Annotated in this window: 105 protein-coding genes and 5 pseudogenes (1 of these 110 running past the window's edge); 46 read left to right on the forward strand and 64 right to left on the reverse strand. The window is 61.7% G+C overall.

What is annotated here, in order from left to right:
- Window positions 1-253: iron-sulfur cluster assembly protein (locus H8A92_RS00005; RefSeq protein WP_229193767.1), on the reverse strand; the 253-nt coding region annotated here is incomplete at its 3' end.
- Window positions 254-364: 111 nt separating this feature from the next.
- Window positions 365-802, reverse strand: a complete 438-nt coding sequence (locus H8A92_RS00010) for a VOC family protein (RefSeq protein ID WP_050400268.1) — start codon at window positions 800-802, stop codon at window positions 365-367.
- A gap of 203 nt (window positions 803-1,005) precedes the next feature.
- On the opposite strand from H8A92_RS00010, the gene H8A92_RS00015 reads away from it, so the two are divergent.
- The 5 genes from H8A92_RS00015 to H8A92_RS00035 all read left to right on the forward strand — a co-directional run bounded on the left by H8A92_RS00015 (window position 1,006) and on the right by H8A92_RS00035 (window position 6,608).
- A complete protein-coding gene (locus H8A92_RS00015; RefSeq protein ID WP_229193769.1) occupies window positions 1,006-1,878 on the forward strand; it encodes an NAD(P)-dependent oxidoreductase in 873 nt (290 codons plus the stop codon).
- Window positions 1,879-2,212: 334 nt separating this feature from the next.
- A complete protein-coding gene (locus tag H8A92_RS00020) occupies window positions 2,213-3,802 on the forward strand; it encodes a WG repeat-containing protein (protein WP_229193771.1) in 1,590 nt (529 codons plus the stop codon).
- A 125-nt stretch (window positions 3,803-3,927) separates the two neighbouring features.
- Window positions 3,928-5,532 (forward strand): sensor histidine kinase, encoded by a 1,605-nt coding sequence (locus tag H8A92_RS00025; RefSeq protein ID WP_229193773.1) that lies wholly within the window; start codon window positions 3,928-3,930, stop codon window positions 5,530-5,532.
- Between the two features lie 256 nt (window positions 5,533-5,788).
- The gene (locus tag H8A92_RS00030; RefSeq protein WP_163151374.1) at window positions 5,789-5,992 is read left to right on the forward strand and encodes a DUF1289 domain-containing protein; all 204 of its coding nucleotides are present in this window, start codon (window positions 5,789-5,791) and stop codon (window positions 5,990-5,992) included.
- Between the two features lie 25 nt (window positions 5,993-6,017).
- Window positions 6,018-6,608 (forward strand): TIGR02281 family clan AA aspartic protease, encoded by a 591-nt coding sequence (locus H8A92_RS00035; RefSeq protein ID WP_229193776.1) that lies wholly within the window; start codon window positions 6,018-6,020, stop codon window positions 6,606-6,608.
- Window positions 6,609-6,711: 103 nt separating this feature from the next.
- Here H8A92_RS00035 and catC read toward each other — a convergent pair whose 3' ends face one another.
- Both catC and H8A92_RS00045 read right to left on the reverse strand, forming a co-directional pair.
- Window positions 6,712-7,002: a muconolactone Delta-isomerase gene (gene catC / locus H8A92_RS00040; RefSeq protein ID WP_163151442.1), complete on the reverse strand. Its 291-nt coding sequence runs from the start codon at window positions 7,000-7,002 to the stop codon at window positions 6,712-6,714.
- A gap of 134 nt (window positions 7,003-7,136) precedes the next feature.
- The gene (locus tag H8A92_RS00045; protein WP_229193779.1) at window positions 7,137-8,714 is read right to left on the reverse strand and encodes a 4-hydroxyphenylacetate 3-hydroxylase family protein; all 1,578 of its coding nucleotides are present in this window, start codon (window positions 8,712-8,714) and stop codon (window positions 7,137-7,139) included.
- Between the two features lie 275 nt (window positions 8,715-8,989).
- Between H8A92_RS00045 and H8A92_RS00050 the strand changes: the two genes are divergently transcribed.
- The 5 genes from H8A92_RS00050 to H8A92_RS00070 all read left to right on the forward strand — a co-directional run bounded on the left by H8A92_RS00050 (window position 8,990) and on the right by H8A92_RS00070 (window position 13,406).
- A complete protein-coding gene (locus H8A92_RS00050; RefSeq protein WP_229193782.1) occupies window positions 8,990-9,619 on the forward strand; it encodes an FAD synthetase in 630 nt (209 codons plus the stop codon).
- The gene (locus tag H8A92_RS00055; protein ID WP_229193784.1) at window positions 9,616-10,140 is read left to right on the forward strand and encodes a flavin reductase family protein; all 525 of its coding nucleotides are present in this window, start codon (window positions 9,616-9,618) and stop codon (window positions 10,138-10,140) included. Before H8A92_RS00050 ends, H8A92_RS00055 begins: the two co-directional genes overlap by 4 nt.
- Before the next feature lie 71 nt (window positions 10,141-10,211).
- Window positions 10,212-11,081, forward strand: coding sequence for an intradiol ring-cleavage dioxygenase (locus tag H8A92_RS00060; protein WP_229193785.1), 870 nt, complete (start codon window positions 10,212-10,214; stop codon window positions 11,079-11,081).
- A 66-nt stretch (window positions 11,082-11,147) separates the two neighbouring features.
- A complete protein-coding gene (locus tag H8A92_RS00065) occupies window positions 11,148-12,326 on the forward strand; it encodes a muconate/chloromuconate family cycloisomerase (RefSeq protein ID WP_229193786.1) in 1,179 nt (392 codons plus the stop codon).
- Between the two features lie 162 nt (window positions 12,327-12,488).
- On the forward strand, window positions 12,489-13,406 hold the full coding sequence (locus tag H8A92_RS00070; RefSeq protein ID WP_338026482.1) for a LysR family transcriptional regulator: 918 nt from the start codon (window positions 12,489-12,491) through the stop codon (window positions 13,404-13,406).
- A gap of 9 nt (window positions 13,407-13,415) precedes the next feature.
- Here the strand turns inward: H8A92_RS00070 and dusA are convergent, their stop codons facing one another.
- Window positions 13,416-14,411: a tRNA dihydrouridine(20/20a) synthase DusA gene (dusA, locus tag H8A92_RS00075; protein ID WP_274613177.1), complete on the reverse strand. Its 996-nt coding sequence runs from the start codon at window positions 14,409-14,411 to the stop codon at window positions 13,416-13,418.
- Window positions 14,412-14,545: 134 nt separating this feature from the next.
- Here dusA and H8A92_RS00080 point away from each other — a divergent pair, with 134 nt between their 5' ends.
- Complete coding sequence (locus tag H8A92_RS00080) at window positions 14,546-15,640, forward strand: site-specific integrase (protein ID WP_229193787.1); 1,095 nt, start codon at window positions 14,546-14,548, stop codon at window positions 15,638-15,640.
- A 208-nt stretch (window positions 15,641-15,848) separates the two neighbouring features.
- Here the strand turns inward: H8A92_RS00080 and H8A92_RS00085 are convergent, their stop codons facing one another.
- The 13 genes from H8A92_RS00085 to H8A92_RS00145 form a co-directional block, all read right to left on the reverse strand.
- Window positions 15,849-17,426 (reverse strand): coiled-coil domain-containing protein, encoded by a 1,578-nt coding sequence (locus H8A92_RS00085; RefSeq protein WP_229193788.1) that lies wholly within the window; start codon window positions 17,424-17,426, stop codon window positions 15,849-15,851.
- A 914-nt stretch (window positions 17,427-18,340) separates the two neighbouring features.
- Complete coding sequence (locus H8A92_RS00090) at window positions 18,341-18,571, reverse strand: DUF2274 domain-containing protein (protein ID WP_229193789.1); 231 nt, start codon at window positions 18,569-18,571, stop codon at window positions 18,341-18,343.
- Between the two features lie 3 nt (window positions 18,572-18,574).
- Entirely contained in the window at window positions 18,575-19,849 is a 1,275-nt protein-coding gene (locus H8A92_RS00095) for a TraB/TrbI/VirB10 family type IV secretion system protein (protein WP_229193790.1), read from the reverse strand.
- Entirely contained in the window at window positions 19,846-20,871 is a 1,026-nt protein-coding gene (trbG, locus tag H8A92_RS00100) for a P-type conjugative transfer protein TrbG (RefSeq protein ID WP_229193791.1), read from the reverse strand. The genes H8A92_RS00095 and trbG overlap by 4 nt, the downstream gene beginning before the upstream one ends.
- A complete protein-coding gene (gene trbF, locus H8A92_RS00105; protein WP_229193792.1) occupies window positions 20,868-21,572 on the reverse strand; it encodes a conjugal transfer protein TrbF in 705 nt (234 codons plus the stop codon). The genes trbG and trbF overlap by 4 nt, the downstream gene beginning before the upstream one ends.
- 3 nt (window positions 21,573-21,575) lie before the next feature.
- The gene (gene trbL / locus H8A92_RS00110; protein WP_229193794.1) at window positions 21,576-22,739 is read right to left on the reverse strand and encodes a P-type conjugative transfer protein TrbL; all 1,164 of its coding nucleotides are present in this window, start codon (window positions 22,737-22,739) and stop codon (window positions 21,576-21,578) included.
- An 11-nt stretch (window positions 22,740-22,750) separates the two neighbouring features.
- Window positions 22,751-23,503 carry a P-type conjugative transfer protein TrbJ gene (gene trbJ, locus H8A92_RS00115; protein WP_229193795.1) on the reverse strand — a complete coding sequence of 251 codons (753 nt, stop codon included), beginning with the start codon at window positions 23,501-23,503 and terminating at the stop codon, window positions 22,751-22,753.
- 27 nt (window positions 23,504-23,530) lie between these two features.
- Window positions 23,531-26,119: a conjugal transfer protein TrbE gene (gene trbE / locus H8A92_RS00120; protein ID WP_229193796.1), complete on the reverse strand. Its 2,589-nt coding sequence runs from the start codon at window positions 26,117-26,119 to the stop codon at window positions 23,531-23,533.
- Window positions 26,113-26,370, reverse strand: a complete 258-nt coding sequence (locus H8A92_RS00125; protein WP_229193798.1) for a VirB3 family type IV secretion system protein — start codon at window positions 26,368-26,370, stop codon at window positions 26,113-26,115. Before H8A92_RS00125 ends, trbE begins: the two co-directional genes overlap by 7 nt.
- Complete coding sequence (locus H8A92_RS00130) at window positions 26,370-26,738, reverse strand: TrbC/VirB2 family type IV secretion system protein (protein WP_420831272.1); 369 nt, start codon at window positions 26,736-26,738, stop codon at window positions 26,370-26,372. The genes H8A92_RS00125 and H8A92_RS00130 overlap by 1 nt, the downstream gene beginning before the upstream one ends.
- Window positions 26,739-26,757: 19 nt before the next feature.
- Window positions 26,758-27,741, reverse strand: coding sequence for a P-type conjugative transfer ATPase TrbB (gene trbB, locus H8A92_RS00135; RefSeq protein WP_229193799.1), 984 nt, complete (start codon window positions 27,739-27,741; stop codon window positions 26,758-26,760).
- A complete protein-coding gene (locus tag H8A92_RS00140) occupies window positions 27,734-28,249 on the reverse strand; it encodes a CopG family transcriptional regulator (RefSeq protein ID WP_229193800.1) in 516 nt (171 codons plus the stop codon). The genes trbB and H8A92_RS00140 overlap by 8 nt, the downstream gene beginning before the upstream one ends.
- Before the next feature lie 47 nt (window positions 28,250-28,296).
- Window positions 28,297-30,324 carry a conjugal transfer protein TraG gene (locus H8A92_RS00145; protein WP_229193801.1) on the reverse strand — a complete coding sequence of 676 codons (2,028 nt, stop codon included), beginning with the start codon at window positions 30,322-30,324 and terminating at the stop codon, window positions 28,297-28,299.
- Between the two features lie 429 nt (window positions 30,325-30,753).
- Here H8A92_RS00145 and H8A92_RS00150 point away from each other — a divergent pair, with 429 nt between their 5' ends.
- The gene (locus H8A92_RS00150; protein WP_229193802.1) at window positions 30,754-32,103 is read left to right on the forward strand and encodes a GSU2403 family nucleotidyltransferase fold protein; all 1,350 of its coding nucleotides are present in this window, start codon (window positions 30,754-30,756) and stop codon (window positions 32,101-32,103) included.
- 8 nt (window positions 32,104-32,111) lie between these two features.
- On the opposite strand, the gene rlxS is transcribed toward H8A92_RS00150, so the two are convergent.
- The 7 genes from rlxS to H8A92_RS00185 all read right to left on the reverse strand — a co-directional run bounded on the left by rlxS (window position 32,112) and on the right by H8A92_RS00185 (window position 38,501).
- Entirely contained in the window at window positions 32,112-34,079 is a 1,968-nt protein-coding gene (gene rlxS, locus H8A92_RS00155; protein ID WP_229193803.1) for a relaxase/mobilization nuclease RlxS, read from the reverse strand.
- A gap of 585 nt (window positions 34,080-34,664) precedes the next feature.
- Entirely contained in the window at window positions 34,665-34,976 is a 312-nt protein-coding gene (locus tag H8A92_RS00160; RefSeq protein WP_229193804.1) for a DUF736 domain-containing protein, read from the reverse strand.
- Between the two features lie 685 nt (window positions 34,977-35,661).
- Entirely contained in the window at window positions 35,662-35,913 is a 252-nt protein-coding gene (locus tag H8A92_RS00165) for a PilZ domain-containing protein (RefSeq protein ID WP_229193805.1), read from the reverse strand.
- Window positions 35,914-36,000: 87 nt separating this feature from the next.
- Complete coding sequence (locus H8A92_RS00170; protein ID WP_229193806.1) at window positions 36,001-36,405, reverse strand: hypothetical protein; 405 nt, start codon at window positions 36,403-36,405, stop codon at window positions 36,001-36,003.
- A gap of 386 nt (window positions 36,406-36,791) precedes the next feature.
- Complete coding sequence (locus H8A92_RS00175) at window positions 36,792-37,280, reverse strand: S26 family signal peptidase (protein WP_229193807.1); 489 nt, start codon at window positions 37,278-37,280, stop codon at window positions 36,792-36,794.
- Between the two features lie 40 nt (window positions 37,281-37,320).
- Complete coding sequence (locus tag H8A92_RS00180) at window positions 37,321-37,530, reverse strand: helix-turn-helix domain-containing protein (protein WP_229193809.1); 210 nt, start codon at window positions 37,528-37,530, stop codon at window positions 37,321-37,323.
- Window positions 37,531-37,694: 164 nt separating this feature from the next.
- On the reverse strand, window positions 37,695-38,501 hold the full coding sequence (locus H8A92_RS00185; protein ID WP_229193811.1) for a DUF2285 domain-containing protein: 807 nt from the start codon (window positions 38,499-38,501) through the stop codon (window positions 37,695-37,697).
- Window positions 38,502-38,769: 268 nt separating this feature from the next.
- Here H8A92_RS00185 and H8A92_RS00190 point away from each other — a divergent pair, with 268 nt between their 5' ends.
- Window positions 38,770-39,072 (forward strand): hypothetical protein, encoded by a 303-nt coding sequence (locus H8A92_RS00190; RefSeq protein WP_229193812.1) that lies wholly within the window; start codon window positions 38,770-38,772, stop codon window positions 39,070-39,072.
- A 97-nt stretch (window positions 39,073-39,169) separates the two neighbouring features.
- On the opposite strand, the gene H8A92_RS00195 is transcribed toward H8A92_RS00190, so the two are convergent.
- From H8A92_RS00195 to H8A92_RS00250, 12 genes are all read right to left on the reverse strand, one after another.
- The gene (locus H8A92_RS00195) at window positions 39,170-39,574 is read right to left on the reverse strand and encodes a thermonuclease family protein (RefSeq protein WP_229193813.1); all 405 of its coding nucleotides are present in this window, start codon (window positions 39,572-39,574) and stop codon (window positions 39,170-39,172) included.
- 233 nt (window positions 39,575-39,807) lie between these two features.
- A complete protein-coding gene (locus tag H8A92_RS00200) occupies window positions 39,808-39,954 on the reverse strand; it encodes a hypothetical protein (RefSeq protein ID WP_229193814.1) in 147 nt (48 codons plus the stop codon).
- 280 nt (window positions 39,955-40,234) lie between these two features.
- A complete protein-coding gene (locus H8A92_RS00205; protein WP_229194046.1) occupies window positions 40,235-41,245 on the reverse strand; it encodes an ArdC family protein in 1,011 nt (336 codons plus the stop codon).
- Window positions 41,246-41,549: 304 nt separating this feature from the next.
- Complete coding sequence (locus H8A92_RS00210) at window positions 41,550-41,897, reverse strand: hypothetical protein (protein WP_229193815.1); 348 nt, start codon at window positions 41,895-41,897, stop codon at window positions 41,550-41,552.
- A gap of 255 nt (window positions 41,898-42,152) precedes the next feature.
- Window positions 42,153-42,782 (reverse strand): acyl-homoserine-lactone synthase, encoded by a 630-nt coding sequence (locus H8A92_RS00215; RefSeq protein WP_229193816.1) that lies wholly within the window; start codon window positions 42,780-42,782, stop codon window positions 42,153-42,155.
- Window positions 42,783-42,973: 191 nt separating this feature from the next.
- Window positions 42,974-43,699, reverse strand: a complete 726-nt coding sequence (locus H8A92_RS00220) for a helix-turn-helix transcriptional regulator (RefSeq protein WP_229193817.1) — start codon at window positions 43,697-43,699, stop codon at window positions 42,974-42,976.
- A 135-nt stretch (window positions 43,700-43,834) separates the two neighbouring features.
- Window positions 43,835-46,789, reverse strand: coding sequence for an alpha-mannosidase (locus tag H8A92_RS00225; RefSeq protein WP_229193818.1), 2,955 nt, complete (start codon window positions 46,787-46,789; stop codon window positions 43,835-43,837).
- 128 nt (window positions 46,790-46,917) lie between these two features.
- Complete coding sequence (locus tag H8A92_RS00230) at window positions 46,918-48,081, reverse strand: AGE family epimerase/isomerase (RefSeq protein WP_229193820.1); 1,164 nt, start codon at window positions 48,079-48,081, stop codon at window positions 46,918-46,920.
- Between the two features lie 252 nt (window positions 48,082-48,333).
- Complete coding sequence (locus tag H8A92_RS00235) at window positions 48,334-49,209, reverse strand: SDR family oxidoreductase (RefSeq protein ID WP_229193821.1); 876 nt, start codon at window positions 49,207-49,209, stop codon at window positions 48,334-48,336.
- 60 nt (window positions 49,210-49,269) lie between these two features.
- A complete protein-coding gene (locus tag H8A92_RS00240) occupies window positions 49,270-50,508 on the reverse strand; it encodes a serine hydrolase domain-containing protein (protein ID WP_229193822.1) in 1,239 nt (412 codons plus the stop codon).
- On the reverse strand, window positions 50,498-52,006 hold the full coding sequence (locus H8A92_RS00245) for an MFS transporter (RefSeq protein WP_229193823.1): 1,509 nt from the start codon (window positions 52,004-52,006) through the stop codon (window positions 50,498-50,500). Before H8A92_RS00245 ends, H8A92_RS00240 begins: the two co-directional genes overlap by 11 nt.
- A 103-nt stretch (window positions 52,007-52,109) precedes the next feature.
- A complete protein-coding gene (locus H8A92_RS00250; RefSeq protein ID WP_229193824.1) occupies window positions 52,110-53,708 on the reverse strand; it encodes a carbohydrate porin in 1,599 nt (532 codons plus the stop codon).
- 291 nt (window positions 53,709-53,999) lie between these two features.
- Here H8A92_RS00250 and H8A92_RS00255 point away from each other — a divergent pair, with 291 nt between their 5' ends.
- A complete protein-coding gene (locus tag H8A92_RS00255; protein ID WP_229193825.1) occupies window positions 54,000-55,517 on the forward strand; it encodes an AMP-binding protein in 1,518 nt (505 codons plus the stop codon).
- A complete protein-coding gene (locus H8A92_RS00260; protein WP_229193826.1) occupies window positions 55,517-56,725 on the forward strand; it encodes a TetR/AcrR family transcriptional regulator in 1,209 nt (402 codons plus the stop codon). The genes H8A92_RS00255 and H8A92_RS00260 overlap by 1 nt, the downstream gene beginning before the upstream one ends.
- A 433-nt stretch (window positions 56,726-57,158) precedes the next feature.
- Here H8A92_RS00260 and H8A92_RS00265 read toward each other — a convergent pair whose 3' ends face one another.
- Window positions 57,159-58,208 (reverse strand): S1/P1 nuclease, encoded by a 1,050-nt coding sequence (locus H8A92_RS00265; RefSeq protein ID WP_229193827.1) that lies wholly within the window; start codon window positions 58,206-58,208, stop codon window positions 57,159-57,161.
- On the opposite strand from H8A92_RS00265, the gene H8A92_RS41150 reads away from it, so the two are divergent.
- Window positions 58,189-58,521 (forward strand): hypothetical protein, encoded by a 333-nt coding sequence (locus H8A92_RS41150; protein ID WP_229193829.1) that lies wholly within the window; start codon window positions 58,189-58,191, stop codon window positions 58,519-58,521. The two genes, H8A92_RS00265 and H8A92_RS41150, sit on opposite strands and share 20 nt — an antisense overlap.
- Window positions 58,522-58,712: 191 nt before the next feature.
- Here H8A92_RS41150 and H8A92_RS00275 read toward each other — a convergent pair whose 3' ends face one another.
- Window positions 58,713-58,925, reverse strand: a complete 213-nt coding sequence (locus H8A92_RS00275) for a hypothetical protein (RefSeq protein WP_229193830.1) — start codon at window positions 58,923-58,925, stop codon at window positions 58,713-58,715.
- Between the two features lie 383 nt (window positions 58,926-59,308).
- Here H8A92_RS00275 and H8A92_RS00280 point away from each other — a divergent pair, with 383 nt between their 5' ends.
- Window positions 59,309-60,202 (forward strand): 3'-5' exonuclease, encoded by an 894-nt coding sequence (locus H8A92_RS00280; RefSeq protein ID WP_229193831.1) that lies wholly within the window; start codon window positions 59,309-59,311, stop codon window positions 60,200-60,202.
- A 140-nt stretch (window positions 60,203-60,342) separates the two neighbouring features.
- Here H8A92_RS00280 and H8A92_RS00285 read toward each other — a convergent pair whose 3' ends face one another.
- Both H8A92_RS00285 and H8A92_RS40715 read right to left on the reverse strand, forming a co-directional pair.
- Window positions 60,343-60,516 (reverse strand): hypothetical protein, encoded by a 174-nt coding sequence (locus H8A92_RS00285; protein ID WP_163156158.1) that lies wholly within the window; start codon window positions 60,514-60,516, stop codon window positions 60,343-60,345.
- A gap of 499 nt (window positions 60,517-61,015) precedes the next feature.
- Entirely contained in the window at window positions 61,016-61,144 is a 129-nt protein-coding gene (locus H8A92_RS40715; protein WP_274613178.1) for a hypothetical protein, read from the reverse strand.
- Window positions 61,145-61,313: 169 nt separating this feature from the next.
- Between H8A92_RS40715 and H8A92_RS00290 the strand changes: the two are divergent.
- From H8A92_RS00290 to H8A92_RS00300, 3 genes and pseudogenes are all read left to right on the forward strand, one after another.
- A pseudogene (locus tag H8A92_RS00290) lies at window positions 61,314-61,724 on the forward strand (hypothetical protein); the annotation flags it as partial.
- 178 nt (window positions 61,725-61,902) lie between these two features.
- Window positions 61,903-62,567: pseudogene (locus tag H8A92_RS00295) on the forward strand (SOS response-associated peptidase).
- A complete protein-coding gene (locus H8A92_RS00300) occupies window positions 62,564-63,097 on the forward strand; it encodes a thermonuclease family protein (protein ID WP_163156161.1) in 534 nt (177 codons plus the stop codon). Before H8A92_RS00295 ends, H8A92_RS00300 begins: the two are co-directional and overlap by 4 nt.
- Before the next feature lie 41 nt (window positions 63,098-63,138).
- On the opposite strand, the gene H8A92_RS00305 is transcribed toward H8A92_RS00300, so the two are convergent.
- The gene (locus tag H8A92_RS00305; protein WP_229193832.1) at window positions 63,139-63,351 is read right to left on the reverse strand and encodes a hypothetical protein; all 213 of its coding nucleotides are present in this window, start codon (window positions 63,349-63,351) and stop codon (window positions 63,139-63,141) included.
- Window positions 63,352-63,843: 492 nt separating this feature from the next.
- Here H8A92_RS00305 and dinB point away from each other — a divergent pair, with 492 nt between their 5' ends.
- Window positions 63,844-64,947 carry a DNA polymerase IV gene (gene dinB, locus H8A92_RS00310; protein ID WP_229194047.1) on the forward strand — a complete coding sequence of 368 codons (1,104 nt, stop codon included), beginning with the start codon at window positions 63,844-63,846 and terminating at the stop codon, window positions 64,945-64,947.
- Window positions 64,948-65,040: 93 nt separating this feature from the next.
- Here dinB and H8A92_RS00315 read toward each other — a convergent pair whose 3' ends face one another.
- A complete protein-coding gene (locus tag H8A92_RS00315; RefSeq protein WP_229193833.1) occupies window positions 65,041-65,373 on the reverse strand; it encodes a hypothetical protein in 333 nt (110 codons plus the stop codon).
- A 217-nt stretch (window positions 65,374-65,590) separates the two neighbouring features.
- Between H8A92_RS00315 and H8A92_RS00320 the strand changes: the two genes are divergently transcribed.
- The 8 genes from H8A92_RS00320 to H8A92_RS00355 all read left to right on the forward strand — a co-directional run bounded on the left by H8A92_RS00320 (window position 65,591) and on the right by H8A92_RS00355 (window position 72,579).
- Complete coding sequence (locus H8A92_RS00320; RefSeq protein ID WP_229193834.1) at window positions 65,591-65,848, forward strand: hypothetical protein; 258 nt, start codon at window positions 65,591-65,593, stop codon at window positions 65,846-65,848.
- A gap of 312 nt (window positions 65,849-66,160) precedes the next feature.
- Complete coding sequence (locus H8A92_RS00325) at window positions 66,161-66,337, forward strand: hypothetical protein (protein WP_229193835.1); 177 nt, start codon at window positions 66,161-66,163, stop codon at window positions 66,335-66,337.
- 338 nt (window positions 66,338-66,675) lie between these two features.
- The gene (locus H8A92_RS00330; RefSeq protein ID WP_229193836.1) at window positions 66,676-68,235 is read left to right on the forward strand and encodes a recombinase family protein; all 1,560 of its coding nucleotides are present in this window, start codon (window positions 66,676-66,678) and stop codon (window positions 68,233-68,235) included.
- Window positions 68,232-69,089 carry a ParB/RepB/Spo0J family partition protein gene (locus H8A92_RS00335; protein WP_229193837.1) on the forward strand — a complete coding sequence of 286 codons (858 nt, stop codon included), beginning with the start codon at window positions 68,232-68,234 and terminating at the stop codon, window positions 69,087-69,089. The genes H8A92_RS00330 and H8A92_RS00335 overlap by 4 nt, the downstream gene beginning before the upstream one ends.
- Window positions 69,090-69,151: 62 nt before the next feature.
- Entirely contained in the window at window positions 69,152-70,123 is a 972-nt protein-coding gene (locus tag H8A92_RS00340; RefSeq protein ID WP_229193838.1) for a plasmid partitioning protein RepB C-terminal domain-containing protein, read from the forward strand.
- 353 nt (window positions 70,124-70,476) lie between these two features.
- Window positions 70,477-71,169: an SGNH/GDSL hydrolase family protein gene (locus tag H8A92_RS00345; RefSeq protein WP_229193840.1), complete on the forward strand. Its 693-nt coding sequence runs from the start codon at window positions 70,477-70,479 to the stop codon at window positions 71,167-71,169.
- Window positions 71,170-71,982: 813 nt separating this feature from the next.
- On the forward strand, window positions 71,983-72,267 hold the full coding sequence (locus H8A92_RS00350; protein WP_229193842.1) for a hypothetical protein: 285 nt from the start codon (window positions 71,983-71,985) through the stop codon (window positions 72,265-72,267).
- Window positions 72,268-72,384: 117 nt separating this feature from the next.
- Window positions 72,385-72,579 (forward strand): hypothetical protein, encoded by a 195-nt coding sequence (locus H8A92_RS00355; protein WP_229193844.1) that lies wholly within the window; start codon window positions 72,385-72,387, stop codon window positions 72,577-72,579.
- Here H8A92_RS00355 and H8A92_RS00360 read toward each other — a convergent pair.
- Window positions 72,566-72,874 (reverse strand): hypothetical protein, encoded by a 309-nt coding sequence (locus H8A92_RS00360; protein ID WP_229193846.1) that lies wholly within the window; start codon window positions 72,872-72,874, stop codon window positions 72,566-72,568. The genes H8A92_RS00355 and H8A92_RS00360 overlap by 14 nt on opposite strands.
- 70 nt (window positions 72,875-72,944) lie before the next feature.
- Between H8A92_RS00360 and H8A92_RS00365 the strand changes: the two genes are divergently transcribed.
- Window positions 72,945-73,136, forward strand: a complete 192-nt coding sequence (locus H8A92_RS00365) for a hypothetical protein (RefSeq protein ID WP_229193847.1) — start codon at window positions 72,945-72,947, stop codon at window positions 73,134-73,136.
- A gap of 928 nt (window positions 73,137-74,064) precedes the next feature.
- Here H8A92_RS00365 and H8A92_RS00370 read toward each other — a convergent pair.
- Window positions 74,065-74,289, reverse strand: a complete 225-nt coding sequence (locus H8A92_RS00370) for a hypothetical protein (protein WP_229193849.1) — start codon at window positions 74,287-74,289, stop codon at window positions 74,065-74,067.
- Window positions 74,290-74,453: 164 nt separating this feature from the next.
- Here H8A92_RS00370 and ligD point away from each other — a divergent pair, with 164 nt between their 5' ends.
- Window positions 74,454-75,377 (forward strand): non-homologous end-joining DNA ligase, encoded by a 924-nt coding sequence (ligD, locus tag H8A92_RS00375; RefSeq protein ID WP_229194048.1) that lies wholly within the window; start codon window positions 74,454-74,456, stop codon window positions 75,375-75,377.
- A gap of 68 nt (window positions 75,378-75,445) precedes the next feature.
- Here ligD and H8A92_RS00380 read toward each other — a convergent pair whose 3' ends face one another.
- Window positions 75,446-75,634, reverse strand: a complete 189-nt coding sequence (locus tag H8A92_RS00380; protein ID WP_229193851.1) for a hypothetical protein — start codon at window positions 75,632-75,634, stop codon at window positions 75,446-75,448.
- 35 nt (window positions 75,635-75,669) lie between these two features.
- On the opposite strand from H8A92_RS00380, the gene H8A92_RS00385 reads away from it, so the two are divergent.
- The 5 genes from H8A92_RS00385 to H8A92_RS00405 all read left to right on the forward strand — a co-directional run bounded on the left by H8A92_RS00385 (window position 75,670) and on the right by H8A92_RS00405 (window position 78,397).
- Window positions 75,670-75,819: a hypothetical protein gene (locus H8A92_RS00385; protein WP_229193852.1), complete on the forward strand. Its 150-nt coding sequence runs from the start codon at window positions 75,670-75,672 to the stop codon at window positions 75,817-75,819.
- 35 nt (window positions 75,820-75,854) lie between these two features.
- Window positions 75,855-76,115 (forward strand): hypothetical protein, encoded by a 261-nt coding sequence (locus H8A92_RS00390; protein WP_229193853.1) that lies wholly within the window; start codon window positions 75,855-75,857, stop codon window positions 76,113-76,115.
- A gap of 206 nt (window positions 76,116-76,321) precedes the next feature.
- A complete protein-coding gene (locus H8A92_RS00395) occupies window positions 76,322-76,660 on the forward strand; it encodes a hypothetical protein (RefSeq protein WP_229193854.1) in 339 nt (112 codons plus the stop codon).
- Window positions 76,661-76,969: 309 nt separating this feature from the next.
- Window positions 76,970-77,500, forward strand: coding sequence for a hypothetical protein (locus H8A92_RS00400; RefSeq protein ID WP_229193855.1), 531 nt, complete (start codon window positions 76,970-76,972; stop codon window positions 77,498-77,500).
- 552 nt (window positions 77,501-78,052) lie between these two features.
- The gene (locus tag H8A92_RS00405) at window positions 78,053-78,397 is read left to right on the forward strand and encodes a hypothetical protein (RefSeq protein ID WP_229193857.1); all 345 of its coding nucleotides are present in this window, start codon (window positions 78,053-78,055) and stop codon (window positions 78,395-78,397) included.
- Window positions 78,398-78,473: 76 nt separating this feature from the next.
- Here H8A92_RS00405 and H8A92_RS00410 read toward each other — a convergent pair whose 3' ends face one another.
- Window positions 78,474-78,803: a recombinase family protein gene (locus H8A92_RS00410; protein WP_229193858.1), complete on the reverse strand. Its 330-nt coding sequence runs from the start codon at window positions 78,801-78,803 to the stop codon at window positions 78,474-78,476.
- 553 nt (window positions 78,804-79,356) lie between these two features.
- On the opposite strand from H8A92_RS00410, the gene H8A92_RS00415 reads away from it, so the two are divergent.
- The 4 genes and pseudogenes from H8A92_RS00415 to H8A92_RS00430 all read left to right on the forward strand — a co-directional run bounded on the left by H8A92_RS00415 (window position 79,357) and on the right by H8A92_RS00430 (window position 82,481).
- Complete coding sequence (locus H8A92_RS00415; protein WP_229193860.1) at window positions 79,357-79,551, forward strand: hypothetical protein; 195 nt, start codon at window positions 79,357-79,359, stop codon at window positions 79,549-79,551.
- Window positions 79,552-79,605: 54 nt separating this feature from the next.
- A complete protein-coding gene (locus tag H8A92_RS00420) occupies window positions 79,606-79,860 on the forward strand; it encodes a hypothetical protein (protein WP_229193861.1) in 255 nt (84 codons plus the stop codon).
- 811 nt (window positions 79,861-80,671) lie between these two features.
- Window positions 80,672-81,016 carry a hypothetical protein gene (locus H8A92_RS00425; RefSeq protein ID WP_229194057.1) on the forward strand — a complete coding sequence of 115 codons (345 nt, stop codon included), beginning with the start codon at window positions 80,672-80,674 and terminating at the stop codon, window positions 81,014-81,016.
- A 1,050-nt stretch (window positions 81,017-82,066) separates the two neighbouring features.
- A pseudogene (locus tag H8A92_RS00430) lies at window positions 82,067-82,481 on the forward strand (hypothetical protein).
- Between the two features lie 888 nt (window positions 82,482-83,369).
- On the opposite strand, the gene H8A92_RS00435 reads toward H8A92_RS00430, so the two are convergent.
- On the reverse strand, window positions 83,370-83,612 hold the full coding sequence (locus H8A92_RS00435) for a hypothetical protein (RefSeq protein WP_229193862.1): 243 nt from the start codon (window positions 83,610-83,612) through the stop codon (window positions 83,370-83,372).
- Between the two features lie 1,761 nt (window positions 83,613-85,373).
- Here H8A92_RS00435 and H8A92_RS00440 point away from each other — a divergent pair.
- A complete protein-coding gene (locus H8A92_RS00440) occupies window positions 85,374-88,616 on the forward strand; it encodes an adenylate/guanylate cyclase domain-containing protein (RefSeq protein ID WP_229193863.1) in 3,243 nt (1,080 codons plus the stop codon).
- A 159-nt stretch (window positions 88,617-88,775) separates the two neighbouring features.
- On the opposite strand, the pseudogene H8A92_RS00445 reads toward H8A92_RS00440, so the two are convergent.
- A pseudogene (locus H8A92_RS00445) lies at window positions 88,776-89,102 on the reverse strand (response regulator transcription factor); the annotation flags it as partial.
- 92 nt (window positions 89,103-89,194) lie between these two features.
- Here H8A92_RS00445 and H8A92_RS40720 point away from each other — a divergent pair.
- Window positions 89,195-89,317: a hypothetical protein gene (locus H8A92_RS40720; RefSeq protein ID WP_274613179.1), complete on the forward strand. Its 123-nt coding sequence runs from the start codon at window positions 89,195-89,197 to the stop codon at window positions 89,315-89,317.
- 514 nt (window positions 89,318-89,831) lie between these two features.
- Here the strand turns inward: H8A92_RS40720 and H8A92_RS00450 are convergent.
- Window positions 89,832-90,788, reverse strand: coding sequence for a sensor histidine kinase (locus H8A92_RS00450; RefSeq protein WP_229193864.1), 957 nt, complete (start codon window positions 90,786-90,788; stop codon window positions 89,832-89,834).
- Between the two features lie 242 nt (window positions 90,789-91,030).
- Window positions 91,031-92,443, reverse strand: a complete 1,413-nt coding sequence (locus H8A92_RS00455) for a TAXI family TRAP transporter solute-binding subunit (RefSeq protein ID WP_229193865.1) — start codon at window positions 92,441-92,443, stop codon at window positions 91,031-91,033.
- Window positions 92,444-93,024: 581 nt separating this feature from the next.
- Here H8A92_RS00455 and H8A92_RS00460 point away from each other — a divergent pair.
- Both H8A92_RS00460 and H8A92_RS00465 read left to right on the forward strand, forming a co-directional pair.
- A complete protein-coding gene (locus H8A92_RS00460) occupies window positions 93,025-93,813 on the forward strand; it encodes a DUF1236 domain-containing protein (protein WP_229193866.1) in 789 nt (262 codons plus the stop codon).
- Between the two features lie 223 nt (window positions 93,814-94,036).
- Window positions 94,037-95,196, forward strand: a protein-coding gene (locus H8A92_RS00465) for an IS3 family transposase (RefSeq protein WP_229193867.1) whose coding sequence is annotated in 2 segments (ribosomal slippage) — window positions 94,037-94,328 and window positions 94,328-95,196 — 1,161 coding nt in all. Because the reading frame shifts where the segments join, the coding sequence is not laid out codon by codon here.
- 378 nt (window positions 95,197-95,574) lie between these two features.
- Here the strand turns inward: H8A92_RS00465 and H8A92_RS00470 are convergent.
- From H8A92_RS00470 to H8A92_RS00490, 5 genes are all read right to left on the reverse strand, one after another.
- Window positions 95,575-96,252, reverse strand: a complete 678-nt coding sequence (locus tag H8A92_RS00470; RefSeq protein WP_229193869.1) for an RraA family protein — start codon at window positions 96,250-96,252, stop codon at window positions 95,575-95,577.
- 69 nt (window positions 96,253-96,321) lie between these two features.
- Window positions 96,322-97,281 (reverse strand): amidohydrolase family protein, encoded by a 960-nt coding sequence (locus H8A92_RS00475; RefSeq protein ID WP_229193870.1) that lies wholly within the window; start codon window positions 97,279-97,281, stop codon window positions 96,322-96,324.
- Window positions 97,278-98,600, reverse strand: a complete 1,323-nt coding sequence (locus tag H8A92_RS00480) for an MFS transporter (RefSeq protein ID WP_229193871.1) — start codon at window positions 98,598-98,600, stop codon at window positions 97,278-97,280. Before H8A92_RS00480 ends, H8A92_RS00475 begins: the two co-directional genes overlap by 4 nt.
- Before the next feature lie 36 nt (window positions 98,601-98,636).
- Window positions 98,637-99,551, reverse strand: a complete 915-nt coding sequence (locus tag H8A92_RS00485; RefSeq protein ID WP_229193872.1) for an NAD(P)-dependent oxidoreductase — start codon at window positions 99,549-99,551, stop codon at window positions 98,637-98,639.
- A 2-nt stretch (window positions 99,552-99,553) separates the two neighbouring features.
- A complete protein-coding gene (locus tag H8A92_RS00490) occupies window positions 99,554-100,918 on the reverse strand; it encodes an MFS transporter (protein WP_229193873.1) in 1,365 nt (454 codons plus the stop codon).
- A 200-nt stretch (window positions 100,919-101,118) separates the two neighbouring features.
- Here H8A92_RS00490 and ydiJ point away from each other — a divergent pair, with 200 nt between their 5' ends.
- Window positions 101,119-104,157: a D-2-hydroxyglutarate dehydrogenase YdiJ gene (ydiJ, locus tag H8A92_RS00495; protein ID WP_229193874.1), complete on the forward strand. Its 3,039-nt coding sequence runs from the start codon at window positions 101,119-101,121 to the stop codon at window positions 104,155-104,157.
- Here ydiJ and H8A92_RS00500 read toward each other — a convergent pair.
- The 8 genes and pseudogenes from H8A92_RS00500 to nagA all read right to left on the reverse strand — a co-directional run bounded on the left by H8A92_RS00500 (window position 104,154) and on the right by nagA (window position 113,105).
- Entirely contained in the window at window positions 104,154-105,077 is a 924-nt protein-coding gene (locus H8A92_RS00500) for an SMP-30/gluconolactonase/LRE family protein (RefSeq protein ID WP_229193875.1), read from the reverse strand. The genes ydiJ and H8A92_RS00500 overlap by 4 nt on opposite strands.
- Window positions 105,074-106,027: an amidohydrolase family protein gene (locus H8A92_RS00505; RefSeq protein ID WP_229193877.1), complete on the reverse strand. Its 954-nt coding sequence runs from the start codon at window positions 106,025-106,027 to the stop codon at window positions 105,074-105,076. Before H8A92_RS00505 ends, H8A92_RS00500 begins: the two co-directional genes overlap by 4 nt.
- An 85-nt stretch (window positions 106,028-106,112) precedes the next feature.
- Complete coding sequence (locus tag H8A92_RS00510; protein ID WP_229193879.1) at window positions 106,113-106,862, reverse strand: IclR family transcriptional regulator; 750 nt, start codon at window positions 106,860-106,862, stop codon at window positions 106,113-106,115.
- A gap of 1,311 nt (window positions 106,863-108,173) precedes the next feature.
- Window positions 108,174-108,254: pseudogene (locus H8A92_RS00515) on the reverse strand (GMP synthase (glutamine-hydrolyzing)); the annotation flags it as partial.
- A gap of 616 nt (window positions 108,255-108,870) precedes the next feature.
- Window positions 108,871-109,518, reverse strand: coding sequence for a hypothetical protein (locus H8A92_RS00520; RefSeq protein ID WP_229193881.1), 648 nt, complete (start codon window positions 109,516-109,518; stop codon window positions 108,871-108,873).
- A gap of 800 nt (window positions 109,519-110,318) precedes the next feature.
- Window positions 110,319-110,522, reverse strand: coding sequence for a hypothetical protein (locus H8A92_RS00525; protein WP_229193883.1), 204 nt, complete (start codon window positions 110,520-110,522; stop codon window positions 110,319-110,321).
- A 998-nt stretch (window positions 110,523-111,520) separates the two neighbouring features.
- On the reverse strand, window positions 111,521-111,700 hold the full coding sequence (locus tag H8A92_RS00530; RefSeq protein WP_229193884.1) for a hypothetical protein: 180 nt from the start codon (window positions 111,698-111,700) through the stop codon (window positions 111,521-111,523).
- Between the two features lie 250 nt (window positions 111,701-111,950).
- Window positions 111,951-113,105 carry an N-acetylglucosamine-6-phosphate deacetylase gene (nagA, locus tag H8A92_RS00535; RefSeq protein ID WP_229193885.1) on the reverse strand — a complete coding sequence of 385 codons (1,155 nt, stop codon included), beginning with the start codon at window positions 113,103-113,105 and terminating at the stop codon, window positions 111,951-111,953.
- Window positions 113,106-113,225: 120 nt separating this feature from the next.
- Between nagA and H8A92_RS00540 the strand changes: the two genes are divergently transcribed.
- Window positions 113,226-113,963: the 5' portion of a glucosamine kinase nucleotide-binding domain-containing protein gene (locus H8A92_RS00540; protein WP_229193887.1), read on the forward strand. 183 nt of this gene lie beyond the right edge of the window; only the first 738 of its 921 coding nucleotides appear in the window; it begins with the start codon at window positions 113,226-113,228; its stop codon lies off the right edge, out of view.

Raw genomic sequence — 113,963 nt, forward strand, 5'->3', positions numbered from 1 at the left:
CACCGGCCTTGCGCTCCGCGGTCAGCGCGATCATGGCGACGCTGACGCCGGGAATGGCGCGCACGGCGTTCTCAGCCTGCGCACGCACGCTTTCCCACGCGCGGGCTTCCGCCGCATCGACGTTGATCGAGAAGAACACCTTGCCGTCGGTGACCGTGATCGCCGACAGCACATTGGCGTTGGTCAAGGGGACGCCGCGCGGCGACATCACCTTGGCAAGGCAATCGAGAACCTGTTGCTGCGTCACGCTCACCGCGCATCTCCCGGGCTTTTTAGTGGGGCATGATCTTGTTCGGAAAACCGCTTCGCACTTTTCCGGATCATGCGCCAAGAGTGCACCCATAGAGCGTTGCAGCGCAAAAGGCTACCTCGCTCCGACGTCGTCCCGCCGCTCGGCCGGCGCGGCCGCGCCGCCTTCCTTGGCGGCCTCGTAGTTCAGCTCGATCATGACCCCGTTGGGGTCGTTGACGAATATCTGCCAGAGGTCGCCGCCGGGAACCTGGCGCGAGTCGAACTCCATGCCCTTGGACTGCAGCCGCTGCCGCATCCCGTCAAAGCCCTGGCTGGCAAAGGCGACGTGATGGACGACGCCGGAGTCAGGCTTTTGTGCCTCGTCGGTCGCGGAAATATCGACCAGATGCACGACCGCCTTGCCCTCGCTGTACATCCACGCACCGGGGAACGCGAAGTTCGGCCGCGCACCCTTTTCCAGGCCCAGAATGTCCTCGTAGAACCGCACCGTGGCGGCGAGATTCCGGGTCCGGATATTGAAATGATCGAGCACACCGACGCTCATGCCCATGCGAGACACTCCCTTTTTTGTGAGCTTCTTAGGTGGCCCGATCCTAGCACAAAACCGGGGTCTGCCATCCAACGAAGCCGTTGCCCTCCGCTGCGCAGGGGGTATGGTGCGGCTCCTTCCATGGACGGAATGCCCCGCCCGCCGCGACGTTTTCCGGCGGTCCCAAGGGGGCGATCACCACGGCAAATCACAAGGTAGCAGATATGGCTAAAGTCGCTTTTCTCGGTCTCGGCGTAATGGGTTTCCCGATGGCGGGACACCTCGTGAAAAAGGGCGGCCATGAGGTCACCGTGTACAACCGGACCGCAGCGAAGTCGAAGGAATGGGCCGACAAATTCGGCGGCAAGACTGCGCCGACGCCGAAGGCCGCCGCCGAAGGCCAGGATTTCGTGATGTGCTGCGTCGGCAATGACAACGACCTGCGCGCGGTCACCATCGGCCCCGATGGCGCGTTCGCCGGCATGAAGAAGGGTGCGACCTTCGTCGATCACACCACCGCCTCCGCCGAGGTCGCCCGCGAGCTCGATGCCGCCGCCACCAAGGCCGGCTTCAAGTTCGTCGATGCGCCGGTGTCGGGCGGCCAGGCCGGCGCCGAGAACGGCGTGCTGACGGTGATGTGCGGCGGCAGCGAAGACGCCTACGCGGGCGCCGAGCCTGTTATCACCGGCGCCTATGCACGGATGTGCAAGCTGCTCGGGCCCGCTGGCGCCGGCCAGCTCACCAAGATGGTCAACCAGATCTGCATCGCGGGCCTCGTTCAGGGCCTCTCTGAGGGCATCCACTTCGCCAAGAAGAGTGGCCTCGACGTCGCCGCCGTGATCGAGACCATCTCCAAGGGCGCAGCGCAGTCCTGGCAGATGGAGAACCGCTACAAGACCATGAACGAAGGCAAGTACGATTTCGGCTTCGCCGTCGAGTGGATGCGCAAGGACCTCTCGATCGCGCTGGCGGAAGCCCGCCGCAACGGCGCCACCCTGCCCGCCACCGCGCTGGTCGACCAGTTCTATGCCGAGGTCGAGAAGATGGGCGGCAAGCGCTGGGATACGTCGAGCCTGCTGGCGCGGCTGCAGCGCTAACTCATCAACCTCCCCCTTGCGAGACAGGGCTATCGCAGATGGCAATCGCGGCTTCTGCGACACCCTGTCTCCGCATGGGCGCACTGCCAGAATATCGAAAACAACCCCATGCAAAGTAGCCAGCGGCGCCGGCGTTCGACACGACGACTTGACACGTCGGGCAACTCAGCGGCACAATTCCATTATTCCGAAATCGCGCCAGGAATTGCGGTGAGAGTGCAGTTGATTCAATCGAGGTTGACTTGTGATTCGGCTGGCAGAAATGAGAGTCCGTTAGGTGCACCTTAGTTCCCCAGCGGTAAGTCGGAGGGGGGTCGCCCGGCCCTTCTGACAGGTGAGAGCAGGACTCGCATCAGTTGGGATACTTCTTGGGCTCGCGCTTCTCGCGGCGCGAGCCACCGCCGCTGAGCCGAACACATGGCGCTGTGACGGCAAATACGGCCTTTGCCGCTACCTGAACTGGAAGACGAACCAGGAAATCATACCACCTCGCTTCGAGCGCGGCATGCCGTTCAGCGAAGGCCTGGCTGCGGTCAGTGTTGGCGGCCGGTTTGGATATGTGGACGAGCGCGGCGAGATCGTCATCGGACCGAAGTTCGATCTCGCCGGCGAGTTTGTGCATGGCCTGGCCGAAGTCCTCGTCGGAGACAAGGTCGGGGTCATCGATCGCAGAGGCGCGTTTGTCATTGCACCGAAGTTTCGCCGCGCCATGCCGCTGACGGGAGAAGTGGTCATTGCGGTCGAAGGCAGTGGATCGGGCTATCCGGGCCTTGGAATAATTCCCCACGAGCAGGCGAATTCCGGGCTCTACCATATCTCCGGCTATTGGGTGCGGAAGCCTGAACCGATACGGATCAGCCTGTTCGACAAAGCCGGCCGCGGCCTGATCTGGGCAACCGAGCGCAACGGCAGGCTCTACGGACTGCTGGCGAGCAACGGTGAGTGGGCCGTCGAGCCGCAGTACGAATCTGTTGGGCAGCTTTACGACGAACGCGCGATGGTCCGGAAGCGCGTCGACGGAGTTGAGCTATCCGGTTTCGTCGATCCCACGGGCCAGATCGTAGGCACGCTGCGGCCACTGGACGTACCAAACGGCCAACGGCGGGACTATCGCGCCGGCAACGACAACGGCAAGGTTCTCGACACTTGTCCGAACGGCGTGCGGGCAATCTTGATCGACCGCAAGGTTCAAATCGTCGACGTCGGCGGACAGCCGACCACTCCCTACCTGTTCGACCCCACCGGACGGCCGACCTGCATCGACCCCTTTCCTGTCAGCCTCGACGGAATCTGGAGCTTTGTCGGTGTCGACGGCCACCTGCTGTTCGATCCGCCCGCATTCAAGGACCAGCTTGGCTTCAAGGACGGATATGCCGCCGTGTCGGACGGTCAGAAATGGGGCGTCATCGACACTTCGGGCCGCTTCGTTCTGCCGATGACCTTGGAAAGATACATCGGACGCCGGGACGGACTTTTTCAGGTCGTCATCGCCGGCCGCGAGGTCTGGCTGACGGCAACGGGTGAAGAGCGTCCGGAGCCTCCAGTTGCCCCCACGGCACGGAGCGGGCTCGAATGTGGGCACGGGCTCCGGTTGGTCGAGCGGGACGGCCTGTGGGGCATCAGTGATGACGACGGGACGCTCACAATTCAACCTCGCTACCGCGCGCTCGATTGCTTTCGGGATGGCATTGCCTGGGCGGCCATCGACTCCAAGCGTCAATGGTGCGCACTTGGTCCCGACGGCCTGGTACGGGACAAGCCCGTCTGCAAGACTCAGCACTATCTCATCCGGTGGACCCACTCTTACCCCGAAACGTTCGACGAGGATCCATTTGAGGATAGCGTGCTGTGGTCGCGCGCCTATCTCGACTTCCGCGCAGGCCACCGAGCCGCCGCCCCGAGATGGGTCTCGAATGAGCGCTGAAAAAGTTAATTTAACCTCTGGTTAACGAGTTTCCTTAGCTCTTTAAGTCATCGCTTAATGATTTAGCGTCACAGATAGACAATGCAAAAAGCCCGCGCGGTTCGCGGGCAGGATTTGTGTTGTTGATGAGTAATCCCGCAGAAAAGCCTGAAGTTGTAGCGCTTCCGGCAGGACCTCAGGTGGCGGCGCCGGTGAACAGCCGGCGCGTTGCTGCGCAGCGGGTACGTGAGGCGCGGGATCGGTTAACGTCAACCAGTGGAACCCGCCCGGCGTTCGACGCCGAACTGCTCCGCCAATACGCCCAGACCCGGATATCGGCATCCTACGTCGTGATGCTGCTGGTGGTGGCAACCGGCGTGCTGTTTGGCCTCTGGATGAAGCCGCTCATGGCCGGCGCCTGGACGCTCGGCATCCTCTGCGTCCATGTCGCCATCATCCGCAGCTGCGCCCGCTTCCTCGCCGAGCCCACCTCGGTCGCGGTGACCCGCAAATGGCGGACGCGCTTCGTGCTGCTCGACCTGCTCTACGGCCTGTGCTGGACCGCGATCCTGATCCACCCTGCCGGGCGCGATCTCGCTTCCAACACGCTGATGATGTTCCTGATGATGCTGGTGATCGCAGTCTCCAGCATGCTGGCGGCGAGCCTGCCGATCGCAGCACTCGCGGCGACCGTTCCGGTGACGGTGGGGATCGCGCTCGACCTCGTGCTCAACGGCGCGTTCGACAATTACGTGCTGGCGCTGCTCGCGCTTGCCGCCGAAGGCTATTTCGCCCTGCTGGCGCACCGCCTGCATTCGACCACGCTGGCGACGCTGGAGGCCCGTGCCGAAAAGGACGCGCTGATCGGCGAACTGGAACAGGCCAAGGCGATCTCCGACGAAGCCCGGCACCGCGCCGAATCCGCCAACGTCGCCAAGTCGCGCTTCCTGGCCCAGATGAGCCACGAGCTGCGCACGCCGCTCAACGCCATCCTCGGCTTCTCCGAGGTGATGAAGAGCGAGATTTTCGGCGCGCATGCCGTGCCCGTGTACAAGGAATATTCCGCCGACATCCATAATTCCGGCGTGCACCTGCTCAACCTCATCAACGAAATCCTCGATCTGTCGCGCATCGAGGCTGGCCGCTACGAGCTGAACGAAGAGGCCGTGGCGCTGGTGCATGTCGTCGCCGACTGCCACCATCTGTTGAAGCTGCGCGCCTCGAGCCGCGGCATCACCATCCACGAAGTGTTCGAGCACGGCATGCCGAGGATCTGGGGCGACGAGCGCGCCATCCGCCAGGTCGTGCTCAATCTGCTCTCCAACTCGATCAAGTTCACCCCGCAGGGCGGCGAGATCTGGCTGAAGGTCGGCTGGACTGCGTCGGGCGGGCAGTATCTGAGCGTCAAGGACACCGGCAGCGGCATCGCCGAGGACGAAATCCCGGTCGTGCTGGCCTCGTTCGGCCAGGGCTCCAACTCGATCAAGTCGGCGGAACAGGGCGCGGGCCTTGGCCTGCCGATCGCGAAGAGCCTGATCGACATGCACGGCGGCACCTTCACGCTGAAATCGAAATTGCGTATCGGCACCGAGGTGATCGTGACCTTGCCGCCGGAACGGGTGATGAGCGCGCTGGCGCCGATGGCGGAAGAATCGCCGCCGATGCAGCCGGAGCCGGTCGAGCCCGCGATGAGCGGCGACCGCAAACGCGTGCGCCGCAAGTCGATCATGAGTGCCGGCACCGGATTGTAGAGCATGTCGCGGAAGATCGTGACGCGGTTAACGCCAGAGCCTCTTCCGTTCCGATGGAATCGGAATGGGGCTTCAGATTCTTGTCTCGCCGCGTTTTCTTTACGCGAACCGGTATCCACCTCGCTCGAAAACGCTTTGGCAACAAACGCAAGGCGTTCGCGGCAGGACCATGCTCGCGACAAGAAGCCGAGGCGTGATGCGGCATCCCGCGTCGGCCGGCTTGCGCCGGCGGCGGAAACGGTTCAACAGTTGAACAATGAGCTCAGAAACGCCGTGTATCGCAGTCTGCATGATCGACCCCAGGACGAAGCTCTGCTTCGGCTGTGGTCGCACGCTTCCCGAGATCGCGCGCTGGCACAAGATGGACACCACGGAGCGGCTGTCCGTCATGTCGACGCTGCCGGCGCGCATGGCCGAGGCCGGGCTCGAGCGCATCGAGCCGCGTCCGAAGCGCGCATGACCGGCACCACGACCGGAGGTGCTCCATGACCCGCATCCTCCTCGTCATCCTGCTGCTGATGGCAACCGCCGGCGCCGTCGTCGCCTATGGCGATCCCGATCAGATCGCGCGCGCAAGGCAGAACCTGACCCAGATCTTCGGCCGCACCATCGTCGCCTCAACCTCCTCTTCCAGCTCGGCCCCCGCGGTGCAGATCGCGCGCAGCCAGGGCGGCGAGTTCGCGTTCCGCGCCAAGATCAACGGCGTCAGCGCGCCGATGGTGATCGATACCGGCGCGACCTCGGTCGTGTTGACCTGGGAGACCGCCAAGGCGATCGGGTTGCCGACCGAAATGCTCGAATACAATGTCGACCTGGAGACCGCCGGCGGTCACACCAAGGCGGCGCGCCTGACCCTCGACAGGCTCGCGGTCGGCAAGCTGGTCGAGAAATCCGTGCCGGCCTTGGTGGTGCAGCGCGGGCAGATGAAGACCAACCTGCTCGGCATGAGCTTCCTCGACCGGCTCGAAAGCTGGGGCGTGCGCTCCGACACGCTGAGCCTGACGGGATACCCCGACGTCACCGGCAGCATCAGCACCTCGAGCCGCCACCGGCGCCCGCGCACGGTCGTCGACTAAAGCGCGATGAGATCGGGTTGAATCGTCATCGCGCTTTAGATTCTTGTTTCAGCATGATCTTTTCGGAAAACCGCTACGCACTTTTCCGGATCATGCTCTAGGTTTACCTGTCGTCGTCGTGGATCGACGACGGATGCCGGCACAGTGGCGTGACCTGAATCTCCATGAACGGAAACAGCGGCAGGCTGGACAGGATGTCGTGCAGCTCCTGCGCGCCCGATACATCGAAGATGCTGACATTGGCGTAGCGGCCGGCCACACGCCACAAATGGCGCCAGGCGCCCGTGCGCTGCAACTCCATGGCGCGGACCCGCTCGGCCTGCTTCAGCGCATCGATCTTTTCGGCCGGGATGTCGTGCGGAATCCGCACATCCATTTCGACGTGGAACAGCATGATGATGAACTCTTTTCTGCAAGCAATGACACGGCACCATGGAGACGGCGTGGAGCCGCCGCGGATCGCGGCGGCTCCACGATCTGTCTACCAGATCGTCAGCCCTATCGTCAGCCTTGCCCTCAGCCTTGTCGTCAGCCTTGCACCAGGCCGCGACTGACGAGGTTGATGTCGTCGGGGTTGACGAGATCCTTTGCCGTCCAGCCCGAGACGTCGTAGTCGCTCATGCAATTGCGCACGAAATCCTGCATCGCGCCGAGGTCGCCGGTGGCGCTCGCGGCCATCAGGGTCTCGACCCGCAGGTTCTCGTAATTGCCCGCATAGTTGCGTTCGTAGAGTTCGTGCCGGCCGCCGAACTCGGAGCCGACCGCGTCCCAGAGCAGCTTGAGCAGCTTGATCCGGTCGATCGCGGCATAGCCGTTGGAGCCGCGCACGAAGCGGTCGAGATAGGGCCGGATCGCCTCGCTCTCCAGATCGGCCGAGCTCGACGGCAGATAGATCAGGCCGCTCGCGACATGGCGCTCGATCAACTCCTTGATTCGGGGATACGCCATCGGCGCGAACACACGATAGGCCAGCCCGTAGTTCAGATTGGGAAGATTGTAGCCATCGGTCCCCTGCCAGTCGATCGGCGATTTCACCATCGCATCGGCAATGCCGTGGAACAGATTGCGCCAGGCAATCACCTCGCCCACCGCGGTCTGCACGCCGCGGAAATCCTTCGAGCCGGTCGCCTCGACGGCCATCGAGAACAGGCCGGCGATGAAGTCGAGCTTGACGGCAAGGCGCGTCACGCCGTGCAGCGTGAAACGCGGGATGAAGCCCGACGCCGGGAAGAACTGGTTGATCTTGTCGACATCGCCATAGATGAAGACGTTCTCCCAGGGCACCAGCACCTTGTCGAAAACGAGGATCGAGTCGTTCTCGTCGAAGCGGCTCGACAGCGGATAATCGAACGGCGAACCGGTCGCGGCCGCGGTGAATTCGTAGGACGAGCGGGCGATCAGCTTGATGCCCTTGGCATCCATCGGCGCCGTGAAGATCAGCGCAAACGACTTGTCCTTGATCGGGATGCCGTAGTGGGCGATGAAATTATAGTGCGTCAGCGCCGAGCCGGTCGCGACCACCTTCGCGCCCGAGACGATCAGGCCGGCGTCGGTCTCTTTCTCGACATGCATGAAGACGTCGCGCACCTCCTCGATGGCGCGGTCGCGGTCGATCGGCGGATTGACGATGGCGTGATTCCAGAAGTCGATCCGTTCCTGGGTTCGCGAATACCACTTCTTTGCGTTGCCGGCGTATTCGCCATAGAAGCCCGAATTCGCACCGAGCGTGCCGAGGAAGGCCGCCTTGTAGTCCGGCGAGCGGCCCATCCAGCCATACGCGACCTTCTGCAGTTCGGCGATCGCATCGCGGCCCTTGATCAGATCATCGGCCGTTTTCGAACCGAGGAAGAACGGATGGGTCAACTGGCCCGAGCCGGTGTCGGTCAGGACGCCGATCTGGTCCTTCTTCTCGTGGAAGCGATCATACCAGCGCGCCACCATGCGCGCCGAATTGCGGAAGGCGGGATGCTGGGTGACGTTCTTGACGCGCTCGCCATAGATGTAGATTTCCCGGCCGTCCTGGATGCTGTCCAGGAATTCCGCGCCGGTGTAGACGCTGGTGGTTGACGCAGGCACATCGGCCCGCAGGGCTGCTGCTGTAGTCATGGGTTTCTCCTCCGCTTGTGTCGTCGGACCGGTAGGCGTTGCCGCACCGGCCCGGACCATCCCGTCACGCTCTTGGTTGGTGTGACATCGGAGGAAAAGCTACGCGCTCACCCGGCGCGGGCGAAAGGTATCACACCATACCGCGCAGTCCGCCGCGGCTCGGGCTATGAGTCAGCTCGCACGGACCGGACGACAGCGATCGTCCAGCCGATGCAACACCGCGGCTGATGCAGCAATGCACAGCACGGCATAGGGAGCAAAAACCGGAGCGAGCCATGGTCGAAGGTTTGGGCAAAGGTTTTGACAGCACCGCTGTCGCTTTCCATCGCGATGGCGAATTGGTCCTCGACGCGTGCGTCGTCACGATCGGCGCATTTGACGGCGTCCACCGCGGCCATCAGGAACTGCTTCGGCAGACCATTGCGGCAGCGCAACGCAGCGGTGTTCCTGCCGTGGTCTACACTTTCGATCCGCCACCAAAGGTGTATTTCGGCCAGGCCGAGGCGTTGATCCCGCTCCGAGAAAAGCTCGAGCGCATCGCAACATTCGCGCCCGATCATGTCGTCGTCGCCGACTTCAACCAGATCTATGTCCGCCGCACCGCGGCCGACTTCCTTGCAGAACTGCAGCGCCTGCACCCGCGTGAAGTGATCGTCGGCGAAGACTTCCGCTTCGGGTCCTGCAAGGGTGGCACCGCGTTGCTGCTGCGGCAACATTTCAACACGCGCATCCTGCCGCCGGTGCGCTGCAGCAATGGCGAGATCGTCTCCAGCAGCCGGATCCGCGCGCTGCGACGATCCGGCCTTGCCGCCGCCGCGTCGGCGCTGGAGAACTGGCGAGACATCGTGACCGTACCATCGGCCAATCGACCGAGCCTGGTCGAACTCGAGGTCGCCAGCCAATGACCGCCATCGATCCACGCGAGCTGCGCAACGCCTGCGGCCAGTTCGGCACCGGCGTCACCATCATCACGACGCATTGCGAGGGGCGCGATCACGGCATGACGGCCAATGCCTTCATGTCCGTCTCCCTCGATCCACCGCTGGTCGCGATCTCGATCGCGAAAAGCGCGAAGATGCTTTGCAACATCCAGAACACCGGCCGCTTTGCCGTCAGCGTTCTCGCCGAGGGCATGGAGGACCTTGCCTGGCATTTCGCCGGCAAGCCCAGGCTCGACCTCCGCGACGTGTTCGAACGCCGCAACGAGCTGCCCGTGATCGCCGATGCGGCGGCGTATTTCGTCACCGACCTCGCCGACGAGATCGTCGCCGGAGACCACACCATCTTCATCGGCCATGTCCGCGAGATGGCGCTGGAGCCCGGCAAGAAGCCGCTGCTGTTCTTCCGCGGCCGCTTCGGCAGCCTTGCCGACCCGCACCCCGCGCCCGCGACGCTGGAGAACGCTGCTTACGAATTTGTTTGGTGAGACCACCAACCGATATTCCCGAAAACGGGGATGCAAGTTTGAGGAAACTGCAAGAAAAGGAGGAAACGACCATGCTGAACGTCACCAAGGACACCATCACCGACCACGTCATCGCCGCGCTCGCGAAGGATATTCCGGATCGCAACCGCCAGATCATGACGAGCCTGATCCGCCACATGCACGACTTCTGCAAGGAGGTCGACCTGACCTTCGCCGAGTGGTTCGCGGCGTGCGAATTCCTGCGCCGCGCCGGCGACATCTCGGACGAGAAGCGCAACGAGTTCATCCTGATCGCGGATATTCTCGGGGTCGAGGTGCTGGTCGACATGCTCGACCACCGGGTCACCGACGGTGAGAGCGAGTCGACCGTGCTCGGGCCGTTCTACCGGGAAAATCCGCCGGTGCTGCCCAAAGGCGCTTCCATCATCAAGAAAACGTTCGATAACGCGCAGACCGTCAGGGTGTCAGGGCGCATCAGCGACACGGCGGGACGACCGATCGAGGGTGTCACCATCGACGTCTGGGAAGACGCGCCGAACGGGCTCTACGATCTGCAAGACCCCGAGCAGCCGGCCTATAATCTGCGCGGACGCTTCACGACCGACGCCAACGGCGAATACGCCTTCGTGGCGCTGCGTCCCGAACCCTACCCGATCCCCTATGACGGCGCCGGCGGCGAGTTGCTGAAGTACATGGGCCACCATCCCTGGCGTCCGGGCCACATCCACTTCATGCTCTCCAAGGACGGCTATCAATCGCTGATCTCGCAGATCTACGATTCCGAGACCAAGTATCTCGACAACGACTCGGTATTCGCGGTGAAGCAGAGCCTGATCGGCAAGTTCGCGAAGGCACCCGCCGGGGCCGACACCGATCTCGTGCTCGACTTCGACTTCAAGCTCAAGAAGGCGGCCGTCGAGCGGCTCGTCGCGGCCGAGTAACACGTACCAAGCCCGCCGGACCTCGAAAGCCCGGCGGGCTCAACTTGATCTGACCTGTGAGGACTTATGAGCCGTGCCGTGATCGACATCGCCGTACCTGTGGAGCAAGTGCAGCCGCCCGCGAAGGACACTGTGATCCGCAGCATCCGCGCCACCATCGTGGAAGCGCCGACCCGCCGGCGACACAAGCTTTCGAACACGGAAGTCACGCATCAGGGCTACGTGCTGGTGCGCGTCCAGCTCGACAATGGCGTCACGGGTATCGGCGAAGCCTCGACACTGGGTGGACCGCGTTGGGCCGAGGAGAGCGTGGAATCGATCAAGGCTGCCGTCACGAATTATCTGGCGCCGGCGCTGCTCGGGCAACCTGCCCTCGCCTTCGAAGCCAATGCGCTGCGTATGAGCAAGGCCGCCACCCGCAATTTCGCGGCCAAGGGCGCGATCGAATCCGCCCTGATCGACGCCGCCGGCAAGACGCTCGGCCTTCCCGCCAGCGCCCTGCTCGGCGGCGCCGTGCGCCAGCGCATGGAGGTGATCTGGGCGCTGGCCTCGGGCGATAGCGGCCAGGAGCTGGAGGAAGCCAGGGAGAAGCTCCGGCGCCGCGAGCACCGCCAGTTCAAGATCAAGTTCGGCTTCAACCGCCCGCAAGCGGATTTGAAGCGGTTGCAGACGCTTCGCGCCGGTCTCGGCGACGAGGTACGCCTGATCGTCGATGTCAACCAGGGCTGGACCGAGGCCGAATGCATCCGCTTCATGCCTGCGCTGGAGGAGCTGGATGTCGCGCTGGTCGAACAACCGGTTTCGGCGCTGCAGCTGGAAGCCATGGCGCGTGTCGCGGCCCGCACCTCCATCCCGTTGCTGGTCGACGAGGCCGCCTTCACCAAGGAGGAGATCGCCCGTGTCGCCACGATGGGCTGCGGCAGCGTCTACTCGCTGAAGCTCGTCAAGAGCGGCGGCCTGTTCGAGATGAAGCGCGCCGCGGCAGTCGCGGGCGCCCATGGGCTCGAGCTCTATGGCGGCTGCCTGCTGGAAAGCAGCATCGGCGCCGCCGCGCATCTCGCCGCATTCGCCACCCTGCCCGGGCTCGAATGGGGCACTGAGCATTTCGGTCCGCGAATTCTCGTCGAGGATCTCGTCGTCAACCCGATCAGATTCGACACGTTCGAGATCTGCGTCCCCGATGGCCCCGGCCTCGGCGTAGAGGTCGACGAGGACAAGATCCGCGCCTTCGCCCGGAAGGATTAGCCGGATGGCGTCATTCCCGCGGACAATTGACAATCCTGGGACCCACGCCCAGTCTTTGCGCTGGAACCATCTTGATCGCACGCTGATGACGACGCGGTATCGAACCCCGCAGGCCTTTCCCGCAGCTTCTCCGGAAGTGTGCGAACACACGTCCGGCTGACCGTGACCGATCGCGACGATGTCATGGATCTCAGGCGACTGGTCTATTTCGTCGCCGTCGCCGAGGAATTGCATTTCGGCCGTGCCGCATCGCGGCTCGCGATCGCACAGCCGCCGCTCAGCCGGCAGATCGCCCAGCTGGAGAGCGATCTCGGCGTCATGCTGATCGACCGGAGTCGAAGCCAGATCCGGCTGACCCAGGCCGGCAGCGTTCTGCTGGAGCGTGCGCGCGACGTGCTGGAGCGGCTCGACCGCACCCATCGCGAGATCAAGCGGATCGGAGAGGGTTTTTCGGGACACCTGCGTGTCGCCTTCGTCGGATCGGCGACCTATGGCGTGCTGCCCAACGTGATCAAGGCGTTTCGTTCGGCCTATCCCGACGTCGAGCTCGCGCTGTCGGCGATGAACAACGCCGAGCAGAAGCGCGCGGTGATCCAGCGCGAGATCGATATCGCCGTCGCCCGGCCCTCGCTCGAGGACGAGGAGCTGAAGTCGGAGCCGCTGCTGCAGGAGCCGTTGATCCTCGCGCTGTCTGATACCTCGCCCCTGCTTGAACGCCAGGTCACGCGGCTGTCGGCGCTGAAGGCCGAGACATTCGTGCTCTACCCGCGCAAGCCGCGCCCGAGCTTCGCCGACCACATTCTCAGCATCTGTCTCGAAGAGGGCTTCATTCCGAAATCGCAGGTGCTGGCGCAGGACTATCAGACCGCAATCAGCCTGGTGTCGGTCGGCGTCGGCATCGCGCTGGTGCCGAAATCAGTCTCGCAGGCGGAGCGCCCCGGCGTCGCCTATCGCGCCTATGAGGGATATAACCCGGGCACCGCGCTGTCGCTGAACTATCGGCGCGACAATCGGATGCCGCATCTCTTCAATTTCCTGAAGATCGCGCAAGACGTCACGCGGCGTCAGCGCAAGCAGTAATCTGCCCCGTCAGGCCGCGACCGGCACAAGCGCACGATCGTCAACGCGTGCGATCGCATCACGCAGCACCTCGATCCCGGCGCCCGGCCGAACGCCGTTCTCCGCGAGGTGCCTGCGGAACGCACGCGCGCCGGGGACGCCATGGAAGGCGCCGACGAAGTGACGCGTGATCGAATGCAGCCGCGTGCCTTCGGCCAGTTGCCGCTCGATATAGGGCAGCATCGCTTCGAATACGTCCTTCATCGTCGCGTGCGGCTGAGTCTCACCGAACAGCTCGGAATCGACAGTGAGCAGCCGCCACGGCTCCTGATAGGCCGCCCGCCCCAGCATCACGCCATCGACATGCGCCAGATGCTGCTTCGCCTCGGCGACGCTCGTGATGCCGCCGTTGATGATGATGGGGACGTCCGGCAGCGTCGCCTTCAGGCGGTAGACGCGATCATAGTCGAGCGGCGGGATGTCGCGGTTCTCCTTCGGCGACAATCCGTTCAGCCAGGCCTTGCGCGCGTGCACGACGAGCGCATCCGCGCCGGCGGCAATCACGCCGCGAGCCAGCGTATCGAGCGCGACCTCCGGATCCTGGTCATCGATGCCGATCCGGCATTTCACCGTGACGGGAATCCGCACCGCGCGCTTCATCGCCGCAACGCCTTCGGCGACCAGCGCCGGCTCGGCCATCAGGCAGGCACCGAAACGGCCATCCTTCACCCGATCGGACGGACAGCCGACATTCAGATTGATCTCGTCGTAACCGAACTGCTCGCCGATCTGCGCAGCAGTCGCGAGGTCACCCGGATCGGAACCACCAAGCTGCAGCGCCACCGGATGCTCGCTGACATCGAAGCCGAGCAGCCGCGCCCGATCACCGTGGATCACGGCGCCGGTCGTCAGCATCTCCGTATAAAGCCGCGCCCGCCGCGACATCAGACGATGGAAGACGCGGCAATGCCGGTCGGTCCAGTCCATCATCGGGGCCACAGAAAAGCGATAGTCTTGCGATTTCAATTATTTACCTTACGCTTCAACAGGATGAACCATGAACGTGTGAACTCCAAACTAGCCGAAATTGCACACGTTTGTACCCGTTTTGACCTGTCAGCGCACACATAGCGCACACGAAATAGGGAGTGCACACGGCCGTGGCCAGCTTCATTCAGCTGCCGTCCGGGAACTGGCGAGTCCAGGTCCGCCGCAAGAGCCGCTACGTGGCAGAGACCTTTCGCCGCCGCAGGGACGGTGAAGACTGGGCGCTCGAAATGGAGCGCAGCATTGATCGCAACGGGTCCCCCAAGCCGCGCGCTGCCGTCAAGGCCAAAACGTTCGGCGACATCATCGATCTGCATGTTGAGGACATGCACGAGGTCGGCCGCCCTCCCCGCCGATCGAAGGCGGCTGTCCTGGAGGCACTTAAGGAGGATCTCGGATCGACGAAGCTTCCCCAGCTCGATCGTGCACGGCTCATCGAATATGGCCGGAAGCGAGCAAAGGAAGGTGCCGGCCCAGCCACCCTCGCAATCGATATGTCGTTTATCCGGACCGTCGCGACGCACGCAGCAGCCGTTCATGGCATCGAAGTATCCGCCGAAGAAGTTCGCCTGGCCCGCTTCGCGCTGAAGCATCTGGGTCTGGTCGGAACGTCAGATGAGCGAGACCGGCGCCCAACTCAAGATGAGCTCGACGAGCTCATCCAATACTTCGAGACTAATCCTCGACAGATTATCCCGATGGACCGCATTGTTCGGTACGCTGTTGCGACCACGATGAGACAAGAGGAGATCTGCCGGCCCGACTGGCCGCACGTCGACATGAAGACCCGGATTCTCACGATTATCGACCGCAAGGATCCGAGAAAGAAAACAGGTAACGATCAGAAGGTCCCGCTCCTCAATCTGACCGGTTATGATGCCTGGGAGATTCTGCTCCAACAGCGGATCATCACCAGAGGTCAGGGTCGGGTATTCCCATACAATCACAGGTCAATAAGTGCGGCATTCACGCGTGCCTGCGAGGAATTGAAGATCGAGGATTTGCATTTTCACGATCTTCGGCACGAAGGCACCAGCCGCCTCTTTGAAGCTGGACTGTCGATCGAGAAAGTCGCCTTAGTTACTGGCCACAAGGATTGGCGTACGCTGCGGCGCTACACAAAACTGAAGCCAGAAGAACTCCATAAATTGCAAACGGCACCCCAGCCATCGCTGGAGGAATTGATCGAGACGCTTATCGCATCCTAGCGAGAGGATGCGGCCCACTCGGTCGACCTTCCCTCAGTGTGGAACTTACCAGTTGCGCGAACGCCCACGGCATGTGCGGCTAAAGCTATGGGGATCCTGTATATTGTCCGAGTCGAACGGGCTGACGTGATGGACAGCGCAATCTCGAATGTCAGACGGCTCAACGAACTCGCATCGAAGGTCGGTTACAGGCTCTCCGTGGGGGTGGCTATTGCAACGCGACAAATCGATCCCTGGCCTGCTGGATGCCACCGGCAAGGGCCTTTGCGTATAGCTCGCGCGCCTTCGTCACATCGCCGCGTGTCCCATAGGTCTTCCACATGGAAAGAACGAGGGGATCATAGGTCTCCGCAAGCATAAAGCTTGCCTGTGCGCTACCGGTCTCGACAGCGTGTTCGAGCACGATCCGAGCTGCACCGATATCCCCCTGGACGAGGAGAGCGCTGGCGCGCGCCAGCAACCTGGCAACTTCCGGACCGCCTTGCGCCTCAGCGACCGCTGGCTGCTCTATCGCAGCCGCCTCTGCGGCTTGAGTCAGCGCGGAGTCGCGACCCGGTGCCGGTGCCTCGGCACGGTCGCGCTCCCTCTTCATAGACTGTCGCAGCTCTGTCGTCGCGCTCTTGGCAGCCTTGTTCACCTGCACCGCTTCGTCACCGGCCTTACTTGACAGCGCCTTCTGGGTCTCGAGGTCCCGCCGCGCCCTCGCAAGCTCGCGAGTCAGCGCCTCGGCCCTGTCGTGCTCCGTCTTCAAAGACTGTTGCAGCTCCGCGATGGCGCTCTCGGCGGCCTTCTTCGCCTGCACCGTCTCGTTACCTGCCTTACTTGACAGCGCCAGTTGGGTCTCGAGGCCGTGCCGCGCTGTCGCAAGCTCGCTAGTCAGCGTCTCAGCCCTGTCGTGCTCCTTCCGCAGAGACCTTCGCAGCTCCGCCATCCCGCTCTCTGCGGCCTGACTTAGCTGCGTCGCCTGATCGCGCGTCTTGTTCGCCTGCGCTGCCCGCATCTCAATCACCTGCGGCGCGCTCGCCAGTTCATTTGCTAGGGCCTCCGCGCGGCGTCGCTCCTCTTCAGAAGACTGTTGCACTTCCGGCTGCATTGCCTCCGCGGCCTGTTTGCCCTGCGCAGTATCCCGCGGTGCCTGTGCGATCGCCCGGTCGGCTTGCTGATGAAGAGCCGGATCCCGCGCCGATGAATCGGCCCTTTGCTGGCCTTGGCTTGGGACCTGAGTCTCCTTCTTGACGGCCTCTACATCTGCTGTGCTGGGCCTGACGTTATCCTGTTCATCAATGTATCGCGTCACATAGGCGACGAACTCGGCGTGGAAATACCAGCCGATGAGCGACGCCCCGACCATCACCGCGGCGATCGAGGAGATGGCGCGCCGCGCGGTCCGTCCGCGCTCCTGTTTGCTCTGCGCAGCCCGCGCTTCAACCAGGACGCCAGTGACCGGGTCCGCGTTAGTAACCAGACGAGTTAATTCCATCACCCTCGCGCGTTCGGCCAGGCCCGAGGGAAAACAAAAGGAGCGGGGCCCTGGCGACGCCGGGGGAGCAATTGATCCAGTTTCCTTTGTCGGAATAAACTCATCTTGCAGAATAAATTCATCACCTTCCTCTGGAAGGTGCATTGTTTGCCAATGCGTCGGCGCGATCTCGCATGGCTCGCCATTTTTCCTAACCCACCCGCGCCCCTCAGCCGACCATTGAGCAGATTCGAAGCGTCCGCTTACGTCATCCTCAAGAATGACGAATGTTCCATCCCTTGGAGCGGTGTCGATCACGCGGCGCATGCAAAAGACGCCTATTCGATGCGGTTATCCAATTCTTTAGAAGGGCTTCGCCAAGGCAAAATTCTACTCCACCCCGCCAAAGGCCTCAAGAACACCAAAGGCCTCAAGAAATAGTCATTTAGGTCTTTGGCGGTAGTCCGACCGCAGCACGGCGATGGGCACCTACTAGGCTGCGCGCGCCATGGCCGCAGGCCGAACTTGTCCGCCACAGCGGCCGCTTTCAGGCGACTGAAGGAGTCAAATCCGTATTTTTGCGGGTCAATGTTAACTCCCGTGCCAAAGCAGATCACGCGCTTATGCGCGTGGACTCCCTGTGACTGCGCCAGAGTTGTTTCGGCCTCGGCTATCGCCGCGTCAGCGGAGCGGAGCCAACTGTTGTCACTGCTGGCGCTGGTACTGACCAGACAGGCTAATCCATGTGCAATTTGGCGATCCAAATACCAGCGTAGCGCCGGCCCCGAGCTCTCGAACAATCGCGTGAGGTGAGCCTCTGCAAGCGCCGGTCAGGAGTCCCACCAATCGCGTTCATGGTCAAAAAACCGGGCAGCCTGCTGGATCCGCACCTGGTGGCCAAAGGCGCGTTTGAGCCGGTCCTCGTAGGTGTGACCTGTTAGCTGCACGCACGGCCTGCTGTTCAGGTTCGAAGCGAAATGCCTAGCCTGATCGGATCACGCAGGCGGTGGAGCGGGCGTCCTGCGTCATCAAGGCGACGGAGCTGGTATGGCCGCTGTTGCCGCTTTCCGAGCTGCTCGCGCGGACCGTGGAAAGGATGTTCCACAGAATCGCGTGAACTGCGAGGATGGAATCGCAATGGAGCGCGGCTCGTCGGCGGCGGTTGTTGAGCTGGCCATGAATTCCGAATACCTGATAAGGGTTGTGCTCGCACAAACCTACGCTCAGACTTGGCAAGTCGGCTATTCGGTATCCGTCAAAGAGTTGGCGCGACCAGCTCTCATTTTCTTGAACGTCAGGTCGCTATCGAGAAATGCCGCAAGCATAAACGGTATCATCTCTGCGATCTCTTCCCGGCTCCCGTAGGTTTCTGCATAAAATACCGCGTACTCGCGCAGCCGCTGCGCGAGCCCTGGGCTGAGCACAATGGTCATCTTCACTGGAGTCCGATCGGGCAGCTTCGCAAGCTTCATCCGTCACCTGCCCTTCACCACTGTCTGAACGTCCTGGTAAGGCTTCAACACCAGATCCTTCGATACAATCACTCGCAGCGGCCATCCCGGCCGCACCGTGATTGTCGGCTGCACGTCAAGCTCACGTTCTATCAAGCGCTGCCCCGCCCGATTGGTCGTTTGCTGCGTGCTCTCCCGAAGCGCCTTCACGAGATCGCTCTCATCATTGCCGATCGAGAGCTGGGTCCCCACCCCGATCAAAGTCGCCAGGGCCACGCCCTTGAGCAATTGCCAGGTATGGAGGTCCACCTCGTCCTCGAGGCCGGCATAGCCAGCGACGTCGGTCGCCGGCAGATTCTCGATCACGATCGAATTGCCGTTCGGCAGGATCAGCCGCGTCCAGACGACCAGCGCACGCTTCTGGCCGAACGCCACGACGCTATCGTACTTGCCCACGAGCCGTGTCCCCTGCGGGACAAGAAGGTGTTCGCCAGTGACGGTATCAAAAATGTTCTCCGTCACCTGGCCAATGGTCGCCCCCGGCAAGTCCGAATTCAGCCCCGTGACGAGACTCGCCGGAATGATCGACCCGGCCATCACGGCATAGGTCGAAGGCGCCGGCTTGAGGGCATGGGGATTGGTGGTCTCCGTATCGGCTTTCGCTCCGGCGAAGGCCAGCTTTCGCGCCTGTGACGATGGAACGATCTCACTGGATCGATCGACCATCGCCTGAGCCGTCTTCGCCAGTTCAGCCGCAGACGGTCCTGTATCACTCATTGCCGGCCGAAACGCCGTCGGAGCAACGGCCGGCACCTCAGCTGTGTTCGCCTGTTTGCGCTTCTCCTGCTTCTCCGACAGGCGGAAGAACAACCCCGACTCCTTTGCCTGCTGGGCAATCCGCGTCTGCCTGATACGTTCAGCGCGCTCGACGTCTTCCTCCGGATTGGCCTGGAATCCCGTGTCCAGCCTTGCGCCGGCCTTCTTCTCGTTCTCGGCAAAAGCCCGGCCGATGTCGCCCGGCGACGGGGGCCCGAGCCGCGGCGTCGATGGCGGCAGCTCCTCATAGGACTTCGGGAGCTTGCTCAAGCCTTCGGCAGTCTGCTTGCGGTCGGTATTGTAGAGCTCGGAGCGCTCAGCGTGCTTGAACGCGTGCGGCCGGAGCGCCACGAGGATCGCGCCAGCGACGAACAACGCGGCAACCACACAGCCAGCCATCAACGCGCGCCGGTTCAGCCGCCGGACCGGTCGCGGCCGTGCCCGCATTTCCAGCGGCTCCGGATCCCGACCCAACTCCGTCATGAGGCACTCCCGGTGTTGAAAACCTGCGGCACGGGCCGGGCGTCGATACGGATGATCCGGACAATGCGCTGGGGGTCTTCGCCGAGACGAAGCTCGGCGGCGCCGAACATCCGGTCGACGATGTAGTAGTTGCCGCGGACGCGGTAGTTGACGAGGTTCGGCCGCCCATCCGCTCCGGCCACGAACAACGGCGGCGCCTCCCCCTGCGACAGACCAGACGGCATCTGGATATAGACCTTGCGACCGTCGTCGAAGGCACGCACCGGCCGCCACGGCGGATCGTCTCCTTCGATGCGATAGCGGAAGTTCAGGCTGTCGAGCCGCACGCCGCGATCGGCGATCCGCTCCTCGTTCTGCTGAGCCACAGCATTCTGCTTGTGAAGCGCAACAAGCGTGTCCGTCGGATACGTCCAGGAGATGGACGCCATGTAGGTCTGCTTGGTCGAGACGAGCTCGAGGTGATAGGCGCGCCGGTCAGTCAGCACCACGAGGTTGGTCTGAATATCCGGAAGGGTCGGCTTGACCAGAATGTGGACCCGCCGCGAGTTGCCCTGCCCGCTCGATGTATCGCCGACCACCCAGCGGACCGTATCGCCGGTGGAGACGTCGATCAGTTCCTCGCTCGGCTGAAGCGCGATGGTCGAGACCTTCTCCGGGCTGGCATAGAGCCGGTAGAGCGCGCCTTCCGTCCACGGATAGACCTGAATGGCATTGATGTACCCGGCGCGCGTCGGCTCCATCCTTGCGGCCTTGTTGGCCTTGGCGATCGCCTGCTCCGGCGGCAGCTTTTCCTCCTTGGCGCCCTTGGACGAAATGGGCTTCAATTGGCCTGGCAACGGTAGAACTTTGGGCGTTTCGACGACTCGTACCGGCGCCGGCGGATCGGCCTCCGGTAGCGCCTGCTCAAACGTCATCTCATCATAGGGCGCTTCGAGATTGAGCTTCGTGGCACACCCGCAGAGCGCAAGCGACAAGGCAAGGACGCTGGCCGACGCGAGCTTGGTGAGGGCTTGGGGATTCATTTGGCGTCTCCAATGAGGTCGCGCGACCAGTTGAGGGAATGGACGTAGAGGCCGAGAGGGTTCTTCCGCAGCGTTTCGGCGTCGGCCGGCGGCTTGAGAACCGTCGTGACAAGACCGGTGAAGCGCTCAGTCTTCGCGATCGCGCCGTTCTCGTAGGCGTTCTCTTTCCAGCGGATCTCGAAGCTGTCGCTCGACGCACGCACCACGGACGTGACCTCGGCCGTCACCGTCCTTGACCCGATCTTCGTGAATGGATCGGCTTCGCGCGCATAGTCGTTCAAAGCCTGCGCACCGCGATCCGTGACGAAGTCGTAGGCGCGCAGCCAGTTCGCACGGACGATGACCGGATCAATCGACAGCGATCGGACGTTCTCGATGAACCGCGCGAGAAAGTGCGCGATCTGCGCATCCGACGGCTGGTAGGCTTGGAGCGCCGGCCCGACCGCGCGGACCTCACCGAGCCGGTCGACCTCGACCACGTAGGGAACGACGCCGGAGCGGGCGATCTGGGTGAAGATCGTCAGTCCGAGCGCGCCGGACAGACCGATGGCCGCCAGCGCTGCCAGGCGCCAGTTGCTCGCCTGAACACGTGCGGAGCCTAGCCGCTCGTCCCAGACCTGGGCTGCCTTCTGATAGGGTGTGACTGGCTCCGGTGTCTCACCATAGCGAACCGACACACGCTGAAAGGGATGATCGGCCATGCTTTACTCTCCCAGCTTCGGGCCTGAAGAGTGCCCGCCCTTGTCGCCCTCCTTCAGGGTGTGGGCGGCTACCTGGGCCGCCTCCCTCACGTGTCCCCGCCCCGCCGAAGGAGTTGCGCGTCCCGCGCCTGCGGCAGTTGCAGCACCCGCTGCTGCCCGCCCCGCGCTCGCACCCGAGAGCTGACTCGCCGCCAAGCCCTGGGCCGACCTGCCTGCAGCGGACGATGCGCCTGTGAGCGATGCCGCGGAGCGGACGGCCGTCATTGAACCGCCAGCAGCTAGGCGCAGACCGCCCATCGCCGCCGCTCCGCCGCCGATCGCAACTGCGGCTGCTCCCGCCACCGTTCCTGCGGCAGCGCCTGCACCAAGCTGCGGCGCACCCGACACCAGTCCTGCGGCGATCCCCGGACCAAAAATGCCAAGGCCGAACAGCGAAAGCGCCGCAAGCAACAGGCTCGTGGCCGACACGATGTCGACCGGCCGTGTCAACGTGCCCGCGAGCTGGCCAAAGATGGTCGAACCAATGCCGATGATGATAGCAAGAACCATCACCTTCACGCCGGAGGCGACCACGTTGCCGAGCGTCTTTTCCGCCAGGAACGCCGTCCTCCCCCACAACGCGAACGGGACGAGAATGAAGCTCGCAAGCGTCGTCAGCTTGAACTCGATCAGCGTGACGAAGAGCTGCACCGAGAGAACGAAGAACGCGAGCACGATCAGCATCCAGCAGAACAGAAGGATCAGTATCGTCGGCAGGTTGGTCAGGACGTCAAAGCCCGAGAACTGGCCAGTCTCTTCCAGCAGAGGATGAGCGGCCGTAAACCCCGCCGACGCAACGAAGCCCGGCCGTGCCAGGTCGGCCGAGCTCAATACGCCGCCCGAGGCCTTCAGACCGATGCTGGAGAACGACGCCAGGACGATATCGGCGAGACCCTTGAAGTTACCGATGATGAACGCAAAGGCGCCGACGTAGAGGACTTTCTTGGCCAGCGTGACCAGGATGTGATCGTCGCCACGGGCGCTCCAGGCGAGCCCCGCAAGCGTCAAATCGATCCCGATCAAGGTCGAGCTCAGGAAGGAGACATCGCCGGATAGAAGACCGAAGCCGGAATCGATGTAGCGTGTGAAAGTTTCGGTGAAACGGTCAATAACGGAGAGATCAGCCATGACGCCCTCGCCTATTTGCCGCCGGCATAGGCGCGGCCGTCTCCGATGAAGCGATTAAATCGCTCCTTCGCGGCGGCAGCCGACGCCTGCTGCTCGGCTGCCCGCAAACTGTCCGCGCGCGCCTGGGTCACCATCAGCGCCTGAGCTTGCAACGACTGCTTGATCTGAAGGGCGAGCAGCTCGTTCGCTGACTGCTGGGCTTGCAACGAACCAACCGCGGCCGACGACCTGCTCATCAGGGTTCGAAGGGTCCCGCTGTCCTGGTCGAGCGTGCTGACAATAGCCGATTGCAACGTGAGCGACTGCTTCAGCCCATCGTAGCTGTTGTCCCAGCGGCTGGTGGCGTCCTGCACCATCCTGTCGGACGAGACCGCCGCCGCATATTGGCGGGGATAAAGACGCTGGAAATCCTGTTGTGTCCTCTGAACGTCGAACGAGATGTTCTTGGCCTGGCCAATCAGGCTGTTCATCTGGTTGATTGTCGATGTGAGCTGACCCGCCACGCTCGTTGGGAGGCTTGTGAGATGTCTCGCCTGATTCAGCAGCGATTGCGCCTGATTCTGCAGGCTTGTGACCTGATTGTTGATCTGCGCGAGCGCACGCGCCGCAGTCAGCAGGTTCTGGCTGTAGTTCGACGGATCAAATACGATGTCGAATGCACCGAGCCGCCGCGATCCGTTCACCGCGATGACGAAAGATAGTAACGTTGTTATGACAACTCTTGAAGTTGTACCCATAAGCAAGCGGCCGGTACGTTCGAGCATGGAAATCTCCAGGGATTTCTGTTGAGGTCAGATTTTGTGGGCTTGTTCGAAGGTGTTGATCAGGTTCGCCGCCCATTGCAGTCCCTGTTCGGCGAGATAGCGCTCCGCGAAATGGTGGAGACCCGTGCGCGACAGGACAATGTCGATGATCCGCTGATCTTCAGGTGACGACGCCGCGGCGAGCGCAAGCGCGACCGGTCCGAGACCCAGCTCGAAGAGGCGGTTGCCGGCGCGAGACTGCAGGTAGTAATCACGCTTCGGAAAGGCCTCCGCGATCAGATGTATTTGGGTGTCGTTCAATCCGAAGCGCCGATAGGTCTCGGTCTGGGTCGCCTCGAGCGCGCGCGGGTTCGGCAGGAATATCCGGCTGGGACAGGACTCGATGATTGCGGGTGCTATCCGGCTGTCTGCAATATCGGCAAGCGACTGGGTGGCAAAGATCACCGCCACGTTCTTCTTGCGCAGCGTCTTGAGCCATTCCCGGATACGGCTCGCAAACAGAGGATCGTCCAAAAATACCCAGGCCTCATCGAGCACCAGTAGCGTTGGCCGGCCGGCAAAGCGGTCTTCGAGGGTATGAAAGAGGTACGTCAGGACCGGCGCCACCAGGCCAGGCAACGCCATGAGTTCCTCCATCTCAAACGTCAGCACATCTGCACTGGAAAGACGGTCGGCGTCCGCATCCAAGAACCGGCCGTAAGGACCTTCGAGCGTGTAAGGCTGGAGCGCTTGCCGCAACGCATCGCGCGTCAACAACGCCACGAGCCCGGTCATGGTGCGCTGCTCGACCGGCGCGGAACCGAGACTTCGCAGCGCCGACCACAGCGTCTCCTTGACGTCGGGTGTCACCGTCACGCGCTCATGGGCGAGCACGCCGCACAGCCAGTCCAGCGCCCAGACCCTCGCGCCCTCCTCCGCGACATCCTTCAGCGGCTGAAACGCGATGCCAGCCTTCGCACCCAATTCGTACCAGGCACCCGACATGGCGAGCGTGACCGCGCGTGCGGAACGGCCCTTGTCGAACGTGATCAGCTGGGAATTGGGATAGCGCCGGAACTGCAGCGCAAGCATCGAGAGCAGAACCGATTTGCCTGCTCCGGTTGGACCGACAACGATCGTGTGTCCGACGTCGCCGGCGTGAAGCGACAGGCGGAATGGTGTTGCGCCCTTGGTCTTGGCGATCAGGAGCGGAGGGCCGTCGAGATGTTCGCACCGCTCGGGTCCGGCCCACACGGCCGATAGCGGGCACATATGGGCGAGGTTCAACGTATGGACGATCGGCTGACGGATATTGGCATAGGCCTGCCCGGGCAGCCCTCCGAGCCAGGCCTCCACCGAATTGACCGTTTCGCGGATGACAGTGAAGCCGCGGCTGTTGATCACCCGCTCTACCGCGCGGATATTCTCGTCCGCCTGATGTGAATCCTCATCGGTGACGGTGACGGTCGTTGTGATGTAGCCGAAGGCAACCAGGTCGTCGCTCAGCTCGGCGAGAGCTGCGTCCGCATCGACCGCCTTGTTGCTGGCGTCGGTGTCGAGCAGCGCCGCCTGCTCGTTGAACATGACTTCTTTCAGGATCGACGAGAGCGACTTCCGCTTGGCAAACCATTGCCGGCGATAGCGCGTCAGCGTTGCGTTGGCCTGTGTCCGATCGAGCGGAATGAACCGGGTTGCCCAGCGGTAGGCGACGCCAAGCCGGTTCAGTTCGTCGAGAAGCCCGGGAAACGTGACGTGCGGAAAGCCGAGCACCGTCAGCACGCGGAGATGGCTGCGACCGATTGCCGGGGACAGTCCGCCAGTCAGCGGTTCATCGCTGAGGAAGCAATCGAGATAGGCCGGAATCCTGGGAACGCCGACTGGATGGCGTTTGGTCGAGACGCAGCCATGGAGATAGGTCAGCGTCTCCGCATCGCTGAGGGGCCAGATCTCCGGAAGAACCGATGCGAGCAGGTCGACGGCGCGATCGGTCTCCTGGATGAACCGCTCGAGGTGATCGCGAGAGCCTTGGGGGCGCTTTGATGGCGCGTGGTCTGACTCAGCGCCGACATCACCGCCGACGCCGTTGGCGGCTTGATCGCCGCGGTCCGCATCAGCATCAGACCGATCTTCCCGAACGCGTCGGCTGTCAGTCGCCTTGGCCTTGCTCCCTCGCGGGCTCTCGACGAACAGGCCCTCCAACCGCGAGACGCGCTCGGCCGGCGGCAGATACATCAAGGTCAGATGCAGCACGCTCTCGAAGTGCTGGCCATGAGGGCGCGAAGGGTCCTCCCACGCGACACCCACGACGCCCGCAAATGCGGCGCGCCGTTCCTCGTCGACCAGCCAGGACACCGGATCGGGGAACTCTGAGCGTGGATATTCGGAGGCCGGAATGCGCGTCGCATCAAAGAACAACGCCCACCCCGAGCCGAAGCGCTTCAGGACGTTGTTGACGCGCGAGGCCACACTCATCAACTCGGCCTCGGTCGCGCTGTCGAGATCCGGCCCGCGATAGCGCATCGTGCGCTGGAAGCTGCCGTCCTTGTTCAGGATCACGCCCGGAGCGACCAGACACGCCCATGGCAGCCAATCGGCCAACCGGTGCGCATTGCTTCGGAATTCTCTCAAGTTCAGCATGCGAGGGAGCCCTTGTGCTTGGTGTGGCGGATCGCGACCTCGACGAACGCGGGATCTCTTTTTGCAAACCAGACCGCAGCGCTGTGGAGGACAATCCAGAGCACGAGGCCCGCCAGCCAAAGCCGCAAGCCGAGTGCCATCACGGCCGACAGCGTCCCGATCAAGATGGCGGCGGCACGCGGTGCGCCACCAATCAGGATTGGCTCAGTCAATGAACGGTGGAGCACGAGTTCAAAGCCTTCCGCGCGCATCAGATCAGCGCTCCGCCGCCGAACGAGAAGAACGAAAGAAAGAAGGAGCTGGCGGCGAAGGCGATCGAGAGGCCGAACACGACCTGGACCATCCGGCGAAAGCCACCGGAGGTATCGCCGAACGCGAGCGAAATGCCTGTTACCGTGATGATGATGACGGCGACGATCTTGGCGACCGGCCCCTGCACGGATTCCAGGATACGCTCGAGGGGCGCCTCCCAAGGCATGCCCGAACCGGCAGCGTGCGCCGCCGTGACATTGAGCAGGACGCAAGCCGACGCCACGCCGAACTCGACCAAGCGCAATCCGCCGACCGAGCGGAAGCCGCGAAGGCGCGAGCACATGCATAGACGCAGTCGAATGGACATATGGCAGTCTCCTTGGGGGTCAGGGGCGATGAGAGGCGTTTGGAAGTCCGAGCGGCGTTTCAAGCAGGTAGTCACCTGACGGATCGAGGCCCTTGAGCTCGGCGACGGCCTCGATCCGCCGTGCGGGACCCCGCCCCTTGACGAAGACGATCAGGTCGATCGCCTCGGCGATGAGCCGACGCGGCACCGTTGCGACCGCCTCCTGAATGAGTTGCTCGATACGGTAGAGCGCAGCTCGAGCCGAGTTGGCGTGGACCGTGGCAATTCCGCCGGGGTGGCCGGTATTCCAGGCCTTGAGCATGTCGAGCGCTTCAGCGCCTCTGACCTCGCCGACGATGATGCGGTCAGGACGCAGGCGCAGCGTGGAGCGCACGAGATCGGCGAGGCTTGCCACGCCTGGCCTGGTCCGGAGCGCCACGGCATCCTTTGCATCGCAGCGCAGCTCGCGGGTGTCCTCAATGAGGACCACCCTCTCATCAAGATCCGCGATCTCGGCCAGAAGCGCATTGGCGAGCGTCGTCTTGCCCGAGCCGGTACCGCCGGCGATCAGGATGCTCCGCGCTTCGATGACTGCGGTCGTCAGGACCTTGGCCATCGCCGGTGACGCAATCTGCGCCTTGACGTAGTCAGACAGGCGGAACGTGGTCGTCGCCGGCTTGCGGATGGCAAAGCATGGCGCGACCGAGACCGGCGGCAAGATGCCCTCGAACCGCTCGCCGGTCTCGGGCAGTTCGGCGGAGACGATCGGACACGAGCCGCTCGCCTCGGCGCGCACGTGGCTGGCAACCAGCCGAATGATTCGCTCCGACTCCTGTGGGGTCAAGGCGACGCCGGTGTCAGCGCGGCCTTTTCCGTGCCGGTCGAGCCAAAGCTTCCCGTCGGGATTGACCATGACTTCGACAACATCGGGCTCCTCCAGGGCGAGCGCGATTGCCGGTCCCATTGCGGTCCGCAGCATGCCGCGGCGCCGTTCGCGAGTTTCTGGCGAGAGAAGATCAGACATTGCCGACCTCCTCTCGCCCTGCCGGAGAATGCTCCGGCGGCTCACCCGTCGCGCTGTGCGAGCGGGATCCCCTATCACCAGGTTGGGCGGCGCCCAGAGGCGCGCCCTCTTCGAGGTTCCGCATGAAGAGATCGGGCTTGGCGGCGCTGACGCGATCCATGACGTCGGCAACGAGGCGGCGACCGGAGGCGACGCGCTTGCCGACCTGGGCAACAAACATCTCGAACCGCTCGCGTCCGAGCGCCCGCGCCGCGTCCTGATCCGGCGACGGCAGCGGCGGTGTGATGGTCAGGTAGTAGCGGATGAAGAGCGCGATGGTTTCCGCCAGAACGCCGAGGTCGCGGTCGGCTCGTTCCAATTGCCGGCTCATCCGGTCCAGCCGTCGGATCAGCGCCGCATCGCCGCTGGTGTCCCGCTCGGGGTTGAGAAAGCGGTCCAGCGCCGCATCGACAATGGCCGATTTATTGGTGCCCGGACGTTTTGCTGCGAGCTCAAGCCGCTGCGCCACGCTTTCGGAGACATAGGCCGACAGTTTCGGTTTCATCGGGGTGCTCTTCAGAACGAGGGAAGAAGATCGTCATCGTCGCGGGTGACGGCGTGGGCGCGACGAATGGCGCTGGAGGGAACCGCGGCCTGCTGCATCTGGCTGCGGTCGGCAGCGACATCGGACTCATCGTCGAGCAACCGCTCCTCAATGGCGCGAACATCGCCGGCGGGCGGTGCCGCCTCATCAAACAACGGCAGTTGCTGCTTGAGACCACCCTCCTCGTCGCCCGCCTGCAGAAGCTCGCGATACGGCAGGGTCGCAAGGCGAAGGTCGACGGAGCGCACCTCGCCGCCCCAATTGTCCGGGCCCACCGGAGGCCGATCGGGATATACGTCACCCGTCAGGGATGGCGGCTTGCGCAGCCGGCGGACGAAGTTTGCGTCCTCATAGTGTCGTACCTTGAGCGCTCTGATGGGTGCGAGGCCCGAGACCAGAACGATGGCCTGGTGCGGCGGCAGCTGCATGACTTCGCCCGGCGTCAATAGGGGACGCGCGGTCTCCTGACGGCTGACCATGACATGACCGAGCCAGGGCGCCAGCCGATGGCCCGCATAGTTGCGCTGCGCGCGCAGTTCGGTCGCGGTACCCAACGCGTCCGAAATCCGCCTGGCAGTGCGCTCGTCATTCGCGGCGAAGGCAATGCGGACGTGGCAATTGTCCAGGATCGAATTGTTGTCGCCGTACGCTTTCACGATCTGGTTGAGCGACTGCGCGATCAGATAGGCCCGGATACCGTATCCGGCCATGAATGCGAGCGCGCTTTCGAAGAAATCGAGTCGGCCGAGCGCAGGAAACTCGTCGAGCATCATGAGGAGCTGGCGATGCCGGCAGCCGGTCGCATCGACATTCAAGGTCTCGGTCAGCCGACGGCCGATCTGGTTGAGGATCAGCCTGATCAGCGGCTTGGTGCGGCTGATGTCCGACGGCGGAACGACGAGATAGAGCGTGACGGGCTTTTCGGCGCTCACGAGATCGGTGATGCGCCAATCGCAACTCTCGGTGTTCCGGCTGACCACGGGATCGCGGTAGAGGCCGAGAAAGCTCACAGCGGTCGACAGGACGCCCGAGCGTTCGTTTTCGGACTTGTTCAGAAGCTCGCGCGCTGTCGCGGCGACGACTGGGTGCACCTTCGGTTCTGCCTTGCTGCCGAGGTGATTGGTCGCCAGCATGATCCTGAGCGTCTTCTCAAAGGACTGCGCGGGATCGGCCAGTATCTCGGTGACCCGGGTGAGCGTCTTCTTCTCTTCCGCATAGAGGACGTGAAGGATGACCCCGACCAGCAGCGAATGGCTGGTTTTTTCCCAATGGGTTCGGCGCTCGAGGGCACCTTCGGGATCGACCAGAATGTCGGCGATGTTCTGGACGTCGCGGACTTCCGCCGCGCCTTTCCGGACCTCGAGCAGTGGATTGTAGCGTGCGCTTTTTGAATCCGTCGGATTGAACAGCAGGCAATGCGAGAAGGTCGATCGCCAGCCGGACGTCAATTGCCAGTTTTCGCCCTTGATGTCGTGCACGACCGCGGACGACATCCAGGACAACAACGTCGGCAGCACGAGGCCCACGCCCTTGCCCGATCGCGTCGGCGCAAAGCACATGACGTGTTCCGGCCCGTCGTGCCGGAGGTAATTGTTCTCGACGCGCCCGAGAAACACGCCCCTTGGGGCAAACAGGCCGGCTTCCTTGATTTCCCTGAGATTGGCCCAGCGTGCCGAGCCGTAAGTCGTCACCAGCTGGCTTTGCCGCGCCCGCCACACCGAGTTGACGATCGCAAACAGCGCACCGGCAATGCCGCCGGTCGCGGCGATGGCACCGCCCTCTTCAAATATCTCAGGTGCGTAGGCCTCGTAGGCGAACCACCATTCGAACAACCGCCACGGCAGATAGACGGGATAGCCGACGACCAGGAACCAGGGCTCGCCGAGCCGCTGCTGAAAGCCGAGAGCGGCAGCAGTCCATTGCGTCGCGCCCCATGTCGACGCAGCGACAATGCCGAACACGACCGTGATCTGGCCGACATAGATTTTTGCCGGAAACATTCCGCTCGCCCCATCCCCTCACGAAACGTGAGCGGCGCGATGAAAGGGGCGAATGCGCCTTGCGTTCAATCGAAATAAAAATCGTGTCCGGGAAGCGTGGGCAACATCGATCAGCCGTGCGAACGCGAGAAGGACCTGCGTCCAGTTTCGTCAAGGATGATCCAACACCTCAACAAAAGGTGAGCGGTTGGCTCAAACTGGATGACGCTTGATGCGGACGAGCGCGTGACCAAGGCAGGCATGGGACAAAGGGGGCGGAACCGGGCGAACATCCCTACTGATGGGGCGGATGCGCCGATTCGCCCCTGAAACTCAGGCCAACCGCCATTATACTCACCCTGCGGATTGAGTATAAACGAGAGCATGGACGCCGAGCTCCATCCCTCTTATACTCAATCCGCAGACTGAGTATAACCCTTGGAAACGACCGTGCCGGCCCCTTCCCTCGTTAGCCAGACGACCTATGCCGAGCTCCTGGAGCGCACCGCGACCGCCGCCTTCCGGGACGCCTTTGCGGACAACGGCTCGTTCACGGCCAAGAACATCGGTGGCCGCAAGTATTGGTACTTCCAGACCGGCACCGGCGCGGAACGGTCGCAGCGCTATGTCGGGCCGGAGACGCCGGAGCTGCTGGAGCGCATTGCTCACCATCAGGAGGTTCGCGAGGACGAACGCGAGCGCCGCGCGCTGGTGTCCGCCCTTGTCCGATCGTTCAGCTTCCCTCGCCCCGTTCCCGAGATCGGCGACATCATCGCGGCGCTTGCCAGGGCCGGCGTGTTCCGCCTTCGCGGCGTGCTTGTTGGAACGATCGCCTACCAAACCTATGCGGCCATGCTCGGCGTTCGCCTCTCCGCCGGCTCGCTGCAGACCGGCGACGTCGACATCGCCCAGTTCAAGAATGTCTCGGTGGCGGTCGAGGACTCGACGCCGCCCGTTCTCGAGGTGCTGAAGGAAGTCGACAAATCCTTTCGTGCCGTTCCTCACATATCTGACGGCAGGCGCGTCACCAGCTATGCGGCCAGGGGCGGCTTGCGCGTCGACTTTCTCACGCCCCACCAGGGCAAGGAGACCGCCCGCCCTCAAAAGCTGCCCGCCCTGAATACCGACGCCCAGCCGCTGCGCTTCCTGGACTTCCTGATCCGCGATCCCGAACCCGCGGTCATCCTGCATGGCGCCGGCATCCACGTGCACGTGCCTGCTCCGGCGCGCTATGCCGTCCACAAGCTCATCATCTCCCGCCGACGCCCGGAGGGGTTTGCAAAGCGCGACAAGGACCTGCAGCAGTCCGGGGCCCTGCTCGCGGCGCTGGCCGAAAGGCGTCCCCATGAGCTGAAATCGGCATGGGAGGAAGCTCACGGCCGCGGTCCCAAATGGCGCCAATTGATGCTCGAAGGGCTTGCGTTGCTTGGGGTCCCCGTTCGGGACGCAGTGCTCAAGACCATTGAGGCGCCTCGTTCGATCATTCCCGGCATCGATCTGTCCTTCGACAATCCCCCTGCTCGCTATGACCTCAGCCGCGACTTCGTGACGTTCCAGGGAAAGGAGCTTGGCGGCGCCGTCAACTGCGCCGTCAGCCGCGAGGCGCTGGAAGACCATTTCGGTGCCGATGGTCGCGCGCAAGAGGGTCGCATTGATGCGTTCCTCAAGAACAGGTCGAGGATCGAGGAGATCGCTCGCGCCAAATATCTCTCCTCACCGGTCGATGAGCCCGGCGCCGTTCTGGTCAAGACTTCCGATGTCGCGAGTTTTCCGGCTCGGCGAGTGCCCAGGCGGAAGTAAGTCCGTCGTCATCGCCCACGGCCGCGCTTGATCCCGATCGACCAGGATATACCCTCGCCACCGACACTGCCGCTGACTAACTGTCCGCGTGCCCGCTCCAGCACCGGCCGCCACGGCACCAGCGCAAACTCATGGGATCGCTCGATCACGGCGAAGCGTCCGCTGTTCAGCGTCAGCATGCGCCGGTAGAGCCCGCTGACCTTGTCGCCGGGCTTCACACCAACATGCTCAAGCCCGGTGCGCGCGGATATCTCCGCGGCGGTCCGCGCCAACTCGCGCGCCTCGAGCGTCCCAAGCATGTTCCGCGCATGGCGCACCTGCCCCTCCTGCTCTCGCGCCAGCCCCTGCTCGACCAGCCATTGCCGCCTGACGCGCAAGGCGGTCTCGACATCGGCGCCAAAACCGGCCGATGCGATCCCATCGGGCTCCTTCGCAACCAGCGTGCGATCGAGCCAGGTTGCCCCCAATGCCTGCGGCAGATCCTCAAGCCTTTGCCATGAGAGCACCGAGATCTGCACCGGGTTGCGCGAGCGCTGGCCTTTCTCGTACTTGAGCGCCCCCTCGAGATAGTCCTGGCCTACGCTCCAGCTGCCGTCGGTACGACGGCTGACCACCCCCTCGCGCCGCATGGCTTCGAGACGCCGCATATGAGCCCCGACAAACTCGCCCGATGCCTGCGGATCGAACTGCCGATGCAGGCGGTCGCTGTAGCTGCCGCCATGCGCGGCGGCGATTTCGGCGATCGTCCGATCGATTTCGCGGGGCTCGGCAGAGCGCGCCCTGAGCTCAACGATGGTGTTTCGAATGGGCGCTTCCTGATTGCCGCCGAGCGCGCCGAGTTCGGCGTAGTGCGTCCGCCCGTCGACCCCATCGATCACCACATAGCGGCGCTCGGTCAGTTCATCCGCAAACCCTTCGCCGACGACTCGCCCGACCAGGCGCCGGCCGCCCTGTTCCGGATCGAAGATCGCGTAGTCGCCGGCAGCCTTTGAGACTCCTGCCGCGGCCAGCTCACGATGCATGGTCTTGATGATGTCGCCGCGCTCCCCCATCCGTCTGAGCCTTTGTTCAAGCTCGGCATCGATCCGCCAGCGGCCCGGTTCGCTCTCTTCCGCCAACCCCATCCGCTCCAGCGTTCGCAGCCGTCCCATGCGCGCCGTCTGCCAGGCGGGTTCCTGTCCAGACAGCGGACCCAGCTCAAGAAGCCCGTCCGGAGCATCACGAATAACCGCCCGGTCGAGCCGCGTGAACCGCTCGGCTCCGATCTCCTGCTGGAGTTTGCGCGCAGACTCGATCTCGGTTTCAGGACCGAGTTCCCGGGTGATGAGCTCGGCGGCCCGCGACCGGAAGCCGTGAGTGATGTAGTCGCGCGCAATGACGAGGTCACCTCCCTGGTCATCCCTGCCGCGTACCACGATGTGGGTATGGGGATGGCCGGTGTTGAAGTGATCGGCGGCAACCCAGTCGAGCCGGGTGTCGAGATCCTGCTCCATCTGCCGCATGAGATCGCGCACGAACGGTTTCAAGTCCGACAGTTCGGCGCTGTCCTCGGGCGCCACGATGAATCGGAACTGGTGGCGATCGCCGCTGCTGCGCTCGGTGAACGTCTTACCGTCGGCACGGTCATTGCCGGCGTCATAGAGCTCGCCTGGCTCGCCCTCCCGCGTGACACCGTCGCGCTGGACATAGCGCAGGTGAGCCCGCACGGCGCCGGTGTCACCGGCCTTGATCCGTACGATCCGCGCCTTGATCACGACACGGCGCTGCCCTGGACTGCGCCCACGCGCCGCCAGGACCGCACCTTGCGCGCGACCGCGGCCGATACGAGCGCCCGTGAATGCGGAGGCCGCTCGTGCACCGACACCCGCCTTGGTCGCTTCCTGCCGGACGCGTCGAAGATAGCTGGTTGTCTTCCCGGCCGTGCGATTGCGGATACGTCCGAGCTTGACGTCGAATTCATCGTCGATTTCTCGCATCGCTTGCATCCGCTCTTTGGAGAAATGGCCGATATGTGGGGCGTGCGAGCGTTCGCCAAGACGCAGACGCAATTGCGCAGGATCGCCATTGCATTGGTTCGAACATGGCGACAGCGGAGATCCCGATAGCGACAAAAACCTGGATGTGCAGACAGCGACTTAGGCCTCACCGAGCGCCAGTGCTTTAATCTTGCCCTACGCCCTTCATTGCTCCGCTCTCTGCCCTACTGGCTCTCACTCTGCTCAAATCGCCACGGGTCCGAAGCCGCAAGTGACACGAGGGATCGGATTTCGGCGATGATCTAAACAGCAATTCGGGCTCCGAGAGCAATCGCGCAGGGTGCGGCCGGTTCGAGTTGGCAAGACCGCGCGCGCCGAGACCGACAATCGGCCCCCCGAAACGACGGGGAAACTCCCGAAAATCAGCGCAGAACGGCGCGCAAAGATCCGTCCGATTGATGGTATTTTGGCCGACGGCGACGGCTTGATCAGAGTGTAGGATACTGCTCTGCTCCTTTCCAAAGCGGCACAAGAAACGCAAAAAAGCCCCGCCTCCGAGGAGGCTGGGGCGATGGTTGCGGCCGATCAGTCGCCGCTGCGGCGGGACCAGATGAGGGTGAAGCCCTCGTCACCTTCGACCTTGACCAGCGAGGCGTAGATCGGGGCCGGGAAGCTCGGATCGTCGAGCTTGACCGAGAGGTATTCGCGCTCGCTGTCGCGGACGGTCTTCTTCCAGGCGGCGCCGAACTCGGTCGTGCCCGCGAAGATGCGGTAGTCGGGAGCCTTGTCGTTGTCCTTTTCGGATGCGACGAGCTTGGCCTTGATGTTGAGCGTCAGCGTCTTGATCGAGCCGGTGTAGCCGTTGTCCGATGCGGTGAAAGTGCCGATGGTCGCCATGATAATCTCCGTCTGTTTTGCTCGGGCCGCGTCCATCGCAGCCTCGATGGCGATCCCTTGCCCGGGGAGCGATCGGCCCGCAGCCTTTAGGGCCCGCAGCGCCAGCGGAGGACGGCGAAAGCTTGCTTTTTTGTCTTCCCGCGAGGAATGCCGCCCCCTTCGCGGCAGGGGAAAAAGGCAGGCGTGAGCTGTTGAGGGAAGGCGATCGAGGCGCTTGCCGTCCCCCGCGCTTGATCAGCCCAATCGTGACTGCGTTGGACGCGAGCCCCACGACGGAACTGACGGAGCTGGCTTTGGCAGCGCCTCTGAGCAGCGCCAGAAGCTGGCTGGATCGGCGAAAGACAAGCCGATGTCCGCACGTCAATCACAGCGAGACGCAGCCGGACCCGCGCACAGGACCTAGCCGCATTTTTCGCGAGAATGAACCGGCAACACTCCCAGAATTTCGGTCACAGCGCGCTCTTTAAAGCGCGGCGTCATGACAGGACCGAAGCAGCCGGTCTGGTTGCCTCACCCTGCAAAGGAAGGCGCGACACTCTCCCGGAGCTGCAGCAATCGGCGTTGATCAGGCAGATCGCGCCTGACCGGAGGAAGGGTCTGCCTGCGCCACGCCACTGCGGCATCCATGGAAATCGGCCACGAACAAATTTACCGACGCAATTGTCGTGCATTTGGGAGGTCGTCGTCACACATCGAACACGACGCCAACCCAGTCGCCTTCGCGCCAAACGACGCTGCACGTGTAAGTCTTGCTGGGCGGAACGATAAGCGTGAATTGATCGGGAAGAGAGGATGGCGGTTCGTCTGCCTTGAGCGCTGCGCCATGCTCGGTGATATCGCGCACGAGGCAGCACAATGACAAGTCACCGAATCTGATCAGCGCATTGTCGAGCGATGGATTGCGAACAGACCTTCGTCTGTCCGGAACAACAATCATGTCGTGCCCCTCAATAATCAATGCAAAACATCGTTGCCGTACAAGATACGTTGCGTTGCCACTAACGACGGAACTCGACGCGCTGCATCACGCCGTGCGCCGATTGGATCGACCTTTGCGGCGCCGCGGGCCGTTGCGACGATGTCTGCGCGGCGGATCAGACAGTTTGGTGGCATTCCTTGCGGAGGGCCCGCTTGCTAGCGGGTCGTCGACCGGGCGAAGCGGCGACCTTCGAACAGCGATCGCCGTTTCAAGCGCGCCGAGGAATTGCCGTCCCTCTTCCGTGATCTCCCAACCGGCCGCATCCCGAACCACAAATCTGGCCGAGAAGATATTCAGGTCAGGCGCATGCTCGGCCAATCGCTTCATGCGATCAGTCCAGTCTTTGCCACTGTTCATCAGGATTTCGACCGCGTGCCGCACTTCGGCAACGGAGGCTCGCCCGGTGGGCTGGCCGGCCAGCACTTTCAGGACGGTCAGCTGGAAGGACAACTTCCACGTCTCCGGTCAGGCTGATGAGAAGTCTCGGCCAGAGAGGTTAACCCCCGATCAAGGATTAATTACCAAATGGCTAATGGGCGCAATGGATCAAGCACAATCGGCGGGCGTCGACGACTGCGCGAGCTTGATCTGAACCAGGTCGGTCCAATCGAGTCGTGAGGTTCGCCATCTGACCTCGCCGCTCGTTGCCAAGCGAGTTCGACGGCTTCGATATCGGCAAATGATCAGAGATTGGAGAACCGCTTTTTGCCGTCCGACGGTCCACGATGGATCGGCATGAGATCGCATTGGAAGCGGCTCGATGCCTGCTCGCCGATCGTGCAAGGCCAACGGAAGAAGAGCGGGCCTCCGCTGGCATGCTCATCGTGATCCGCTATTCAAACGTCCGGATTCCACGTCCAAAGCGGACGCGCGACGCCGAGGATGTCGCACCGCAAGACCGGCCCGAAATACCTGGAATCGAACGAGAGAGGATGTGGCTGCAGCAGAAAATACTCCCCGTCGACCAGCCGCATGCAGCCCTCCCAGGATGGCAGGGGCCGGCCCGCGTGGTCCTTTTCCTGCACTTCGGCCGCGACCTTGCCGCCTATCGAAATCGCATCCATCGCTTGCCTGGAGCGACATATCTCCTCGCCCGCGAGCGCGGCAACCTGCTTGAGCAGCGGCACCGCCGGAGGCGCGATCTCGTGTGCGACGATTAAAAGCTCGATCGAAGGCGGCGGCCTCAGCACCGCAAGCTCCCCCCTTGTCGGCAAGCGCCGCTCGAGCGCATAGAAGCCGAGCGGCGCGCTGCCGGAGGCATTATAGATCACAAGCGGCACGCGATCGGCAAAGGCAACGCACAACGTGGCGATGCCGCCGCTCATGGTTGCGAGGATCGCGGCCCTCCTGAAGCGACGGCGTGGATTAATCCGCATCGGACGTCGACCTCCGCTTGCTGGCTTGCGAGAATTCCACGAGATCCTCGATGTGATAGCGCACGTAGCGGCCGTGCTTTCGATAGACGGGCCCGCGTCCTTGCACGCGCATTTTCTCCAGTGTGTTCTTGGTGAGCCTGAGCCAGGCGGCCGCCTCCGCTGTGTTCAGGAACAGCTTGTCAGGCTGCTTGTCTTCCATTTTCGTCATGTTTGTCCCGTACTCCTTCGCACAGAGCCCGCAAGACACGGGATGCGAGGAGCAGCGTCGTCAGATCGCGCTGGAATCCGAGTGGCGAAGATCAGCCGGCGCGGTTTGCCACCCCGCGGGGGCAGGTCTCGTCCAGCGAGAGGCAGGCCGCCCACTCAACCAAGCAGATCGCGGTACCCGCCCTTCATCAGCTCGGTGCCCTTGGCGACCAGCCGCCGGGTCCGGTCCTTCAGAAACTGGCTCGGCCCCTGCCAGTCCTCGGCGACCATCTTCGCGCCGAAGATCGTGGTTGCGATCTGCCGATAGGTCTTGCCGTTCAGGCTTTCGTCGAGCGCGAGCAGCGCCTGGCGAAGCCGCTCGTCGCCGCCAAACAATGAGGTCTCAGGCGCCGGCCCGCTTACCATGAAGCGCTGCAATCGCTTCAAGAGCTCCGTCTGGTCCGCAAGATCGGACAGCCTTTCGAGCTCGAAGGCCGGTCGGAACCGCCGGGTCAGAACCCGGAGATCATGGAGCTCGACCGCGACGTGGACGCCCCTGCCCTTCAGCAGCACGAGCACCCGACCGTCAGCGTCGATCACAGCGTGGCGCTCGACCCTGAAATCGGCGAGCAAGTTCGGCGGCTCCTTGTCGCCCTCGCACGGCGGCAGCGCCCTCAGCCGCACTAGGCGTTTCAATGCGCGCGCATGCCAGAACACCGGCGTATCGCGCGCGGTGAGCATAGGGTCCGCGAACGCCAGAAGCCCCCATTTTTCGGCAAGCGGGAACCGACGCGGCAACCGCAGTAGCCGCGTGCCGTCCATTAGCGCAAGGCACGGCGGATGACGCGGGATGGAGCGCCGCCAGTCCGCGGCGTAGTCGGCGTTACGGCGCAGGAACTCCCATGCCCAATCGACGGCATCGAAGCGGACCTGACCGGGAGCCGCCTCGCCGCCGTAGCGCCGAGCTCGCCTGTGCTGCGACATGTTCAAGAGGGCCCATCACGCCTTGAGGTTGCGCTTATGATCGTTTCGGCCGAATGGGGCAAGAGCACGGCTCCTAGACTTCAACAACCGAACGTAAGGCACGCCCGCACAGCCAGTAGCCTGCCGATGAACCGGCAACGCAATTGCCCGAGCAGCGCAGCATCCTTGGAGCAAGAGCAGGACGCGCAGCATCCCTGATTGGTGCCCGACGCTCAGGCAACGCGTCAACCCGACGTGGTATCAATCTTGCTAGTTTCAGATTAGCTTGGTGGTGCGCGCGCAGATTCACAGCGTTCGCATATTCGTCAAGCCAACCAAACCACGAGGACGACATGGCCAAGAAAGCGAAGAAGGCGAAGACGGCGAAGGCGACCAAGAAGGTCGCCAAGAAAACCAAGAAGATGAAGAAGTAAGCGCGCGGTTCTTCCGCGCCCAGGCCGCCGCGGCATCGCCAGTCGCACCGATCACGGCGATGACGTATCCCGGAAACATCGCAAGATGGCCTTCCGAAAGCCGCGGCGACGATCAGGCCGGCCCCATGTGCACACGGCTCGAGCGGCCACTGGATTGATGCACATGGGTCCGGTTTCTTGTGCGCCGGCTGTTCGGATCCTTGCTGCGGCGGATCGTTTGCACCGTCCCGCCGCCCCGCCCCTGAAAGCCGCGCGCTATTGCTGCCGGCCCATCGGTTCGTCGGAGCAGCCAGTCGGCCGGCCTCCGGCGCTGACGCATAGACGGTACCGCCACGGCTCGACAAATTCTCCGTTCCAAATGCCGCTTCGTTTGCTTCGCGCGTCGACTTCAGCCGGCGTGTGGTCACCCCTGCTGTAGCGCGGCCAATCGATCGCAAGCCCGCCGCGCACCAGCCAGTCGGCCAGATCGACCTTGCCGGCGCTGCAGACCGCGGCGGACCGCCCATACCGGTCGCGGTCGACCTCCACGCAGGTCAGGGTCTGCCGGCCGATGAACGTGACCAGCGCGTTCGCGGCCACCTGGCCACAGCGACAATGGCCGCCATGCGGATCGCGGCAGAGCTGGTCGTGCTCCGGCGCGTCGATCCCGTAGAGACGCACGCGCGTGCCATGGATTTCAATGGTGTCCCGTCGATCACGCTCGCTTGCCCGGCGACGTCGCCGGCGCACGCCTGACCGACCGGTATCGCGGCGAACACGACCAGTGCAAATATGCGGCCTGCAAGCCTCCGCCATCCCGAGAGCCGGTCCGACCGCACAACGACCGATACTTGCGACATGTTCTGCCCTGGCGACATCCCCCCGTTTACCGGTCCATACGTCCAGCCGACGGACTATGGCGTCCCGACCGTCAGCGAGGAAACGACCCGCGCCAGCATCACGAGCGTCGCGGTCAACGTCGCCCCTCCGACCACGCATTGCGCGAGGCACCGCTTCACCATGGCACCGCCGTCAACAAAGATGCTGAATGCATTTGGCATGGGCCAGCTCCGTCCAATTCCTTCCGAGGATCGAGCCGGATTCATAGTCTGAGTCGCGGAGCCACCGCCGCAGGCTTATTTCCCGGAGCGTTAGGGTTTGATTCACGACTCGGGGACTCCCGACAAGCGGTTGCGGCGGAGGTCTCTGCGGGCGAATCGGTTGGGTTCGCCTCCATTTGCGCCGAACCGATCCGGCCGCTCGGCCGCTCCCAACGTCAAGAGCGTGAGGCGGTCGCTCCTGCACACCGTCACCGCCGCCTCTGCGCTTTCCCTCCCCGCGTCAACCGGGCCGACGCAGATGATCGTCCGCGCCGCCGGTGATCATATCCGACGCATCGACGGCTGCCGCCGAGACGGCGAGAGCCGGCGGGCGGAAAGCCAGCAGGAAGTCCGCAGCCTTTGAAGCCCTGCTTGCGGCGTGGAAGATCGCGCGGTTGTCGCCGCGCAAAACATCGATCCAGTTGCCGATATAATCGGCGTGCCGGACCGTCGGAAAAATGGAGAGCGTCGCGCAGACGAATGCCGCCGCCATCTCGGCGACCAGTTCCTCGCTGGCGTAGGGTTTGGTACCGAAACGGCCGGTCTGATCGCGCTTCAACCGGCTGGCGTGCCCGGTCCAATGCCCGAGCTCATGGAACAGGGTCCGGTAGTAGTTGATCTGGTCGAAGAAGGCCGGTTGCGGCGGCAGCTGGACGTAGTCCCGTTCGCACTCGTAATAAGCCTCGTCTCCGCCGTGGCGGATATCCGCGAGCGTCGCGCGGGCAAGCGCCTCGGCCTCCGGCACGATCTCCCGCTCGGGCAGAGCCGATGCCTGGTCGTGACAATGGTCCGGCAGGCCGTCGCATTGGGCGATGTTGAAGACGGTATAGCGCCGCAGAAACGCGACCGCTTGCGGCTCGACCCCCTCGCCTGGCGCGGAAGACGGATCAAATTGCGATTTGGTCCGGCGCTCCTTGGGCACGAACCTGTCAGCATAGCAGATGCCGACACCATGTTCGCCCTTGCGAACCGTTCCGCCGAGCGTGATGGCCTGCCGGAAGGTCAGCCACTGCTGCGAGGGATAGCCTTCGTCGAACAGCCTGCCCCACAGGATCAGGATGTTGATCCCGGAATAGGTCCGGCCGGTCGCCGCGTTGCGCGGCAAGCCTATGGCGGATTGCTCCACGTCGCTTCCCCAGGGCTGCACCCACGGCACGATGCCCTGCTCGAGTTCGGCAATGATCCGGTCGGTGACTTCTTCATAAAGCGTCGCGCGCGGCCTCTCTGCGCGCAGGCCTTCCTTGTTTGACATGCTTCTCGTCCTTGCTTTCTTCCCCGCGCAGGTCCCCGGAGGTGGGGTGGGCGGCGAAAGCGACCGCACAGCCCCGAACGCAGAGGCAAGCCGCACCGGAACGGCCGGAGCGGCAGCGGAGGACCGCGCTCAAAGACAGGACTGCAAGAGGGATTGATCGAAGCGCGGTTGCGGGTTGCCGGTTCGGGGCTATACGGGAGCGCCGCCCACCCCGCCGATGGGGGCAGCAAACAAAAGAGCGCCGGCCGCTTGAGGCCGGCTCAGCGCCGCCGCTGCGAAATGCGCGACCGTCCTCATCACCCGGTCAGCCCGAGAATTGTCTTACCAATTGCCTGAGACCCCGATCGCCGATCTGAACGGACCACTCCAGCGCGGTTTGGCGAAGGGTCGTCGGTATGACGCCGTGAAGCACAAGCCGCTTGATAACCAGGCCCTCGTCGCCTTCGCACCGCTGGCACGACAGATCGAGCAGCAATCGCACATCGTAGCCGAGCCACGCCCCCTGCAGCGCGAGCATCAAGATGTCCTCGTCGATCCAGCCCCCACCCAGGAGAACGCAGCAGCCCTGTGAGGCCTCCATATCAGCGATGAATTCAGTATCCGTCCAAAGGTCTAGTGCGTCATTCGAAAGACGGCTGATCGATGGATCCAAGGCAGTCGAGCCGAGGTCTCCAATAGCGAAGGCCCGGACAGTGAACCACTCATGGCAGGCAGCAAGAAGCCTCAGGCTTTCTCTCGCCTTTCGTGCCTGCGCGCAGGCCTCACCTGCTGACAAGACCCACGCAGGATTCACAAGAACAACCCTGCTCGTTCGAGGATCTGCCAGCATACCCGCAACCAATCGACTTTAGGCAATTCCTTGCCGCGACACGCCGAGCCGTTATGCTCCGCCTGCGAAGACGCCAACTCAGGCTTGTTCCATGGGAATGCCAAGGACGGGCGATGAGATATGGGCCTGTCGGCATAATGTAGAGAACGCACTGTCATTGCCGTGCAAGTACCCGGCTAACGCCATCGTTCTGCCGAACGGCTGCGGTGGTGCAATGCGTTGCAGAGGCCATCCCGCCCGACGAAGAATTCGCTCCATCCGGACGTCGGTGACGGTGACGATCGAGCAGGACTCAGTGCGTCGCAGATACTCGATCATGGCAGCGAACAGCATGAAAGTCGCACGGCTTAGTCCTCCGGACGACGAATCCGCGAGCTTTTGCGTATCAACGCAAAAACGGGAGCTTTCGAGGATCCGACGATCGCGCGGCATCGGTGTGCCTGCAAGCAACGAGGCGAAGACTTCGCCAAGCATCGTAGGGCCGGTGGTCGGCAACAGGCGCACACAACCCAGCACTTCCTTGCGATCGGACAACACGGCCAGATAGGATGGACTGAGCGTATCGAAGATGTCGAGCTCCATGCCGTCACTGACAGATACGTCCCATTCGAGCCGATCGTGGAATATCCGCCGCCTGAGCTGATACATCCGCGTTAGCAGATCAACGTTCTCTCCAAACTGATGACTCTCGATTGCGACGGCGTGCATGCATAGTCTCCCGACCCTCGGCGGAGCCCACACAATCAGAGCGTGTTATTCGCTTCACCTGTTGAATCTGACAGGATGCAAACGTCGGGAAGAATGATCTAGTCACATCAAACTACGTACGAAGCCGATGAACTCAACTTAGAGGCATTCTTACCCGATCCAGGGGCCGCGCCGGCTCCCTTCCCGGCGGCTCATGAGAGCAGACCCCGCCGAAGCGCCTCGGCGACGCATTGCGCAATCGACGACGCGCCAAGCTTGGCCCGTGCGTTCTCAAGATGGAACGATACGGTTCGCGGCGAAATGCCGACGAGAACGGCAATATCGCTCATGGTCTTCCCCTGAGCGCTCCAGCTCAGACATTGTCGCTCGCGTTGCGTCAAGATGTCTGGATTTGAACACTCCGGATGTCCGCGCGTCCGCGCCGACAGGTGCGCATGAAAATAGAATGCAATCAGTTGAATGACCTCCAGCAGGTTCTGTTCCGGATGCTCGATCGACGGTGACCTCTCATCCATGGCGAGCGTGAAGGCTACGGTCCGGCCAAACCCGCCCCTGATAGGAACCGTGAGTCCCGCCTTGATACCGAAAGTCCTGGCTTCATCGAAGAAATGGCGCTCGGGCTGGCTGGCTGTCCGATCCGGAGCGGCGCTCCCCCAGTCGAACAGCTTGTTTTCTCGGGATGCGCGGCGGATCACCGGATCCAGCCGCTGATAGTCATGTTCGGCATATCGCCGCGTCCAGCTCCTTGGGTAGGACGAGATGATGGCAGGCTTGCCGCTCGCAACATCGAGGTAGGCGAACCAGCGAAAGCCTAGCTGCTCGGTTACTCGCGTTGCCACCCTTTCAAAGCCGCTTGCGTCCTCAGCCGTGTGAATGGCATCGGCGAACTCTTCGAGCAGACGTTCAGGTGCCTTCATGAGCCGGCAGCCCGCTTCCCGATAGGAGCCTCGATCTCGAGGGCTTTCTTGACTCGCCTCGAAGGTTGCGATGTCGCGCGACGACGATACGCGTGGCTGGATCATCGCGCTCGCGAGCGAGCATGGAATGTCATTCTATCCGTCACGCAAAGCAGCTTGGAACACCCGGAGTGTTGCGATCTGGAACGGACGCAGGGATAGTTGGCAGGTCCGGCTGCCGGCCGGGATGGCCTCAAGCCGATCTTCAAGAATGCTGCTCGTCCACACCGATTCAACATCGACGCCAAATTTGAGCATCGCGCGAGCCTGAACGCCCGAGCTTTCGTAGAGCCGCACTACCCAGCCGCGTCCGTCCTCGGCCGGCTTGATCGTATCGACGACCACATTGGGCGGAGACACCTGCAGGAATGATTGTTGTAACGGCTCGTGCGCCCGCCCCTTGGTCCAAAGCACCGGACGCGCAAAACGCCGGGCTCTCCCGACCGTATCGGCGGTGCGCCAATCGCCCTCATGGGGGTAGATCGCATAGCGCATGCGATGCTGCCCGATGTCGGCCTTCGGATCGGGGGATGTGGCGCCGCGCAGCAGCGTGAGCGCGAGCTGATTGCCGAACGTCGAATAGCCGTGCTTGGAGTCGCTGAACAGCGACACGCCGAAATCCGGTTCCGAGATATCCGACCAGCGATGGCCGGGGACCTCGTACCTGGCGGCGTCCGCATCCGTGTTGGCGTGGGTCGGCCTCTCGGTCGCGCCGAACATGGTTTCATAGGTCGCTCGCGATGCGCGGCAAGCGACGGGAAACATCACCTTCAGAAGGGTTCGGCGCTCCTGCCAGTTGACGGTGGTCTCAAACTCAAGGTGATGAGCACCGGCATCCAATCGGATCACCTGTGTGAGCCAGCTCGCTTTTCCGAGCGTCCGCTCGAACCGTACCTCACTTCTCAGGCCAGCATCCGACAAGACGCTAAAACTTACCTCGCCGGTCAGTTCCCGAGCGGTCTCCAGCGCAAACGGATCGATGTCCCATGCCTCGAAGTCGAGCGGCCTGTCATCAAGCAACAGAAACCGGGCACCGGCCGACGCCAGGGTTTCGCGGCCGGTCGGCAAGTGAACCAGCGATCGAACAAGACCGGTGCAGTCAATGCGCGCCCTGAGTTGCGAATTCGTCAGCACAAACTCGGCCGGACCGACCGACAACGTGACGCACTCCTCCGTCGTGGCCGCCTCGCCTGCCGCGAACGGCGCGGCGACGATATACCGCAGTGCGCCTTCGGGGTCGAGCGTGACCTCGGCGCGAGAGCTGCCGAGACTGTTGACCGGGGTCCAGCCGGCGCCGTTGGAGTCGCACAAGGCGGCCAGCAGTGCCTGGGTGCGGCATTTGGCCTGTTCCTCGACCGCAGCGAGATCGGCCTCTGCCCTCTCATAGACCTCGCGAATGCTGCTTCCTGGAATGATGTCGTGAAACTGATTGACCAGCAGCGTGCGCCACAGTCCTTCGATGTCCGCTGCCGACGGTGCCGGCCGCTCCCATGCATGCGCAATGGTGGCCATGAATTCGAGGGCCTGAAGGCTGGCCTCGCATGCGCGGTTGAGACGCTTGATCTCTCCCTGTGTCGTGTAGGTACCGCGATGATATTCGAGATAGAGCTCACCCTCGATCGTGGCCAGATCTTCAGCTGATGTCGCCAGGCGATCGAAAAACTCGTCTACGGTACGAATCTGGATCCTTGGCGCCCCTTGCAAGTCTTTCGCGCGCTGCAGCGTCTCGAGCATCGTCTCGTCGGGCCCGCCGCCGCCGTCGCCGTAGCCAAACAGATAGAGTGCGTCGGCCGACCGGTCGGCGTCCTTGTAATTCGCAGCGTGATAGCGCAGCTCCGCGACCTGCGCTGAGCCATTGTAGGTGTCCGCAGGTGGAAAATGCGTCAGCACCGTGGTGCCGTCGATGCCGCGCCAGTTGAAACTATGATGCGGCGGCGAGGTGAACTTGTTCCAGGACAGTTTCTGCGTCAGGAATCGAGACATGCCCGCCAGCTGCATAAGCTGCGGCAGCTGGCTGTCATAGCCGAACACGTCGGGATTCCAGAACACGTCGGAACGTTTGCCGAAGGTCCGCTCGAAGTAGCGCTGGCCATAAAGGAACTGGCGGCAGATCGACTCGCCCCACGGCAGGTTGCAGTCCGGCTCCACCCAACTGCCGCCGACAGGAATCCATTGTCCAGCCTGGACTTTGGCGCGGATTCGCGCGAACAGGCCGGGGTCGTTCTGTTCTATGATGGCGTATTGATAAGCCTGTGAACACGCGAACCTGAAATCGGGATAGCGATCCATCAGCGCAATCGCCGTCGAGAAGCTGCGCTGGGCCTTGCGCCGGGTTTCGTCCAATGGCCACAGCCAGGCCGTATCGAGGTGAGCATGGCCGATAGCCGACAGTTCATGGGCTACGCTGCCGTTTCGCGCAGCAAGCAAGTCGCCGAGTACCGCTTGCGCCGGCGGCCATGTCGCTCGATCGTCGGGATCGGCGAGGTTGCATACCCGGTTGAGGTCATGGAGCAACCGGCCGGCCCATGCTCGGTCCAAGGCCGGTTGCACCACCTCGCCGACGCCTCCGTACGACCTCGGCTTGTTCGAGGGATCACGATCGGCTTCGAGCTGGCGAAGGACATCAAAATCAAAATAGAATGCCGAGGCGTCTTGGTCGAAGCGGCGCAGCTCGCACGCCGCCAGTGTATACGCTTGCGGTTCGCTGCCAAAGGCACCGAACAGGCCGTTGCAGGCAATCTCGACATAGAAGGTGAAACGCTCTCCCCCACGTTCCGAGCCGAACAGCGGCGCAATGTGGCGGCCGGGATTAAGACCTTGCGACGAGAGCCCATCCAGCCAAAGCAAGGCTTCCGAGCGGCTATCCCAATAGAGGTCTACTCTCGCACCGGCCCAGTGCTCCGGTACTTCGGCTGCAACGCGGACCCAATAGGTCGCCCATAGCGGACCGAGTGCCTGGCCCAGGGAAGCCGGCCGATAGTCGAGCTTCAGTGCCTCTTGCAGACCGATGCGTTCCGTCGGACCGGCGAGCTCGAGGGAAACCGCCGGCACGCGATCGGAGTGAACCCTGCGCCGCAATCTTTGCGCAAAGCGCTCCAATCGGCCGCGTGTATACCTTGGGTAGCGCCCGCGAGCCCGCCCGACCGCCGGGTCTTCCGTGGACCTATCCATCCTGTCGATCATCCCTCACCCGCATCGGAGCCGGCAGCGTCGCCGGCGCCAGAATCGATCACCGCGATTCCCGAAGATCTCGATGCCGGCACCGCCCCGCGCTCCTGGACCGCTTGATCAAGAGCATCAATCGCGCATACCAGATGGTATAGCGAGCTCGCCGTGGCTACTTCGGAGAATTCCCCGTTCGCAGACATCCTGTCCCACCATAGCCCCTTGATGGGGGTCTGCAGAAATCGCTCGAGGCTTTCACCCGCTTCGGCGGCCACGGCCCACCACGCATCTCCCCCGCGCTCCGCGCGTGCAACTGCCGCTTTCAGCCGTTCGGTTTGAGGCCAGAGGCGGGATGTGTCTTCAAGTACCGTGAAGTCATCAAGAATTGTGTCGACGACGACCGATCGAGGGCGCGCCACACCACGCTCTTCACCGATTTTCTGTAGTTGATCGACAGCCAGATAGACGGCGTCATTCCCAGTCGAATTGGCCCACTTCGTGAGAAGCCAAGACCATTCGAACTGATGTCCGGGTTCGACGACGCGACCGGCGATACCGGCCTGAGGTGACCAATCAGCGTTGAAGCATTCGTAGATCGCCCCTCCAGCTCCGATGAACCGTGCGAGCGCCAAGTCGACGATCTCCTGCGCCAACTGATGCCAGGTTCCGCTAGCGTCAAGCTCGATCCAGGCCAAGCATGCCTCGAGAAGGTGCATGTGCGGGTTCGAATATCGTAGCGATGACGGGCGGTCGCTCTCTGAAAAACCGCCGGCGGGATGCCGACATGTTCTAATCAGGCAATCACGCACCGAATGTGCAAGGCGCTCGGCTCGCCGCCTGGAATGCCGGGCCACCGCAGCGCCGGCAAGCATGGCGAACGCTTGATCATAGAGCGTCGCTCCATCTGACAGAATCATACCGTCATGTGAGAGCAGACATCGAAAGAGCCCGTCCGGGCGCCCAAAATCGACGAAGTATCTGTCGACGCCGCGCAGCACCTGCTTGACGTCTATTCGGGCGCCCAGCCGATTGGCCGTGAGCAGTGCGTAAATCTGGCGTGCCGGCACTCTGGCTCTCCGGGCGGCCACCACCGGATGGCCGCCTTGGGAAATGGCTTCACAGAAACTGCCGGCGGCATCGAGACCGACACTCGTCCACAGCGGAATAGCGTCATCCAATAGCCAGGCTCTCAGCCTTTGATGCACATGTCGGGCCGCGGTGAAGCCCGTCCTCGGATCGGCCAACCGCGTCGAAGATGACTGACCTTCCATCTATCTGACACCTATCGTGTGGTAAGAAGTGTGATGCTGGCATGCGAACGTGACCGCGAGAGTTCGGTTCGGTTCCGAGCTCTTTGTGTCGAGATCAGCGAGGAGGTCAGAAGATCTGGACGCCACTCGATTTCCCGAACACACCAGGGCTCCGCCGGCCTAGGATCCATCGACTTGCAGACGGCCGAGCCCCTTCGCGCGCTCGGGCTCATCGCGCGAGAAGTTGACCGCATCCGCGGAGCTGTCTCCGAGGCTGACGCCACCATCGCAATTCAGAATGGCGCCCGTAATGTAGCTTGCCAGGTCAGACGCCAAAAACAGTGCAAGGTTCGCAACATCGTCCTTGGAGCCGTAGTCGCGCAACGGGATTCGCGCCTTCGCCTGTGCTTCGAGTTCAGTCGTAGGCGCAAGCCGCGCCATGCCGACGGTATCCGCGATTGGCCCCGGCGAGATCGCATTCACTCGCACTCCAGCGGGACCCCACTCCATCGCGAGGCATTTCGTCAGCATGTTGACCCCGGCCTTCGCGGCGCAGGCATGAGCTTGAAACATGCTCGGGGTCACGCCCTGCGGCGCCGTGATCGAGATCAGGGAGGCACCGGGTCTACGCAGATATGGAAATGCCGCCCTCAATACGTTGAAGGTACCGATCAGGTCGATATCGACAACCGTCCTGAAGGCATTGGCCGACATTCCCATCGCCGGAGCAAGGAAGTTTCCCGCCGCTCCGGATACCACGATATCGATGTTTCCGAAGCACTCCACCGTCTGCGCCAGGGCAGCATCAACCGGGCCGTAGTCCCGCACGTCGGCAACGAGCCCGATAGCCTCGTGTCCATCAGCCAGGAGGGTTCGGGCGGCCTCCGATATCCGGTCCTGACTGCGACTGACGACGGCGATCCTCGCGCCAGCATTTGCCAGAGCGCGGCCGATAGCGAGATTGATTCCGCCAGATGCACCGGCGATGAATGCGACCTTGCCTTTAAGGGAGCACGCCTCGTCGCTGAGAGGCATTGATGTTTGACGCACGTGCATGCTGGAAGATCCATGTTCGAGTAGATTGCAAAGTCGGGCAAGCGAAGGGGATCTGGAATTCTACTTCTTCCACGCGCCCTTGAGATTCGATCGATAGCCGAGAGCCCGGTAGGTCGCATCCACGAGCGACTGTCCGCGGCTGTTGAGCAGAAGTCCGGTCCCCAACAGGTTCATCGTATATCCAAAGCTCAGGCGCGCCTGCGGATCAGCGAATCCCAACGACCCGCCCGCTCCCGCGTGACCGAATGCCGCGCCGGATAGCACGCAGCTCTGATCCGTGCCTGGCAGGGCGCGGTTGTCGATCGACTTCATGAAGCCGAAACTGAACCGCGTCGGCATCAGGAGCGTTGCATCTTCCTTCGTTGCCACCGCTACTTTGCGCAGACGTGCAATTGCGTGCGGCGCCAGCAACCGTTTGCTTGCAACCAGAGCGTAGAGACCGGCGAGACCACGCGCATTGGTCACACCGTTGACCCCGGGAATTTCGGCTGCGCGTCCTTCTCGGCTCCTGAAGTCAAAGCCTCCGGTATTGGCAAGGAATAGATGCGACGGCGAGTCGGGCTGCTGAAGCGCCGCGAGCATGAACCGCGACGTCGGGATCGTCTCGTCGTATTGCGCCTGATAAAGCTCCGCCACAAGGCCCTCGAGATCGACCGGTAGTCCGATCCAGAAATCCAGCCCATTTGGGATGGCCAGCTCTTCCCGAAAGAATTTGCCAAGGCCGCGTCCGGTGATCCGCCGCACGATCTCGCCGATAATCCATCCGAACGTAAATGCGTGATATCCGCACTGTGACCCTGGTGGCCAGAATGGCTCTGCACGCGCAATGAGATCGGTCATGTAGGCAACATCGTAGAAGCCGCCCGGCTTGACCGCCTCTCGCAGGTGCGGCAAGCCCGCTGTGTGGTTGAGCACCATGGCGACAGTTGTTTTCTCTTTGCCGGCCTGCGCGAATTCCGGCCAATACCGGGCAACGGGTGCATTGAGGTCGAGAAGCCCGCGTTCAACCAGCAGATGGGCACACAGTGCCGTTGCCCCCTTCGTCGCCGAAAACACCAGCGAGATGGTATCTCGTGTCCAGCGCGCGCCGTTGGAACTTGCTTTCCCGCCCCAGAGGTCGACCACCTTGCGGCCCTCATGCAAGATGCAAACGCTTGCGCCGAGTTCGCCACGCTCCGCAAAGTTGGCGCAGAACGCTTGCACGACCGGCTCGAAGTCACGATCGTAGCGGCCTTCGATCTGGCTGCTACCGACTTTCTTGAGAACATCAATAACGCGCATCTGCTTCTCAATTCCCATGACTTGATTGTTGCGAAGCCGGGCGTGCGGCCGCGGATCCGCGCGATGCAAGGCGCGCCAGGTTCGCTTCATGAGCTGCGCGCGTGATGGGGAACACAGCGATCAAGCCGATCGAGAGCAGATACAACGTCGCCTGGATGGGAAGCGCGGCGAGCGCCAGATCTCTCAAGACCTCCTCACTAACCTGACCAGGCACTGCCCCTTCCGGAAAATGCACGAGGGTAAGGACCATGCCTGACGCAAAGAGGCCGACGCCTGACACGCATTTCTGCGCGAATGTATTTGCCGAGAAGAACAGTCCTTCGGAACGCCGCCCGGTCGACAGCTCGCTTTCCTCGCTGACGTCGGCAAGCATCGAAGCTGTGAGGATTGATGAGCTGACGATCAATGTTAGCGAGATAGTGATCGTGACCAGGAGGATCGGCAGCAGCAGTGGAGATCCGTTGGCGGGGAACGAATCCGACAACCGCAGCACGAATGGGCAATAGTAGAAGACGATCGACAGCAGCCAAAGCGCGATGGCCGACCGTTTCTTGCCGAAACGGCGCGACAGCCTTGGCGCGGCGACTGCACCAAGGATCGACGCCACGAGCACTCCCAGCATCAAGACCGACAGCTGATCTGAGTTGAAGCCCCAGAAGTAAGTGTTGAAATAGGTGCTCAGCGTAATCTGGATTCCGGCCGCCATGGCACTGCATACGCCGGCGGCCAGCAAGACCAGAAACGCTCGATTGGAGAAGCTCCCGGCCATCTCCCTTAAGGCAGCGACGAGGCCTCCCGCCTTTCGTCCAGGTTGCTGAAGCCAGGGAATCTGTCGTTGCGTACCGGCTGCAGACACGAAGATCGCAACGCACATGATGACGCTCGCGACAACTCCGTAATTGGCATATCCGTCCGGGTTGAGCTGGCCGACAGGATGATCGCTGTCCGGGCGCAGGAAGACGATGAAGGTAACGAATGCCATGCTGACACCGCCGAACCAGGCAAAAAACGTCCGGTAGCTGAGAAGGCTTGTTCGGACGTCATAATCGTCCGAGAGCTCGGCGGCCAGGGCGGAGCTTGGTATCTCGTAGAGCGCCAGAAAGCTGCGCACGACGATAATGGTCACGAGCAAGTAAGTCGCGAGCGCCGCGTGGCTCCAATTCGACGGTGCATTCCACAAGAGAAAATAGGTCAGTCCGGCCGGCACTGCGGCAACATACATGAATGGATGGCGCCTGCCCCAAGTGGAGCGCCACCTGTCGGAAACGTGACCTATGATCGGATCGATGAATGCATCGAGCAGCAAGGCAACCATCGCGATGGCTCCGACCAATTGTGCGGAAAGCCCCATCACCTGGTTGTAGTAAAGCAGCAGGAGAACGTTGAAGCCGTTATCCTTGATGCCGAATGCGAGGGAGCCAACACCGTAGAGTAACCGTGTGACCGGATTGATCGGCGGCCTACTCACGACCATTGGTGAAGGAGCCGACCTGTCAAAATTTGCTCTGAGATTCATGTTGGACACCTCTTTGGGGCGCACGGCCGAGCTCGTAAGCCCGCACCATGTCTTTGCCAGTTGGTTCGACGGCTTCGTCCGCAAGGAGCACGCACCGCGCGGCTCAGAACGCGGTCGTCAAGCTCGCCATGAAGTTGAGCGAATTCTTCAGCCGCGGCGTCGCGCTCGGATGCACGTTGTAGCTGGTTCCCAACATGAGATAGACGCCGGGATTCAGCCGAAACGAGTTGCTGACCGTTACCGATGCATAATCACCGAATGGCCTGATCCCGGTGAGAGCAGCCTGAAAATCGAGAGCTGATTTGCTCAGCGTGGTATAGCCAAGGATCAGAGCCGTCTGATCCATCGGGCGCCCGGGAATGATCCCCATGCCGTAGACACGCCCCTCGTAGTAGTTCTGGTACATGTTCTTGTTGGGATCGGAAGTCATGTAGAAACCGCCCACGTAGTAGCCTTGATAGGCTTCATAAGGCGCGGACGAGATCTGGGAGACCTGGACGTCCGCCGCCGCGTAGAATCCCCAGTTCGTGTCGGTCTTGCGCCCGGCGGAAAAGTCGAAATAGGGCGACGTATTGTAGAGGCCGCCGGCGCGAACCCAGACTGATCCCTGCGTGGGTGACGAAAACGTCTTGTAGCCGAACTCGTCGATGAACAGAGCTTTGGCATCTGGACTAGAGAACCCAAGGCCGATGGGATTGGCCTGCTGCTCGACGTCAGCGCCGTCCGGCGAGATACTCCGCTGCACGCCCGCCTTGTTGTAAAAGTTGTTCGGCAAGTTAATCATGAGGTTGGCGCCGGGCGCGGGCACGCCCTGTCGCGAGAGGCCAAGCTCGTATGGGACCAGGGCTTGGGGCCCGGTCGCCATGCTGGCGGCGACAAGCAGGCCAAGGTAGTTCTGCGCGTTGTAAAACACGCCAGCCTGAAGCTGCACGGTATCGTCCATCAACGACTGGAAGTAGTACAGGTTCGCGAACTTCGCTCCTGATGGGCCGAGTGGCTCCCAGGTTGTTCCGGTCAACATGGTTCCGACGGAGAGCTGACCGCCCGTCAGCCCGACCCGGCCAAGATCGTAGCTGAGTGTCACCTCCGAAAAGGAATAGGTCGTTGGTATCTGCCCTTGATAGGTCTGCGGCTTGGGTGGAGCGTTGTTCAGCATATTGGCGGTGAACGTGTTCGTGCTGTAGGCGACATAGCCGATGCCATACTCGGCCAGCGCGGTTCGCAGCCCATTGGGATCCTGAAAGATCGACTCCGCGGCGGGCGGAACCGTTGTGATCCAGCCCTTCATGGACAGCTTGTCGAAAGCCGCGAACTTGATCATCTTCGCGACCTCCGGAGATACTGCCCCGCTAGCAGACGGCGGTGACGCCGTGCTTGGACCTGCAGACCAGGCGCGCGACACCGTTGCAGCTGCAGAAGCGGCCGGCTGCACCGAAGGTACGGCAGCCGCTGCGGCCGGCTGCGGCTTCTTGCGACTAGCTGGTTGTTGCGCAGGGGCCTGCGCTACCTTCGCCTTTCCGGCGCCGTCTTCCGTCTCGGCCCGCGCCGGTGCAGCAACGAAGAGCGCCAGCGAAGCACACGCAGCAATCCCAGTGTGAAGCGACATTATCGACCGTGCGGTTGCGCGATCGGCCGGGCAGCTCTCCTGCCCTCCGCCAAACTCACGCCGGCCGCCGACGCGATTTCCGTCAAGCCTATTCATCGTCCAACCTCCCCGGTCATATTTTTATGTTCGAGTATGTTATTTTTGTTCTGGGTATCCTCTATAGCGTCAATCAACACCCCGTCAAGCACCCATGTCAGACAGAAGTCACAATCGCAAAATTGGCTGTGATTGCCTATTTATGCGCGGAATCTCAGCTGATAGCGCGAACGCCCGTCGCGGCGGCGCATTAAATCGCACGAAGGCGGATTATCCCTATTTTTGTTTTGGGTTTGTCTTTTACAGCCTATGATGAGGCGATCCATAGCGACAAAACAGGCAGACAACACAATGATCGAAACACCCCACCCGGTCTCAATCGGCACGAAAATCGCCAATCTTGCCTGGGATTCGCCGTCGGCGGACTGTGTAACCTTCGAGGGGGTCACGCTGTCGCGGCAGGAGCTGCACCTCTCGTCAAACCGGATGGCTCACGCACTTGCAGCAAGAGGCGTCGGCCTGGGAGATTTCGTCAGCATTGCCTTGCCCAACGGGCTCGACTTCATGGTCGCGACGTGTGCGGTCCTGAAGCTCGGAGCCATTCCGCAACCCGTATCCGGAAAGTTGCCGCAGAAGGAGCTTGAGGCAATCCTGTCCCTTGCATGCCCTCGCGTGGTGATCCGCGCCGCGGTAGTGCGACCTTCCGACGTGACGCCCGCGATGCTAATGGGGGAGACCATCGATGATACGGATCTGCCCGATCGAATCTCCCCTGCACTAAAGGCTCCGACCTCCGGCGGGTCCACCGGGCGACCGAAGCTGATTGTGTCTGGTCGAGCAGGCGTCGTCCTGCCTGATGAGGGAGATTTCTACGGTATCACGCACAGTGATATCGCCGTGATGCCGGCCCCGCTCTACCACAATGCTCCATTCTCGCTGGCACTCATCGCAATTCTTGCAGGTGCCCACCTGGCACTGATGCGCAAATTCGATCCGGAGGAGCTTCTGCAAATTGTAACGCGCCGCCAGGCTACCTGGCTCTATCTCGTGCCCACCATGATGCATCGGATCTGGCAGCTGCCCCAGGAGGTTCGGGACAGGAGCGACATGTCTTCACTCCGCAACGTCTGGCACATGGCCGCGCCCTGCCCGCCGCCGCTGAAGGAAGCCTGGATCGGATGGATCGGCGCGGACAAACTATGGGAGCTATACGGCGGGACAGAAAGCCAGGCGGTAACGGTCATTGGGGGCCCCGACTGGCTGCAGCACCGCGGGTCGGTCGGCCGCCCGGTCATGGGCGAGATCGCGGTTCTTGATGATGACGGACGACTGCTAGCGCCAGGAACTGTCGGCACCGTTTACCTGAAAATGCCCAGCAGCGGGTCGCCGACATATCGCTACATCGGTGCCACGGCCGAGCGGATCGGAGAGTGGGAGACGCTGGGCGATCTCGGTTGGATGGACGAGGAAGGCTATCTCTACCTTACGGACCGGCGTACCGACATGATCCTGGTCGGGGGCGCTAACGTCTTCCCTGCCGAGGTCGAAGCTGCTCTAGAGGAACATCCGCTTGTCGCCTCGAGCGCGGTGATCGGCCTTCCTGACGAGGATCTTGGCCATCGCGTTCATGCCATCGTTCAAGCGCCTCCTACAATCGACCTGGATGGGCTCAACCGCCATCTGGCAGAACGTCTTGTCAGCTACAAGCGCCCGCGAACCATGGAGATTGTCACCTATCCGTTGCGAGACGATGCCGGTAAGGTACGACGATTCCAATTGCGGGCCGATCGTATGCCAGGATCGGCCTCCAGCGAGGCGGCGAGCGCGTCAAAGGAAGAGCAAATGACTCTTGGAGGCAGATCGACGTGATGGCGCCTTCTGCTGCGAATCAGCCCAAGCCGAAGCGCTTCCGCCGGCGTGAGGCGGTACTTGGCGTCGCTATCCAATTGATCAACGATGTCGGCTTGAGAGGAATGACCTTCGTCGAAGTGGCAAACAAGCTCGGCATCGTTGCTACCGGCATTGCTTACTATTTCCGCCGCAAGGAGCAGTTGGCGAGCGCGTGCTATATTTCCTCGCTGGAGCGTATCCAAGGCTTCATCGATTCAGCAGACGGGGCGACGGTCGAAGATCGACTCAAGTCCTTCCTGTCCAACTATTGCCGGTACCTTGAGGACGTGACAGCCGGGCGTGCGCTTGCGATCGTGCGCTTCGACGAGGTTCGTGTTCTGGCGGACCCTGCTGTGGATCATGCCATCGCTCAGACGTTCGGTAAGTTTCGCAAATTACTGCGTAATCCCCCGGACCGACATAGCCGCGTCTCCAACGCGCACGTGCACCTGCTCTTCTCCTGGATCTTCTGGATGCCGGCGTTGCTCGAACGACATTCCGAGGATGAATACGAAGCAATAGCCGGCATCGTGCTCGGAATTTGGCTGGGGGGTGTTTCGATTCAACCGTTGATCGGCGGTCGTCTTCACGCTTTGATGTATCAATCTCCGCGCAGGGACGATCGAGCCGAAGATTTCCTGAAAGCCGCAACCAAGGTACTCAATGAGCAAGGCTATGCAGGAGCGTCTGTCGAGCGCATATCGGCCACGCTGAATGTTACAAAGGGTTCTTTCTATCACCATAATGAGGCGAAGGACGACCTTGTCGTGTCGTGCTTCGAGCGCTCCCTGGCGCTCGTGCAAACGGCGAAGCACGATGCAGCCAGACTCACCGCCCCGGGGGCGGAGAAACTCTGGGCGTTGGCTGTCCACTTGATCGAACACCAGCTGCTTGGAGAGGCGCCGCTGCTCTCGATGTCTGCCCTGATGACGCTTCCCAAGCATATCCGTGCCGACCTGCTGCATAAATCCGACCGCATCATCAATGGGTTTGTTCTGTTGTTCACCGAGGGTATGCAGGATGGCTCGATTATAACCACATCGCCGGTCGTGGCCGCATGGATGCTGTCATCGATGATCAACGCAGCGGTCGATCTTCGGGCGTGGGTCCCTGACCTGACGGTCGACAACGTGGCCGATCTATTCGTGCGGCCGTTCTTTGAGGGTTACACCAAATCATCCGTGTAGTCGGACTAATTTAGTTGGACGCGTCAAGCTATTTTAGACCGCGTGACCTTATCTTTCCGGTTAGCTTTTGATTGATCGGTCCAAATCGTCACCCGGGAGCGAGATCGCTTCTCCGCAGGAAACAGCCCGTTGCGAGCTTGTCGGCTTATTGACAAGTACACCGCCAACTCGGACAAAAGCAAACTCTCCGCACAAGGGATCGAAACCGCAAGGCCGTGACGCGAGCGGCACGGTTCACGAGAGCCCGTCCCGCATCTTGCGGGAGTGCCATGTCAGTCTGGATCAGTTTCGACATGATATTCGCCGATCTTTCAGCGCAATTGAAGTTGGACTGGATTTTGGCCGCCGGTCAAAAGATAACCGACCCATCCAGGACAACCACGGTACTGTCCCTACGGGCGAGCCGTCCGAACCGGGGAAGCGCTACCACTCCCTACGGCCAGATCGCGTTCAGCAAGTTCGCCAGCCGAGCGGCGGCCTTCGCCAATTGCTCACGCTTGATCTGATCGCGGGCATCCACATAGGCCGCGTGATCCGGCAAGGTGATCGACCAGCCACCGTTCGGGTGAGCGGCGCTCGGCTGCACCTTGGCAAAGCTGGCGCCGGCGAACGCTCGCGGCGCAACCTTGATTGTATCGCTCGCCCAGGCGAGCGACCAGTTCTCGATCTGATCGGTATCTTTTGCGATCTGCTGCGCTATCGGCAACAGGTCGAGGGCCTGCGGGACTTGGAAGTGGGTCGGCGGAGCGTCCCACGCCGAATGCAGATTCTTGTTGTTGTCGAACAGGGCGTTGCCGCCGATCGTCTCAGTTGAAGGATCGATCGTATGGGTCACGTCCGGATCGACTTGCTGCCCCTGCAGATCGAGATAAACCGCCCCGACATGCAGCGGCTGATGAAGGTCCCCGATCAGATGGGCGAGAAGAAAGAGCGCCTCTTCCTTTGTTGCGATCTTGAAAGGAGGTGGTGACGGGCGATCCTTCAGAACAGCAATGGCCGCATTGATGGCGGCAACGATGTCGTGCTCATTGGTCCCCTGGAAGTTGCGGTCGAAGTGATCGCGCAAGATCGAGATGTCGTCAAAATGATAGGTGTTGTGACATCCCATTTCCTCGTCGAACTCGTGGCCGTTCTCCTTGCGATGCACCGTATAGCTGCACTGCACGAAATTGCGCCCGACATAGGCTTCCATCAGGTCCCTGCCATCCTTGAACGGCGTGCAAGGAGCCTCAAACGCCTCTTCCACAACGTACTTGAAACTGCCGTCAGCCTGACGGTGGACGCTTTTCACGCAATCGAGCCAGGGCGCAGCGGTGCGCAGATCGACGCCCAGGATGGATGCAACTTTCGCCTTGGCATTCGCGGATAGCAGGGCATCTGCGATGGCGCCGACGATCTGATGGCCGTCGGCATTCCAGGCTTTCGCTTGCTGGACTGTCAGCAGAAGCAACAGGAGGGGGAGCGTGGCGAGAAATTTCCGCATGGCAAAGCCCTCACTCGCTGCAACTCGGCAGCGAATGGAACAAGCTCAGGTTGAGAACGTCAACACGATGCAGTATCGCTCCGGCCAGCCCGCAGGCCACCGCAGCTGGCGTCATGTCTTCTTTTCGCCTTCGAAGACGATCAGCCTGTCAGGCGAGCTCCACGGCCCGTTTGGCTTCGGCGTCATACAGCCGGATCTGGAGGACCGGAAAGCGTCGCTTCAGATCCCTGGCGCCAGCTTCAGCGCCTTCCCTCGTCTTGAACTCCGTCTTCACCTGGCCATCGACAATCAACGCGTAGCCGTCGTCAGGTAGCCCATTAGACCGATTCATAAGTAAGTCCCCAGCCAGGATACAGTCGGTTCGAGTTACGGTGAGTCTCCCTGCCCCGGCAAGGGATGATAAGTTTTGGCAGCGTGGCACACCCACAACCGAGGCTGTGTCATGTGCGGGGCTTGCTTCGAAGCTTGCATCGTTGGCACGCCGAGAAAGGAATGCGTCGCCTGCTAACCACCACTACCACGGCTCTTGAGCCACACGACGGCAGCACCGATCAATGCCGTCAGCACACCGTTCCACCAGATCGACCTCGGCCGCGCTGCGCTGATCGAAGTGAGGTAAAGGAATGCGCCAAGCGCAATTCCATAATGCTTCCGAAACTCCCCGCTTCTGCGGGCGATTTGAACGAGATCGGAAGACCTCGCCTGCTGATCCGACATCACGATGACCTCACCTGGGATCGAGCCACAATGATACGAGTGAGTTGGGTGTTCCGTCGAGTCTTATTTCGTATTTTCCGAATAATGTGATCGAGGCATGCTGTGCCGCGACGCGAGGGATCGAAGCCGCCAGGCCGTGCCGCGACGCGGCACGGTTCACGAGAGCCCGCCCGAATCCCGCGCCGCGCAAGCACCCTTCCCTGGATCCCCAGTTGGTTCCGCGGGAGAAGCCGGTCGGCACCGCCAGGAGCTGTCCTTCGGGAGCCGTCCTTCGTGAGCTGTCCTTGCGCCAAGGATCTATCCACAAGCATTGCTGCGCCAGGACCGGTCCGATCGGCTAGACTTGGCCAATCTTTCAACCAAATGATCGTCCGCCGCTCGATATGATCGTTCAACCGCCCCTCGCCGAGATTGCCGGCATCCTGGAACAGTCACCTGACTACAGGGTGCTGCGCCGGCTGGTTCCCCGCTCCGACTTTACGCCGAGCGATGGGCAATCGACCAAGACCGCGGTCCTGCTCGACGTCGAGACCACCGGCCTCGATCCGGCGCGCGACGAGATCATCGAGCTCGGGATGGTGAAGTTCACCTATCTGCCGGACGGGAGGATCGGCCGTGTCATCGACACCTTCAGCTGCTTCAACCAGCCGTCGATCGCCATTCCCGCGGAGATCACGGCGCTGACCGGCATCACCGATGCGATGGTCGAAGGCCACAGCCTAGATGAGGCGCGCATCAACGAATTTGCCTCCGATGCGGTCGTGGTCATTGCCCACAACGCCGGCTTCGACCGCAAATTCATGGAGCGTTACGCGGCCCTCTTCACGCTCAAGGCCTGGGCCTGCTCGGTCAGCGAGGTCGAATGGCGCGGCCATGGCTTCGAAGGTTCGCGGCTGTCTTATCTCCTGATGAAGGCCGGGCTGTTTCACGAGGCGCACCGGGCGGTCGACGATTGCCTGGCGCTGCTCGAGATCCTCGCGATCACCCTGCCCAGGCTCGATCGCACGGTGCTGTCCGTGCTGCTCGAGCGGGCCCGCCGAAGGACGATCCGGATCTGGGCCGAGCAGTCACCTTTCGAGCTGAAGGACGCGCTCAAGCGGCGCGGCTACCGCTGGAGCGACGGCGCCGACGGCAGGCCGCGGTCCTGGTACATCGACGTCGACGAACCGGCTCAAGCTGCCGAAATCGAATATCTGCAAAGAACGATCTATCAAGCAGACGCCGATATCCGGACCCAGACATTGACTGCGTTCGACCGCTTTTCGGCGAGAATCTGAACGTCTCATATCCGGCCTGACGCTCGCATGCCTATCGTGACCAGCCATGCAACGCAACATCAGCAATATTCACATCGCGCCTCTGTGCTGACGCGAAGCCATTATTCGCCCGATGCTGGAAGGAGAGTAGAGCCAGCCCTTCAGCTCTCTCGACCAGGCCAGTACTTCGCTTTGGTGGCGATCCAGCGCTCGGCGTCGGCTTCCGTTTCGAAATCTCCGATATGAGAATCCGGCCCATTGCCGGTCTTGACCGCTACAAACCAGCGACCGTCCTTTGTCTTCTCGGGCTGAAAATGAGGCGTCTTGATTGTCATGCCGCTCAGTATGCGATGTTGAGGTCCGACATTCCACTACGCCGGGACTGCCTCGGAGGCTTAGTCCATTTGGAGCATGTGAATGACCCATAGGGCCCGTCGAGATCGCGACGTGTCGCTGGAAATGGTGAGCCCGTATTCGCACGGATACAACGGGCGCGTTTTGAGGTTCATGATCGCCGCCTCGGCAAATAGCGCATGGGGACGTTCGCTATGCCAACAATGTCCAGGCAAGAGATGAATGCGCTCGCATGCAAATGTGACGCTTGCGGCCGTCATATGATCCTGTTGGCCGAGCTACCCTCCGTTGGCAAGTACGAAGCGGTCAATGTGTTTCGTTGTTATGGCTGCAATTCAGTGAAGTCGGAGCAAGAGGACCGGCGCTGAGTTCGGTCCTTGACCAGCTGCTTGTTGGCCGGCGTTCTGCCGCCGCGACTTCTGGTGGCCTACCTTCCTGCCGCTGACGCGATCTCGATCATGCCTTCAGATGCGAGTAGCGTCAGCCCGGAAATTGCGGTTGGATCAGCGATACGATCATCCAGACGGCAATCAGAAGCGCCGGCGTGCAACTCACCACAGCAGCCAACCAGAGCTCGGCATTCGGGAACATTTCAGAATCGTTCTGCATGGTGATCCTCCGTGTTATCAACGGCCGCCGCTGGCGCTCGTTCCCCGCGCGCCCGTTCTTCAGCTGACGACAGAGGGATGTCCCACGACCCGCAGTAGCCTTGTCGTGTTCCCCGCCGCAACAACTTGATAATTTGCCGCGCTCTTCGACTCCTGCTTACTGGTTCGGCATGGGTTCGAAATCTCGGGAGTACATGTTCAGCGCCACCGTCAGGCATCTATCCGAACGGGCAACACAAGCCCGGCTCGAAGCCGACGCCTTAGCTTGCCAGGCCTGGAACGCACGCATGCTCGCCCTTCAAGGCCCGGCCCAGCCGTCGCCCGCTCTTGGTGACGCACTCAACGCCGGGTACCGCTATCTCGAAGTGAAGTGTCTCGGCTGCGAAACGCATCAGGCGGTCGCGCTTGACATTGTCAGACGGCCGAAGTGGACGCCGATCCACGAGCTCGAGCGCTACATGCGGTGCAAGGATTGCTCCCGCCGGCACGGTTATCCTTTCAAGCGCAGCCACCTTGTGGCGCTCCGGACGACCAGGATCTCCACCATGAACCCACCGTCAACCTGGTGGCCCGGCGAGCGGTGGCCCATCTCGTGCGCGATACCCGTGCACGCCCGAGCATTCAAGAGTGCCTCGGTTATAATAGCGACTGCAGGCTTTGCGGCTGTTCTGCAGAAGTATCGCTGGCGCCGTCCCTTTCAACAGGCCACATTCACCGCTCGACAGCCGACGAGGTCACGAAATTTCAGCGAACCGGGCAATGTGCAATCTCTACAGCATCACGACCAACCAAGCCGCAATCCTGAAACTCTTCCGGGTCGTTAACCAATACGTCGGCAACCTGGCTCCCATGTCCGGCGTCTTCCCGGACTACCCCGCCCCCGTTGTTCGCAATGCCGGTAAAGAACGCAAGATGGTGCTGATGCGCTGGGGCATGCCCCGCCGCCGCGCACTGGCGGCCCGCCCGTCACGAACATCCGCAACACGTCCTCGCTGCACCGGCGCGGCTGGCTGAAGCCGGAGCACCGGTGTCTCGTCCCCTTCAATAGCTTCGCCGAATACGCTCCCGAGCCGAACCCGCAGACAAAGAAAAAGGACGTCGTTTGGTTCGCGCTCAGCGACGATCGACCGCTGACCGCCTTCGCCGGTATCTGGACCGAGTTCAAGGGCGACCGCGGGACGAAGTCCAAGCCAGTGCCGGGACCGCACCTCGTCTACGGCTTCCTGACGACCGAGCCGAATGAGGTCGTTGCACCGATCCACCCAAAGGCGATGCCGGTGATCATAACCACCGACGAGGAGCGCGACGTCTGGATGCGCGCGCCGTGGGACGAAGCCAAGGCGCTTCAGCGCCCGTTGGCCAACGATGCGCTGAAGATCGTCGCCAGGGGTGAGGCCAAGGAAGATATCCTGGTGTCACCATGAGGCGCCGGTGGCGTCTCGCGGCCGCGACGGTCGGCGTGCTTGTCGCCACGCCCGCGACAGCGGATGACATCGTGGGCCGCGCCAGTGTGATCGATGGCGACACGATCGAAATCCACGGCACGCGCATCCGATTATGGGGCATCGACGCGCCCGAAAGTGATCAGCTGTGCAGGAATGACGACAGCAATCTCTATCGGTGCGGCCAACAGGCCGCGACCGCGTTGGACGTCCTCCTCTACCTGGTCAAACGACCGGTGATCTGCAGTTCGAAAGGCAAAGACCAATACGGCCGGACCGTCGCCGTCTGCAAGGTAGGCGATCCTGGCCCTGACATGGCCCACTACCTCGTCGGAAAAGGACTAGCCCTCGATTGGCCGAAATATTCTCATGGCTACTACGCCGAAGCCCAAACCAAGGCACAAGCCGCCGGCCGTGGCATTTGGTCTGGTTCGTTCGTCGCGCCCTGGCTCTATAGGACCTGCATCCGAGCGGGCCAGAGGCCGACCTACTGCTCGGACGAGGCGAAGTAAGCACCCACGCCCAGCATCCAGCCAGGGTGCAGTCGAATCCCCTACTGCAGCCCTGCCCTCGCCGAGGCGATCAATCGCTTCGCGAGGTTGCGACGGTGATAACCATGCTGCAGGACGTCATGCCGAATGCTGTGGCTGACCGTCCGAACGACACGCTTCTGTTTGCGCCAGCTTCCAGCGATCGCTGAAGGGATGGAGCCGCCCCGAGCAACAACCAGGAGCTCGTTGCTCCTGTTCAAATAAATATCGTACATGGAATACCCCAATTGTGTGCGCCTGCCCGCAGGTTCGGATGGGCTTCGACGGGGAGACAGCGGTCCGCGCGCGGCCCACTATGCGGGACGGCTTTCCAGGAAGCCCTGCAACGCCTTCCGAGCAACGCGCTCGAGAGCCCCAAGCGTCTTTTTCCCATGGTGAGCGGCCCGCAGCAGCCGCCGCGCAATGAACTTCCTCGTTTCGTGATCGCCACCTCCGTTCGGGAGATCGCGACAGACATCATCCAGAACAACGTCGAGGTTGGCGGTCGTCCGCTCGTCAAACTTCTTCATGAAAATGCTCGCAACGAAATGGAGACGAACACCCTGGGCGAAAGCCAAATTGTCCAAGCGTGGGGCAATATCGCCGAAGCGGCACTAGCAAGTCTGGCAACATGGCGCTCACGACGTCCGACCGGCCAGTCAGGAACCGGACTTTTCCCCACTTTCCCCGCCATTCCCGCGCGCGACGGCCTCGGGTATTGTTGCCAAATGAGTTCGCCGGACCAGGCGCGGGACAGCGGCGAGGCCCGACCGCGCAAGATCATCCATATCGACATGGACGCGTTCTACGCGTCGGTGGAGCAAAGGGACAATCCCGACTTGCGCGGCAAGCCATTGGCCGTTGGCGGCTCCGCAGAACGCGGCGTCGTGGCCGCAGCGAGCTATGAGGCTCGCAAGTTTGGGGTTCGCTCGGCAATGCCGTCGGTCACCGCCAAGCGTCAGTGTCCGGAGCTGATCTTCGTCAAGCCGCGGTTCGAGGTCTACAAGGCCGTCAGCCGCCAGATCCGGGACATTTTCGCCGAGCACACGGAAATCATCGAGCCGCTCTCCCTGGACGAGGCATATCTCGACGTCACCGAGAACATCCAGAACCTCCCGCTCGCAACCGAAATCGCCACCGCAATCAGGGCCAAAATCCTCGCCGAAACCGGCCTCACGGCCTCCGCCGGGATCTCCTATAACAAGTTCCTGGCAAAGCTCGCGTCCGATCATCGCAAGCCCAACGGTCAGTTCGTCATCACCCCCAGGATGGGGCCCGCCTTCGTGGAAAATCTCCCGGTCGGCAGATTCCACGGCATCGGCCCTGCGACGACTGCCAAATTCAACGGCCTCGGCATCTTCACCGGGCTCGACATCCGCAATCAATCACTCGAGTTCATGAATGCGAATTTCGGCAAATCGGGCGCCTACTACTACTGGATCTCGCGCGGGGTTGATGAGCGTCCGGTTCGGCCGAACCGGATCCGGAAGTCCATCGGCGCAGAGAATACATTCTCGGACGATCTGACGGCGTTCGATGCCCTGGCGGCAGAGCTCCAGCCGCTCGTCGAAAAAGTCTGGCGGCATTGCGAAAGCACCGGCACCCGGGGGCGCACGGTGACGTTAAAGATCAAGTTCTTCGATTTCGAGATCATCACGCGCAGCAGATCTGTGCCGACCCAGGTGTCCAACCGCGCGGACCTCGAACGTCTTGCCATCGACCTGTTGCGGCACGAGATGCCCTTGCCGAAATCCGTGCGCTTGCTGGGCGTCTCGCTGTCCGCGCTCCAGGACCAAGACCGAGCCGAGCCTCAACTCGACCTACCGATCTGACGCCGCTTGAACTTGCGCCTTTCAATCAGAAGCCCGCGAAGATGAATATCCAGGAGTTGCAACAGCGCCCCTGAAGTTGAGCCGTAAAGGGGATCATACGCGCAGCCGCAACGAGATTTCGGTACTCGTGAATGTCCTTTCTGGTGACAGCACCACCATGTCTACGACGGTCATCGAGCCGGGGTGGCTGTACACGTATTTGACGTGCCAAAGCGGCCCGACATCGGGTGAGATAACAAAATCTCCGGATTCCAGCGCGCGAGCGATCGCTTTGACTGCCGCACTATTCCTTATTGGAAGTGAGAACACCGCGTCGACAAGCGCCGCGAGGGTCACTCCATCGGCAAGGAATGCGCGAGCAACATTATCCCCGTGCGCATCCCGGAGGGCCGATACGATTGCTGCGACAGCTTCTGGGTCCTTCACTCTGCGCGTCCGGTTGAACCATGAGACGGTCAAAGCGGCCCGGACATACCCGGTGACCTGAGCATCTTATAAGCCAGGAGCTGTTCTGTTGGTAAGCGGATCGCTTTACCCCGTCAGGCGCCAGGTCCTTCGGGTAGTTCTGAAATTGCCCTTGCCGAGGACAGGAGGCGTAAACATCTATCACCCAGCGCCAACTCCTTATCCTACCGGTAGCAAAATGGACCTGACCGAACTCCAGGACTACGCGATACAAGCAAGAATGGCGCTCATCGTGGGCGCGGGAACCTTTGACCGCGTCTTTGCCGGCATCCGCTTTGCGGAGATCGACGGGCCGCTTCTGTATGTCTACGCAAGGGACGAGTCGACCGCGGCCGAGATCGAGGACAATTTCGCCCCGCACATCGCAATCGTTGCTTCGCAGATCGTCGGCCGCGAAATCGACGTAGTTGTCGCGCTGCCGAAGGTCCTTCAGTAATGATGCGCGTCAAATGCCGCCCGTTGTGCAGGCGCCAGATCACCGCAGTAGCCGCAGGGGATCAGGAGCGGCTCGTCGGAGACCGTGACTATCGCAAATCCACGGCCGGTTCGACGGAGCACCGTATTGATCCGGATTTCGGTACAGGTAGGTCGGCCGTAATATTATCTCTGCCGACGTTACCGTAACTTGCAGAGCATTTTTCACCTTTGAGTTTTTACAAGCCAATTGCAACCGGCCAAAAAAGGACCGTCCTCGGACGGTCCTTTTCCATTCCAGGCCCGCTCCAACGATCATCGCGGGAATTCACCCTTGACGAAAGAGCAACTCGCTCGAGACGCGGCAGACATATTTCGACTGCTGCGAGCATTCCGCTCCATTAAGGACCGGGCAACGCGACGGCACGTTGTCGAGGCGGTCGAGGCAATGGCGGAAGGCCGCACCGCCGACGAGACGCTCGACGACAACGCCGAAGAGCCTCATGCTTGAGTGAGTGGGCGAATGCAACTGGCTTCCCCTTTTACGCTGCCCAGATCACTGATCGCAAACCAAGTTCGCGCGCTCATCGTCGTCAATGGACTACTTGAAGCCGAGTTGAAGGACGTGCTGGCAACGACACCAAGAAGGCATGCTCGCAAAGCCAGGCAGGATTAGACACTCTGCTGCGTCCGATTGCGATGGCCAGCAACGCCCTGGTGCCTGTGCCGTTTTGGAGCGCCCGGCGCCGGCTCTATCGATCGCATTCGCATCAATTGATTCTGCCGGCGGAAAGAAGCCATCCACCTTCCGGGCCTAGGCTTGCTGCGTACCAGTCAAGGCGAAGTCACATGCGAGACGCGCCGGACTTGCCAACGGTCACGCCAGGTCGATCGCGTGCAGCACAATATGTGCGCATGTCGACCGAGAACCAAAAATATTCGCCCGAAAATCAGAAGGACGCGATAGCGGCCTATGCCGCCCGTCATGGTCTTATGATCGTTCGCACCTACTTTGACAAAGGCCGTAGTGGCATCAATATCGAAGGGCGCGCCGAGCTGCGCAGACTAATCAACGACGTGACGAGCGGCTGCGCCGACTTCGAGTTCATTCTGGTCTACGATGTGAGCCGCTGGGGCCGTTTCCAGGACGCAGACGAAAGCGCCTACTACGAGTTCATCTGCAAGGACGCAGGTATCGGGGTCCTATATTGCGCTGAATCGTTCGAGAACGACGGCAGCCTCGCCTCCACGCTCCAGAAAGCCGTCAAACGGGTAGTGGCCGGTGACTTTCTCCGCGACTTGTCGATCCGAAGCTTTATCGGACAGTCCCGCATCACCAAGATGGGATTCTGGCGCGGTGGTTTTCCCGCTTACGGTATGAGACGGGTGCTGGTCGACGAACACGGGGCGGTCAGGGGACGCCTTGAAATTGGCCAGAGAAAATGCCTTCAGACCGACCGGATCGTTATCACTCATGGCCCGGATAGGGAGGTCGAAACCGTCAAGCGCATCTTCAATTCCTTCGTCAATGAACAAAAACATGAAGGATTGATCGTCGCCGAACTGAACGCGGATCGCATTCCGACACTGCTCGGACATCAGTGGATACGCAAGAACATCACTCAACTCCTCACCAATGAGCGATATCTCGGCCACATGATCTTTAATCAGACATCGGCCAAGCTCGGGAGCAAGACGCGGCGCAATCCTCGCAACATGTGGATACGCAGAGACAACGTGTTCCCTCCTCTTGTCGATCCGGCGATATTTCAGGCTGCGCAAGAGATCATCCGAACGCGTCAACTTGAGCGATCGCAACGCGACATGCTTGACCGGCTTGCGGCCTTGCGGGAAGAGAACGGCTACTTGACCGGGAATCTGATCGACGCAGATCCTGAGCTGCCGTCCGCCGAGACCTTGCATCGACACTATGGATCCCTGATGGCGGCGTACAAGCTTATCGACTACCAGCCAGCTCGGTTCCTTGAGCGAGCCAAGCTCAGGGAGGCCAGATGTTTAAGGCTGCGAGTTGCCACAGGTGAGATCGTCGACAGGATCACCAGCCTGGGCGGGCAGGCCACGCTTGATAAGGCTGGTCATTTGCAGATCAACAATGACATCACGGTTTCGATCTGCAGTGCGTACGCCAACAGCGATCGGCTCGGACGAATGCGCTGGTATGCACAGGTTGATCGCCGCGCCGAAACGGACCTGACGCTTGTGCTCCGCCTCAACGTGAAGAACACCAGGGTCGAGGCATGTTATCTCCTGCCGACGCGAGAACTTGCGCACGCTCGCTGCAACTGTCTTAGGATCACCGAGCGGATCTTCGCCGACTCTTGCCGGTTCGCGACGCTCGATGAGTTCTGCGCGATGTGTCTTGGCGTCAGAGAGAGGGCCGCGGCATGAAGCGGGCTCTGAAGATGCGATCGATCCCGATATCGGCCATCGAGATTCCGAACCCGCGCGATCGCTTTGAAGAGCCCTTCACCGAGATGGTCCGCTCCATCGCGCGTGTCGGCCTGAAGCGGCCAATCACCGTCAGCGATCGCGACGGCTCAGGACAATACGAACTGGTCTGCGGCCAGGGGCGGATTGAGGCTTTTGCCAAGCTGAAAGCAACGGAAATTCCGGCCATTGTAACCAACGTAGAGACTGAGGATTGCATCCTCTTGAGTCTGGTCGAGAATATCGCCCGGCGCCAGCATTCATCCGTCGAGTCCGTCAGCGACATCGGCCGCCTCGCAGAAAACTACGATACAGGTGAAATTGCCACCAAGCTCGGCGTGCCTACGAAATATGTGCAAGCCGTCCGTTATCTGCTCCACAACGGCCACCACAATCTGATCAGGGCGCTCGAGCGACGAGCGATCACGCCAACCATGGCGTTCGAGATCGCCAGGGCAAATACGCCTCAGCTGCGAGCGGCCCTTATGAAGCTTTACAAGGGCGAGAAGCGAAGTGTCGCCGAGATTGCCAAGATCCGAAAGCTGTTCGAGCAGCAAGCGCGTGGCACCGGGAAGCGAGTCGAGAAAGGTGTCACTCCCGGAGGGCTTGTTCGGATCTATCGGCTGGAAACCGAGCGCCACAAGACCGTCGCACAGAAGGCCGAGCTCGTTCAGATGCGTTTGGTCTTTATCGTAAACGCGCTGAAGAGCTTGCTGGACGAGAGGATGTTTGTCTCGCTGCTTCGGGAGGAAGGCCTGGACAAAATCCCCCTGCCCCTTCTGCGTAGGCTGTCAACTACGCGGCCGGAGGCCTAAGCAAGGTGACGAGCGCCCGAGCCGCATTCGACCTCGAACTCTCGATCTTGCCACTTGCTTGCATGCTGCCGACCAAGGAAGTAACGGATCGCGTGAAGCAATCCGCCAAATACCAAAGCATTGCCGCCTCGATCAATGAGGTCGGACTGGTTGAGCCGATCGTCGTGTACCGCAAACCGGATCGTCGTAACCAGTATTTGCTGCTTGACGGGCATTTGAAGCGAATGATCCTGATGGAAAGGGGCGATACGGAAGTTGAATGCATTCTTGCCGACGACGATGAAGCGTTCACCTACAACAAACGCATCAACCGGATCGGCACGGTCCAGGAGCATTTTCTGATCCTTCGCGCCATCGAACGCGGCATATCCGAGGAGAAACTGGCCAGGGCCCTTGGCATCAAGATCGAGGCCGTCAAGCACCGGCAAAGCCTTCTCAGGGGCATATCCGATGAGGTCGCCAACCTTTTAATGGACAAGCCGGCTAACCCGGTGGTGTTTGACCTGCTGCGCAAGATGAAGCCGATGCGACAGGCCGAAGCCGCGAGACTCATGGTCTCCACCGCGACCTACTCATCTGCCTATGCCCGGGCTTTGCTCATAGCCACATCGGAGACGGATCTGGTGAGACCGCGACGGCGGCTTCCTCCGCCGATAGTCACCTCAGCTGATCTGGCTCTCATGGAACGTGAGTTGAAGAAAGCGCAGCAGGACTTCAAGACGGTCGAGCTTGCCTACGGCGCGGACATGGTCAACCTGGTGATCGCGACCCGCTATGTCTCCACCCTCCTTGGACGGTCCAGGATCGTGGATTACCTCGATGCCAATCACCCGGAAATCCTGCGCGAGTTTCGGTCGATCGTGGCGGCCATCTCGACCCACGGTCAGCAAGTCCAGCAGGCAAACGCTGTTGATAAGGATGCTCGTCACGGCGCCACCGGCCAACCACTCGCGCGCAAGTTTTTTCCGAGCAGAGGTCGGAAGTGGCAGCGTCCAGAAGGCCCACCAAAACGGTCGGCAAACCGCCGCAAATAGCCGGCGATACTCATCAGAGCCAGCAAATGATCGCTGACCGAGAAACAGGGCTGGCCCGTATCCAACAATAGGGAAGCGGCTCGTCTGGCGGGAAACAAGAATGACCGAGGGCCCCCGCTCGGTCATCGGCACGGCACATGGGTAGCGAGCAAGAAAGAGTGCCGCCAAGACTTTCGTCTGGTGCGATTGCCGTTATCGGAGCAGCGCTCCTCACCCTATGGGGATTTCGCTCGACCCAGAACTACCGAGGCACAGCCAGCGAATGCTTCGCGGCGGGTATTGTATTACTAATAATTGTTGATTTGTTTCTATGTATTGTCTATCTTTGGTTGTGGTGCTAAGCAGCGCGCGAAATGAAGCGTGCCCTGCCCTGGCTGATATCCGCTATTCTCTTAGTCGCCTTCGGTGCATCGTTCTCCGAACTTCAACGCGTGCGAAAACGCTTCGGCGAAGCCACAACGTCAATTCACTATCATGTGCATGCGGATGTGCGCCGCGCGATCATCGCTCAGCAACTGACGAGAGTTGAAGTACCGATCGTGGTCGTCGGCGACAGTCTCATTGAAGCCGCGACGTTTCCGAGCGCGATCTGCGGACGCCCCGTGGTGAATGCTGGCATTGGCGGCGCCAAGCTGGCGGACTTCCGATCTACCGGCCTCGGGTTCCTCAGCGGGACCCATCCAGCCCTGATCGTCATCGCGCTCGGCATGAACGATGCGCTGGGCGGAAGTGAAACGTTCGAGAGCGACCTAGTCCAGCTCCTCAAACAGATCCGGCAGATTTCTCAGAACGTCGCAGCGTTCGGCATCTCGGAAGCAGAGTCCGGACCGCTCGTTGCGAACAGCGCCGCGCTCAACAACACAATCGCAAAGGAAAACGAAACCTACGCGAAGATCATGGGCGCGGCATTCACGCCGTCCCCTTCGCTTGGCAGCCGCCACACGCTCGATGGTGTCCACCTGGCGCCCGCAGCCTACCAGACATGGGCCAACTCTCTCTTCGCTGCAATCGAAGCCGCAGCTTGCCCGTCTGCGGCAATCAGATAATCCGCATGAAGGCCGACTACCGACCGGACATTGACGGCTTGAGAGCGGTTGCTGTTTCAGCTGTGATCCTGTTCCACGCTCTTCCTGAGGCGCTTCCGGAGCCGAGATCGCAAGTGTCGAGAACGCGCTCAGGCCCCGACCGATGGTGCAGCCCATCGACAATAGCCAATTTTTCCCGAGACTCATTCGAGGGACCGTAGAACTACTGGACCAAGTCGCTGTGGCACAAACTGCACTTTGCCCGCGAGGATCTCTCTGCATAGCATGGAAACCCTTCGAGGCCGGGGCTTCCAATGACATATGGTCTTCTGGATTCTTCTTCGACTAGCGGCCCAGATCAGTGCAGCTCGCGCGCTTCGACAATCGGCGGGCGTCGCGCAAAAGATGCAGTGTCCGAAACGCCTGGACTGCACCACGACGCTGCGATCATTTTCTTCGGCTTGCTTCCAGTCCTCGTAACAGCCGCCGCTTTGCTTTTCTGAACCTGGCCCGTTAACGCGGACGGGCCTGGTAGAAGGCCTCAGCAACCTGCCTTCCCTATAAGGCCCCCATAGGTTGCTGGGGCCGCTCTCATAAAAGCACCAGCGCCCCTACCGGCGCTGGTGCTGTAGTTGCGCAAGCGTTGTAGCATGCCGCTGCGTGCAGAGATATTCCGCAAACTGGTCCCCGCAAAACAATGCACCATTGGTCTATGCGGAACTCGCCAACCGGCCCGAGCGAAGGTCAACGTGACGCCGGTCACATCGCGCGTCGAGCCGCCGCATAAGGTCCTCCCTATCGCCGGAATGATCCGGTCAGCAAGGGAGCGAGCAGATGAACAAGGTTATTGTTGCCGTTGGTGTCACCATCGCACTTCTCTCGGGATCGTCGGCTTTCGCAGGCGGTCACGGCGGTGGTGGTGGCATGAGCGCCCATTCTTTCGCTGCGCCAGAAGTTGCTGTTGTCCGCGACCACCGCGGGTCCACGCAAGGCGAAGGCGGAGTGTCCGTCACCAATGCGTCGCGCGCTGACAACGGCCGACACTGCGGAGTGAGCTACGCCTGCGGAGCCAGCAATTATCCTGAAACAGGCACGCGGGATCATCGCACGGGTCATTGACGTCGACGGTCGGCACAGGGCGCGGTAAAGAACAGCGCATGCCGCTATGCCGGCAGAGGGACGATTGCCCGTATCTTTACGGTACGGGCGGCAGCGTCGAATTGCTAAATCGCGCTCATGCCGACAATCTATATCCACCGAGGCGTCACGTTCAGCGTGACACGCCAATACGACGATCAATTCGAGATCATCATTGAGCTAGGTAAAGAGGTGCTGCATAGCACCGTGCGTACGAGGTTGCCCGAATTGGCAAAGCGGCGCGCCGAAATGCTCATCAACCGAAAACTGAGAGATAGACTCAAGTCGGTATGAGCGCGCTGGACGGCAAGTTGAGGGAAATTCCATGATGCAGATGAAGGGCGACCGCCCCTACTCCGCCCCCGAGAAAGCCGCCCGCAGGATCATGGATCACGCCCGCGCGTTCGAGCCAGTGCAAGACGGCAGGATCTACATCGAGAAGATCAACTACCGGATGCTCGACCAGAACAAGGCGACGCCGGCCGAATACTGGGCTGGGCTTCGGCATGCGATCGGTCAGGATTGGCTCGAGCGAGATCGGGACGTTAGTGATGGGGCAAAGAGTTGTTCGCCTAAAGTTGAAGTCCAAGACTCACATACTTCACTTGCGCCATCTTGCGAGTTAGCCACCGAACTGGTTTTTACAGGTGGCGTTTGCAATGGAAATTATTGGACGCCCGATGCGAGGTCGGTTCCTCGTTCGGCAAGGTGGCAAGGGCTGGATGGTCTACGACACCGAACTCAAAGGGCCGGCCCAAATAGAGAAGAATGGGGCGTTCGCAGAGAAGCTGACAAAAGAAGAAGCCGAGGCTCTGGCGAAGCGGCTGGCGACTCGCAAAGCCGGCTCATAATACCTACCTTCCGGTCATGCCGAAATTCGAGTTCTGCCTGCCAACGCTCGGGAAGACGGTTCCTGCAGGCCCGGAATGGTTCCACGAGATCAATACGACGGCTACCACCGCCTCGAGCGCGACGGAGACCGCGTCCGATTGATCACAAAGGCGGCAACGATTGGACCAAAGCGTTTCCCTGGATCGTCGAGAACGCTCTGAAGAATCGCAACGTTTGTCAAGATGGCGAGTCGATCGTCCGCGGCGGCCTGGCGAAGCTGTCGCTCGGTTCATCGTTGATCCATGCATCAAGCGTCATTTCCTACATCGGCATCCCGATCGAGGTGTATGGCTGCTTTCCAGCTCTCTCATCGGTGCGCGCATAGGGCGGTCCCCCTTCGCTGGCCCAATGCCTTAGGAACAGCACGGGGCAGCCCGAGTTCATCCCGGGATGAGAGACCAGGAGCATTCCCGTGCCCTTCACAATGGCATGCGCCAAAGATCTTGAACTCATCGCTCTGCGCGAGCTCCGCAGTCTCCCAGGCGGAGAGCATGTCTGCCACGTCGAAATCAACCCTTCCGGTACTGATTGGACTTTGGTGCCCATCACGCGTGATGGCGCTGATCAAGCGCAGGTCCTCATCTCGGCAAAGACCACCGAACTAAGGCTGAAGCAGCGGTACTCGGTCCGATTCGATTGGTGAGCGACAGGGATTCATTGCAGCGTCTTGGTCCCGTCTCCAAAGAGCGCCGGGACCATTTATTCGGGTCGTGCGATACGTGCGCCCGCTGACCAGAACATGCCCATTTGAGCCACGTGACTTTTTTGACCATCTCGCGCACGTCCTGAACCCACATCATATAGGTCAGCAATGCAATTGCTGAGAGCTAGGGGCTCTGAAACGTTATGAGCTTCCCGGCCACGAGGCGTGCCAGTTCCCGCCTCCCGTTAGTGCCGGCGCGCGACCCACATCCCGATCAGGAAGGCGACGATGAGCGACTGCAGGGGCGCCTCAGAGGCAACCGGGCGAAGCCGCTCGGCCCAGCGCAGCGCGACATCCTGCGAAGGCCGCTGGGGCTGTCGACGGGGCGCTTCGGAAGTCCGACCGCTGCCGTCCTGCTCCTCGACTAGCCCCGAAGCTTCCGTCATGGCCGAGGCTTCTTTCATATCCATCCGGCTCTCCTATAGGGTCAGGCGGACTTCCGCGGCGGCTTGGCTTCTTCGCTGTCTTTGCCGCTCTGGCAAAACGCGAGGTAAGATCGCCAGTTCCAATCGCCCACTGGAACGTTGGCGACCATGCCCGTTTGAATCAGCTCATTGTTTTGTGGAGTTGCGATGTGGCGTTTCAGCGGAGGAAGCCCGAGGCGATCGGAGCGAAGGCGCTCTTCCCCGGCTTCATCGCGCCGGCGCTGGCGTCGCCGATCGACAAGGTGCCAAGCGGCACCCGATGGATCCATGAGATCAAGTTTGATGGTTATCGCGTCCAGACCCATCTCGCGAACGAAACCGTGACCATCTTCACCCGCCGCGGTCATGACTGGACCAAACGGTTCAAGAAGGTCGCCGACGATGCCTGGCACATCTCTGCCGCCTCGGCGATCATCGATGGTGAGATTGTCGTTCCGGCAACGGACGGCACCACCGACTTCTCAGTGCTACAGAACGAGCTCCGAGGAAAATCCAGCAAGATCGCCATGGTTGCGTTCGATCTGCTCTATCTCAACGGTCGGGATCTCCGGAAGCTCCCCCTAAAGGAGCGCAAGGCCGTGCTGAAGAAGCTCATTGCATACACCGCCATCCAATTTAGCGAAAGCTTCGAGGTCGACGGCCCCGAGATGTTTGCCCATGCCTGCAAGCTGGGCTATGAGGGCGTCGTGTCAAAGGTCGCCGACAGCCTTTATCCGACCGGTACCCGCAGCCGCAACTGGGTGAAGAAGACGTGCGCCCAGCGCGAGACGCTGACCATTGCGGGCTTCGCGCTCGACGGCAATGATTGGGACGGTATCTATGTCGGCCGGCGCCGGGGTGACGCGTTGATTTATGCCGGCAAAGTCGATCATGGCTTTGATAAAGCCTCAGCCGCCGACCTTCGCCAACGCCTGACCCCGCTGATCCGCAAGACCCAGCCCTACACCAAGCGCATCAGGCACAAAGGGATCTGGGTCGAGCCGAAGATCCTCGCCGAGATCGAGTACCGCGCGAAATCAGCCGAGGGCAAAGTGCGGCATCCCTTCTTCCGTGGCGTGCGTGAGGACCTGTGAGTGAGCCACCGAACCGCAGTCATATCTCTCCCTGCTGCCTTTCACTGAACATCGCATGAACGCACCGTTCAGCCATCGTTGTAGTAACTGAACGGAAGATCATTGATGGCTGCAATCAAGGGAGGGAGCTCTATGTCGAAGAGGATTTTGATTAGCGGATTTTCCGCCTGCGTTCTTTTGCTGGCACCGGTCATGTCAGCATCTGCACTACCCGTTGCGACACCAAATTCGCTGACCGGTGACGACAGTGCCGTCATTCAAGTCAAAGGCGGACATGGGCACGGACACGGACATGGTTGGGGTCATCATGGCGGCCGAGGCCATCACTACGGCTGGGGCCACGGTCACCACCGCGGGTGGCACCGAGGGCATCATTATGGATGGGGACATCACCACCAACATCGCCGCTGATCGGACCACAGGAACTTTGCTCCACCTGTGATGTTAAACGGCGGTTCAATTACCAGGAGGAGCACCATGAGAACGTTTTTGCTGACCGGCGTGTTGGCGGTTGCCGGATTTTCTGTCGTCGCGCCAATCGCCACCACACCTGCATCAGCTCAAGTAGCAGTTGAGACCCCGTTTGGTGGAGTGGCGGTGGGACCGCGAGGGTATTACCGCGACTACGATCGGCCGGCTTATCGTGCTTACGGATACGATCGCGGCTATCGCGGTTGCCGCACAGTCACGATTGAACGTGATGACGGATCCGTGCGCAGGATCCGCCGTTGCGACTAGCTGCTCTTAACTATCCGAGGCCGCCACGTTGGCGGCCTTTCTCATTTTTAATCTGGTACCCATTCCTTTTGAGCATTGCATGACCTCCGTTGGAACCACACTGCTTAACGACGCGCTCGCTCCGACTTCGTGGCACGCACTGCACAAGATCTAACTGGAACTCCTCAATTCCCCCAGCGTTTGCGGGGTAGTGGGATCGCGAAGTCATGAAATGGATTTTAGTCGTATTGGTTGGTGGCGTAGCGCCGGTTCAGACCGATCTTGTGTTCGAGAAGCTCTCCGATTGCTTGACCGCTGAGGAGCAGTTGCAACAAACTTATGCGAACGCATACAGCGCATTGGGTCAACGCGCGATGATGGATAACGACGAATTCGACAGGCGCCGTGGCCGCCACCACCGTCGAGCTCGGAAGGAAGCCGCCGGGAAAATTGCGAATGCCGGGACCTGCATTCCGCATAATGGCACGGATCAGCCAATCACCTCTCTGGATCAGCCAGCGCCGGCGCCTCAGCCACCCTCGCCCACACCAAGCCCAAAGCCATAGAGCTAACTCTTAGCTGACGCACTGTCACAACCGCTCGAGTTGCGGCAACGCTCTCGCGCGCCGAAGCGGCCCATCCATTCAGGACGAGGGGCCGCGACTGTGGCCTTCTTGGTTCGGCTGGCCGTCCACCCGGCGCAGCGCCGCGGGAGCCCTGCCCGGCCGCACGATGAACACACGCAATGGTGTTAAGGCGCGCGCTTAAACGCAAACACGCTCCCCACCGCGATCTGCAGCCCCAGGCCACAAAGTCCCTATAAATGCAATCGGGCGCACGCTCGGGCAAGAAATAACCCCGTGAGAGGCGCCGCCATGGCCGAGAATCACACCCTTCCATCGTTCGATGATATGCCATCGTTCGATGACATTCCGGACAGCCAACAGGCTCCAGCACAGGCTTCTCAGCCTGAGCGGCCGCTCATGTTCGATGACTTGCCGTCGTTCGACGACATGCCGGCTAGCGCGGCACGCCCCCAAGCCGAAAGCTTCGTTCCACGTACAGCCCGCCGTGTGGCTCACGAAATCCCCGGTGCTGCAGGAGGATGGGCACGAATGGGGGCTGGCGCAGTAGCTGCTCCATTTTTTGCCCGGCCGCTCCTGCGATCCCCTTTATTGGTGCTGTCGGTGGAGCGCTTCTCGGAGGGTATCTCGGCGATAAAGCTGGTAAGGCCGGCTTCGATGCGATTGGCGTTCACGACGAAGATATATTGGCCGCCAACGCTGAGGCTCATCCAACTGAACAATTTATCGAAAGCGCTGCGACTAACATGCTCGGCGCTGGTCCTGCTCGTGGAGTTGGCCTCGCCGCTCGTGGCGTTGCTGGTGGAGCAATGGCGGCGATAGGAGCTGGCCAAGAGTATGCTTAAACCGGGAAGGTGGACGCTACCCATCTCGCTGTTGAAGCCGCTCTTGGCACCGCCAATGCCTGGCGCCAATCCTCTCGGCAGCCGCTTGCAAGGGATCGGAGCATCCGCCGTTCGGAAGGTCGCCGGCCGACCCAATGTCGACCTCAATCCAGCAGCGCAGGACCAGGCACAGGTATCACAGCAGCCCGTCGTGGAAGGCGAAGCAGCGACCGTCCAGACTGCGCCTCCGGAGACTGGCGACACGGTAGGTAATCCTCAGTCGAGTCCGGAGCGATCTGATCGGGTCTACGGGAAAGATACCGCGCCATCAGAACAAGGCGACATGCTGACGACTGGAGATGTAGACCCGGCATCAGAGGCAGCGTTACCCGATCAACTCGAGGGGAAGCCAGCGCGCTAACCTGCGCCGCAGCCAGCACAAGAGCCAGACCAACCACCAGTGGTTCGTCCTGCACAACAGGCGGAGGGTGTTCGGCTGCCCTCGGTTGACGAGATGCCGAGTGAGCCTGGACCTACTCGCGATGCCTCGATGCCTGCTCGTCCGACCGGTGGCGATAAACTCCAAGGCGAAGTAGGCGCCGAGGGACTGCTCGATGACAATCACCCGCAGACTGACCTGACGGACATGACGCCCGGCTCCAAGTCGCCCACCGTACGTGACCTGATGGGCAAACTCTTGAACGACGAAGGCGGTTGGGTCGACCACGGCAAGATTGTCGACGATCTCAAGTCCAAGCTCAAGGGATCGGCTTTTCTCCATTCATTCTTGGAGCCGGGGCACAGGCCGACGAAGAGCTATATCGCCCGCGGCGTGCACGATGACAATCTCAGCCCCCAGGAAGAGTATGCACGCTCGCTCTCGGACGAACTCTAGTGCGCAAGGCGAAAGAGCAGCACGTCATTGACGGTGGACCAAGGCTGCCCGGTCGGCGTGGCAACGTAGCGCGCGTTCAGGACGCGCGGGATCTCGCGAGCTGACTTTCCCTCAAGCTCCGCGAAGATCGGTGCCAGTGCCCTCGCCCGCTCGACTGCGCCTCTTTGGCCTCGCGTCCGTAATCGCGCAGGCCGCCGAGCTGAGTGGCCCGGCTTTGCGCCGCCTTCAGCGCTGCCTTGCTCCGTTCGCTGATCAGCGCGCGCTCTTTCTGCGCGACGGCGGCGTACATGTGCAGCATGAACGGGTCGACGTTGCGGCTCGGCTCCGTGACGATGAAGGGCACGCGCTTGGACATCAGCCCCGCGGTGAAAGCGACATCACGCGAGAGCCGGTCAAGCTTGGCCACGATAGAAGTGCGGACGAGCTTGTGGGTGGCGTGCTAACACGCTTTCCAGCCTTAGCCATGTTGATCGACCCTTCGATGGTTGAGGTTAGGGCCGGACCGGAAGTGACGGCTTCCGCCCGGCCAAAAACGGGGGCGCCCTTCCACTGGTCGCGACCCCATGGTCTCATCTCGGATACCTGCCGCCACCGTTGCCGCCGTCGATGCGTGGGGCGCGGAGCGCGAAACGACGCGGTCGGATGCTATCCGCCAACTGGTCGAGCTCGGATTGACCATACGACCGAGGCGCGCTCCGCGCTCGAAGATCAGCAGAATCGTAAAAACACAAAGCAGCGGGCTCGTGAACTAGCGAGCAACGCAATCGACAAGGCGCGCGACCCTACAGCCAGCCCGGACGATCAATCGGACCGCAAGCGCAAGCTCGTCAAGGGGCCGGAGGAATTTCAGGGCGTGCGGCGTGATCAGCCGAACCGAAAGGCGTGAACAAAGCAATCAGCCGACGGGATCGAAAGCCCGCGCCACGCGTTGACTGTAGAGCCCAAGTGGGAGGTCAACAATGATCAACGGAGAGCGGCGTACAACGACAGCTACGGAGCGCGAAGCCCACAAGATATTCAAAGCGGTCAAGGCGAAGGAAGCCATGACTGATTACGCCAAAGAGCAAAAAGCGCTCCACGATAATCGAGAGCGCCTAAAGGCAGAGCGGCTGGCGCGGGAAGCTGAAGCGGCCAACCGCACAAAAGCAGGTTGAGCGCCCATCTGGGACGTTCAGGATCAAGTTTTTGGCCTCTCCGTGGAGGGCGACATGGCCCTGCACTTCCGCCAAGTCGATGCTGAACTAGAGATATGGATCGCGAGCAGCGACGACTATTCATTCGTCATCAGCAACGAGAGCCAGACCGGACCCGGCTTGCATGGAGATCCGGGTTTTGTTGCATCATATCGCCCCGACTTCCTAAATATGCCAGCGGCTCAAGTATCGGGATCGCCCTTCAGCACGTTCGCTGAAGCCGAGCGGGCCTGCAATGCGTTCTTGAATCGCCTCATTATCAAAGGATGATAGCCTCCCGTCCGCGACGACTGCGTTGTTCGGCTCATGGTGCAGAGCCTGGCTTAGACAACCGAAACTTTGCCTTTGCCCTCGAATCCTGGTTGATTCAGACTCTCGGAAGTAACCGGGAGACGACGATGGCAACCATCGGAACCGTGGCTTGTCTCGCAGCAGGTGGCATAGCGATACTTGCCAGAGCGCGTTTTAAAGCGCGCGCATTCTACCGACAGCAGATGACCGCCAACGCTATGCGCTCAATGGGCAGCGATTGATTTGACCGGCTCAGGAACTTGCTAGCTTCTGCGCGGTTCTAAAGCCGTCGTACTTTGACGAATTTAGGATTGATCAGATGACCCGGCTGCTAGCCGTTCTGGCTTTTTGCACACTCTGCATTATTCCAAACGCTGCATCGGCACAGCATTCAAAGCTACAGCTCAATCATGCTTCCGATTTCAGCTCCCGTCGGCGCTGCGCCTGCGGCACATCGTGGCACAGATCTGTTCACACCGTTCGATATAGGCACTATCGGCTGCTGAGATCGGCATATCTGATCGGTTATGATCCCCTGCCATATCGCTTCGGCTCCACGTTCGTTTTCGAGCCGCCATATCGCTATTACCGTTGGTGAACGGCGGGTATGCGATGAGCTGGATTAAGGCGCAGCATTTGCTTTCCATGCGCTTGCCGGAAACAAATGATAGACAACGTTCTGCGTTCGATGGGGCAACTAATGCCCCGTTCGCATCCTTGGCGGCTCGGTTAGGATCGAAATCTAGCGCGATGAGTTGATCACCATTGAGCCTGAAAAGGACGTTTAGCAATGATCAACGATCGAGAGCGGAGGATTGCACCGACAGGTGCGGAAAGAGAAGCCCGCAAGCTATTCAGAGCGACGGAAGCAAAGGAGGCCTTGAGCGATTACGCTAAAGCGCAAAAGGCCTTCCATGAGAACCGCGAAAGACTGAAGGCAGAGCGCTTGGCCCGGGAAGCAAGTGCGGAGACCGACGAACGGGTGAGTAAACTCGCCGAATGCGCGAGAGAGGCGCGCCACCAAGCCACCCTTTTACCGGCGGGTCCTGTTCGGGATGCATTGCTCAGAAAGGCCGAGCAGTACGAAGCGCAGATGCCGAACGACCCCACGTACACGACTATTGAGCCGCGCTAAGGATCTGACGCCGTCCTGGGGGTGCGCTCAAATGGGCAACTGGACCCGCGTGTGCTACCTACGTCGGCGGCCTGCGATCCGTCGGTTGAGTTCGAGCGCATGGTGGGGTTAGCTTGACTCGGTGTCCATCAAACCGGCAGCAGCTCAGACAGCCACCAGGCATTGGAAAAGGCCAAGGCCTTCACGCGCGCATGGCGGGGGAGAGACCCAATGGCTAAGATCGAGATCTATAGCGGCCGCTACGAGCGCGAGCATGGCCCCCGGGCGGCCACCGCCTCTGGCACTTCACCTTGGTCTCCGAGACCGGGGCCCTGCTCTACGAGCTAAAGCTCAATGAGCGGCTAATCTACCCAGCAGCGCTGGAGAGGGCTCGCGCCACCGCCGAACAGCGCAAGGCAATCGTGGAGCCGTAAGTCCGACAGAGCGGCAACGCTGAAAAATGGGCCATTGGATAGGAACGATCCATAGCCGGGAAAATTAGGCAATCGGGTGAAGGCACACACGGTCCTGCCCCGACCGCCCTCACCGTCAGTCCCAGCGCTCTTTCCCCGGAGCGCTGGGACTTATCACGAATAGGACTTAGCGCGAATAGAAAGGGTGCTCGGGAAGGAAGCTATATCATTTCGATTTTAGCGAAGTGATAGCAAGGAAGGGATCATGGCGCGCTTATTGTTCGGTATCAACTTGATTTTAGTTGTTTTGACTGCAGCTAGGGACGCCGGTGCGTGCGGCGTTGGCTGTCATACGTCGGCCTTTGGCGCGTGCGTGCGTGATGGCTGGCAAGAAGCTCGACCAGTTCGAAATGAATGTCCGGCTACTTCCCGACCCACTCCGCCCTGCGGCCAGTACTATCGATGGGCGCGGCACTCGGTTGCTTGCATTCCGCGCTAAATCGAGTCGACAATGGCAGGAATACAGCAATCTCGGGCGAACGGCTTACCATGACGCGTCCACTTCTCCACAGCCACGACAAGCTGTACCCGCGTCCTGTTCCGCGCTTCAACCCATTGATTATTTGCGCGGCCACCCTCGTTCTGCTCTGTAGTCGGGATGGGCTCGAAATCTCGGGAAGACATGTTCGGCGCAACTGTCCAGGCATCTGGCCGAGCGGTCGAAGGAAGCACGGCTAGATGCTGATGCTCTGGCCCGTCAGGCTTGGAACGCCCGCATGCTCGCCTTCCAAGGTCCGGCTCAGCCCTCTCCCGCTCTCGGTGACGCCTTGAACGCCGGCTACCACTACCTCGAGGTCAAGTGCCTCGGCTGTGATACTCACCAGACGGTGGCGCTGGATATCACTCGGCGGCCAAAGTGGACGCCTATCCACGAGCTCGAGCGCTATATGCGGTGCAAGGGGTGCTCACGCCGAGTTGGTCACCCCTTCAAGCGCAGCCACCTGGTGGCATCGCGGACGAACAAGATCTCGGCCATGAACCCGGCATCGAGCTGGTGGCCGGGAGAACGATGACAGCCCTAACGCTCGTCCCGCATATATGGACTTCGCTGGGAGACGAGTCTGAAGTCTTGATCCGCTATCGTCTGTGCCCCATGCATGTGCGGCACGTTCACCGGATTGCCCCACAAGGTCCAAGCAATAGCACCAGTGGCAAGTATTCCGCTGCAGATAGCCAAAAGGTCCTGCCTCACTGCGCGTCTCCGTATACGATCGGTCATCTTGAAGCATAAATCAGGCCACGCCCAACGAGCACGGAAGAGCGGGGGAATATCGATAGATCCCCAATTTCGGCACCGCGCAGTTGCTCAAATCCGCGGCCGGGTTGCCTAGCAAATCACCTTGCTAAGGTTGCCCCATAGTACTGTGATGCGGGTGGGTCCTTGGGAGCGACACCGGGATATATCTCGCCTCGCGCCATCTTTACCAGGCCCCCGTCGGTTCCAGACCCGTCGGAGGTATCGGTTCGGAAGACCCGGCCTCGCGCGCTGTGAACATCGTCGGATTGGCATCTTCGGCGCGGAGGCATCGGCGCGCAGAGGCCACATTCCAACTCCCGCAGTCGGGGGCTGTGACACGGGAGCAATAGACGACTTCCGGCGTTGCCACGTGTTCCTGGACAGTGGTGCCGATGACCTCCCCAAAACCAGCCGAGGACAAAGAATATGTTTGCCCGATTTGCACGAGATCGCGCTTACAGTCTCCAGCGCGTGGATTCAGTTCGTGGCCCGCTCGATATCTGACCTTACCTGCCCCAATGGGCATCGGCTAAGGATCACGCCCGACGGTAAGGCCGCAGTCCCCGCCATATAACCTCCGCGTCTGGCACAGACCCTGCAATTTCAGCTGCACAAGGAATTTCAGCGTCCCCGATTTATCGGGCGCAGTCGTTTTAGGCCGGCGTCATTCGAGCGGCAGAGAAAACGTCGGCAGCGACTTGTTGCCCTGCTCGCAACCCGTTCGACCCTTGGGCGGCAGAGTCGGTGAGGCATCTGCGGCAGTCCCGCTCATGAATTGGGTCAGATTGACGCCCGATGACCACTCGGCATAACCAACGACCGCAAAGGCAGCCGCTGCCGCGATGACAAAACTGAGCACTGAAGCGGCGGCTGTTGCCGACAAGCTTTGGCTGCTGAAAAACGGCATCACGATTCTCCGACACCGAGAGCTGCCACCCGCCTCTACGTTAGATCAACTCGCGATGATCGAGTGTGAACGGCATCACATTTCACGCGCACTTGACTCTCATCGGCCTGTGGCATCGGTCGTGCAGCACGCTTGCGGCTGGCGGCGTCTGTTCGTGGGACTGGCCGGGCACTTAGGACCTATTGGGCAGGTTGTACGTTATGGCGCAGTACCGGGGCAGGCCAAGACCGGAGGTCGGGTCATGTCTACTGTCCCTCTGGACATTGAAAGAAAATGCGAACAGCGGTGGGCAGCCAGGCGTAAGCAGCCGGTTCTAGCAGGAGCACGGCACGGGCCCGAAAGCCCGAATGAACAGCCCGCCGGACTCATAAAGGCTGAGCAAGAAGCGGCTGATTTGAACCCTCAGCCCGCGCAGTGAGCGCGGGACCGAATATTGCGAAAGGCCCGCCGGGTGTGAACCGGCGGGCTCGCTCCCCGCTACAGTTCGTCAGCCTGCTGACAGATTCTCCGCCGAAGGGATCGGCGCCGAGCACCGACCGACGGAAATCCGCCCCTCACGAGTAATTATCCTAGATTGCGGTCCAAGAATGAGGATCACGTAAGCTGTGGCTGTCTGAGCCAGAGGGGATCGATCTCTTGCAAGCCGACGCACCGACTTTCCGAGTTGGCGACAAAGTGCGCCTCAGTCAGCTCGGCGCCGACCGGATCAGGAAGGCTCCTTTCCAAGACGGGACGCGTGGTGGGCGCCGGCAAGGCGAGCAAGCTGGCATTCCGGGTGTTGTTTGACGGAATGAAGTCTCCGGTTAGCCTGCATCAAAGTTACCTCGAGTTGGACGACGCAAAGTCATGGCACGCTGTCAGCCAAACTGACGATTGACCCATTATTGGTAATCGCCGTCCGACCGATTTCTAGCGGCCCTCACTCCGCGCGCGATGATCGAGCCTTGCCCTGGCGTCGCAAGCCCCGCTCAATTCTCCGCTACCGGTACAGCCCCGTCGATCACAACGCCGGCTTCAAGACAGTGCTGGTCTTTTGCGACCCCGGTCGCGCCACGATCCGGCCCGCGCGCGACCATGATGGCGGACCAGGGTCGGTACCAGCGCGAGGCCTACGTGGTCTCGGCCAAGTCCCCAGGCTACCCCAGGCCGAGGCCACGCCCTCTTCGGGGATGAAGGGACGCGGAACTGGAGTAAGCGATTTATGGCGGCCAACAAAGGCGTCCCTGCCAACGATTGGTCCAAATATCTATTCGGGCAACGGAGGCGGCCTGACAGGCGGTGAGCGCCTTCCGCGCAGTCAGGAGCGAGGCTTGTTGCTCGGCAAAAGGACGAGACCGGGGGCGCCATCGCGCACGGGAGATCGTGACGAGCATCATTTCCGTAAAACCACGGGATTTCGCCCGTGCCCCCGACGCTGAGCGTTTGGTTTCGCGCTGTGACCGCCCGGCACCTAAACTGCGGGCATGCTGAAGCGAGGGCTGCTCGGGATTCCGCTGGATGTGGCTCGCCAGTAGGCGGCAGACATCCAGGCCTGCGGTCCCCACCCGCCATGTTGAAATCGACACTGTGAAGAATTCCGGCAAAGACAGTCGGTTTTGCGGTGTCGAAGTCACGTAATCGCAGTTCAAGAACGTCTTCTTCCGTTCGAGCCGATGATTTCGCCGCATCTGATCAAGAGCCTCCCGTAAGCCGGTCGGCCAAAGTGGCGGATGCATTGAGATGGCGGATCGTTTATGAAAACGGAGAGGCGCTGCAGACCGTATGCCCAAGCCGAACGGACCGAACGCGGGTTTTGTCGAGGGATGGCTGGAACAGCTAGGGCTGTCTGGCTACCTACAGGCGTTCCTCGACAACGACATAGACGCTGGCGATTTGGCGCATCTGACCTCGACCGATCTTGTCGAACTCGGCGTCACGTCAGTCGGCCATCGCCGCCGGCTGCTTGATGCGATCGCAAAGCTTGCCGTGGACGTGCAGCGGCCCGAGCCGAAAGAGAAGCCCGCCCCGCGCGCGCCCGCGCCGCGGCCGCTTTCCAAAGCTGAGCGGCGGCAGGTCACGACCATGTTCTGCGACCTCGTCGGCTACACCAGAATTTCCTCCGATTTCGACCCCGAGATCGTGCTGGAGCTCCTCACCAGTTACAAAGATGCCTGCGCCACGCTAATCGAGCGCTATGGCGGATACGTGCTGCGCTATGTCGGGGACGGCGTGCTCGCGACCTACGGATATCCGCGCGCGCGCGAGGACGACGCGGCACGCGCGGTCGCGACCGGGCTGATGCTCGCCGAGGAGATCGGCAAGCTGGTCATACCAAACGGAGAACAACTTCAGGTACGGATCGGCATCGCCACCGGACCGGTCGTGGTCGGCGACCTGGTCGGCCATGCCGCCATAGAGCGGGACTCGCTGGTTGGCGAAGCCCCCAACCTTGCCGCGCGGCTGCAAGGCGAAGCCGGGGCCGGCGAGGTGCTCATCGCGGAAACGACTGCAAAAATCATCGGCGGACAATTCCGTCTGGAGAACCTCGGCATGCGAAGCCTGAAGGGTTTCGAGGCGCCAGTCACGGCCTATCGTGTGATCGGGGAACAGCGGGGAGCGACCCGCTTCGACGCAGTGCACGGCGCGGTCAGCTTGCCCATGATCAGTCGCGAGCACGAGATCTCCCGACTGGTCGACTGTGCCGCCGCGGCCCTGCTCGGCCAGGGCCAGATCGTCGTGATCACCGGCGAGGCCGGCATTGGAAAGTCGCGCCTGATTGAGGAGATGCACCGCAGGCTCGAGATCAGACCGGAACAGCGTGTGGTGTTGCAATGTTCACCGATCCACACCAACCGCCCGTTCCACCCGATCACCCATTATCTCGACTACGTGACGGGCGTGGAGGCGCCAGATGCCGATGTGCGCCAGCTCGACAAGCTCGACGCAATGCTGCGCGGGCTCGGCCAAGCGAGCCCCGAACGGCTGGCGCTAATCGCCGAACTGTTGCGGCGCGAGAGCAGCGACCGAAGGCTATTGCTGCGGCTTGCGCCCACAGAAATCAGGGAACGCACTATCGCGGCGCTGCTCGACATAGTCGAGGCGATCTCGCGCGAGAGTCCAATCATCGTCATCGAGGACGTGCACTGGGCGGATCCCTCGACCAACGAATGGCTGGAGCAGTTGGCCGGAATGATCCGCAACCTTCCGGTATTGCTGGTCGCGACTATGCGCCCGGACGAGATACCGCAATGGGCGCGGCGTACTGGCGCGAGCATTCTACACCTGACGCGGCTACTGCCCGACGAGATCAGGCGGCTCGTCAATACCATCGCCACCGAGCGCAAGATGCCAACCAGTGTGATCGATGCAATTGTGGGGCGCTCGGACGGCATTCCGATCTTTGCTGAGGAATTGGCCCGCAGCCTGCGGGCGATTGGGGATGCCTGTCCCGGCGCGACGGATGCGACCGCGATCCCGGTGACCCTCAACGAAATCCTGCTGGCGCGGCTCGACCTGCTCGAAAATGGCCGTGAGACGGCGCAGCTTGCGGCGGCTATCGGGCGCGACATCCCGCTCGATTTGATGCTAGCGCTATCGCCCTTCGGCGAGGCCGCTATGCGGGAGAGCATCGAGGGACTGGTCGAAAGCGGTATCTTCGTCACGCGTCCCAGCGGCTTTGGCGATGTCGTCGATTTCCGCCACGCGCTGCTGCGCGACGCCGCCTATCATCTACTGCTGCGGCGCGACCGGTTGCTCGTCCACAAGCTGATTGCCAACACCATCGAGGCGCGATTTCCCGCAATCGTCGACAGCATGCCGCACATGCTGGCGCACCAGTTCGCGGAAGCCGGGGACCATTCCGCCGCCATCATCTATCTGGAAAGGGCAGGGCGCGACGCCGCGCGTCGCTCGGCGGCGGTCGAGGCGGTCGCACATTTCACCGCTGCGCTGGAGCAGACCTCACGCCTGCCACCAGGAGGCGAACGTGACGTCCGAGAATTCGACTTGCGGCTTGCCATTCTGGGGCCACTGATCGCAGCACGTGGCTATGGCGCGGACGAGGTCGAGGGGCAGATCGCGCATGCTGTCGAGCTTTCGGCGCGCATCGGCGGCGGCGAACGCATCGTTCCGGCGCTGTTCCTGAACTGGATCGCCCGCTTCAACGAGACCGATGTTCGGTTCGAAGTGGCCCGCCAGATCATGCAAGTGGCGGCGTATGGCAGCGCCCTGGACAAACTGATCGCGCATCGCTGCATGGGCACGACTTTGCTGTTTCGTGGTGAGTTCGCCGCGGCGATTGCTCAGTTCGAGCTATTCCAGAAATTGTTCGTTCCTGAACGACACAACGAGGCGCTGAACAAGGTCGGCGCCACCGTCCATGCCGTCACTGTCAAGGTTGGGCTTGCCGAAGCCTGGACTATGCTCGGCGACATCGAACGAGCCGGCATCTGGCGCAAGGCTGCGCTCGACGATGCCAACGCGAGCGGCCACTACCAGACGATCTGCCATACCACCGCCTTCGCAGGCGGCCTGCTCGCCGCCTTGATGGAAGATGTCAACGATCTTGCCTTCCATGCCGCGCGGTTGCGCGACCTCACGCTGCAGCACGACCTGCCCTACTGGCGGCCACACGCCGATCTGCTTGCAGGCATGGCTGACATTCATCGGGGATTTGTCGAAAAGGGCTTCCGTCTGGCGCAACACGGCATGGAACGTATGGCCGCCGAGCGCTTGCCCTCGCTGTCTGCGTGGAGCGTGGTGTTTGCCGGCGGTTGCGTCAGGGCACACCGCCCCGAGGAAGGGCTCGCGACACTGGCAGGTATCGCCGAGGAGATCGATATCGGCGAGCGCTGGACGGCTGGCGAGTTTCACCGGTTACGCGGCCTATTACGACTGCAATCCGGCGATAGCCCGGGTGGCCTTGAGGACCTCGCGGAAGCGCAGCGGATCGCCACTCAGCAAGGTTCGGCGCTGGTCGAGCGCCGCGTCAAGGCTGATCGCGAGCGGGTAGCCAAAGCGAGCTGAACCTTTACCGCAACTGGTGCACCGCGTCCTTGGCGGCGCGGGGTTGCTGATTGGCGGATCGAGAAGCTAAGGGAAACGCTGCTGCACGTCGAGCCCGAACTTGCGTCGCGCTCCATACCTGCCCTACCCTTGATCGCGGCATCAGCACGGTGAACGCACTCAATGGCTCGTCATTCGAAGTGCTGTGCGAATTAGTGGAAACACAATTGCCCACGACGCGGAGAACAGCTTCAGCCTGTCGGCCATGCGTCCCAGTTCGGGTAGCGAGTCGGCGCGCATTTTCTGCATGCCCTGCTGCGGTGGACTTTCACCGTAGCTTCGGCAATGCCGATGTCGTAGGCAATCTCCTTGCTCAGTCGGCCTCTGAATAACAATCTCGCGTTCTCGCCGGCTCAATGATCTGAAACGCTCCCTTAGATCGATTAGGTCCTTCTCATTTTCCCGACGCGCTCCATCGCGGGACAACCCGAGCTGAACGGCATCAAGGCAAAGGCCTTCGCGCGCGCACGGCGGGAGAGAGCCAATGGCTGAGATCGAGGTCTAACGGCCGCTATGAGCGCGAGCACGGCCACCCGCCGGTGAGCTACTGGATCTGGCACTTCCCCCTGCTCTTCGAGATCGGGGCCCTGCTCTATGAGGTAAAGCTCAACGAGCAGCTGATTTACCCAGCGGCGCTGGACCGGACCCGCGCCACCGCCTAACAACGCAAGGCCATCCGGCTCATCGTGGAGCCGTAAGCGCGACGGGCGGCAGCGCTGAAATAGGCCAATTTCATTGGAACGATCCACAGCGGAGAAAACTAGCAATCGGGTGAAGGCACCGCCCTCACCGTCCGTCCCAACGCTCCTCCCGAGGGCGCAACATGGTTCATTCTCCGCGCTTCGTGACACAGATCGACGGCTGGAGGCTCGCTACTCGATTACTTTCGATCCTTTGATCGTTCTGGACTGAGGCTTATGCCGAGTTCTCTGGCCGTCGTTGGACTGAATACGACATCGCTAGCTGTTCTATCAAACCAGGCCCACGATGTCGCTTGTTGGCCCATCGCGTCATTTCGCTGCGCTGCGGAACTTATTCGCTATCGGAATATAGCGGACTTTGGTGAGCCGCCCGCCGGCAAATTTATGGGTTCACGGCCTTTAGGGGCATCCGCCCCGACGAGCTCATCGCCAAGGAGTTATCCAAACTGGAGACGCTCAACGATGGCTGGCAGCATCAAGCAAGGTCAATAGGCGCATTTAAACGAGCGCACAGGCCAGGATGTAGTTCTTCATAGACGAGTGTGCCTCCCAGCTGCTGAGTAAGAAGCAGGACGATCCGCGATCCAAGTCCACCCCGATCGCTTTCACCTTCCCGGCCAACGCCGTTGTCCGCGACGGTTACTTCAATTCCACTGTCCACCGAGAGGCGGACCGAGATCTGCCCTGGCCGGTTGTCCGGAAATGCGTATTTCAAGGAATTGGTGACAAGCTCGTTAACGACGATGCCGATGGCCAAGGCTTGATTGTGCGGCACAATCGCGGACTCGCTGACGACGTTGAACGCGACCGGCCCGCTGGGCGGTAGTGATTGGAATATCTTTTCAACCACATCCTGCAGGAAGTACCGCATGTCCACTGAACTGGAGTCCTGTCTCAGCGAGAGATGGTCATAAACCTCCGCAGTAATCTGGATGCGGCGCGCTGTGTCATGCAGCGCGACCACCACGTCGGGTTCGGCGCTTTTGGCCTGAAGGCGTATCATCGCGCTCAGAACCGCCAGATTGTTCTTGGTCCGGTGGGCCATTTCCTGCAACAGAAGGGCCTTGTTTTTGTCAGCCTGCATCACGCGCTTCATCTCTAGCCGGAGAAACTCCGCCACCACCGCTGTACCCGCCGCCGTGATGATGAAGAGACCGTTGACGGATAGGTAATCAACGCTGACGCCGGCTTGATAGCTCAGATACGCCCCGGCTACGACCGCCATGACCGCCGCCACAAGGCCGCTTCCGCGATCGAAGACCAGTCCGGATAGAAACACGCCCGGCAACAGCAAAAAGAAGCTGGGATAACCGGTTAGCATCTGCAGACCTGCCTGGACGACTGAGCACACCAGCATAATGGCTGCCGCAACGCAGTAGCGAACAAGAATTGGCAGATGATGCTCAAGTAACAGCGGATAAAACTTGTTCATCTTGTCAAACGGGTGGCGAGCCGTCCTAGTTCCGGATGCGTGGAACCCTTTTTCAGACGTGCTCCGCCTTAAATCAAGGACGTCTTCGGTTTGGAAATCCTGGAGGACGCCATTGGACGTGCACGACGCTCAGCCCGAGTGCATCGTAAGGTGGTCGATCAGCATCGCTCGACCGTCGGGGCCCGAAGCCCTAGCTCAGTCGGCCCGAGATCAAATTGGGTGTTTCCGCGGTAAACGAGAGCTCATTTTGCTAAACTACCCGCCACATTGCGGAATGTGCGCGCATCGCCCAAATCGATAGGGCCGTTGTGTAGCGTCGCTCGCCTTTCGGCGACGGCATGATCGAACAGTTCAAGGACGAGACCGAATGCGGCCAGATCCTCTGGTTCGATCGCTCCATCGTCGTAGCACCTGAGGGTTTCGCCGATAATCGCGTCGACCTCTCGCTGATATGTCAGCAGGTCCTGTTCGGACTGGGCTTCGCGAACCTCGGAAACCACGGCGAGAATGCGATTGCGCTGGCTTGCGTTGTCGTCGCGTTCGTCCCGGTTCAGATAGCGCCTTAGCCAGGCGGCGGCCGACCCGATCCCGGAGAGAAGAAGGAGTGCGAACCAGAAGTAGTCACTGTACTTGTCCAGCAATGTCCGCTCGGTCCCATTGATTACCGCCGCGGCCCCCCGATGGACCGAGGGCTCCGCCTCCTTCTCCGTCTCGGGCTTCGAGATGTGCGCGGCACCTGCGACCCGTTGCGTGATGGTGTCACGGACCACGAAGAGCTGCCGATAGAAGGCCGCTGCCTTGGCTTCGGACAGTTCTTTTCTAGTCAGGATGAGATGGTTGACGCTGATGGTGTCGACCTTGTCCTCCGGCCAGGCCGGTTTCGCGTTGAAGACACCGCCCGGAATTTCTTCGGCTTCGTAACGGGGATGCTTCAGGGCGATAGCTTCGGATGCTTCGACCGGAAGAAACTTCGGACCTCCGCGCGACTGCGCCGTCGCGGCGATCGCGTCGGCAGTGATCTTGCTGTCGAGCGGACCGACGGCGAGATACGCGTCGAGTGTGGCGTCTTGCGCAAGCTTTTCGATTTCTTCAGTCCCGAATTGAACCATCGTGACCTTTTCCGGCTCCACGCCGGAGCCGACTAGAATGGTCCGCAGGAGTGCGAGGTTGGCGCCGGTCTTTCCGATGACGCCGACCTTGTGACCGGCCAGATCGGCGATCTCTCCGATCTTGCCGCTGGCCTTCTTCTTTGAGTCCCTGCCCGGTCGCCCCGAGGGCGACCACAGGACGACGTAGTTCTTCCGCAAGACGGCCAACGTTTGCGCGTCGGGCGGCATCCCGAGATCGCCGCGTCCCACCGCGAGGTCTGTTTTGCCGGCACCCAGCAAAGCCAGGGATTCGGCCGCTCCTGCAGTCGTGAGCGGAGCGAGTCTCACCGTCCTGCTTTCCTCATCGAAAGCCTCCGCCATCGCTTGAATCACTTGAAGGTCATCGCTGCCCGCGGGGCCGACGGCGATCCGGAGGGTTTCGGGCTGCAAGGCGTAGTACAGAGCTGCCGCGGCGGCGCCGAAGGCGACAAACCCCACGGCCAATACGATGAGAAGCCTTCGTTGGCGTCGATCGTGTGCGCCCCTCGCTGGATCGGACGGTGACATCAGCAGAACCTACGTAAACAACCGCCTGCGTTCGCCCGTGATGTCTGATCTCAAGCGCGACATGGCGATCCTCGCGACCAGTTGGCGGCCTCTCAGCCGGCGAGAAGCGCCGACGGCGATGAGCACCTTGCGGTGACACTGCCCAGGAACAATTTGAGCGGCGGGGGTTCTTGCTTCCCGCTCCTTGCCCTGGCCCGCCCGGAGCAAAAACCTAGTCCCCTACGTTGGCGGCCTGGACCCTTGTCGAGGTCGTTACTTAGGGCTGGACGCAGGGCCGCTTCCCGGACTCGCTCCTTCTTCATTCGAGCTTGGCCGAACCTGCGACATCGCACAGAAGCGGTTGTCATCGAAAATGAAGAATGGACCGCTCTCGACGTCGGCTCCCGTGCGTACATCCGACACGGGAGCCGACGATGCGGACCTTCGAAAGGCCGCTAGAGCGTAGGGAGTAGAGCATCGGCCCAACGCTGGAGCATTAACCTAGGATATTCTCTCGCTGAAGGGGTATGTCAGCCTCACCCGCATAGGAACAGTCTGCCCCAGGGCGAGTTTCAAGGCATTCGTTAGCCTAGAGGTGCAAGATGCGTAACTCGCTGCTTGGAAGCTCAATTCTGACTGCGGTGCTGCTCGCCAGCCCCCTCGCCCACGCGCAAAGTTCTGCGCAAAGTCAAACCCAAGGTGCCGAGCAGAACAAGAGCGCTCAACATTCAACTCAAGGCGCCACCCCAAACGGATCGGAGCAAGCCACGCAACCTGGACAGGGCTCTTCCGATCGGAGTTCCCGCCAGGAGCAGCAACAGGGCAATCAAGAACAGCGTCGTGTTGGCGAAGAAGGGCGTGGCGACGAGCGGAACTCGCGCTCCGCACGTTCGGATCGCGAGGAGGGAGGTCGCCGGTACGACGAAGGACGGTCGAGAGAAGGCGACCGATACGATGAAGGACGGCGATACGAAGAGGGCCGTCGGTACGATGAGCGCCGCCGATACGGCGATCGCGACAGGTACGGAGAGCGCGATCGATACTATGAGGGACGGCATTATGGCGACCGATATGAGGGCCAGCGTTACGAAGAAAGGCGGTATGGGCGGGCGGAGCGCGAGTACCACGGTCCTCGAAACCTTCAGGTCACCCGCCGGCAGCGCGCCCGCGTGCACGACATTCTAATTCGAAGGCACGTGGAGCCAGCGCAGATCGACTTCCCTGTCCGCATCGGCGCGCGCGTACCTGAGTACGTCACTTCGTACGAACTGCCAGACGAGATCTACGACTACGCTCCGGGTTACGAGGGATATCGTTACTTCGTTGCGAACGACGAGATCGTCATCGTCGATCCGGGGACTATGGAAGTCGTGGCGGTAATGGACGATTAGAATTGGCAATTGACGAGGTCGGCCGCGAAAGAGCATTTGCCCGAGCTCGCGAACAGAGGTGGAGGGGTGGACCGATAGCACTCCTCCGGCCTCGGCGTGGGGAGATATTGTGAACGAGCTGCGAGCCGAAGCGTCGCCGCGATCGGTCGAAACAGAGGCCCTAGTGAACCTCCTCCGAATGAGTGGACACCTGTAGTAGGCTCAGAGAGCCCGGAGGTGTCGGATGCAAGAGCGTCAACGTCGGTCGTTTACCGAGGAGTACAAGCGGCAGGCCGCTGAGCTGGTGGTATCGAGTGGCCGGTCGATCACGGCGGTCGGCAAGGAACTCGGTCTGCGCGATTCGGTGCTGCGGCGCTGGGTGGAGAAGCTCCGGCAGGAGCCGGCATCGGCGACGCGGCGCCCCATCACGCAGGCGGCGCCGATGCCGGCTGACCAGGCTGCCGAGATCGCCCGGCTGCGCGAGGAGAACGAGCGGCTGCGCATGGAACGGGACATTTTAAAAAAGTCGATCGCGATCTTTGCCGGAACCCGGACATGAGCTTCCGCTTCATCGAGGATCATCGCAATGCCTATCCGGTACGGCTGATGTGCGCCGTGCTCGAGGTCTCGGCGGCTGGTTATTATGCTTGGCGTGAGCGCCCGCTGAGCGCACGCACGACCAGCAATGCCGCGCTCCTGGCTGCGATCCGACAGGTCCATCAGGACAGCGGCGGACGCTATGGCAGTCCGCGGGTCCATGCCGCGCTGCAGGTGCAGGGACGTGGCGCCAGTCGTGGCCGGATCGAACGCTTGATGCACCGGCACGGCATCCGCGCCATCATGGCACCGCCGCGCCGCGTTCGAACCACCGACAGCCATCATGGCCTGCCGATCGCGCCGAACCTCATCGAACGTCATTTTGCCGCCACGGCCGCGAACCGGATCTGGCTCGCCGATATCACCTACATTCCGACTGCGGAGGGCTGGCTCTACCTGGCGGCCGTCATGGACCTGTTCAGCCGCAAGATCGTCGGCTGGGCGATGCGGGATCACATGCAGGTCGAACTCGCCTCGTCCGCCCTGAAGATGGCAATCCAGCAGCAGCAGCCGAAAGCCGGATTGATCCATCACTCCGACCGCGGCGTGCAGTATGCCTCACAGGACTATCGCGCGGTCCTGTCGGCCGCTGGCATCACCGGATCGATGAGCCGCAAGGCCGACTGCTACGACAATGCCCCGATGGAGAGCTTCTTCCATACCTTGAAGACCGAGCTCGTTCATCATCGCCAATACAACACCCGAGCCGAGGCCCAGCGCGATATCTTCGCCTTCATCGAGGGCTTCTACAATCGAACCAGACTCCATTCCGCCATCGGGTACATCGCCCCGATCGAGTGGAGCTAAAAGCAGCTTAACCCTGTCCACTTTCTTGGGGGAAGATCAAGGACCGCCCACCCCGCCGAACGAGAACAACATCCCGCAGTTGTCCGCACGCGCTCGTCAATCCGCTCGGCGTTTGCCGTCGATGGATACGCTCGACATCCTGTCTCGCCCTCGCCATCCGATACCGTCACTCATCGCATCGATCCAGCTTATTTTTTGACGCAGCGTCGAAGCAAATTAAGACCGGTTGGCCGCTCCTGCTATGCTTGGCGTCGGATCGGCATTGATCGCCAGCCAGTCGTGACGATACTGCTCGCGATGGTCCCGGCCCAATAGCGCAGGCAAGCCCTAGATCGACTGGTACTCGGCAATGGCGCGCGTACCCGCTAACCTGGACGTTCAGTCGAGCCCCTCGCAGTTAAGTTCGTGAAGCGTTTTGTCCACCCACGATGTATCGTGCGTACCCGCCATGATGTTCGCGATCTGCTTCTGCTCCGCCTCGTACTTCGCAGTAGCGCCCTTGAGCACCGTATCGACATCGTCAAACGGTACGCAGAGCATTCCGTCATCGTCTCCGATGATGAGATCGCCCGGATTGATCACCATGCCATCGATCGCAATCGGAACATTGATCTCGCCGGGCCCGTTTTTGTAAGGCCCGCGATGGGTGACGCCCGCCGCGAAAACAGGAAACTTCTGGCCCCGGATGAAGCCGGCATCTCGAATCGCACCATTGATCACAATGCCGGCAAGCCCGCTCTTGATGATCCGCGTCAGCATCATTTCGCCGATCAGCGCATTCGTGAGATCGCCCCCTGCATCGACGACGATGACATCGCCAGGTTCGGCGATTGCCATCGCCTTGTGGAGCATCAGGTTGTCGCCCGGCCGTGTCTTGACGGTGAGCGCCACGCCGGCCATCCCTCCGGCCTGATGCATGGGCCGAAGCCGCGCGCCGGCTGCCGTCATCCGGGACATGCTGTCGCTGACGTTCGCTACCGGCAGACGGGCAAAGCGTTCGACGACCTCGGTCGCCACTTTTCTTTGCCGCTTTAGTATCCTGAATCCTACAGACATGCGTTGTCCTTCTCGATGTTCTCAAAATGAAACCGTTGCGTTCTCGCTGTTTCCCTGTGCATCGAAGCCCTAGAAGCCGAACAGTTCGGCGGGATTTTCGACCAGGATGCGATGGCGCGTTTTTTCGTCCGGTGCCCAGTCTGCGAGGAGATCGAGCAGCAGGGCATCGTCCGGCTTGGTGCCGCGCTGGGTGGGATGCGGCCAGTCGGTGCCCCACAAGATACGTTGCGGTGTAGCCTGCACGTAGGCCCGCGCTACTTCGCTGGAATCTGCGTAAGGCGGACCGAGCTTGCTGTCCTCATAGGGCTCTGTCACCTTCACCCAGGTGCGCCCCTCATCCAGCATGCGGCGGACTGCGGCGAATGCCGGATGCTTGAGACCGTCAGGCTGCGGGATACGCCCGAGATGGTCGATCACCACCTTGGTGGGAAGCGACCGGATGACGCTCTCATGGGTTACGACCTGATCGCCCGTCATCAGGATCTGCACGTGCCAGCCGAAGGGGTTCACCCGCTTGGCGAGCGTGGTCAGCATCTCCGGTGTCGTCGTTCCCCAGCTCTGCGGAGACACGAAGTTGACCCGGATGGCGCGGACGCCGGCATCCGTCAGCAGGCGCAGCTCTGCATCCTTGACGTCGGTGTCGACGACGGCAACCCCGCGCGCCGCGGACCCCAGCTGGCCCAGTGCGTCCACGAGACATCGGTTATCGATGCCATAGGTCGACGGCTGTACCACCACGCTTCGCGTCGTGCCGAGCCGGCGCTGCAGTGATCGATAATCCGCAACCGTTGCACCGGGCGGAAAGCCCTGGCGCCAATGCGGCGAGACGGGAAATCGTTCGTCGTAGATGTGGTGGTGGCAGTCGCACGCGCCCGCGGGCGCATCCAGGCGCGGCGGCGCGGATCCGGTGCTGTTGGGAACCGCCTGGTCAACGCCGGCCGCCCACGCACCCGTGCTCGCAGCCAGCATGCCGGCGAGAACGGAGCGTCGGGTGATGGTGAGCTTTGGCTTTTTGCGACGCGTGCTCATGATTTCACCGCCACCATGTCCGTTGCACGCGTGGCGCTGCGTCCGAGCACCAGGACGCAGACCGCGGCCACGGCACAGAGCAGCGCGAGCGGCAGCATCCCGAGCACGAAGCTGCCCGTCCACTCCTTGGTCACGCCGACCACGTTCACCATCAGGCCGCCACCGATCAGATTGGCGATCGCATTGATGCCAGCAAGGCCCGCCGCAAGGGTGCTTGCCGACAGCCAACTCGCCGAAAGCGCCCAGAACGGCCCCTTGAAGGCGTACGCGCCGACGAGACAGCACGTGACCATGACGATCGTCGGCACGACCGCGGTTCCTGTCATGCCCAGTGCCGTGAAGCCGCCGGCTGCGAACAAGAGCGGAATGGCGGTGTGCCATCGGCGCTCACTGGTCTTGTCCGAATGGCGCCCCCACAAAACCATGAGCACGGTCGCGATGCCGTAGGGAATCGCATTGACAAATCCGGTCTGCAGGTTCGTCAGGCCGAACGATTTCAGCAATTGCGGCTGCCAGACCGACAGCACGCTGCCGGTGGCGGAGGCGCCTGAGCAGACCAGGGCCATGACCAGGAAATACTTGTTGGTCGCAAGCTGCCAGAGTGAGAGGTGCCCAACCGGCTTGCGCGCGGCGGCCTCCGCCTCCATGCGTCCGATCAACCATTCCCGCTGCTCCAAGGTCAGCCAGGACGCTTGCGTAGGCTTGTCAGTCAGAACGAACAGGCATGCAACGCCCAGCAGAACGGTCGGCAGCCCTTCCAGGATGAAGAGCCACTGCCAGCCGCGCAGGCCCAGCGCGCCGTCCAGCTCGAGCAGCCCGACCGAAAGCGGAGACCCGAGGAAGGTGGCAAGCGGAATCGAAACGGTGAACGTCGCCAGAATGCGCGCCCGATACTGCGACGGCAGCCAATAGGTGAGATAGAGGATCGCGCCAGGAAAGAAACCGGCCTCCGCCGCACCGAGGAGGAAGCGCATGGCATAGAGCGAGTACGGACCAATCACGAAGGCCATGCATGCGGTGATCAATCCCCAGGTGATCATGATGCGCGCGATCCAGCGGCGGGCGCCGACCTTCTGCAGCGCCAGGTTGCTCGGCACTTCCACCAGGAAGTAGGAGACGAAGAACAGGCTGGCGGCAAGGCCGAACATCGCCGGCGTGAGCCCGAAATCCTTGTTCATCTGCAGCGCAGCGAAGCCGACATTGACGCGGTCGAGCAGCGCAAAGAAGTAGCAGATCATCAGGAACGGCACGAGGCGCAGGATCACCCTGCGCATCGTGACCTTCTCGATCTCATCGATATCAGTTCGAGCGGCCGTCACATTTCTCTCCCTGTTGTGTTGCTTGCCGACTCGGCCCTACTCGGCCGCTTTGACCCTGGCCTGCGTCTTGGCCACGATCGCGTCGATGGCGACCTTATAGTTCTCGGGAACGACGCCCTTGAAGTGGTCCTTCAGGCCGAGGCTGTCCTTCCAGCGCAGCCGCGCCGCGGTCGCGCGCGCCATCAGCGGCTCGATGCCGGCATCCGCCACCGCTTCGGCGGCCATCTCGACCTCTTCGGTGCGCCGCTTGGCATGGATAACGCCGGAGGGCGTGAGACTCTCCACCGTGTCCATGAACGGACGGGTGAGCGTCTTAGACGCCGAAGCCAGCACGGTCTCATCCAGACCGTAGGATCGCGCCGCCAGCAGCGTCTCGTCAATCAAGGCCTCGATCCCCTTGATCAGGACGGAACGAAGAATCTTGATCCCCGAAGCCGTACCAAGCTTTTCGCCAGCGAACTCGATGCTCATGCCCCAGGGCACCAGCAGATCGATGACACGCTGCCCGGCTGCGCCGCTCGACAGCATGTGCATCGAATAGCCGTTCTTGGGCGTGCCCATGATAGAACCGTCGCCGAGCGTCGCGCCCGTTTTGGCGAGCTGCTCGGCAACGCCGTATTTCACCTTCGGCGTGGCCGAGGCGAAGTCGAGGAAGGTGTGGCGGCCATCGAGCACCAGCGCGAACGCGGCCGCACTTTCAAGCGAAGAAGAGCCCGGCGTGACGCTGAAGATCAGCTCGGCTGCGTCAGCCAATTCCTGATTGGACTTGACCAGCGTAACGCCCGCGGCCTTGGCGCGGCTTTGGATCAGATCGGCATAGGGACCGTCGAAGGCGTATTTGTCGTAGCAGAAGACCTGCTGCAGGCCGGCGCCGCGGAGCCCCTTGCCCAATGTGCTGCCGATCTCGCCATAGCCGACCAGACCAAGACGAAACTGCTGTTTGTTGCTCATCTTCAAATTCCTTTCGAGAGAGGTGTGATCGAGCTGGTGCGACGGTCGGCCGTGCCGGCCTGTCGCTGCAGGCTGACGCCGACCATCCGAATGAGGATGGCAGCAAGCGTGAGAAATGCGGCCACAGAGATCAGGGCCAAGGAGAAGCTGTCGGTGGCCTGCCGGATCACGCCGATGAGGTAGGGACCGACAAAACCGCCGAGATTGCCGATCGAGACGATCATCGCAAGGCCGCCAGCGGCAGCACTGCCCGTGAGGAAGCTCGACGGGATCGGCCAGAAGGTCGACTGGTAACACATGATCCCGATCACGGCGCCGCAGAGCGCGAGGATGGAGATCATGGCCGACGATGTCGCATAGCCGCAGACGATCAACGACGCTGCGCCAAGGAGCAGCCCTGATGCCACGAACCAGCTCCGTTCACCGCCTCTGTCCGACAGTCGCGCCCACAGCATCATCACGATGGCGCCGCAGATGTAGGGCACGGCGGCGATGAAGCCGACGGCGACGACGCCGAAGCCGAAGCCCTTGATGATCTGCGGCATCCACAGGCCGAGACCGACGGAGCCGATAATGGCGCAGAAATTGACGGCCGCGCAGACCAGAACGCGCCAATTGGTGAAGGCATCCCTGAGCGTAGAGGAGTGCTTGGCGGCAATGGCCGCGCGCTCCGCCGCCAGCACCTCGGCGAGCCAGCGCCGCTCGTCAGGGCTCAACCACTTGGCCTGCTCGGGCTTGTCGGTGAGCGTGAAGAAGCACACGAAGCCCAGCAGGGTTGCCGGCAGGCCTTCGAGGATCAAGAGCCACTGCCAGCCATGCAGGCCCGCGAGACCATCGAGCGCCAGCAACGAGCTCGAGATCGGCGCGCCGACGATGTTGGCGATCGGGATGCCGAGCAGGAACGCCGCGGTCGCCGTGCCGCGGATGCGCGCCGGGAACCAGTAGGTGAAGTAAAGGAACACGCCGGGCGTGAAGCCGGCTTCGCCAAGCCCGAGCAGGAAACGCATCACGCCAAAACTCACGGGGCCGACCACGAAGGCTGTGGCGGCCGAGATCAGGCCCCAGGTGATCAGGATGCGGGCGATCCATTTGCGGGCCCCGATCGCCTGCAAGGCGAGATTGCTCGGCACCTCCGCCAGGAAATAACCGAAGAAGAAAAGCCCGGCACTCCAGCCGAATGCGGACGGTGAGAGGCCGAGATCGCCGTTCATCGTCAGGCTGGCGATGCCGACGTTCACGCGATCGAGATAGGCGACGATGTAGCAGAGCAGCAGGAATGGCACGATCCGCCACAGCACTTTCCTGAGGATATTCTCCTGCTCGGGCGTGAAGCCCGCGTCGACTGACGCGGCGGTGGCACTGGCCATGGGTTCCCTCCAGAGCCGGTGTTTCCCCCGGCCATGGCGCTCCTTAACAAAAATAGAACGCCGTTGCAATTTATTTTGAAACGGTGTTTCATTTCCGAGGATCGACACCGGGGCGCTTGCGTCGCCCGGTCGGAGGCGCTCCCATGGAAAAGTGGAGTGCCGGCCGTCGGTTACGGTGTCCGCTAGCCGGGAGGAACTGGATGCTGCCACGCGTATCTGATATGCGGGCCCCTGCTCCGCTGCATAGCGAATTGGCGGCGGAGCTTCGGCTGCGCGGCTTCGAGGGCGATTTGGCGCCGGCCTATGCCGACCGGATCGTCTCGGCAACCGACAACTCGATCTATCAGCTGCTGCCCCAGCTCGTGGTGTTTCCGCGCGGGGTCGACGACCTGGTGCGCCTCGCGCGCGTCGTATCCGAGCCACGCTTTGCGGACATCGTGTTCGCACCTCGCGGTGGCGGCACCGGCACCAACGGCCAGTCGCTGACCGAAGGTCTCGTCGTGGACCTCTCGCGCCACATGAACGGGATCATCGAGATCAATCCGGCCGAGCGCTGGGTGCGGGTGCAGGCCGGCGTGGTGAAGGACCAGCTCAATGCCGCGCTGGCCGAGCACGGCCTGTTCTTTCCGCCGGAACTCTCCACCTCCAACCGCGCCACGATTGGCGGCATGATCAGCACCGACGCCAGCGGCCAGGGCTCCTGCCTCTACGGCAAGACGCGCGACCATGTGCTGGAGTTGACGACCGTGCTGCTGGACGGCACGGTGTGGACGTCCAGGCCGCTCGAGAACGAAGAGCTGCACCAAGTCCAGCGTCGAGCCGACCTCGTCGGCGCCGTTCACAGGCTGGTCGATGCGATCCAGCGCGAACGGGCGGACCTGATCGCAGCGCATTTCCCCAAGCTGAACCGCTGCCTCACCGGCTACGACCTCGCTCACATCCGTGATGATCGTGGCCGCTTCAACCTGAACTCGATCCTGTGCGGCAGCGAAGGCACGCTGGCACTGATCGCCGAAGCCAAGCTGAACGTGGTGCCGATCCCCAAGCACAGCGCGCTGGTCAATGTGCGCTATGGCAACTTCGATGCCGCCTTGCGCGACGCCCAGGAGCTGCTCCGGTTCGGCGCGGCTTCGATCGAGACCGTCGATTCCCGGGTGCTTGGCCTCGCGCAAGACGACGTGGTCTGGGATTCCGTCCGGCAATACTTCCCCGAAGACGACGGACAGCGCGCGATGGGCGTGAACCTCGTCGAGTTCGTCGGTGACACCGAGCGGGAGATCGAGGAGCCGGTCGGTCGCATGTCCGAGGCGCTCGCCTCCGCGGAAGCGAGACGCGGCCGCCGCGGCTTCACGGTGGCGCGCGGCGAGGCCGAGGTGAATGCGATCTGGACCATGCGGAAGAAATCGGTCGGCCTGCTCGGCAACATGCAGGGCGACAAGCGGCCGATTCCCTTCGTGGAGGATACCGCTGTGCCGCCGGAGCACCTGGCCGACTACATCGCCGAGTTTCGCGCGCTGCTCGACGCCCGCAAACTGACCTATGGCATGTTCGGCCATGTCGATGCCGGCGTGCTGCATGTCCGCCCGGCGATCGACATGAAGGATCCCACGCAGGAGCAGTTGATCCGGGAGATCACCGAAGAGGTCGTCAGGCTCACCAGGAAGTATGATGGACTGCTGTGGGGCGAACACGGCAAGGGCGTGCGCTCGGAATTTTCGCCACGCTTCTTTGGGCCGCTCTACCCGGTCCTGCAGTCGATCAAGGCCGCGTTCGATCCGCGAAATCAGCTCAATCCCGGCAAGATCGCCGCACCCGGTGGCGCGCAGTTGCTGACGATCGACGGGCTGACTACCCGCGGCCAGCTCGACCGAACGATCCCCTCCTCCGTCCGTGGCGCGTACGACGAAGCCCTGCACTGCAACGGCAATGGCGCCTGCTTCTCCTGGGATTCGGATGAGGCGATGTGCCCCTCCTACAAAGCGACGCGTGATCGCCGGCACTCGCCGAAGGGCCGAGCCTCGCTGATCCGCGAATGGCTGCGGCAGCTGGCTGCACTGGGCGTCGACCCGGAGCGCGAAGCAGCAGAACTGCGTCGCGGCTCCGGATGGCGAGACTTTCCCGGGCGATTACGTAACAGCTGGGCCCGCGAACCGGATTTCTCGCACGCCGTGAAAGACGCGATGGATGGCTGCCTCGCCTGCAAGTCCTGCAGCGGGCAGTGTCCGATCAAGGTCGACGTTCCGAGCTTCCGTGCCAAATTTCTCGAAGTCTACCACGGCCGCTATCTGCGGCCGTTGCGCGACCACTTGGTCGGTTCGCTGGAGGCGATGCTGCCTGCGCTCGGCAAGGTCGGCTGGCTTTACAATCTCGTGATCGACAGCCCGCCGGGCCGCGCGGCGATGCGGGCAATCGGACTGGTGCACACGCCGAAATTTTCGCAGGTTTCGATGCGGCGGGAATTGGCGGCGCGCGAGATTGCGCTCGCAACGCCCGAGCTGCTGGCGGCACTCTCCGTTAAGGAGCGCGCCCGCAGTGTGGTGCTGGTCCAGGACGCCTTCACGAGTTGGTATGAACCGCGTGTCGTGCTCGCGGTGCTCGACCTCATGCAGACGATCGGCTTCAAGCCGTATGTCGCGCCGTTCCACCCTAACGGAAAGCCGCTGCACGTGCACGGCTTCCTGGGTGCCTTCATCCGCACAGCGTCCCGCAACGCCGCGATGCTGCGCGAACTTGCCGCCACCGGCGTCGAGCTGGTCGGCGTGGATGCATCGATGACGCTCACCTATCGCTCCGAATACGACATGCTGCCGGGCGCGGACCGGCCGCCACCCGTGCTGCTGGTTCAGGAATGGCTGGCGCGTCACTGCGACGCCGTCCCGAAGACGTCAGGCGCCGGCAGTGGATATTTGCTGCTACCGCATTGCTCGGAGCGTTCGCTCGCTCTGTCGAGCCTGCGGGACTGGCAGGTGGCATTCGCGGCCGCGGGCGCGAGTCTGCCGGTGCTGCCGTCGGGATGCTGCGGGATGGCCGGGACCTACGGCCACGAGGCCGAACATCGCGCCACATCCGAGCAGATATATGGAATGAGCTGGGCGCGCCATGTTGCCGGGCAGGCGCCGAGCGGACGCCTGCTCGCCACCGGCTATTCCTGCCGGTCGCAGGTCAAGATCATGGATGGGCAATCCCTGCTCCACCCGGCGGAGGCGTTGCTCGCCTGTGTGCGTGGCCGCCCGACTTAATCCGCGTGCGAGAACATCGGCAGGCCCGGCGTGTCGAGCTCGGCGCGGAGCAGCGTCCCGGTGCGGCTCTCGGTGATGAAGAGGCTCTTTCGCTCCGGTCCGCCGAAGGCAAGGTTGGTGGTGCCGACACCGGCGCAGGAAACGATGCGGTCGAGCGGCTCAGCCAAAGGCGACAGCCGCCAGATCGAGCCGAAGCCGGTGTGACAGACCAGCAGATTACCGCCATCGTCCAGCGCCAGGCCATCAGGACCGCCTGGGCCGCCATGCAGATGCGAGAATATCCCGACCTTGGTGGTGAGACCGCTCGCCGGCAGCGGCACGCGCCAGATCTGGTTGGCGCGCGTCACCGCGACCAGCAGAAAGCTCTCCTCGGCATCGACCACGATGCCGTTCGGGCTCGGGATCGTGTTGATCAGGCAGGTGAGCCGGCCGTCGGGCGTCAGCTTCCAGACCCGGCCCGTGGGATCGTGCATCCCGGTCTGGCCCTGGTCGGTGAAATAGAGATTGCCTGACGGCGCGAAGACGAGGTCGTTCACGCCCTTGAAGCTCTCGCTCGCAGCCGTCTCCAGGAACGGTGTCACGGCGCCGCTGGCCGGATCAAGCAGCATGATCCCGCGCTTGTAGTCGGTGATGAAGACGCGGCCATCGCGGTGAATCTTCAGCCCGTTCGGCCAACCGTCATACTCGGACACGAGCCCCCAATCGCCCGCCGCGCTGACGCGGAAGATGCGCCCATAGGAAATGTCGGTGATGTACAGACGACCCTGCCGATCGAAGGATGGCCCTTCGAGGAAGGAATCGATTTCGCGTCCGCCCTGGTTGGCATCCGCCCAGGCGGTGCGGCGCGGTTTGCGGAAATAATCCGGAAGCCGCGTGAAGATGCTGGTTTCGATCCGGCGCGGGGGGCTGAAGAACGTCATGGTGCGACCATGGGAAAACCGTAGAGTTCGGCGGGATTGTCGACCAGGATGCGCTTGAATACGACGTCGTCGCCCGCGCATTGCGCGAACAGATCGAACAGGCGCGCGTCGTCCGGCTTGTGCTCCTTCGGCTCGGACGGATGCGGCCAGTCACTCCCCCACACCAAGCGCTCCGGCGCGGCCTTGACGTAGGCTGCCGCCACCGCACCCGCGTCGGCGTAATCGGGCGGGCCCTGCTTGCTCGCCACATAGGGACCTGAGAGCTTCACCCAGGTCCTGCCGCGATCGAGCAGACCGCGAATAATCTTGTAGGGCGCGCTCTCGAGGCCCGCCGGCTGCGGCACCTGGGCCAGATGATCGAACACCAACCGCCCGGGCAGCGACGCCAGCAGATCCGCGTTGTCCTCGATCTGCTTGGGACGCATGTTGATCTGGCAATGCCAGCCGAGATCAGCCAGCCGCGGCGCGAGCAATGGAAGCGAGTTCACGGTCAGCACGCCCGGAAAGCCGAGATTGAAGCGGACGCCGCGGACACCTTGTTCGTCGAGCCGTCGCAGCTCGGCGTCCGATATGTCCTCGGCGACGACGGCGATGACGCGAAAATTCTCGGCGCCCAGCGCCTGTCGTGACGCGATCTGCAGCCGGTTGTCGGTGCCATACGTCGACGGCTGGATGATCACGCCCCGCGTCGTGCCGATCCGATGTTGCAGCGCGCGATAATCGTCGGGCGAGGCGTCGTCGGGCAGCAAGGTCGCGCCCTTCGCGATGGGATAGGTCTTGTCATAGGTATGGAAGTGGCAATCGGTGGCGCCGGCAGGCGGCACGAAGTGGGGCTTCCCGCTGCCGCCCGACCAGCGCACCTCCTGCGCCTGCGCCGTTGCAACGTGCGGAAAGAGCGAAGCACTCAGTCCAGCCAGGACCGTCCTGCGGGTGACCGATGCGACTGTCACGACGTTCGTCCTCCCGATCGATTGTTAGAGAGGCTTATAGGCTGGGCAAGGTGGCCGCCGCAAGTGAAATGAAACGTCGTTTCGTTCATGCTTTCGGACTGGAACGCTTGCGCGCGCCCTTCTCCGCGTCGGAGAACGGCGTTCCGCCGCAGGCCAGGGTGAGCTTGGTGGCCGCGTCAGACAACGCCCCCTTGATCTGCTCTGCCCGCGCAGTCGTGAGACGGCTGACCGGCCCCGAGATCGCCAGCGCTCCGACCAGGGAATCACCGATGCCGAACACAGGCATAGCGAGCGCGGCGGCATGAGGATCCGTGACGCCGGAGGTGAACAGCGGCAATTCGTCGTCCGGCCCAGGCGGTCCCGACTCGTACCGGCGGAGCGTCTGTGCGATGGCAGATTTATCCATCGGACGGGTGTCGCCCGGCTGCACGGTCATCCGGATGCGGTTGGTGCTCTCCACCCGGAAAAGACACAGCCTCTCTTCGCCGTTGCGGACATAGAAGGACGTCGTCTCGCCGGTCTTCGCGGCGAGCTGCTCGAGCGCCGGCATGACGTGATCGGAAAGGCGGAACGCCTGCTGATAGGCGGTGCCGAGGCGCAAGGTCTCTGCATCGAGCCGGTAAGAACCATCCGGCAAACGCGCGAGCAGCCGGTATTGTTGCAGCGACAAAGCGAGCCGCAGAATGGTGCTTTTGACAAGTCCGGTGCGCTCGGCCAACTCCGACAAGCTCAAGGCGCTGTCGCCTCGACGGAACGCCGTTAACACCGCCATAGCTCGTTCGGCCGCGGACACGCCCTTGAGTGTAGGCGGCTTCTTCTGGGTGTTCTTTGCCATCTCAAATCCTCATGTCTGCCTCTCCTACGTCATTCCCGCTCCAGTTAGAAGGGCGATGACCTTGCAGCACAGAGAGCCGAGGCGAATCCCCGGATTAAACGGCCGGCAAACGAAGGAGACTGCGTCAACGAGCGAAGATCGTGACTTCGGCTCGCCACTGCTGAAAACATGCGGATCCGACCGAGGCGACCGGGGCCAACGGCTGCCGCCGAAAAAGCTAACATCCCAGACCCGCCCGCCCTTCGGTACGATCAAGTACGCTGCAATACTCCAGGAGTGAAAACACCATAGAATCCTTACCTCAATCGAGATAAGCCGCGCTCACGATCTCGGTCGGCGCCAGCGAGCAAGGCAAAGCGAACGGCCTGCGAAGCTACGCTAAACTACGAGATAGCCGCCGGTGGCACTACGCCCACTCAATCATTTCGAGCGATGCTTGGTCGTTGAATTACAAGCACAAATTTTAAGGCTAGACAGACAAACGCCGACGGTACAACCGCCGCAATTTTTCGGTTTTGAATTCACAGAATAAATTGCTCCTCACGAAGCGACGGCAATTCTGCCACCTATCGGAGTCAATCGACTGGATAGCGCGCCGACTGTGGTACCCACACGATTTTCCTCGGAGAGACCACCGATATCCTACTGGCCCCGACACCAAGCTCCCCGTTGGTCCACTACGACCGGAGCCTGATCGATATGCAGCAGGTGGTTCCCCACTATCTGTGAGTACCAGTTGTTCGTGAGAACGTTCGAGCGATGTCCCATACGTTCTTCACCGCGAAATCCGTCCTCCGAACTCGCGCTGAAATGCTGCGCGGAGGTTGCTTGCGAACCCGGTCCAGCTTGAACTAAGGCGGCCTTCGGCGGCGACGGAGGAAGCGCGTCGTTCAACTTAGTCGAACTCATTGCGGCAACCGAAACGGGGTTGAAGGTATTAAGCAGGCGCAGAGCTTCGATGCGGCGGGCCCTTGGCTCACCGGATTGACGAAACGTCGTCCGATCTGTTGCCTCGGGATTGTCGCCCGACTAAGCCCAGATCCGCGATTGTTCTATAACTTGAACTATTTTTGTGGTCTGCAAGCAGTCTGTCTGCTTTTTGTATTAGACCTGCAGGTGATCGGAGCTCGAGTTTTGAACGCCCAGCCCTTTTGTACGATCAAGCACGCTGCAGTACCCCGTCAGCCTAAACGCGCTGGCTTCCTGACCTTGGCCGGGATCAAGTCAAGCTCATGACTACAGTGAGAGCTCAAACGCTGAAGGACAACACGACCAAGACTACGCTAGACTGCGCAATCGCAGCCGGCCGCACTACTCCCACTCGATCATTCGCGGCCGAAGGGAAGTTATGTCGTAAACTGAACGATTGACGCCCCTGACCTCATTGATGATGCCGGGCATTGGCGGCTGACAGGTGCATACTGGTCCCATAACGGTCCATTGTGTTTCAAAATCCTGCGCGGCCAGATGGTGTGCTTGTGGAAATAGCGAGCCGGCTAAACGCGCTGGTCGGCCGGGAACCCATCCAAATCGGGTGAAAGGAATGTGAGGAATCGTCTTAGCGGGTGGTCGACTCGAACCCCGACATCGTTGCTTGATCTTTCGCTTCACCCTGATCGGCAGAACACTTCGGCGTAGACCAAACACCGAGCGCCGCCTACCATGAGCACGATCCGCCCTCAGGTCGTCTGTGACACTCGCTATCCTTGCGCCTGACTCACCAACGTCGAAATTTGTGCAGGGGGGCTCACTCACCCACGTCGATGCGCACTTACCCTCGATAGATTTTTCTTGACCTCCCGGTGCACACACCGTGCGTACGCCACTCTCTAAGCGCTGTGAAACTTGAACTCTAGCTCCAATCCGTCATGGGCAAGTTTGAGCCAGCTACAGACAAACAACGGCCATTCCAGCAAACTATTGGAAGCTTCGGCGCCTGTGTTCGGAGCGGTGTTTGGATCGCCTGCCCCGTGGGCCAATTGACGAACGCAACCGGAGCGGCGACCTGCTACTTGCAGCCGCGGCAAATCGTCAGCTTGCCCTTTAGTTTGTCATCTTCCCTGGGATCGACCGATTGCTGCCCAGAGACACGATCCGCTTCTTGACCGCGCTTGGACTGCTTTGCCGCGCGCGACCTGACGGGTCGCGTCGTCCGGCTTGACGCGTCATTGTCGTCGACGATGCCGACGCTAAAGCCATCGTAATCGGTGGCCGGCTTGGCCCACGGCGGCAGCCTGTCGATCACCGGTGCTGACGAAACATCGTCGGGCGCCGACGGCGTGTCCTTGACAGTGGCAGATGGTGGGGCGGATGCCAGTGGCGGCACATCTTTAGCGGCTCGGGCTGGAACTGAGCCCTTGGCGGTCTCCGCCGGCGGCGGAACGTCATCCGTCGCTGGTGACGACCCAACATTGCTCTTTGCTGATGATGTCGGATGTTTGCCCGCCGCCCGCGGTGGCGACACGCTCGGTGCCGCCATCGGCGGCCAAACGCTGTTGGTGGGGGCGACGGCCGGAGGTGCCGCCCCCTGTTCACGAAACGGCGGCGGCGGAGCGAGCGAAAGTGGTTGGGCCAGCGACGTCTGACATCTCGCGCTGTCGTGGAAAAAAACACCAGCGGCCAACAAGCCAAGGGCAAATAGCGCAGCGTTTTTCATTGGCGTTCCACAAATCGCTTTGACTGAAAGGAATGGATCGCGTGACTTGGCCACGCTTCGGCAAAAATAGCCATGGCTGAGATGGTGGTCAAAATTGACGGAAATGGGGTATCACCGGCGGAAACGAGCGCACTTCGGTCCGCCTGTGGTCTTTCGGCAACCCTCGTTATCAGCCCCTTGGGGTCGCTCGGAAGTCCATGCGGACCGATCGGATGTCCCTGTGGTCTCGCAGCCGTGACGATCAGCGCTTCCGGTGCGGAGCGCACTGATCTCCGGCGCAGACATCGTCAAACCTTCGTATAGCTCCCTTCATCTATTTTCATAGCCTGGGCTTACGCTCGTACAATTGAGCGACCGCTGGGGATTCTTATGCTTGCGGCGATCGTGGCCCGCAACTGCGAGGGCGCGCCTCCTCCCCGCGCCTTTCGAATTGCGAATGCCCCTAAAGCGCGGTGAGATTGGGATCAATCATCGTCGCGCTTTAGCTTCTTGCTTGAGCATGATTTCCGCGAAAACTAGAGGTCGAAATTCGTGGGCAGCATGACAACGTCGCGAATGGGTCATGCCGCGGTGGTCAGGCGCGCGCGCCATTTCGCTCAGCCGCAGTTTCGTGCCGGCCGGGCAAGTGATCGAGAAACATGCGGCGCATTCGGACGGCTATCTCGCCGAGGCGGACGCATCGCGCTCATATCCGCCCCGAACTGACGGGCTTCTCTTGGCGGGATTTCGATCGACTTGCGCTTCATCTTCTAAAGGCAGGCCCGTACGCCGCGGATTGCCAATCAGCCGGAGGCGCACCTTTAGGTGGGGCAACCAGCATATTTTCCGGCGCTCCCCATCAGACCACAGGCGGGCGCAGTGATGGCGCCCGACTTCAGCCCGTCGTAGACGGCATTGCCGATAACACCGGCGAGAACGCCCAATCCAAACGCGACCAAAGCCGGGTTGCCACCTGAGACCTGCTCCAGGTGATCGAGGGACAATTCGTGGTTGATGCTCGGCATGTTGAATCTCCTTTGCTTTAAGTGATGGGGCATCCATCACTAGGGGATCATGCAACAAGCCGAGCCGCTGATCTGTGACTGGGATCACGCGCCGGTAGGTCGTTCGACCTTGAGCTGGGGCGCGTCCCGCCCCGCCAGGACAAAGCATTTGAGGCGGCCCCGGCGGCACAGTTTCCTTGGGAAATTAATCGGGCACGGTTGACCAGGTGTCATTCGAGCGGCAGAGAAAGCACCGAAGGCTTATTGCCCTGCTCGCAACCTGTTCGTCCCTTGGGCGGCAGAGTCGGAACCGAGGCAGCCGCGGCCAACTCAGTCTGACTCATGAATCGGGCCAGATTAGCGTCCGATGACTACTCCACGTAACGAACGGCCACAATGGCAACCGCCAATACGATGAGCATGCCGACAACTGAAATAGTGGCTGTTCGCGACCAGCTTTCGCCGCTGATTAATGGCATCGCGAATTCCTCCGACGCCGAAGTTGTTACCCCTTAGAGCAATTCGTCAGTTTCAAATGTGAACGACCTTACATTTCACGCGCACTTGATGATAAGGCAGAAGCAGCGGCCTGTGGTGGGCTCTGTCCTGCAAATGTGGAGGGTGAAATGTGCTGCACTTCCGCCGCATCGACACTCCGGGCGATCTGGAGATTTGGATCGCAAGCAGCGATGATTATTCGTTCGTTATCAGAAACGAGAGCCGAGGTGGACCTAGCTTGCATGGAGAGCCGGTTTTTTTGCGTCATATCGCCCCGACTTTCTGAATATTGCCTGCGGCTCAAGGGCCCGGATCACCCTTCAGCAAATTCGCTGACGCCGAGCGGGCCTGTCCTTGGTCGCCTCATCATCAAGGGATAACTACCGTGGTCCGAGCAAGGCGGAGCGAAGTCGTGGCGCGAAATGCGCCGCAGGGACCATGACTCCCAGCGGCGTTTTCCGTGGGCAGCGAGCACCGAGGCCGGATTTGGACACTGAACTCATCGATGCAGGGTCACTGCCTTAGCCGGGTGGAAGGTAGCCGCCCGGCTTTAGCTCCTTCACCATCGCGAGATTCTTGTCGATAGCCGCCAGCAGCTTGTCGAACGCATTTGCAGGAACACTGACCGGGCTGGACGGCTTACCTCCCGAAACTGCTCCCAGCTCGTCGGCTGACAGTTCATGAATGCTCGTCATCTTCATCTGCTTTCCTCCTGTTGCCGGCGGCTGCATTGCCACCTGGTGCAGGATGGATACGAACTCCAAGCGACGGTTGCTGTGACGTGTGTCACACGCGTGAAAAATCGACGCCGACAACTGGCGCTCATTGTGGGCAGCACGTCTACCGAACCAATGATCGAGCCTCGCTTGCCACAAGCCGTGCAGGTAAACCGCGGCTCGAGATCGGACGGACGCATCTCGTCAGGCTCCGCATCTAACCTCGGTGAGATGGTCACGCTCGCTCCGCTATCGAGCCGACACCGCCTATCCATGTGTCGATGACCTCAAAGTTCGGATTAAAGGCGACAAGATCAGCGCGGTATCCGCGCGCGATCCGTCCAAGCTCGGACTCAAGACCCAGAAATGTCGCGGGTGTCCGGGAAGCCATGATAAGGGCGTCGATAAGGGAGGTACCGACGAGCACAACGGCGTTGCGCACCGCCTCGATCATGGTGAGGTGAGCGCCAGCGAGCGTGCCATCCGGGCCGGTCAGGCGATTTTCGTGCAATGTAATCGGCCTTCCCTGCAGCAAGAATTTCCGATCGTCCGTACCCACCAATGGCATGGCATCAGTGACCAGCATCAATCGATCGCGTCCCTTGCAGCGGAAGGCAACACGCAAACCAGCGCGGTCAACGTGAATGCCGTCGCAGATGATTCCTGCAAACAGCCGGTCATCTTCAAGCGCAACGCCCACCAAGCCCGGCTCCCGGGCGCTCAACTGCGACATGGCGTTGAAGAGATGGGTCACCCCCGAGATACCACGATCGACCGCTGGCCGGATTTCGGCCGCGGCGGCGTCGCTGTGGCCGGCAGAGATACGCAATCCGGCGCCGATCAATGCGTCTATCATGGACGCGGGAACGCATTCCGGGGCCAGGGTCACAATGGAGCAGCCGCGGCCCCCGAAACTCGTGATGGCGGCGAGCTCGCGCTGATCAGGCACGCGTATCTCGGCTTCCGGATGAATGCCCTTGCGAGATCTGTTGAGAGCCGGACCTTCCAGATGAAAGCCGAGTACGCCAGGAATTTCGAGGCACGCCTGAGCTACCAGCGCTAATTGCTCAATGACCTCGCTTCGATCGGTGATGAGGGTTGGCAAGCAGCCCGTGGTCCCCGCCTTGCCGTGCGCCGCCACGATACGTCGAATGCCAGCTTCCGTTGGCTGGTCGTTGAGAAGAACGCCCCCGCCTCCGTTCACCTGAATGTCGATGAATCCAGGTGCAAGAATCGCGTCTGCGGGAAGGTGGATTGAAGCGCGCGCTTTCTCGCCGAAGGTAACGCTTTCAATCCGCCCCTGCGAGATCCTGACCAACCCCGGCCCGCGCATGTCGGCACCATCAAAGATGTGCTGTGCGGCAATCGAGAGAAAGACGGCTTGGCCCATCAGTGCTGATCCAAGAATGACAGTCACGGACTCGTGAAGCGCGCCCGGTACCGCACGGGACCTTATATGTACACGACCGGCCTCGGAGGACCCGGAGCTAAATACTCGCGTTAACGTTCCATGGGAACAAAAGGTACCACGTATCTCGGCATTGATGGCGGTGGAACCCGTTGCCGCGCCCGGATCGAGGACGAAAACGGCAGGCGAAGCGAGTTCGGACCTGCCACGACGCGGATTGGCATCGAGAGGGCCTGGCGGTCGATCATGGACGCCACCGAACTGGCGGCCGCACAGTCCGGACTGACGCAGGAGGATTTCGCGTGGATGCACACCGGAATTGGGCTTGCCGGGATTGGTCGCCGGGGCGCAGATGCGGCGCTCAACAAGATCGCCCATCCCTTTGCGTCCGCTGTCTTCATCAGCGACGGCCTCGCGGCCTGTCTCGGCGCCCATAGCGGCGCGGACGGAGCCATCGTGGTGACGGGCACAGGCTCGGTGGGTGTCGGCCTGATCGACGGGCGTGAAATCCGTCTCGCCGGTTACGGCTTTCCCGTGTCGGACGAAGGTAGCGGTGCCGACATCGGCCTGCAGGTTGTTCGACTGGCGCTGCGGGCTGCGGATCGCCGCGGCGAGCTGACCTCGTTGCTTTCAGAGGTGCTGGAAGCATTTGATCATGATCCCTATCAGGCCGTGGCCTGGTCTGAAGAAGCCAAAGCCACGGACTACGCTGCGTTCGCGCCGATCGTGGTGCGGCACGCCAACCTGGGCGATCCGGTCGGCCGCCGCATTGTCGAACGTGCGGCCGATGCCATTGGCGATCTACTTGATCTGTTCCTGGCGAGAGGAATTGACCGGGTC

Source organism: Bradyrhizobium acaciae, from assembly GCF_020889785.1.
GTDB classification, from domain to species: domain Bacteria; phylum Pseudomonadota; class Alphaproteobacteria; order Rhizobiales; family Xanthobacteraceae; genus Bradyrhizobium; species Bradyrhizobium acaciae.

Excerpts from the sequence above, each read along its gene's own strand:
- H8A92_RS00090 (WP_229193789.1), bottom strand. The coding sequence starts at position 18,571 with ATGAAGCTTGCGAAGCTGCCCGATCGGACTCCAGTGAAGATGACCATT.
- H8A92_RS00285 (WP_163156158.1), bottom strand. The coding sequence starts at position 60,516 with ATGACAATCAAGACGCCTCATTTTCAGCCCGAGAAGACAAAGGACGGT.
- H8A92_RS00365 (WP_229193847.1), top strand. The coding sequence starts at position 72,945 with ATGGAAATTATTGGACGCCCGATGCGAGGTCGGTTCCTCGTTCGGCAA.
- H8A92_RS00350 (WP_229193842.1), top strand. The coding sequence starts at position 71,983 with ATGAACAAGGTTATTGTTGCCGTTGGTGTCACCATCGCACTTCTCTCG.
- H8A92_RS00255 (WP_229193825.1), top strand. The coding sequence starts at position 54,000 with ATGATCGAAACACCCCACCCGGTCTCAATCGGCACGAAAATCGCCAAT.
- trbL (WP_229193794.1), bottom strand. The coding sequence starts at position 22,739 with ATGGCTGATCTCTCCGTTATTGACCGTTTCACCGAAACTTTCACACGC.
- H8A92_RS00180 (WP_229193809.1), bottom strand. The coding sequence starts at position 37,530 with ATGGAAGACAAGCAGCCTGACAAGCTGTTCCTGAACACAGCGGAGGCG.
- H8A92_RS00130 (WP_420831272.1), bottom strand. The coding sequence starts at position 26,738 with ATGTCCATTCGACTGCGTCTATGCATGTGCTCGCGCCTTCGCGGCTTC.
- H8A92_RS00440 (WP_229193863.1), top strand. The coding sequence starts at position 85,374 with ATGCCCAAGCCGAACGGACCGAACGCGGGTTTTGTCGAGGGATGGCTG.
- H8A92_RS00300 (WP_163156161.1), top strand. The coding sequence starts at position 62,564 with ATGAGGCGCCGGTGGCGTCTCGCGGCCGCGACGGTCGGCGTGCTTGTC.
- catC (WP_163151442.1), bottom strand. The coding sequence starts at position 7,002 with ATGCTGTTCCACGTCGAAATGGATGTGCGGATTCCGCACGACATCCCG.
- H8A92_RS00160 (WP_229193804.1), bottom strand. The coding sequence starts at position 34,976 with ATGGCGACCATCGGCACTTTCACCGCATCGGACAACGGCTACACCGGC.
- H8A92_RS00380 (WP_229193851.1), bottom strand. The coding sequence starts at position 75,634 with ATGACGGCACTGTCGTCACCGGTCAGCGAATTTGGTGTCGCAACGGGT.
- trbJ (WP_229193795.1), bottom strand. The coding sequence starts at position 23,503 with ATGCTCGAACGTACCGGCCGCTTGCTTATGGGTACAACTTCAAGAGTT.
- H8A92_RS00305 (WP_229193832.1), bottom strand. The coding sequence starts at position 63,351 with ATGTACGATATTTATTTGAACAGGAGCAACGAGCTCCTGGTTGTTGCT.
- H8A92_RS00260 (WP_229193826.1), top strand. The coding sequence starts at position 55,517 with ATGGCGCCTTCTGCTGCGAATCAGCCCAAGCCGAAGCGCTTCCGCCGG.
- H8A92_RS00165 (WP_229193805.1), bottom strand. The coding sequence starts at position 35,913 with ATGATTGTTGTTCCGGACAGACGAAGGTCTGTTCGCAATCCATCGCTC.
- ydiJ (WP_229193874.1), top strand. The coding sequence starts at position 101,119 with ATGCTGCCACGCGTATCTGATATGCGGGCCCCTGCTCCGCTGCATAGC.
- H8A92_RS00370 (WP_229193849.1), bottom strand. The coding sequence starts at position 74,289 with ATGGATATGAAAGAAGCCTCGGCCATGACGGAAGCTTCGGGGCTAGTC.
- H8A92_RS00450 (WP_229193864.1), bottom strand. The coding sequence starts at position 90,788 with ATGAACAAGTTTTATCCGCTGTTACTTGAGCATCATCTGCCAATTCTT.
- H8A92_RS40715 (WP_274613178.1), bottom strand. The coding sequence starts at position 61,144 with ATGCAGAACGATTCTGAAATGTTCCCGAATGCCGAGCTCTGGTTGGCT.
- H8A92_RS00220 (WP_229193817.1), bottom strand. The coding sequence starts at position 43,699 with ATGAAGGCACCTGAACGTCTGCTCGAAGAGTTCGCCGATGCCATTCAC.
- H8A92_RS00425 (WP_229194057.1), top strand. The coding sequence starts at position 80,672 with ATGATCAACGATCGAGAGCGGAGGATTGCACCGACAGGTGCGGAAAGA.
- H8A92_RS00460 (WP_229193866.1), top strand. The coding sequence starts at position 93,025 with ATGCGTAACTCGCTGCTTGGAAGCTCAATTCTGACTGCGGTGCTGCTC.
- H8A92_RS00525 (WP_229193883.1), bottom strand. The coding sequence starts at position 110,522 with ATGCCGAGCATCAACCACGAATTGTCCCTCGATCACCTGGAGCAGGTC.
- H8A92_RS00435 (WP_229193862.1), bottom strand. The coding sequence starts at position 83,612 with ATGCCGTTTTTCAGCAGCCAAAGCTTGTCGGCAACAGCCGCCGCTTCA.
- H8A92_RS00390 (WP_229193853.1), top strand. The coding sequence starts at position 75,855 with ATGAGAACGTTTTTGCTGACCGGCGTGTTGGCGGTTGCCGGATTTTCT.
- H8A92_RS00235 (WP_229193821.1), bottom strand. The coding sequence starts at position 49,209 with ATGCACGTGCGTCAAACATCAATGCCTCTCAGCGACGAGGCGTGCTCC.
- dinB (WP_229194047.1), top strand. The coding sequence starts at position 63,844 with ATGAGTTCGCCGGACCAGGCGCGGGACAGCGGCGAGGCCCGACCGCGC.
- H8A92_RS00030 (WP_163151374.1), top strand. The coding sequence starts at position 5,789 with ATGAGCTCAGAAACGCCGTGTATCGCAGTCTGCATGATCGACCCCAGG.
- H8A92_RS00355 (WP_229193844.1), top strand. The coding sequence starts at position 72,385 with ATGCCGACAATCTATATCCACCGAGGCGTCACGTTCAGCGTGACACGC.
- H8A92_RS00335 (WP_229193837.1), top strand. The coding sequence starts at position 68,232 with ATGAAGCGGGCTCTGAAGATGCGATCGATCCCGATATCGGCCATCGAG.
- H8A92_RS00420 (WP_229193861.1), top strand. The coding sequence starts at position 79,606 with ATGGCCCTGCACTTCCGCCAAGTCGATGCTGAACTAGAGATATGGATC.
- H8A92_RS00245 (WP_229193823.1), bottom strand. The coding sequence starts at position 52,006 with ATGAATCTCAGAGCAAATTTTGACAGGTCGGCTCCTTCACCAATGGTC.
- H8A92_RS00215 (WP_229193816.1), bottom strand. The coding sequence starts at position 42,782 with ATGCACGCCGTCGCAATCGAGAGTCATCAGTTTGGAGAGAACGTTGAT.
- H8A92_RS00320 (WP_229193834.1), top strand. The coding sequence starts at position 65,591 with ATGGACCTGACCGAACTCCAGGACTACGCGATACAAGCAAGAATGGCG.
- H8A92_RS00400 (WP_229193855.1), top strand. The coding sequence starts at position 76,970 with ATGGCCGAGAATCACACCCTTCCATCGTTCGATGATATGCCATCGTTC.
- H8A92_RS00065 (WP_229193786.1), top strand. The coding sequence starts at position 11,148 with ATGAGCCGTGCCGTGATCGACATCGCCGTACCTGTGGAGCAAGTGCAG.
- H8A92_RS00250 (WP_229193824.1), bottom strand. The coding sequence starts at position 53,708 with ATGAATAGGCTTGACGGAAATCGCGTCGGCGGCCGGCGTGAGTTTGGC.
- H8A92_RS00035 (WP_229193776.1), top strand. The coding sequence starts at position 6,018 with ATGACCCGCATCCTCCTCGTCATCCTGCTGCTGATGGCAACCGCCGGC.
- H8A92_RS00405 (WP_229193857.1), top strand. The coding sequence starts at position 78,053 with ATGCCTGCTCGTCCGACCGGTGGCGATAAACTCCAAGGCGAAGTAGGC.
- trbE (WP_229193796.1), bottom strand. The coding sequence starts at position 26,119 with ATGCTGAACTTGAGAGAATTCCGAAGCAATGCGCACCGGTTGGCCGAT.
- H8A92_RS00280 (WP_229193831.1), top strand. The coding sequence starts at position 59,309 with ATGATCGTTCAACCGCCCCTCGCCGAGATTGCCGGCATCCTGGAACAG.
- H8A92_RS00175 (WP_229193807.1), bottom strand. The coding sequence starts at position 37,280 with ATGAGCGGCGGCATCGCCACGTTGTGCGTTGCCTTTGCCGATCGCGTG.
- H8A92_RS00205 (WP_229194046.1), bottom strand. The coding sequence starts at position 41,245 with ATGTCAAACAAGGAAGGCCTGCGCGCAGAGAGGCCGCGCGCGACGCTT.
- H8A92_RS00050 (WP_229193782.1), top strand. The coding sequence starts at position 8,990 with ATGGTCGAAGGTTTGGGCAAAGGTTTTGACAGCACCGCTGTCGCTTTC.
- H8A92_RS00510 (WP_229193879.1), bottom strand. The coding sequence starts at position 106,862 with ATGGCAAAGAACACCCAGAAGAAGCCGCCTACACTCAAGGGCGTGTCC.
- H8A92_RS00025 (WP_229193773.1), top strand. The coding sequence starts at position 3,928 with ATGAGTAATCCCGCAGAAAAGCCTGAAGTTGTAGCGCTTCCGGCAGGA.
- H8A92_RS00015 (WP_229193769.1), top strand. The coding sequence starts at position 1,006 with ATGGCTAAAGTCGCTTTTCTCGGTCTCGGCGTAATGGGTTTCCCGATG.
- H8A92_RS00240 (WP_229193822.1), bottom strand. The coding sequence starts at position 50,508 with ATGGGAATTGAGAAGCAGATGCGCGTTATTGATGTTCTCAAGAAAGTC.
- H8A92_RS00085 (WP_229193788.1), bottom strand. The coding sequence starts at position 17,426 with ATGCGCCGCGTGATCGACACCGCTCCAAGGGATGGAACATTCGTCATT.
- rlxS (WP_229193803.1), bottom strand. The coding sequence starts at position 34,079 with ATGCGAGAAATCGACGATGAATTCGACGTCAAGCTCGGACGTATCCGC.
- H8A92_RS00265 (WP_229193827.1), bottom strand. The coding sequence starts at position 58,208 with ATGCGGAAATTTCTCGCCACGCTCCCCCTCCTGTTGCTTCTGCTGACA.
- trbB (WP_229193799.1), bottom strand. The coding sequence starts at position 27,741 with ATGTCTGATCTTCTCTCGCCAGAAACTCGCGAACGGCGCCGCGGCATG.
- H8A92_RS00520 (WP_229193881.1), bottom strand. The coding sequence starts at position 109,518 with ATGAAAAACGCTGCGCTATTTGCCCTTGGCTTGTTGGCCGCTGGTGTT.
- H8A92_RS00330 (WP_229193836.1), top strand. The coding sequence starts at position 66,676 with ATGCGAGACGCGCCGGACTTGCCAACGGTCACGCCAGGTCGATCGCGT.
- H8A92_RS00455 (WP_229193865.1), bottom strand. The coding sequence starts at position 92,443 with ATGTCACCGTCCGATCCAGCGAGGGGCGCACACGATCGACGCCAACGA.
- H8A92_RS00060 (WP_229193785.1), top strand. The coding sequence starts at position 10,212 with ATGCTGAACGTCACCAAGGACACCATCACCGACCACGTCATCGCCGCG.
- H8A92_RS00345 (WP_229193840.1), top strand. The coding sequence starts at position 70,477 with ATGAAGCGTGCCCTGCCCTGGCTGATATCCGCTATTCTCTTAGTCGCC.
- nagA (WP_229193885.1), bottom strand. The coding sequence starts at position 113,105 with ATGGGCCAAGCCGTCTTTCTCTCGATTGCCGCACAGCACATCTTTGAT.
- H8A92_RS00530 (WP_229193884.1), bottom strand. The coding sequence starts at position 111,700 with ATGAAGATGACGAGCATTCATGAACTGTCAGCCGACGAGCTGGGAGCA.
- H8A92_RS00125 (WP_229193798.1), bottom strand. The coding sequence starts at position 26,370 with ATGCGCGCGGAAGGCTTTGAACTCGTGCTCCACCGTTCATTGACTGAG.
- H8A92_RS00095 (WP_229193790.1), bottom strand. The coding sequence starts at position 19,849 with ATGACGGAGTTGGGTCGGGATCCGGAGCCGCTGGAAATGCGGGCACGG.
- H8A92_RS00275 (WP_229193830.1), bottom strand. The coding sequence starts at position 58,925 with ATGTCGGATCAGCAGGCGAGGTCTTCCGATCTCGTTCAAATCGCCCGC.
- H8A92_RS00145 (WP_229193801.1), bottom strand. The coding sequence starts at position 30,324 with ATGTTTCCGGCAAAAATCTATGTCGGCCAGATCACGGTCGTGTTCGGC.
- H8A92_RS00490 (WP_229193873.1), bottom strand. The coding sequence starts at position 100,918 with ATGGCCAGTGCCACCGCCGCGTCAGTCGACGCGGGCTTCACGCCCGAG.
- trbG (WP_229193791.1), bottom strand. The coding sequence starts at position 20,871 with ATGAATCCCCAAGCCCTCACCAAGCTCGCGTCGGCCAGCGTCCTTGCC.
- H8A92_RS00200 (WP_229193814.1), bottom strand. The coding sequence starts at position 39,954 with ATGCCAAATGCATTCAGCATCTTTGTTGACGGCGGTGCCATGGTGAAG.
- H8A92_RS00500 (WP_229193875.1), bottom strand. The coding sequence starts at position 105,077 with ATGACGTTCTTCAGCCCCCCGCGCCGGATCGAAACCAGCATCTTCACG.
- H8A92_RS00485 (WP_229193872.1), bottom strand. The coding sequence starts at position 99,551 with ATGAGCAACAAACAGCAGTTTCGTCTTGGTCTGGTCGGCTATGGCGAG.
- trbF (WP_229193792.1), bottom strand. The coding sequence starts at position 21,572 with ATGGCCGATCATCCCTTTCAGCGTGTGTCGGTTCGCTATGGTGAGACA.
- H8A92_RS00385 (WP_229193852.1), top strand. The coding sequence starts at position 75,670 with ATGGTTGGGGTCATCATGGCGGCCGAGGCCATCACTACGGCTGGGGCC.
- H8A92_RS00185 (WP_229193811.1), bottom strand. The coding sequence starts at position 38,501 with ATGTCGCAGCACAGGCGAGCTCGGCGCTACGGCGGCGAGGCGGCTCCC.
- H8A92_RS00475 (WP_229193870.1), bottom strand. The coding sequence starts at position 97,281 with ATGAGCACGCGTCGCAAAAAGCCAAAGCTCACCATCACCCGACGCTCC.
- H8A92_RS00340 (WP_229193838.1), top strand. The coding sequence starts at position 69,152 with ATGCTGCCGACCAAGGAAGTAACGGATCGCGTGAAGCAATCCGCCAAA.
- H8A92_RS00415 (WP_229193860.1), top strand. The coding sequence starts at position 79,357 with ATGATCAACGGAGAGCGGCGTACAACGACAGCTACGGAGCGCGAAGCC.
- H8A92_RS00395 (WP_229193854.1), top strand. The coding sequence starts at position 76,322 with ATGAAATGGATTTTAGTCGTATTGGTTGGTGGCGTAGCGCCGGTTCAG.
- H8A92_RS00470 (WP_229193869.1), bottom strand. The coding sequence starts at position 96,252 with ATGTCTGTAGGATTCAGGATACTAAAGCGGCAAAGAAAAGTGGCGACC.
- H8A92_RS00010 (WP_050400268.1), bottom strand. The coding sequence starts at position 802 with ATGGGCATGAGCGTCGGTGTGCTCGATCATTTCAATATCCGGACCCGG.
- H8A92_RS00045 (WP_229193779.1), bottom strand. The coding sequence starts at position 8,714 with ATGACTACAGCAGCAGCCCTGCGGGCCGATGTGCCTGCGTCAACCACC.
- H8A92_RS00055 (WP_229193784.1), top strand. The coding sequence starts at position 9,616 with ATGACCGCCATCGATCCACGCGAGCTGCGCAACGCCTGCGGCCAGTTC.